The sequence below is a fragment of the Streptomyces antioxidans genome, from assembly GCF_000968685.2.
GTDB lineage: Bacteria > Actinomycetota > Actinomycetes > Streptomycetales > Streptomycetaceae > Streptomyces > Streptomyces antioxidans.
The window spans coordinates 1-115,343 of record NZ_LAKD02000055.1 but is presented as its reverse complement, the minus strand read 5'-3'; the positions used below and the strand labels follow the sequence as shown (position 1 = coordinate 115,343).

The 115,343-nt window shown below is 72.6% G+C and carries 90 protein-coding genes and 1 pseudogene (1 of these 91 running past the window's edge); 50 read left to right on the top strand and 41 right to left on the bottom strand.

Annotated elements, in window-relative coordinates; genetic code table 11:
* Both VT50_RS22550 and VT50_RS22545 read right to left on the bottom strand, forming a co-directional pair.
* Positions 1–1,401, bottom strand: the 5' portion of a protein-coding gene (locus VT50_RS22550) for an MFS transporter (protein WP_046090016.1). It extends 27 nt beyond the left edge of the window; only the first 1,401 of its 1,428 coding nucleotides appear in the window; its start codon is at positions 1,399–1,401; its stop codon lies beyond the left edge, outside the window.
* Positions 1,402–1,585: 184 nt separating this feature from the next.
* Positions 1,586–2,266, bottom strand: a complete 681-nt coding sequence (locus VT50_RS22545) for a TetR/AcrR family transcriptional regulator (protein WP_046090015.1) — start codon at positions 2,264–2,266, stop codon at positions 1,586–1,588.
* A 126-nt stretch (positions 2,267–2,392) separates the two neighbouring features.
* On the opposite strand from VT50_RS22545, the gene VT50_RS22540 reads away from it, so the two are divergent.
* The gene (locus VT50_RS22540) at positions 2,393–3,592 is read left to right on the top strand and encodes a cytochrome P450 family protein (protein WP_046090014.1); all 1,200 of its coding nucleotides are present in this window, start codon (positions 2,393–2,395) and stop codon (positions 3,590–3,592) included.
* Positions 3,593–3,795: 203 nt separating this feature from the next.
* Here the strand turns inward: VT50_RS22540 and VT50_RS22535 are convergent, their stop codons facing one another.
* The 7 genes from VT50_RS22535 to dhaK all read right to left on the bottom strand — a co-directional run bounded on the left by VT50_RS22535 (position 3,796) and on the right by dhaK (position 11,410).
* On the bottom strand, positions 3,796–5,157 hold the full coding sequence (locus tag VT50_RS22535; protein WP_046086576.1) for a cytochrome P450: 1,362 nt from the start codon (positions 5,155–5,157) through the stop codon (positions 3,796–3,798).
* Positions 5,158–5,267: 110 nt separating this feature from the next.
* A complete protein-coding gene (locus VT50_RS22530; protein WP_046086577.1) occupies positions 5,268–6,629 on the bottom strand; it encodes a cytochrome P450 in 1,362 nt (453 codons plus the stop codon).
* Between the two features lie 14 nt (positions 6,630–6,643).
* Positions 6,644–7,564, bottom strand: a complete 921-nt coding sequence (locus VT50_RS22525) for a terpene synthase family protein (RefSeq protein ID WP_046086578.1) — start codon at positions 7,562–7,564, stop codon at positions 6,644–6,646.
* Positions 7,561–8,640, bottom strand: coding sequence for a polyprenyl synthetase family protein (locus VT50_RS22520; protein WP_046086579.1), 1,080 nt, complete (start codon positions 8,638–8,640; stop codon positions 7,561–7,563). The genes VT50_RS22525 and VT50_RS22520 overlap by 4 nt, the downstream gene beginning before the upstream one ends.
* Before the next feature lie 676 nt (positions 8,641–9,316).
* Positions 9,317–9,727 carry a dihydroxyacetone kinase phosphoryl donor subunit DhaM gene (dhaM, locus tag VT50_RS22515; protein WP_046086580.1) on the bottom strand — a complete coding sequence of 137 codons (411 nt, stop codon included), beginning with the start codon at positions 9,725–9,727 and terminating at the stop codon, positions 9,317–9,319.
* Positions 9,724–10,359 carry a dihydroxyacetone kinase subunit DhaL gene (dhaL, locus tag VT50_RS22510; protein ID WP_046086581.1) on the bottom strand — a complete coding sequence of 212 codons (636 nt, stop codon included), beginning with the start codon at positions 10,357–10,359 and terminating at the stop codon, positions 9,724–9,726. Before dhaL ends, dhaM begins: the two co-directional genes overlap by 4 nt.
* 58 nt (positions 10,360–10,417) lie before the next feature.
* Positions 10,418–11,410, bottom strand: a complete 993-nt coding sequence (gene dhaK / locus VT50_RS22505; protein ID WP_046086582.1) for a dihydroxyacetone kinase subunit DhaK — start codon at positions 11,408–11,410, stop codon at positions 10,418–10,420.
* Positions 11,411–11,551: 141 nt separating this feature from the next.
* Here dhaK and VT50_RS22500 point away from each other — a divergent pair, with 141 nt between their 5' ends.
* Both VT50_RS22500 and VT50_RS22495 read left to right on the top strand, forming a co-directional pair.
* Positions 11,552–13,660: a pyridoxamine 5'-phosphate oxidase family protein gene (locus VT50_RS22500; RefSeq protein ID WP_046086583.1), complete on the top strand. Its 2,109-nt coding sequence runs from the start codon at positions 11,552–11,554 to the stop codon at positions 13,658–13,660.
* Between the two features lie 136 nt (positions 13,661–13,796).
* Positions 13,797–14,975: an acyl-CoA dehydrogenase family protein gene (locus tag VT50_RS22495; RefSeq protein ID WP_046086584.1), complete on the top strand. Its 1,179-nt coding sequence runs from the start codon at positions 13,797–13,799 to the stop codon at positions 14,973–14,975.
* A gap of 56 nt (positions 14,976–15,031) precedes the next feature.
* On the opposite strand, the gene VT50_RS22490 is transcribed toward VT50_RS22495, so the two are convergent.
* Positions 15,032–17,425, bottom strand: coding sequence for an ATP-binding cassette domain-containing protein (locus tag VT50_RS22490; protein WP_046086585.1), 2,394 nt, complete (start codon positions 17,423–17,425; stop codon positions 15,032–15,034).
* A 146-nt stretch (positions 17,426–17,571) separates the two neighbouring features.
* On the opposite strand from VT50_RS22490, the gene VT50_RS22485 reads away from it, so the two are divergent.
* The 9 genes from VT50_RS22485 to VT50_RS22445 all read left to right on the top strand — a co-directional run bounded on the left by VT50_RS22485 (position 17,572) and on the right by VT50_RS22445 (position 25,826).
* Positions 17,572–18,000: a helix-turn-helix transcriptional regulator gene (locus VT50_RS22485; protein WP_046086586.1), complete on the top strand. Its 429-nt coding sequence runs from the start codon at positions 17,572–17,574 to the stop codon at positions 17,998–18,000.
* A gap of 10 nt (positions 18,001–18,010) precedes the next feature.
* The gene (locus tag VT50_RS22480; protein WP_046086596.1) at positions 18,011–18,427 is read left to right on the top strand and encodes a VOC family protein; all 417 of its coding nucleotides are present in this window, start codon (positions 18,011–18,013) and stop codon (positions 18,425–18,427) included.
* 90 nt (positions 18,428–18,517) lie between these two features.
* The gene (locus VT50_RS22475; protein WP_046086587.1) at positions 18,518–19,453 is read left to right on the top strand and encodes an oxygenase MpaB family protein; all 936 of its coding nucleotides are present in this window, start codon (positions 18,518–18,520) and stop codon (positions 19,451–19,453) included.
* Between the two features lie 65 nt (positions 19,454–19,518).
* Entirely contained in the window at positions 19,519–21,075 is a 1,557-nt protein-coding gene (locus VT50_RS22470) for a phytoene desaturase family protein (protein WP_046086588.1), read from the top strand.
* A 163-nt stretch (positions 21,076–21,238) separates the two neighbouring features.
* Entirely contained in the window at positions 21,239–22,342 is a 1,104-nt protein-coding gene (locus tag VT50_RS22465; RefSeq protein ID WP_046086589.1) for an NAD(P)H-dependent flavin oxidoreductase, read from the top strand.
* Between the two features lie 112 nt (positions 22,343–22,454).
* Positions 22,455–24,026: an acyl-CoA synthetase gene (locus VT50_RS22460; RefSeq protein WP_046086590.1), complete on the top strand. Its 1,572-nt coding sequence runs from the start codon at positions 22,455–22,457 to the stop codon at positions 24,024–24,026.
* A gap of 87 nt (positions 24,027–24,113) precedes the next feature.
* Positions 24,114–24,539 (top strand): Hsp20/alpha crystallin family protein, encoded by a 426-nt coding sequence (locus VT50_RS22455; protein WP_046086591.1) that lies wholly within the window; start codon positions 24,114–24,116, stop codon positions 24,537–24,539.
* 43 nt (positions 24,540–24,582) lie between these two features.
* Positions 24,583–25,029, top strand: coding sequence for a DUF2267 domain-containing protein (locus VT50_RS22450; RefSeq protein WP_046086592.1), 447 nt, complete (start codon positions 24,583–24,585; stop codon positions 25,027–25,029).
* 182 nt (positions 25,030–25,211) lie between these two features.
* Complete coding sequence (locus VT50_RS22445) at positions 25,212–25,826, top strand: chorismate mutase (RefSeq protein WP_046086593.1); 615 nt, start codon at positions 25,212–25,214, stop codon at positions 25,824–25,826.
* 89 nt (positions 25,827–25,915) lie between these two features.
* On the opposite strand, the gene VT50_RS22440 is transcribed toward VT50_RS22445, so the two are convergent.
* Positions 25,916–27,556 carry an acyl-CoA synthetase gene (locus VT50_RS22440; RefSeq protein ID WP_046086594.1) on the bottom strand — a complete coding sequence of 547 codons (1,641 nt, stop codon included), beginning with the start codon at positions 27,554–27,556 and terminating at the stop codon, positions 25,916–25,918.
* 165 nt (positions 27,557–27,721) lie between these two features.
* Here VT50_RS22440 and VT50_RS22435 point away from each other — a divergent pair, with 165 nt between their 5' ends.
* From VT50_RS22435 to VT50_RS22410, 6 genes are all read left to right on the top strand, one after another.
* Positions 27,722–28,528 carry a crotonase/enoyl-CoA hydratase family protein gene (locus VT50_RS22435; protein WP_079343871.1) on the top strand — a complete coding sequence of 269 codons (807 nt, stop codon included), beginning with the start codon at positions 27,722–27,724 and terminating at the stop codon, positions 28,526–28,528.
* A gap of 57 nt (positions 28,529–28,585) precedes the next feature.
* Positions 28,586–29,545 carry a Zn-ribbon domain-containing OB-fold protein gene (locus VT50_RS22430; RefSeq protein WP_046087236.1) on the top strand — a complete coding sequence of 320 codons (960 nt, stop codon included), beginning with the start codon at positions 28,586–28,588 and terminating at the stop codon, positions 29,543–29,545.
* Positions 29,546–30,607 carry a thiolase domain-containing protein gene (locus tag VT50_RS22425; RefSeq protein ID WP_046087235.1) on the top strand — a complete coding sequence of 354 codons (1,062 nt, stop codon included), beginning with the start codon at positions 29,546–29,548 and terminating at the stop codon, positions 30,605–30,607.
* Positions 30,604–31,770: a thiolase domain-containing protein gene (locus VT50_RS22420; RefSeq protein ID WP_046087234.1), complete on the top strand. Its 1,167-nt coding sequence runs from the start codon at positions 30,604–30,606 to the stop codon at positions 31,768–31,770. Before VT50_RS22425 ends, VT50_RS22420 begins: the two co-directional genes overlap by 4 nt.
* A gap of 93 nt (positions 31,771–31,863) precedes the next feature.
* Positions 31,864–32,109 carry a DUF397 domain-containing protein gene (locus VT50_RS22415; protein WP_046087233.1) on the top strand — a complete coding sequence of 82 codons (246 nt, stop codon included), beginning with the start codon at positions 31,864–31,866 and terminating at the stop codon, positions 32,107–32,109.
* Positions 32,110–32,475: 366 nt separating this feature from the next.
* The gene (locus VT50_RS22410) at positions 32,476–34,284 is read left to right on the top strand and encodes an AMP-dependent synthetase/ligase (RefSeq protein ID WP_240529255.1); all 1,809 of its coding nucleotides are present in this window, start codon (positions 32,476–32,478) and stop codon (positions 34,282–34,284) included.
* Positions 34,285–34,372: 88 nt separating this feature from the next.
* Here the strand turns inward: VT50_RS22410 and VT50_RS22405 are convergent, their stop codons facing one another.
* Positions 34,373–35,467, bottom strand: a complete 1,095-nt coding sequence (locus VT50_RS22405; protein WP_046087231.1) for an isoafricanol synthase — start codon at positions 35,465–35,467, stop codon at positions 34,373–34,375.
* A gap of 252 nt (positions 35,468–35,719) precedes the next feature.
* Between VT50_RS22405 and VT50_RS22400 the strand changes: the two genes are divergently transcribed.
* Both VT50_RS22400 and VT50_RS22395 read left to right on the top strand, forming a co-directional pair.
* Entirely contained in the window at positions 35,720–38,647 is a 2,928-nt protein-coding gene (locus tag VT50_RS22400) for an ATP-binding protein (RefSeq protein ID WP_046087251.1), read from the top strand.
* 61 nt (positions 38,648–38,708) lie between these two features.
* The gene (locus VT50_RS22395; RefSeq protein ID WP_046087250.1) at positions 38,709–39,209 is read left to right on the top strand and encodes a hypothetical protein; all 501 of its coding nucleotides are present in this window, start codon (positions 38,709–38,711) and stop codon (positions 39,207–39,209) included.
* A gap of 91 nt (positions 39,210–39,300) precedes the next feature.
* On the opposite strand, the gene VT50_RS22390 is transcribed toward VT50_RS22395, so the two are convergent.
* Both VT50_RS22390 and VT50_RS22385 read right to left on the bottom strand, forming a co-directional pair.
* Positions 39,301–41,328, bottom strand: coding sequence for an N-acetylmuramoyl-L-alanine amidase (locus VT50_RS22390; RefSeq protein ID WP_046087230.1), 2,028 nt, complete (start codon positions 41,326–41,328; stop codon positions 39,301–39,303).
* A 167-nt stretch (positions 41,329–41,495) separates the two neighbouring features.
* The gene (locus VT50_RS22385) at positions 41,496–42,599 is read right to left on the bottom strand and encodes an aminoglycoside phosphotransferase family protein (protein ID WP_046087229.1); all 1,104 of its coding nucleotides are present in this window, start codon (positions 42,597–42,599) and stop codon (positions 41,496–41,498) included.
* 247 nt (positions 42,600–42,846) lie between these two features.
* Here VT50_RS22385 and VT50_RS22380 point away from each other — a divergent pair, with 247 nt between their 5' ends.
* On the top strand, positions 42,847–44,355 hold the full coding sequence (locus tag VT50_RS22380) for a DNA-binding protein NsdB (RefSeq protein WP_046087228.1): 1,509 nt from the start codon (positions 42,847–42,849) through the stop codon (positions 44,353–44,355).
* Between the two features lie 141 nt (positions 44,356–44,496).
* On the opposite strand, the gene VT50_RS22375 is transcribed toward VT50_RS22380, so the two are convergent.
* Positions 44,497–46,134 (bottom strand): PP2C family protein-serine/threonine phosphatase, encoded by a 1,638-nt coding sequence (locus tag VT50_RS22375; protein WP_046087227.1) that lies wholly within the window; start codon positions 46,132–46,134, stop codon positions 44,497–44,499.
* Between the two features lie 313 nt (positions 46,135–46,447).
* Between VT50_RS22375 and VT50_RS22370 the strand changes: the two genes are divergently transcribed.
* The 3 genes from VT50_RS22370 to VT50_RS22360 all read left to right on the top strand — a co-directional run bounded on the left by VT50_RS22370 (position 46,448) and on the right by VT50_RS22360 (position 50,836).
* Positions 46,448–47,872, top strand: coding sequence for a hypothetical protein (locus tag VT50_RS22370; protein ID WP_046087226.1), 1,425 nt, complete (start codon positions 46,448–46,450; stop codon positions 47,870–47,872).
* A gap of 544 nt (positions 47,873–48,416) precedes the next feature.
* A complete protein-coding gene (locus VT50_RS22365; protein WP_046087225.1) occupies positions 48,417–49,583 on the top strand; it encodes a glycosyltransferase family 4 protein in 1,167 nt (388 codons plus the stop codon).
* A gap of 23 nt (positions 49,584–49,606) precedes the next feature.
* Entirely contained in the window at positions 49,607–50,836 is a 1,230-nt protein-coding gene (locus tag VT50_RS22360) for a glycosyltransferase (RefSeq protein WP_046087224.1), read from the top strand.
* 13 nt (positions 50,837–50,849) lie between these two features.
* Here the strand turns inward: VT50_RS22360 and VT50_RS39080 are convergent, their stop codons facing one another.
* Entirely contained in the window at positions 50,850–51,077 is a 228-nt protein-coding gene (locus VT50_RS39080; protein WP_143645249.1) for a hypothetical protein, read from the bottom strand.
* Between the two features lie 206 nt (positions 51,078–51,283).
* Between VT50_RS39080 and VT50_RS22355 the strand changes: the two genes are divergently transcribed.
* From VT50_RS22355 to VT50_RS22340, 4 genes are all read left to right on the top strand, one after another.
* Complete coding sequence (locus VT50_RS22355) at positions 51,284–54,919, top strand: hydantoinase B/oxoprolinase family protein (RefSeq protein ID WP_046087223.1); 3,636 nt, start codon at positions 51,284–51,286, stop codon at positions 54,917–54,919.
* Between the two features lie 41 nt (positions 54,920–54,960).
* Positions 54,961–55,785: an ankyrin repeat domain-containing protein gene (locus tag VT50_RS22350; RefSeq protein WP_053048631.1), complete on the top strand. Its 825-nt coding sequence runs from the start codon at positions 54,961–54,963 to the stop codon at positions 55,783–55,785.
* A 28-nt stretch (positions 55,786–55,813) separates the two neighbouring features.
* On the top strand, positions 55,814–56,011 hold the full coding sequence (locus tag VT50_RS39675; RefSeq protein WP_046087222.1) for a hypothetical protein: 198 nt from the start codon (positions 55,814–55,816) through the stop codon (positions 56,009–56,011).
* Between the two features lie 209 nt (positions 56,012–56,220).
* On the top strand, positions 56,221–56,523 hold the full coding sequence (locus VT50_RS22340; RefSeq protein WP_046087221.1) for a WhiB family transcriptional regulator: 303 nt from the start codon (positions 56,221–56,223) through the stop codon (positions 56,521–56,523).
* A gap of 51 nt (positions 56,524–56,574) precedes the next feature.
* Here VT50_RS22340 and VT50_RS22335 read toward each other — a convergent pair whose 3' ends face one another.
* The 4 genes from VT50_RS22335 to VT50_RS22320 form a co-directional block, all read right to left on the bottom strand.
* Positions 56,575–57,552, bottom strand: coding sequence for a LysR substrate-binding domain-containing protein (locus VT50_RS22335; RefSeq protein WP_158083223.1), 978 nt, complete (start codon positions 57,550–57,552; stop codon positions 56,575–56,577).
* 22 nt (positions 57,553–57,574) lie between these two features.
* The gene (locus VT50_RS22330) at positions 57,575–57,904 is read right to left on the bottom strand and encodes a non-heme iron oxygenase ferredoxin subunit (RefSeq protein ID WP_206269459.1); all 330 of its coding nucleotides are present in this window, start codon (positions 57,902–57,904) and stop codon (positions 57,575–57,577) included.
* Positions 57,905–57,938: 34 nt separating this feature from the next.
* Positions 57,939–59,528 (bottom strand): xylulokinase, encoded by a 1,590-nt coding sequence (locus tag VT50_RS22325; RefSeq protein WP_046087220.1) that lies wholly within the window; start codon positions 59,526–59,528, stop codon positions 57,939–57,941.
* A 78-nt stretch (positions 59,529–59,606) separates the two neighbouring features.
* Entirely contained in the window at positions 59,607–60,614 is a 1,008-nt protein-coding gene (locus VT50_RS22320) for a fatty acid desaturase (RefSeq protein WP_078840778.1), read from the bottom strand.
* 170 nt (positions 60,615–60,784) lie between these two features.
* Between VT50_RS22320 and VT50_RS22315 the strand changes: the two genes are divergently transcribed.
* Positions 60,785–62,068, top strand: a complete 1,284-nt coding sequence (locus VT50_RS22315) for an NAD(P)/FAD-dependent oxidoreductase (RefSeq protein ID WP_078840777.1) — start codon at positions 60,785–60,787, stop codon at positions 62,066–62,068.
* Positions 62,069–62,127: 59 nt separating this feature from the next.
* Here VT50_RS22315 and VT50_RS22310 read toward each other — a convergent pair whose 3' ends face one another.
* The 5 genes from VT50_RS22310 to VT50_RS22290 are packed head-to-tail and all read right to left on the bottom strand — an operon-like array spanning position 62,128 to position 66,689.
* Positions 62,128–62,850, bottom strand: a complete 723-nt coding sequence (locus VT50_RS22310; protein WP_046087218.1) for an ABC transporter ATP-binding protein — start codon at positions 62,848–62,850, stop codon at positions 62,128–62,130.
* Positions 62,847–63,560 carry an ABC transporter ATP-binding protein gene (locus VT50_RS22305; protein ID WP_158083222.1) on the bottom strand — a complete coding sequence of 238 codons (714 nt, stop codon included), beginning with the start codon at positions 63,558–63,560 and terminating at the stop codon, positions 62,847–62,849. The genes VT50_RS22310 and VT50_RS22305 overlap by 4 nt, the downstream gene beginning before the upstream one ends.
* A complete protein-coding gene (locus tag VT50_RS22300) occupies positions 63,553–64,554 on the bottom strand; it encodes a branched-chain amino acid ABC transporter permease (protein ID WP_046087216.1) in 1,002 nt (333 codons plus the stop codon). The genes VT50_RS22305 and VT50_RS22300 overlap by 8 nt, the downstream gene beginning before the upstream one ends.
* A complete protein-coding gene (locus VT50_RS22295) occupies positions 64,551–65,414 on the bottom strand; it encodes a branched-chain amino acid ABC transporter permease (RefSeq protein WP_046087215.1) in 864 nt (287 codons plus the stop codon). The genes VT50_RS22300 and VT50_RS22295 overlap by 4 nt, the downstream gene beginning before the upstream one ends.
* Positions 65,415–65,417: 3 nt before the next feature.
* Positions 65,418–66,689, bottom strand: a complete 1,272-nt coding sequence (locus VT50_RS22290) for an ABC transporter substrate-binding protein (protein ID WP_078840776.1) — start codon at positions 66,687–66,689, stop codon at positions 65,418–65,420.
* Between the two features lie 232 nt (positions 66,690–66,921).
* On the opposite strand from VT50_RS22290, the gene VT50_RS22285 reads away from it, so the two are divergent.
* Together VT50_RS22285 and VT50_RS22280 are read left to right on the top strand one after the other, a co-directional pair.
* The gene (locus VT50_RS22285; protein WP_046087213.1) at positions 66,922–67,704 is read left to right on the top strand and encodes an alpha/beta hydrolase; all 783 of its coding nucleotides are present in this window, start codon (positions 66,922–66,924) and stop codon (positions 67,702–67,704) included.
* A 68-nt stretch (positions 67,705–67,772) separates the two neighbouring features.
* Entirely contained in the window at positions 67,773–68,879 is a 1,107-nt protein-coding gene (locus VT50_RS22280) for a zinc-binding dehydrogenase (protein ID WP_276207319.1), read from the top strand.
* A 19-nt stretch (positions 68,880–68,898) separates the two neighbouring features.
* Here VT50_RS22280 and VT50_RS22275 read toward each other — a convergent pair whose 3' ends face one another.
* From VT50_RS22275 to VT50_RS22265, 3 genes are read right to left on the bottom strand one after another with little or no spacing between them, the layout of a single operon-like run.
* Positions 68,899–69,789 (bottom strand): 5-oxoprolinase subunit C family protein, encoded by an 891-nt coding sequence (locus tag VT50_RS22275; RefSeq protein ID WP_046087212.1) that lies wholly within the window; start codon positions 69,787–69,789, stop codon positions 68,899–68,901.
* Positions 69,786–70,478, bottom strand: coding sequence for a 5-oxoprolinase subunit B family protein (locus VT50_RS22270; protein ID WP_046087211.1), 693 nt, complete (start codon positions 70,476–70,478; stop codon positions 69,786–69,788). Before VT50_RS22270 ends, VT50_RS22275 begins: the two co-directional genes overlap by 4 nt.
* Positions 70,475–71,254 carry a LamB/YcsF family protein gene (locus VT50_RS22265; protein ID WP_107424860.1) on the bottom strand — a complete coding sequence of 260 codons (780 nt, stop codon included), beginning with the start codon at positions 71,252–71,254 and terminating at the stop codon, positions 70,475–70,477. Before VT50_RS22265 ends, VT50_RS22270 begins: the two co-directional genes overlap by 4 nt.
* Positions 71,255–71,478: 224 nt before the next feature.
* Here VT50_RS22265 and VT50_RS22260 point away from each other — a divergent pair, with 224 nt between their 5' ends.
* From VT50_RS22260 to VT50_RS22225, 8 genes are all read left to right on the top strand, one after another.
* A complete protein-coding gene (locus tag VT50_RS22260) occupies positions 71,479–72,234 on the top strand; it encodes a GntR family transcriptional regulator (RefSeq protein ID WP_240529254.1) in 756 nt (251 codons plus the stop codon).
* Between the two features lie 140 nt (positions 72,235–72,374).
* Positions 72,375–73,097, top strand: a complete 723-nt coding sequence (locus VT50_RS22255; protein WP_046087209.1) for a DUF969 domain-containing protein — start codon at positions 72,375–72,377, stop codon at positions 73,095–73,097.
* The gene (locus VT50_RS22250) at positions 73,094–74,062 is read left to right on the top strand and encodes a DUF979 domain-containing protein (protein ID WP_046087208.1); all 969 of its coding nucleotides are present in this window, start codon (positions 73,094–73,096) and stop codon (positions 74,060–74,062) included. The genes VT50_RS22255 and VT50_RS22250 overlap by 4 nt, the downstream gene beginning before the upstream one ends.
* 14 nt (positions 74,063–74,076) lie before the next feature.
* Positions 74,077–74,721: a pyroglutamyl-peptidase I gene (gene pcp / locus VT50_RS22245; RefSeq protein WP_046087207.1), complete on the top strand. Its 645-nt coding sequence runs from the start codon at positions 74,077–74,079 to the stop codon at positions 74,719–74,721.
* Between the two features lie 56 nt (positions 74,722–74,777).
* Complete coding sequence (locus VT50_RS22240) at positions 74,778–75,821, top strand: DUF2891 domain-containing protein (RefSeq protein WP_046087243.1); 1,044 nt, start codon at positions 74,778–74,780, stop codon at positions 75,819–75,821.
* Positions 75,822–75,951: 130 nt separating this feature from the next.
* On the top strand, positions 75,952–77,484 hold the full coding sequence (locus tag VT50_RS22235) for a hypothetical protein (protein ID WP_046087206.1): 1,533 nt from the start codon (positions 75,952–75,954) through the stop codon (positions 77,482–77,484).
* A 127-nt stretch (positions 77,485–77,611) separates the two neighbouring features.
* Entirely contained in the window at positions 77,612–78,478 is an 867-nt protein-coding gene (locus VT50_RS22230) for a hypothetical protein (RefSeq protein WP_075200397.1), read from the top strand.
* A 60-nt stretch (positions 78,479–78,538) separates the two neighbouring features.
* Complete coding sequence (locus tag VT50_RS22225; protein WP_046087204.1) at positions 78,539–84,688, top strand: hypothetical protein; 6,150 nt, start codon at positions 78,539–78,541, stop codon at positions 84,686–84,688.
* A 113-nt stretch (positions 84,689–84,801) separates the two neighbouring features.
* On the opposite strand, the gene VT50_RS22220 is transcribed toward VT50_RS22225, so the two are convergent.
* The 5 genes from VT50_RS22220 to VT50_RS22200 form a co-directional block, all read right to left on the bottom strand.
* Positions 84,802–86,268 (bottom strand): aldehyde dehydrogenase family protein, encoded by a 1,467-nt coding sequence (locus tag VT50_RS22220; protein ID WP_046087242.1) that lies wholly within the window; start codon positions 86,266–86,268, stop codon positions 84,802–84,804.
* The gene (locus VT50_RS22215; protein WP_046087203.1) at positions 86,265–87,422 is read right to left on the bottom strand and encodes an aromatic ring-hydroxylating oxygenase subunit alpha; all 1,158 of its coding nucleotides are present in this window, start codon (positions 87,420–87,422) and stop codon (positions 86,265–86,267) included. The genes VT50_RS22220 and VT50_RS22215 overlap by 4 nt, the downstream gene beginning before the upstream one ends.
* Before the next feature lie 105 nt (positions 87,423–87,527).
* Positions 87,528–89,972 carry a GcvT family protein gene (locus VT50_RS22210; protein ID WP_240529253.1) on the bottom strand — a complete coding sequence of 815 codons (2,445 nt, stop codon included), beginning with the start codon at positions 89,970–89,972 and terminating at the stop codon, positions 87,528–87,530.
* Complete coding sequence (locus VT50_RS22205) at positions 89,969–91,054, bottom strand: S-(hydroxymethyl)mycothiol dehydrogenase (protein WP_046087240.1); 1,086 nt, start codon at positions 91,052–91,054, stop codon at positions 89,969–89,971. Before VT50_RS22205 ends, VT50_RS22210 begins: the two co-directional genes overlap by 4 nt.
* 323 nt (positions 91,055–91,377) lie before the next feature.
* Positions 91,378–92,175 (bottom strand): IclR family transcriptional regulator, encoded by a 798-nt coding sequence (locus VT50_RS22200; protein ID WP_046087202.1) that lies wholly within the window; start codon positions 92,173–92,175, stop codon positions 91,378–91,380.
* Between the two features lie 151 nt (positions 92,176–92,326).
* Here VT50_RS22200 and VT50_RS22195 point away from each other — a divergent pair, with 151 nt between their 5' ends.
* Together VT50_RS22195 and VT50_RS22190 are read left to right on the top strand one after the other, a co-directional pair.
* A complete protein-coding gene (locus VT50_RS22195) occupies positions 92,327–92,689 on the top strand; it encodes a bifunctional 3-phenylpropionate/cinnamic acid dioxygenase ferredoxin subunit (RefSeq protein WP_046087201.1) in 363 nt (120 codons plus the stop codon).
* On the top strand, positions 92,686–93,888 hold the full coding sequence (locus tag VT50_RS22190) for an NAD(P)/FAD-dependent oxidoreductase (RefSeq protein WP_046087200.1): 1,203 nt from the start codon (positions 92,686–92,688) through the stop codon (positions 93,886–93,888). Before VT50_RS22195 ends, VT50_RS22190 begins: the two co-directional genes overlap by 4 nt.
* Here the strand turns inward: VT50_RS22190 and VT50_RS22185 are convergent.
* Positions 93,836–94,285 (bottom strand): hypothetical protein, encoded by a 450-nt coding sequence (locus VT50_RS22185; protein WP_420822212.1) that lies wholly within the window; start codon positions 94,283–94,285, stop codon positions 93,836–93,838. The genes VT50_RS22190 and VT50_RS22185 overlap by 53 nt on opposite strands.
* Positions 94,286–94,629: 344 nt before the next feature.
* On the opposite strand from VT50_RS22185, the gene VT50_RS22180 reads away from it, so the two are divergent.
* The 4 genes from VT50_RS22180 to VT50_RS22165 are packed head-to-tail and all read left to right on the top strand — an operon-like array spanning position 94,630 to position 98,775.
* Complete coding sequence (locus tag VT50_RS22180) at positions 94,630–97,368, top strand: sensor histidine kinase (RefSeq protein WP_046087198.1); 2,739 nt, start codon at positions 94,630–94,632, stop codon at positions 97,366–97,368.
* Positions 97,365–97,793 (top strand): roadblock/LC7 domain-containing protein, encoded by a 429-nt coding sequence (locus VT50_RS22175; RefSeq protein WP_046087197.1) that lies wholly within the window; start codon positions 97,365–97,367, stop codon positions 97,791–97,793. The genes VT50_RS22180 and VT50_RS22175 overlap by 4 nt, the downstream gene beginning before the upstream one ends.
* A 15-nt stretch (positions 97,794–97,808) precedes the next feature.
* Positions 97,809–98,204 carry a DUF742 domain-containing protein gene (locus VT50_RS22170; protein WP_046087196.1) on the top strand — a complete coding sequence of 132 codons (396 nt, stop codon included), beginning with the start codon at positions 97,809–97,811 and terminating at the stop codon, positions 98,202–98,204.
* A complete protein-coding gene (locus VT50_RS22165; RefSeq protein ID WP_046087195.1) occupies positions 98,185–98,775 on the top strand; it encodes a GTP-binding protein in 591 nt (196 codons plus the stop codon). The genes VT50_RS22170 and VT50_RS22165 overlap by 20 nt, the downstream gene beginning before the upstream one ends.
* Positions 98,776–98,889: 114 nt before the next feature.
* On the opposite strand, the gene glpK is transcribed toward VT50_RS22165, so the two are convergent.
* The 4 genes from glpK to VT50_RS22145 all read right to left on the bottom strand — a co-directional run bounded on the left by glpK (position 98,890) and on the right by VT50_RS22145 (position 103,244).
* On the bottom strand, positions 98,890–100,422 hold the full coding sequence (gene glpK, locus VT50_RS22160) for a glycerol kinase GlpK (RefSeq protein WP_046087194.1): 1,533 nt from the start codon (positions 100,420–100,422) through the stop codon (positions 98,890–98,892).
* Between the two features lie 14 nt (positions 100,423–100,436).
* Complete coding sequence (locus VT50_RS22155) at positions 100,437–101,201, bottom strand: MIP/aquaporin family protein (RefSeq protein WP_046087193.1); 765 nt, start codon at positions 101,199–101,201, stop codon at positions 100,437–100,439.
* Positions 101,202–101,571: 370 nt separating this feature from the next.
* A complete protein-coding gene (locus VT50_RS22150) occupies positions 101,572–102,762 on the bottom strand; it encodes a lipid-transfer protein (RefSeq protein ID WP_046087192.1) in 1,191 nt (396 codons plus the stop codon).
* Positions 102,759–103,244 carry a Zn-ribbon domain-containing OB-fold protein gene (locus tag VT50_RS22145; RefSeq protein WP_206269458.1) on the bottom strand — a complete coding sequence of 162 codons (486 nt, stop codon included), beginning with the start codon at positions 103,242–103,244 and terminating at the stop codon, positions 102,759–102,761. The genes VT50_RS22150 and VT50_RS22145 overlap by 4 nt, the downstream gene beginning before the upstream one ends.
* Before the next feature lie 140 nt (positions 103,245–103,384).
* On the opposite strand from VT50_RS22145, the gene VT50_RS22140 reads away from it, so the two are divergent.
* The 4 genes from VT50_RS22140 to VT50_RS22125 all read left to right on the top strand — a co-directional run bounded on the left by VT50_RS22140 (position 103,385) and on the right by VT50_RS22125 (position 107,494).
* A complete protein-coding gene (locus tag VT50_RS22140) occupies positions 103,385–104,464 on the top strand; it encodes an ABC transporter ATP-binding protein (protein WP_046087191.1) in 1,080 nt (359 codons plus the stop codon).
* Positions 104,465–104,555: 91 nt separating this feature from the next.
* Entirely contained in the window at positions 104,556–105,737 is a 1,182-nt protein-coding gene (locus VT50_RS22135; protein ID WP_046087190.1) for an ABC transporter substrate-binding protein, read from the top strand.
* 1 nt (position 105,738) lies between these two features.
* Entirely contained in the window at positions 105,739–106,584 is an 846-nt protein-coding gene (locus tag VT50_RS22130; protein WP_046087189.1) for an ABC transporter permease, read from the top strand.
* Positions 106,585–106,681: 97 nt separating this feature from the next.
* A complete protein-coding gene (locus VT50_RS22125; RefSeq protein ID WP_046087188.1) occupies positions 106,682–107,494 on the top strand; it encodes an ABC transporter permease in 813 nt (270 codons plus the stop codon).
* 12 nt (positions 107,495–107,506) lie between these two features.
* Here the strand turns inward: VT50_RS22125 and VT50_RS22120 are convergent, their stop codons facing one another.
* From VT50_RS22120 to VT50_RS40520, 3 genes and pseudogenes are all read right to left on the bottom strand, one after another.
* The gene (locus tag VT50_RS22120; RefSeq protein ID WP_046087238.1) at positions 107,507–108,307 is read right to left on the bottom strand and encodes a M15 family metallopeptidase; all 801 of its coding nucleotides are present in this window, start codon (positions 108,305–108,307) and stop codon (positions 107,507–107,509) included.
* Positions 108,308–108,835: 528 nt separating this feature from the next.
* Positions 108,836–110,914, bottom strand: coding sequence for a glycoside hydrolase family 31 protein (locus VT50_RS22115; protein WP_420822213.1), 2,079 nt, complete (start codon positions 110,912–110,914; stop codon positions 108,836–108,838).
* Positions 110,915–112,285: 1,371 nt separating this feature from the next.
* Positions 112,286–112,762, bottom strand: a pseudogene (locus tag VT50_RS40520) (glycosyl hydrolase); the annotation flags it as partial.
* A 261-nt stretch (positions 112,763–113,023) separates the two neighbouring features.
* Here VT50_RS40520 and VT50_RS22105 point away from each other — a divergent pair.
* Complete coding sequence (locus VT50_RS22105; protein WP_046087185.1) at positions 113,024–115,075, top strand: acetoacetate--CoA ligase; 2,052 nt, start codon at positions 113,024–113,026, stop codon at positions 115,073–115,075.
* The last annotated feature ends 268 nt before the right edge of the window (positions 115,076–115,343 follow it).

Sequence of the window (115,343 nt, the reverse complement as noted above, 5' to 3'; positions counted from 1 at the left end):
GCGTTTCGCCGATTCCGTCGCCGCCCCGGGGGAGCGGGCCGAGGTCGGTCCTACGGCGGCCAGATCGCGGTCCCGGGTCTCCTTGGCGGCGCCCACGGCCACCAGGGTGAGCAGGGCCGCCGCGATCACATAGAGGGCGATCGGCGTGGCGCTGTCGTAGTCGGCCAGCAGTGCGGTGGCGATCAGCGGAGCGGGCGCACCGGCCGCGACGGACGAGAACTGCGCGCCGATCGACGCCCCCGAATACCGCATCCGGGTCGCGAACATCTCGGAGAAGAAGGCCGCCTGGGGCGCGTACATCGCCCCGTGGAAGACCAGCCCGACCGTCACGGCGAGCAGCAGGGCCGCGAAGTCCTCGGTGTCGATGAGGAGGAAGAACGGGAAGGCCCACGCGCCCACGCCCACCGCGCCCAGGAGGTACACCGGGCGGCGTCCGATCCGGTCCGACAGCGCGCCCCATGCCGGGATCACCGCGAAGTGGACGGCCGAGGCGATCAGTACGGCGTTGAGCGCGGTCTGCTTGCCGAGGCCCACATGGTCGGAGGTCGCGTAGACGAGGACGAAGGCGGTGATGACGTAGTAGCTGATGTTCTCGGCCATCCGCGCGCCCATGGCGATCAGCACATCCCGCCAGTGGTCGCGCAGGACCGCCACCAGCGGCATCTTCTCGGCGGTGTCCTCGGCCCCGCCCGCGGCCGCCTTACGGGCCTCGGCCCGGGCCAGCGCGGCTTTGAAGACCGGCGATTCATCGACAGAGAGACGAATCCACAAGCCGACCAGCACCAGCACCCCGGAGAGCAGGAACGGCACCCGCCACCCCCATGACTCGAAGGCGTCGTCGGAGAGCGTGGCCGTCAGCGCGGAGAGCACCCCGGTCGCCAGCAGTTGCCCCGCGGGGGCGCCGGTCTGTGGCCAGGACGCCCAGAACCCGCGCCGCCGCGCGTCCCCGTGCTCCGAGACCAGCAGTACCGCCCCGCCCCATTCGCCGCCCAGCGCGAACCCCTGGAGCAGACGCAGCGCGGTGAGCAGGATGGGCGCCGCGGAGCCGACCGTGGCGTGGGTGGGCAGCAGCCCGATGGCGCACGTCGCGCCGCCCATCATCAGCAGACTCAGGATCAGCAGCTTCTTACGGCCGAGCCGGTCGCCGTAGTGGCCGAAGACCAGGGCGCCGACCGGCCGGGCGGCGAAGCCGACCGCGTAGGTCAGGAACGACAGCAGCGTGCCGACGAGCGGGTCGGAGTCCGGGAAGAAGAGCTTGTTGAAGACGAGCGCGGCGGCCGAGCCGTAGAGGAAGAAGTCGTACCACTCGATGGTGGTGCCGATGAGGCTCGCGGCGACGATACGGCGCAGCGACCCGGGCGGGGTCGGGGGAGCGGAGGCCGGAGAATCCGGGGTGGGCATGGGTCACCACTTCCGAGCGGGGTGCGGGGACGGCTTTGTGTTGCCACACCGTAGAAATGCGCGGTTCGGCTCGGATATGTAGGCGGGCGACATACTTCACCCGGCCACTGTGGTGACCCGCCCCGCCCGCCACTGTGGTGACACGCTCTGCCACGGCGGTGACACGCGCCCGCCGCGGAGCCCCCTAGTCGGCGCGTCCCGTGCGCGGGCGCCGTGGCTTGCCGAGCTGGAGCATGGCGGCGTTGAGCTGATCCTGGGTGAGCGAGGGGGCCGGGAGCGGACGGGATCCCTCGGGGCGCAGCCCGTCGAGCAGCAGGGCCAGATAACGGCGCCAGGCCAGCGGCGCGGCCATGGACGAGGCGGGGACCGCGCGGCCGAGCGCGGCCAGCATGAACTGCAGGTCCTCCGCGGTGACGTCCGTACGGACCTCGCCCTGTGTCTGGGCGCGGCCCAGGAGGACGTCGAGAGTCTTGTGGTTCTCCTTACGGAGCGCATCGAGCGAGGGGACGCCCTGGATGCCGGTGGTCATCAGGTCGTTGGTGCCCCGGTCGGCGGCGAGCAGCCCGAATATGCGCTCCAGGTAGGCTGTGAGCCCGGCCCAGGCGTCGGTCGCGGAGCGGGCCTCCTCGGCGGCCCGCAGGATGTCCCGAAGGGAATCGCCGAACACCGCCTCGATGAGTTCCGCCCGGCCGGCGAACCGCCGGTAGAGGGTGGCACTGCCGACTCCGGCCCGACGGGCGATGTCGTCGAGCGGGGCGTCCACACCCTGATCCGTGTAGATCTCCCGGGCGGCAGCTATCAGCATCTCGCGGTTGCGCCGTGCGTCGCGGCGCAACGGTGTCTCTTTCTCCACTCGGCTGCCCATGGCCCGCAACCCTAACACTAACCGGGGGAATCTCTCCGGTTAGGTGTTAAGATCATCCCTAGAGCGGGGAACGAACCCCAGTTCTGGCTTCGGGGGAAGAAGTCGCCAATCGACTGAGGGGATCGCATGCCCCAGGATCTGTCCGTGCTCGGCGCGGATTTCGTCGTCAACCCATATCCGGTCTACGCACGTCTGCGGGAGGGCGGCCCGGTCCACCGGGTGCGCACCGACGCCTCCGGTGAGTTCTGGCTCGTCGTCGGCCACGAGGAGGCCCGCGCCGCGCTGACCGACCCCCGGCTGAGCAATGACGTCCGTCACTCGGCCGCGTGGCAGGACGATGGCGGCAATGCCATCGGGCGGAACATGGTGCAGACCGACCCGCCGCATCACACCCGGCTGCGCGGGCTGGTGGCCCGCGCCTTCACTCCGGCCCGGATCGAGGCCCTGCGCCCCCGCATCCAGCAGATCGCGGATGAACTCCTGGACGCGATGGCCCCGCTGGGCCGGGCCGATCTCGTCGAGGACTACGCGCTGCCGCTGCCCCTGGCCGTCATCTGCGAGCTGCTTGGCGTGCCGGAGACCGATCGCAAGGCGTTCCACGACTGGTACCTCGAGAGCACCGACATGACCCGCCCGGAGGCCGCCGGTGCCGCCGTCCAGGCTCTGACGGGCTACTTCGCGGAGCTCATCGACGCCAAGCGCCGCAGCCCCGGCGGCGATCTGCTCAGCGCCCTGGTCCGCACCATGGACGGGGGCGGGGACGGGGACGCGCTCTCCGACGAGGAGATGCTCGGCATGACGTTCGTGCTGCTGGTCGCGGGCTACGAGACCTCCGCGAACCTGATCTCCAGCGGCACCCTCGCGCTGCTCCGCCACCCCGAGCAGCTGGCCGCGCTGCGCGCCGACTGGTCGCTGCTGGACGGCGCGATCGAGGAGATGCTGCGTTACGACGGCCCGGTGGAGAGCGCCGCGTTCCGCTTCACCAAGGAGCCGGTGGGGATCGGGGGCACGACCATTCCGGCCGGGGAGCCGGTGGCGGTCGTGCTGGCCGCGGGGTCGCGCGACCCCCGGCGCTTCGCCGAGCCGGACCGCTTCGACATCCGGCGCGCCCCGCGCGGCCACCTCGCCTTCGGACACGGCGTCCACCACTGCCTGGGCGCCCCGCTGGCCCGGCTCGAGGGGGCCATCGCCTTCCGGACGCTGCTGGAGCGCTGCCCCGATCTGGTCCTGGACGCCGACCCGGACGAGCTCAGCTGGCGGCCCAGCCTGATGCTGCGCGGGCTGCACCGACTGCCGATACGTTTCACCTCGGCTCCGGACGCCTGAGCCCCCGGCCGCGGCGAGACCCGCCGCGGCCGGAAGCACTCGACGGACCGCCCTGGAACGCCGGGCAGAACGGACCGCTCCAGACGGCCAGGCGCGACGGACCGCCCTGGAACGCCAGGCCGAACGGGCTGCCCCGGACGGCCGCACCCGGCGGGCCGCGGTGGCCATCCACCGCGGTCCGCCGAGCCGGTACGACACGGTGTTCAGCGTGGTTCCGGGATCATCCGCAGCGGACCGGCCGTGAGGCTCATCTGCGCCCTCGGCCGGATCTTCGTCCCCGGCATCGGGCGCATCCGCCAGCGGCCCGCGATCGCGGCCAGGGCGAGCGTCGCCTCCGTCATGCCGAAGACATCGCCGATGCACTTCCGGCTGCCACCGCCGAACGGCAGATATGAACCGCGCGCCACCTCCTTGGCCCGCTCCGGCAGCCAGCGGTCGGGGTCGAAGGACTCCGGGCGGGGGAAGAGCGACGGATCGCGGTGCAGCACATACGGGCTGATCAGCACGTCCGACGCCGGGGGCAGCCGCCGCCCGCCGAGCTCGGTGGTCTCGGTGGTGGTCCGGGTGTACAGCCACGCGGGTGGGAAGAGCCGCAGTGCCTCGCTGAACACCCGCTGGGTGTACGCGAGCCGGGGGATGTCGGCGTAGCGCGGGGCGCGCCCACCCAGCACCCCGTCCACCTCGGCGTGCAGCGCGGCCTCGGCCTTGGGGTTACGGCCGAGCAGGAACCAGGCCCAGGTCAGCGCGGAGGCCGTGGTCTCGATCCCGGCCAGCAGCAGCGTCATCACCTGGTCGTGGATCTCCTGGTCCGACATCGTGCCGCCGGTCTCGTCGTCCTGCGCCGCGAAGAGCGCGGACAGCACATCGCCGCGGTCGCCGTCGTCCGATCCCTTGTAGTCGTCGATCATGCGGTCGATGAGCTGGTTGAGCCGGGTGAGCGCGTCGTCGAAGCGCCGGTTCGCCGCGAGCGGCAGCCTGGCCAGCAGTCCGGTGGGGTCGATCGCCTGCCGGTAGGCGCCCTCCACGACGATGGGCAGACAGTGCTGGATCTCGGCCACGGCATGCGGCGCCATATCGGTCGAGAAGAGCGCACGGGCCGTCACCCGCGCGGTGAGCGCGAGCATCTCATGGCTGACGTCGATGGGGCGGCGCGCCGTCCACGCCGTGGACTCGGCCTCGCACTCCCGCTCCATCACCTCGGCGTACGTGGCGATCCGGGCGGTGTGGAACGCGGGCTGGACCAGTCGGCGCTGCCGCCGGTGGTCCGCCCAGTCGGAGGTGATCAGTCCGTTGCCCAGGATGGGCTTGGCCTTCTCCTTGACCGGCCCGCCGGTGTCATAGACCCGCGCGTTCACCAGCACCTGCTGGATCAGCTCCGGATGACAGGGCAGATAGACGGGCCGGGGCCCCAGCCGGAGCTCGACCAGATCGCCGTGGGCGGGCAGGGAGGCCAGGAACTGAAGCGGCTTGCGGCCCATGTGCAGGGCATGGCCGGCCAGCGGAAGTCCGCCGGGGGCGACGGCGTGCCGCCAGTGGCGCGTCGCCGGTTGCTGCGCGGTCCTCATGCGGAAGACGTCCTTCACTCGCGAGGTGGGGTACGGAAGGTGTGGGGCGCCCGGCCCGGGGCCCCGGACCGGACGTCGTCAGGCCCGGGCGGATCCCGGACCGGACGTCGTCAGCGCGGCTCGCACACCATGGGCAGCGGGCCGGGTTCGAGCGTCGCCTTCGGCTCGGGGCGCAACGCCGTCCCGGGCACCGGGCGGAGCCGCCACCGGCTCGCGATCGTCGCCACGATGAGGGCGGTCTCGGTCAGCGCCAGGACGTCCCCGATGCACTTGTGGCTGCCCGCGCCGAACGGGAGCAGCGCCCCGCGCTCCACCTCCTTGGCGCGGTCGCCGAGCCAGCGCTCGGGGTCGAACCGCTCGGGGTCGGAGAAGAGTTCGGGATTGTGGTGCAGCGCCTGGGCGCTGTAGAGGATCATCGTGCCCGCCGGGACGGTCCGGCCGCCGAGTTCGGTCTCGTCCGCGGTGACCCGCATCGCCATCCAGGACGGCGGATACAGCCGCAGCGACTCGGTGATGACCCCGCGGGTGTACTCCAGGGACGGCAGGTCATCGAAGCTGGGGTCGCGCCCCTCCAGGACCTCGTCGATCTCGGCGTGCACCCGCTTCTCCACCTCCGGGTGGGCGCCCAGGAGGTGGAAGACGAAGGCGAGGGTCGAGGCGGTGGTCTCGCTCCCGGCCACCAGGAAGGTGACCACCTGGTCGAGGACCTCGCCGTCGTCGAGTCCCTTCCCGGTCTCCGGGTGTTCGGCGCGCAGCAGCGTGGAGAGCAGATCGCCGTGGTCGGCGCCGGAGTTCCGGCGCTCGCGGATCATCTCGTCCACGATCTGCCGCAGCCGGGCATTGGCCCGGTCATAGCGCCGGTTGCCCGGGGTGGGGAGCTTTTCCATGATCCCCAGAGGTGCCATCGTGCGCTTGTAGATGCCGTCGGAGACGATGCGCAGACAGTGGCGCGCCTCCTCGATCGTCGCCTCGTCGATCCCGGTGGAGAACAGCGTCCGCGCGGCCACCCGCATCAGCAGGGCGTGCATGGTGTCGCTGATGTCCAGGGTGCGCCCCGGCTCCCAGGAGCCGATCGCGGCGCGGGTGTCATCGGCGACCGCGGCGGTGTAGGCGGCGATCCTCGGGGTGTGGAACGCGGGCTGGATCATCCGCCGCTGATAGCGGTGGTCCTCGCCCCGGGAGACCGAGAGGCTGTTCCCGAGCAGCTGCCGCGCCTTGTCGAAGACCCCGCCCTTGTCGAACACCCGGGGGTTGAGCAGCACTTGACGGACCAGGTCGGGGTGGCAGGCCAGATAGGCGCGGCTGGGCCCCAGCCTGACCTCCACCAGATCACCGTGGGCGGGCAGGGAAGCCAAGAACTGGAGCGGACGGCGCCAGAGCGCGAGGGTGTGCCCCAGCAGCGGCACCGAGCCGGGTGCCGTGCCGGTGGTCCAGGAGCGCTCCGGCCGTGCGGAGCTCTTCGCGGGAGTCACAGGTCGCCGTTCCCTCACTGGATGCGGGAGTTGACGTCGTTGACGGCTGTCTTGTACCGCTTGTTGCTGGTGGTCCAGACGAAGTTGCCGTAGATCAGATCGAGGAAGACGTCCTGCGTCAGCTGGTCGAACGCCTTGATGCACTCGATGTCCTCGACCATGTCGTCGAGCCGGGCCTGGAAGAACTCCTTGAACGCCGTCTCATCGCTCACATCGCAGAGCCGGAAACAGTTGGTGATCTGGCCCAGGGAGACCTCGCGGTCATAGGAGTAGAAGTCGTTGACGATGGTGAGTCCGCGGGTGGTCATCCGCGCGGCCAGGCTCGTCTTGGCGTGTTCGGTGAACTCCGGATGCCGGTAGATCGGATACGACATCTTCATCCAGAAGTCGACCCCGATGTCGGTGACCCGGAAACGGAAATACTGCTCCGGCGATGTGGTGCACAGCGCCGCCTTGATGGGCGAGTCGCGGAACATATGGTCGCTGGTGACGAAGGCGCGTGCCGCCTCGTACGCGACCTCCGCGTCCTCGGGGCTGTAGTACTTCTCGCAGATCTTGCGCAGCTGGGGCAGGAAGAGTCCGAAGTCGTGGAGTGCGGGATCCATGTCGTCCCACACGAACGTCACGCAGTTCAGGACGCAGACGGCCTTGAACGCCTCCATGTCCTTGATATGGCGGGGGCTCTGGGACCACAGCACCACCCCCACATAGGAGATCCAGCGCTCATCGGAAACCGATTTGCCGAGCGGGGCCACCGCCGTGTTGCAGTCGTCGATGACCTCGCGCAGTTCGGCCTCGGTCAATTCGACCTTGGTGGGCCGGGTGACGACATAACGGTCGAACATCTCCTGGAAGCGGCCGGTGCACTCCTCCAGGTACCGGCGGACGCTGTTCCGGCCGGTGTCATGGGCCCCGGTCGCGGAAAGTCCGGTCATGAGTTCCTCACAGTGGCCAGGCGGGCGATCTGCTTCAGTGCGTTGACCGCGTCCGCGGTGAATGGGGCGTCGTCCAGGGCCCGCAGGGCCTGTGTCCGGCGGTCGTCGATCATCTGCTCCACGGCCTCGCGGGCGGTGGTGGCGGCGAAGATCTCCTGAATGGTCGCGGCGTCCCGCTCGTCCAGCAGCGGATTGCCGATGAGGCTGCGCAGCCGCGCCGCCTGGGCGCTGTCGGCGCCGCGCAGCGCGAGCGCGATCAGGGTGGTGTTCTTCCCGGCCCGGAGATCGTCCAGCTGGGACTTGCCGGTCGACTCCGGATCGCCGTACACGCCCAGCAGATCGTCGCGGAGCTGGAACGCCTCGCCGAGCGGCAGGGCGTAGGCGGTGAACGCCTCCATGGCCTCCCGGTCGGCGCCCGCGATGGCGGCTCCGACGTGCAGCGGACGCTCGATGGTGTACTTGGCGGTCTTGTACCGGTTGACCGTGAGGGTGGCCTCGACGTCGTCCGTCAGCTCCCCGGTGGCCTGCAGATCGAGGTACTGGCCCAGCATCACCTCGGTGCGCATCTCCGACAGCAGCGGCAGCACGGCGTCGAACTGAACGGGCGTCAGACCGGCTGCGTGCAGGAGCTCATCGGACCAGGTGAGGGCGAGGTCGCCGAGCAGCACCGCCCCGCTGACCCCGAACCGCTCGATCTGATCCGGTCGGCGGTCGGTGGCGCACAGGGACGCCAGGATGCGGTGGATGGTCGGCCGGCCGCGGCGGGTGTCGCTGTCGTCCATGACGTCGTCGTGGATCAGCGCGAAGGCGTGGAACATCTCCAGGCAGGCGGCCACCCGGAATACCGGCTCGGTGTCCTCGCCGCCGCCGACGGCCTGCCACCCGGTGACACACAGCAGTGGCCGTATGCGCTTTCCGCCGGACAGGAAATCCCTCAGCAGTCCGGAGAGATACGGCAGATGGTGTTGCGGAGTGGTGCGGGCCTTGGCCGCCAGGAAATCCTCGAGTACGACGTCCACCGACTTGCGGACGGTATCCGCGTCCAAGCTGCCGGGACTGAGCGTGGGTGTGGTCATGCGACTGACTCCTCCACGTCGAAATGTCGAAATCCGTTAGTTAAGGAGAAGAAGACAGGCACGCGGAAACCCTTGCTTTGTCAGGGAAAAGATGGTTGCCGCCCGTGCTCTGTACGGCGCCGTGAAGGCAGGCGTGTGATACGACGGTCGCCCGCCCGGTGGTCGGTATCTCGAACGCCCGCGACGGGCGCGCAGATCAGGCGCCCAGGGAATCGTGCGGTCGGCGCGGGTGGGTCATTTCCGCGCATGGAATCCGGGCCGGGCCGCAAAGGGGCCCCAGCCGGTGCGGCGGCCGCGTCGGCATCATCGCTTCGATGGATGCCGGGTGCGCGCGGGCACGCTCAATTAGGCCCATTTTATTCCCCCATGAGTACCGCCGGTCCCCCCACTCGGACACGAGCAGTCTAGACGCAAGATCGACGGATTCGGAAGCCCGTTCTGGTATCGCGCCTATCACTTGACCACGGAGGCGGGCGGGATGCTGGCACCGCGCCCGGAGCGGTCCGAAACCGGGCAACTCGCCCCGTACGCGCCGAGTATCAGTGGAATAAGCGGTGGCGCAAAATGGACCCGGAGAGTTCGTTGAAAAATGAACGGGGCCCGGATCGAACAGGATCCAAGGGGAACGGGGCTCCGCCGTCACCGGCGGAGCCCCGTTCGATAGCGCGCGGCGGTATCAGACCTTGCGGTAGTCGTACGCCTCAGAGGCCGCCTGGAGCACCGCCCCCACATCCGCCCCCGTGGAGGCCGTGACGAGCGCCGCGACCGCGCCCTCCACGAGCGGCGCGTCCACCAGCCGGGTGCCGTCCGGCAGTTCGTCGCCCTCGGCCAGCAGCGCCTTGACGGCCAGGACCGCGCTGCCCAGGTCCACCAGGACCGCCACTCCGGCGCCCCGGTCGACCGCCTGGGCCGCCTCCGCTATCAGCTCCGGGCTGGTGCCGAAGCCGCCGTCCGGGGTGCCGCCCGCGGCGCGGACCGGCGCCGTGCCGCCGCCGGACAGCGCCTTCGCCAGCTCGGCGACGGAGTCGGCCACCGCCGCGCTGTGCGACACCAGGACTATGCCGACCTTCCCGCTCTCGTCGGTCATCGGGCCGCCTCCGTCAGCGCGCCGATGATCAGCGCCGAGGAGGTGGCGCCCGGGTCCTGGTGGCCGACGCTGCGCTCACCCAGATAGCTGGCCCTGCCCTTGCGGGCCAGCATCGGCACGGTGGCCAGCGCCCCCTTCTCGGCGGCCTCGCTGGCGGCCGCGAACGACCCGGCGTCCCCGCCCAGCGCCTCCACGGCGGGGAGCAGCGCGTCCAGCATCGTCTTGTCGCCGGGTGCGGCGCCGCCCAGCTGCGCCACCGCGTCCACCCCGGCCCGCAGCGCGTCCGCCAACTGCTGCGGGGTGATCTGCTCGGCGTCGCCGAGCGCCTTCCCCGCGCGCCGCAGCAGCGTCCCGTACAGCGGTCCTGAGGCCCCGCCCACCTTGGAGATCAGCTGACGCCCGGCAAGGATGAGCGTGGCCCCGGGCGAGCCCGGCGGCTCCTTCTCCAGCGCCTCGGCCACGGCGGCGAAGCCGCGCTGCATATTGGTGCCGTGATCGGCGTCGCCGATCGCGGAGTCCAGGTCGGTGAGACGGGCCGCCTCACGGCTCACGGCCGCGGCCGCGGCCGTGAGCCATCGGAGGAAGAAAGGGGTGTCGAGCACATCGTCGACGGCGGGTTCACTGCTGGACACAGACGCCTCCTCGGGGTGTAGCCAACGGCGACAGCGTACGTATCGGGGCCGGCCGGCCTCAGGCGCCCCAGCGCAGCCCGGCGGTCCGCACGGGTGCGTCCCACAGCCGCAGGAGGTCCTCGTCGACCTGGCACAGCGTGATCGAGGCGCCCGCCATGTCGAGTGATGTGACGTAGTTGCCGACGAGCGTACGCGCGACCGTCACCCGGCGCTCGCCGAGCGCCCGGTGCACCTCGGCGGCGAAGCCGTACAGCTCCAGCTGCGGGGTCGCCCCCATGCCGTTCACGAGCAGCAGCACCGGGCTGTCCGGGCGCAGGTCCTCGACCACCACCTCCACCGCGTAGTCGGCGATCTCGCGGGAGGTCATCATGGCCCGCCGCTCACGCCCCGGCTCGCCGTGGATGCCCACGCCCAACTCCAGCTCCCCGGCGGGCAGCTCGAAGGTGGGGCCGCCCTTGGCCGGGGTGGAACAGGCGCTGAGCGCTACGCCGAAGCTCCGCGAGAGCTCGTTCACCCGCCGGGCGACCGACTCCACCCGCTCCAGCGGCGCGCCCTCGTCGGCCGCCGCGCCCGCGAGCTTCTCCACGAACAGGGTGGCGCCGGTGCCGCGCCGGCCCGCCGTGTAGAGGCTGTCGGTGACCGCCACGTCATCGTTGACCAGGACCTTGGCGATCTGGACGCCCTCGTCCTCGGCGAGCTCGGCGGCCATGTCGAAGTTGAGCACGTCGCCCGTGTAGTTCTTGACGATGAACAGCACGCCCTGGCCGCTGTCCACCGCCGCCGCGGCGCGCACCATCTGATCCGGTACGGGGGAGGTGAACACCTCGCCGGGGCAGGCGGCGTCGAGCATGCCGGGGCCCACGAAGCCGCCGTGCAGCGGTTCGTGCCCCGAGCCGCCGCCGGAGACCAGACCCACCTTGCCCTCGACCGGCGCGTCCCGCCGGACGATCACCCGGTTGTCGACGTCCACGGTCAGTTCGGGGTGACAGGCGGCCAGTCCGCGCAGCGCGTCGGCGACCACGGTCTCGGGGACGTTGATGAGCATTTTCATGGATGTGTCCGTCCTCCGCCGGATGGGGGTGTGCACCGCTGCAACAGCGTACGGATCCGCCGCGCCCATGGCACCCCTTGGACACTGAGCCGAATGGCCTAATAGGACGAAAAAGGTACATAGTCATCATATGGTGCGCGCATGGAGAATACTGCCGCACCGGCGGCCGCCGTCTTGCCCCCGCGCCCCCGGTCCCGCCCGCCGCGGCGGTACCGCCGTCCGGCCCCCTGGCTCGGCCTGGTCGCCATCGGATACGCCGTGGTCCAACTCGCCATGGTGATTCCGCACACCGGCCACGCGCTGGGCTGGGACGAGTCCGTGTATGTCTCCCAGGTCGATCCGCGCACCCCGCCCGCGTACTTCAGCGCACCCCGCTCGCGCGGCGTCAGTCTCCTGGTCGCGCCCCTGGTGTCCGCCACCGACTCCATTCCGGCGCTGCGGATCGTGCTGATGCTGCTGTCCGCGGGCGCGCTCTACGGCGCCTTCCGGGTCTGGACCCGGCTGCTGCCCGCACCCCAGGTGGCCCTGGCCGCGCTGCTGTTCTCCGGGCTGTGGATCACCCAGATCAGCGGACCCGCGGTGATGCCGAACCTCTGGGTGGCGCTCGGCGCCGTGGCCGCCGTCGGCTGGTTCCTCCGGGTGCCGGACGAACCGAACGCCCGCTGGTGGCTGGCCGCCGTCCTCGCGGGCGTCACCCTGGTGCGCACCCCCGACGGGGGATGGCTCACCCTGCCGCTGCTGATCGGCGCGATCGGGGTGCGCCCCTGGCGGCCCGCCGTGCTTCCGCTGCTCTGCGGGCCGCTGCTCGGCGCCGCCCAGTGGATCGGCGAGGCGTACGACCGCTTCGGCGGCATCGGGGGGCGGCTGAACGTCTCCAGCGACGTCGAGGGCGGCATGGGCCTCCACTTCAGCGTCGGCGCCGCGCTGCGCAGCCTCAACGGACCCCAGCTGTGCCGCCCCTGCGAGGTGCCGCTGCGCCACCCCGAGCTGGCCGTGTGGTGGCTGGCGCTGCCCGTGCTGACCCTCCTCGCCGTGCACACCGCCCTGCGCGATCGCCAGGAGCTGCGCCGGGTGCGGGTCGGGCTCGGCCGTCCGGCCCTCCGGCTCCCGGCCGTGCCGCTGACCCTGCTGCCCATCGTCTGCGCGGCCGCCCTCGCCGTGCCCTATCTGCTGCTCATCGGCTACTCCGCACCCCGTTTCCTGATGCCCTCCTACGCGCTGCTGGCGCTGCCGATCGCCGGTCTTGTGTTCCGCGCCGTACGGGCCGCGCGCTCACCGCAGCACCTGGCGGTCGCCCTCGGGGTGATCATCACGCTCCACCTGGCGAGCCAGTTCGTCATCCTCCACCACACCGCCAAGCAGTCCGACGCCACCACCGGCCGCTATCGCACCGCCGCGCAGGGGCTGCAGCGGCTGGGACTGCGGGCGCCCTGCCTGGTGACCGGCGACCGCGCCCTGCCCGTCGCGTACCACGCGGGCTGCTCCTCGGCCCAGACCAGCGGGAACAACCGGTCCACCACCCTGCCCTCGCTGCTGCGCCGCGCCGCTCGTGAACCGACCGCGCTGCTGCTGCGCCGCGGCCAGGCCCGCCCCCCGGCCTACGCCCGCACCTGGGTCGCCTATCCGCTGCCGGGCACCGAGTGGAACGCGTATCTGCCTCCGGACCAGGCACGGGAGTCGGAAGCCAGGAAATCCCGACAGCAGACGTCCGGAAACGGTCCGAGCATGGGGGCCATGACGATGACCTACCCGACCACCAGCTGGGCCGGATTCGCGGCGGCCGAGCCCGCCCTCGCCGACTACGCCCAGAACCGCTTCGGGCGCTACCGCCACCATGTGCTGGCCACCCTGCGCGAGGACGGCTCCCCGCGGGTGACCCCGCTCGAAGTGAACTTCCTCTCCGGCGAGTTGTGGCTGGGCATGATGCCGGAGTCGCGCAAGGCGCTGGACCTGCGCCGCGACCCCCGGTTCTCGGTGCAGGCCAACCCCGGCACGGACGAGGACCCGGCCGGGGGCGACCTCCGGGTGAGCGGCCGGGCGGTCGAGGTGACCGACCCCGGGACCGTGGCCCGCTTCGCCGAGGAGTTCCGGCCGCCCGAGCCCTTCCACCTCTTCCGCGCCGAGCTCACCGAGGTCGTGCACACCGCCCTGGAGGACGGGCGGTTGGTGCTGCGCACCTGGCACCCGGGCCAGCCGGTACGGGCCCTGCGGCCGCGGGGCGACGACCCCCAGCCCCGGGCGGACAGCTGAGACCCGGGCCGTGGACCGGGCCGACCGGCCCGGTCCACGGCCCTTCCCTATTGCTGAAACACGTTCTACCGTGCCCCTCGATCCCAGGACGCTCCCAGCCCGCCGTCATGGCGCACGCGAGACTCCAGGAGGGGCCGTGGACCTTGAATACACCCCTGATCAGCGGCGGTTACGCGATGAGCTGCGCGCGTACTTCGCCGAGCTGGTCCCCGATGACGCCTATGCGCGCTACGCCGACTCCGCCGGGCAGAAGCGGTTCTACCGCGAGACCATCCGCCGGCTCGGCACCGACGGCTGGCTGGGGGTGGGCTGGCCCGAGGAGTACGGCGGGCGCGGGCTCGGCCCGGTCGAGCAGTTCATCTTCTTCGACGAGGCTGCCCAGGCCGGGGTGCCGCTGCCGCTGATGGCGCTCAACACGGTCGGGCCCACCATCATGCGGTTCGGCACCGAGGAGCAGAAGGCGTACTTCCTGCCCAGGGTCCTCTCCGGCGAGATCGACTTCGCGATCGGCTACAGCGAGCCCGACGCCGGTACGGACCTCGCCTCCCTCAAGACCCGCGCGGTGCGCGACGGCGACGACTATCTCGTCAGTGGCCAGAAGACCTGGACCACCAACGGCGACACCGCCGACTGGGTGTGGCTCGCGGTCCGCACCGACCCCGACGCCAAGCCCCACAAGGGCATCAGCATCCTGCTGGTGCCGACCGACCACCCGGGCTACTCCGCCACCGTCATCAAGACCCTCGCCTCCCACGACACCACCGCCAGCTACTACGAGGACATCCGCGTCCCGGCCACCCGCCGCGTCGGCGCCGAGAACGAGGGCTGGCGGATGATCACCACCCAGCTCAACTACGAGCGGGTCACCCTCGCCGCCCACGGCACCATGGCCATCCGCGCACTGCGCGGCGTCCGCCAGTGGGCCGCCGACACCAAGCTCCCCGACGGCCGCCGGGTGATCGACCTGGGCTGGGTACGCGCCCGGCTGGCCCGTACCCACGCCCGGCTGGACGCCATGAAGCTGCTCAACTGGCAGATGGTGGAGGCCCTTGAGCGGGAGGCCCTGACCCCGCAGGACGCCTCCGCCGTCAAGGTGTACGGCTCCGAGGCGCGCCGCGATGCCTACGCCTGGCTGATGGAGATCGTCGGCGCCGCCGGTCCGCTCAAGGAGGGCTCGGCGGGCGAGGTCCTCCACGGCGAGCTGGAGCGCGGCTACCGCAGCAGCGTCGTCTTCACCTTCGGCGGCGGCAACAACGAGGTCCAGCGGGAGATCATCTCCTGGATCGGGCTGGGGATGCCACGGGTGCGCCGCTGAGCCGCCGCCCGGCGGCGCTTCCCGCGGGGGCGACGGTGCCGGTGAGACCGCCCGGGTCAGCCGCCGACGTACGCCGCCAGATGCTCACCGGTGAGGGTGGACCGGGCGGCCACGAGGTCGGCCGGGGTGCCCTCGAAGACCACGCGGCCACCGTCGTGGCCGGCGCCGGGGCCGAGGTCGACGATCCAGTCGGCGTGCGCCATGACGGCCTGGTGGTGCTCGATGACGATGACCGACTTGCCGGAGTCCACGAGTCGGTCCAGCAGCCCCAGCAGCTGCTCGACATCGGCGAGGTGCAGCCCGGTGGTCGGCTCGTCCAGGACGTAGACCCCGCCCTTGTCGGCCATGTGGACGGCCAGCTTGAGCCGCTGCCGCTCGCCACCGGACAGCGTGGTGAGCGGCTGGCCGAGGGTGAGGTAGCCGAGCCCGACGTCCGCCATCCGCTGGAGGATCCTGTGGGCCGCCGGGGTGTGCGCCCCGCCACTGCCGAAGAACTCCTCGGCCTCGGTCACCGGCATCGCCAGCACCTCGCTGATGTCACGGCCGCCGAGGCGGTACTCCAGCACCGAGGCGCTGAACCGCTTGCCCTCGCAGTCCTCGCAGGGGGTGGCCACGCTCTGCATGATCGCCAGATCAGTGTAGATGACACCGGCGCCGTTGCAGGTGGGGCAGGCGCCCTCGGAGTTGGCGCTGAACAGGGCCGGTTTGACGCCGTTGGCCTTCGCGAACGCCTTGCGGACCGGGTCAAGCAGCCCGGTGTACGTGGCCGGGTTGCTCCGGCGCGAGCCGCGGATCGGGGTCTGGTCCACCGAGACCACGCCCTCCGGGGCCGGGACGGAGCCATGGACGAGCGAGCTCTTGCCCGAGCCCGCGACGCCGGTGACGACGCAGAGCACCCCGAGCGGGATGTCGACGTCGACGTCCCGCAGATTGTTCGCGGACGCGCCCCGGATCTCCAGTCGCCCGGTGGCCTTGCGGACCGTCTCCTTGAGCCTGGCCCGGTCATCGAGATGGCGGCCGGTGACGCCGCCGCTCGCCCGCAGCCCCTCGACGGTGCCCTCGAAGCACACGGTGCCGCCCGCCGTCCCGGCACCGGGGCCGAGGTCCACGACATGGTCGGCGATGGCGATCGTCTCCGGCTTGTGCTCCACCACGAGCACCGTGTTGCCCTTGTCCCGCAGCCGCAGCAGCAGGTCGTTCATCCGCTGGATGTCGTGTGGGTGCAGACCGATCGTGGGCTCGTCGAAGACGTAGGTGACATCGGTGAGCGAGGAGCCGAGGTGGCGGATCATCTTGATGCGCTGCGCCTCGCCGCCGGAGAGCGTGCCCGAGGCCCGGTCGAGTGAGAGATAGCCGAGGCCGATCTCCACGAACGAGTCCAGGGTGTGCTGGAGCTTGGTGAGCAGCGGCGCCACGGAGGGCTCCTCCAGCGCGCGCACCCACTCCGCCAGGTCCCTGATCTCCCTCGCACACGCGTCGGCGATGCTGACCTTGCCGATCGTGGAGGAGCGGGCCAGCTCACTGAGCCGGGTGCCGTCGCACTCGGGGCACTCGGCGAAGGTGACCGCCCGGTCCACGAAGGCCCGGATATGCGGCTGCATCGACTCCCGGTCCTTGGACAGGAAGGTCTTCTGGAGCTTCGGGATCAGCCCCTCGTAGGTGAGGTTGACCCCGTTGATCTTCACCTTGGTCGGCTCGCGGTAGAGGAAGTCGTGCCGCTCCCTCTTGGTGTACTCGCGGATCGGCTTGCCCTTGTCGAAGAAGCCCGACTCGGAGATGACCCGCACCACCCAGCCGTCCCCGGTGTAGGTGGGAATGCTGAACGGGTCCTCGGAGAGCGACTTGGAGTCGTCGTACAGCTCGGTCAGGTCGATGTCGGAGACCGCGCCCCGGCCCTCGCAGTGGGTGCACATGCCACCGGTGCGGCTGAAGCTCACCTTCTCGGTCTTCGTCTTCTCGGCGCCCCGGTCGACCGTGAAGCCACCGGACGCCGAGACCGAGGCCACATTGAAGGAGTACGCGGCGGGCGGGCCGATGTGCGGTGTGCCGAGGCGGCTGAAGAGGATGCGCAGCATCGCGCTGGCGTCGGTGGCGGTGCCCACGGTGGACCGGGGGTCGGAGCCCATCCGCTGCTGGTCCACGGTGATGGCGGTGGTCAGCCCGTCGAGCACATCGACCTCGGGGCGCGCCAGGTTCGGCATAAAGCCCTGGAGGAAGGCGCTGTACGTCTCGTTGATCAGCCGCTGTGACTCCGCGGCGATGGTGTCGAACACCAGCGAGCTCTTGCCCGAGCCCGAGACGCCGGTGAACACCGTCAGCCGGCGCTTCGGGATCTCGATGCTGACGTCCTTGAGGTTGTTCTCGCGCGCGCCGTGCACCCGGATCAGATCGTGGCTGTCGGCGGCGTGGGGTCCGGGCGACCGCGGGTCCGTGTCCGTGGCCCTGCTCATGGTGTCTCCATCTGTCTGGTGCGTACCATCTTGCCCGCACAGCCGCGGTCGCTGCCGCAGACGTTAGCCACGCCCCCGTGACCGGGGCTTCTTCATTCCTGACCGGTTTCCTTTTCGACCGTTCTGCGCTGTGGGAAACTGGGCCGGTGAAACGGCAGGACCTCGATGACCTCGTCCGGCTGCGGCGGGCCCGCGACCGGATGGACCGGGACTACGCCGAGCCGCTTGACGTCCCGGCGCTGGCGCGCGGTGCCCTGATGTCGCCGGGCCATTTCTCCCGCAGCTTCCGTGCCGCCTTCGGGGAGACCCCGTACAGCTATCTGATGACCCGCCGCATCGAGCGGGCCAAGGCGCTGCTGCGGCGCGGCGACCTTACGGTGACCGAGGTCTGCATGGCGGTGGGCTGTACCTCGCTGGGGTCGTTCAGCTCGCGCTTCACACAGCTGGTCGGCGAGAGCCCGAGCGGCTACCGGGCCCGCGGCCATGACCACGGCGCCGCCATCCCGGCGTGCATGGCCAAGATCCACACCCGTCCGGTCAGAAACGGAGAAGCGGGCCCCGCCGCCCGGCCGTAGCGTGAGCGGCATGGACATCACCCTTTCCACCTGCTTCATCGCCGTTGACGACCACGACAAGGCGATCCCCTTCTACCGTGATGTGCTCGGCCTCGAGGTGCGCAATGACGTCGGGTTCGAGGGCATGCGCTGGGTGACGGTCGGATCGCCCGCGCAGCCGGACGTGAGCATCGTCCTGGAGCCGCCGCTCGCCGACCCGAACGCCTCACCGGACGACAGACAGACCATGGCGGAGCTGTTGGCCAAGGGCCTGCTGCGCGGCGTCCTCTTCGCCACGGACGACTGCGACGCCACTTTCGAGCGCATCAGCGCCGCGGGCGGCGAAGTGCTTCAGGAGCCCATGGACCAGCCCTACGGCGTCCGCGACTGCGCCTTCCGCGACCCCTCCGGCAATCTGCTGCGCTTCACCCAGCCGCTCAAGAAGTGAGCCCCGGGCGGCCCGGCCCCGGGCCAGTCGTCGCGGGGCAGGTGGGACTTTCGAACCACGCCCTAGGCTGGCCGCCGGGAGGTGGTGGCCATGGTGGCGGCCATACGGCGGGGCGGATCGGACGGCGACCCGGGGCTCTACGGCCCCCGGTCGGTCACCTGGCAGCTGCACGGCGACCCGGTGATGTGGATCGCGGGAGTGCGCGCCCTGTACCTCCAGGCCCTGCATCCGCTCGCGGTGCGCGGCATCACCCAGAACTCCGACTTCCGCGAGGACGCCTGGGGACGGCTGCTGCGCACCGCGCGGTTCGTCGCCACCCTCACCTACGGCACCACCGAGGCGGCCGAGCGGGCGGGAGCCAAGGTCCGGGGCATCCACCGCAGGCTCTCCCTGACCGACCCGGTCACCGGGGTCCGGCACGGCGTCGACGAGCCCGAGCTGCTGCTGTGGGTGCACTGCGCCGAGATCGACTCCTACCTCCATGTGCTGCGCCGCTCCGGCTATCCGCTCACCGACGCCCAGGCGGACGCCTATGTCGCCGAGAACGTGGTGTCCGCCCGGCTGGTGGGCCTCGACCCCGCCGGCGTACCGGCCGATACGACGGCCCTCGCCGCGTACTTCGCGACGGTGCGCCCGAAACTCGCCGCCACCCCCGAGGCCCGCGAGGTGGACGCCTTTCTGCGGCGGCCCCCGGTCCATGCCCTGCTCGTCCCGGCGCGCGAGGTGATCTGGGGGCGCTTCGCCTCGCTCGCTTACGGGACCCTGCCCCCGTACGCCCAGGCGCTGTACGGGCGTCCCGCGCCCCCGCCGCGGGTGGTCACCCGCAGGCTGCGGGCGATGGGCGGGGCGCTGCGCTGCATCCCGCCCGCGGTCCGCTGGCAGCTGCCGCCGAAGCACATCATGCGGGCGGTCGAACGGCTCGGCCCGGGCAGCCGCCCCTCGCCCTACAAAATGCGCAGAAACGCGGCCACGCTGAACAGCGCGGATGCGGCGGGGGTGCGGGTGTTGCGGGCGCGGCAGAGGTGACCTCCGAGGCCGTGGCGTCCCCGGGCGGCCTGGCCCCGGCGATCACCGCGTGCTAACCAGAGGGCATGTCTCACAGCGATGCGTACGACGTCGTCATCGTCGGCGGTGGTCACAACGGTCTGGTCGCCGCCGCGTACCTCGCCCGCGCCGGGCGGAGCGTGCTGGTGCTCGAGCGCCTTGGCCACACCGGTGGCGCGGCCGTGTCCACGCGGCCCTTTCCCGGGGTGGACGCACGGCTGTCCCGCTACTCCTATCTGGTCAGCCTGTTGCCGCGGCGGATCGTCGACGACCTCGGGCTGCGCTTCGCGGTGCGCAAGCGCGCGGTGTCCTCGTACACCCCCGACGTCCGGGACGGGCGCCCCACCGGGCTGCTGGTGGACACCGCCGCCACCGGCAGGACGCGCGCCGCGTTCGAGCGGCTGACCGGGTCGGATAGGGAGTACGCGGCCTGGGAGCGGTTCTACGGCATGACCCAGCGCGTCGCCGAGCGGGTCTTCCCCACGCTGACCGAGCCGCTGCCCACCCGGGAGGACCTGCGGGCGCGGATCGGGGACGACGCGGCGTGGCAGGCGCTGTTCGAACGGCCGCTGGGGGAGGCGATCGAGGCGGCGTTCCACGACGACCTCGTCCGGGGCGTGGTCCTCACCGACGCGCTCATCGGCACCTTCGCCCGGGCCCATGACCCGTCGCTGCGCCAGAACCGCTGCTTCCTCTACCACGTGATCGGCGGCGGCACCGGCGACTGGGACGTCCCCGTCGGCGGCATGGGCGCGCTCACCGACGCCCTCGCCGACGCCGCCCGCGCGGCGGGCGCGCGGATCGCGACTGACCGGGAGGTCACCTCGATCGCCACCGACGGCACCTCGGCGGAGGTGCGGTACGAGGGCGAGGCGGGGGAGTCCACCACGGCCGCCCGGTATGTGCTCGTCGGGGCGGCACCGCGCGAACTGGCCCGGCTGCTGGGCGAGGAGCCGCCCGCACCGCCCGCCGAGGGTGCGCAGCTCAAGGTGAACATGCTGCTGCGCAGGCTGCCCGCGCTGCGCGACCGCGAGGTGGACCCGCGCGAGGCGTTCTCCGGGACGTTCCACATCGCCGAGGGGTACGGCGCGCTGGAGGAGGCGTACCGCCAGGCGGTGGCGGGGGAGCTGCCGCACCGGCCGCCTTCGGAGATCTACTGCCACTCGCTGACCGATCCGTCGATCCTCGGCCCGGAGCTCGCCCGCGAGGGCTATCAGACCCTGACCCTGTTCGGACTGCACACCCCCGCCCGGCTGTTCACCGAGGACAACGACGCGGCGCGCGGCGCGCTGCTGCGCGCCACCCTCGCGGAGCTCGACGCCCATCTGGCCGAGCCGATCGCCGACTGTCTGGCCCGGGACGCCGACGGGCGTCCGTGCATCGAGGCCAGGACGCCGCTGGACCTGGACGCCGACCTGCGGCTGCCCGGCGGCAACATCTTCCACCGGGACCTGGCCTTCCCGTACACCCAGGAGGGCACCGGCCGCTGGGGCGTGGAGACGCGCCACGCCAATGTGCTGCTGTGCGGCGCGGGCGCGGTGCGCGGTGGCGGGGTGAGCGGGATCCCTGGGCACAACGCGGCCATGGCGGTGCTGGAGACGTGACCCCGGGGGCCCGGGTCTCCCGGGGCTCCGGGCCCTCTCCGACGGGCGCCTGAGCCTCCAGGGTCCCTCCGGACGGCCCGGGGCGCGGTTTTCCCGCCACCAATCTGACGTAGCGTCAGAAAAACTCTTCCTTCGTCCGGCACCCTGCGGCATCCTGCCGCCCATGCAGACGGAGCTGAGCACAAGGCTGGGTGTCGAGCACGCCGTCTTCGGCTTCACGCCGTTCCCCGCCGTGGCCGCGGCGATCAGCCGGGCCGGCGGCCTCGGTGTGCTCGGCGCGGTGCGCTACGGCGCGGGCGAGGAGCTGGCCCGCGACCTCGACTGGTTGGAGGCACACGCCGACGGCAGACCGTACGGCCTGGACGTCGTGATGCCCGCGAAGAAGGTGGAGGGGGTCACCGAGGCCGATATCGAGGCGATGATCCCCGAGGGGCACCGCGCCTTCGTCCGGGACACCCTCGCCAAGCACGGCGTCCCCGAGCTGGCCGAGGGCGAGGCATCCGGCTGGCGGATCACCGGCTGGCTCGAGCAGGTGGCCCGCGACCAGCTCGACGTGGCCTTCGACTACCCCGTGAAACTCCTGGCCAACGCCCTGGGCTCACCCCCGTCCGATGTCGTCGCCCGCGCCCATGACCACGGCATCCTCGTGGCCGCCCTCGCAGGCAGCGCCCGCCACGCCCTCCACCACAAGGAGGCCGGGCTGGACGTCATCGTCGCCCAGGGCTATGAGGCGGGCGGCCACACCGGCGAGATCGCCTCCATGGTGCTCACCCCCGAGGTGGTACGGGCCGTCGACCCGCTGCCGGTGCTCGCCGCGGGCGGCATCGGCAGCGGTGAGCAGATCGCCGCCGGGCTGGCGCTGGGCGCCCAGGGCGTGTGGATCGGCTCCCTCTGGCTCACCACCGAGGAGGCCGGACTCCCTTCGGCGGCCCTCATCCGCAAGCTGCTGGCGGCCGGGTCCGGGGACACCGTGCGCTCCCGCGCCCTCACCGGCAAACCCGCCCGCCAGCTGCGCACCGAGTGGACCGACGCCTGGGAGGACCCGGCCGGACCGGGCCCGCTGCCCATGCCGCTGCAGGGGCTGCTGGTGGCCGAGGCCGTCTCGCGGATCCAGAAGTACGAGGTGGAACCGCTGCTCGGGACGCCGGTCGGCCAGATCGTCGGCCGGATGGACTCCGTACGCCCGGTCCAGGCCGTCTTCGACGAGCTGACCCGCGGCTTCGAGCGCGCCATCGACCGCGTCAACCGCATCGCGGGACGCGCCTGACCGCGTCCGTCCCCCCGTCCCGCTGGCTGCGCCGCACACCTCTGGCCGCCCCGCACACCACACCCCCGCTCCACATTCCCTGACCTGCCGTCAGAAGGAGGACCGGACCGCCATGTCCCCTACACCCAACGGCTTCTGGGCCCAGGCCGCGCTCGAGCCCGACCGTACCGTCCTCATCGCCCCGGACGGCGAGGAGTGGACCGCCGGGCGGCTGCACGCCGCGTGCAACCGGCTCGTCGGCGGACTGCGTGCCGCCGGGCTGCGCCGCGGCGACGCCCTGGCGGTCGTGCTGCCCAACGGGGTGGAGTTCTTCGTCGCCGCGCTCGCCGCCACCCAGGCCGGGTTCTATCTGGTGCCGGTCAACCACCATCTGGTCGGCCCCGAGATCGCCTGGATCGTCTCCGACTCCGGGTCCAAGGTGCTGATCGCCCATGAGCGCTACGGCGGGCAGGCGGCCGCGGCCGCCGACGAGGCCGGGCTGCCCGCGACCCACCGCTACGCCGTCGGTGCCATCGACGGCTTCCGCCCGTACGCCCAACTCCTCGAGGGGCAGTCTGAGGAGCCGCCCGCCGACCGCGAGCTGGGCTGGGTGATGAACTACACCTCCGGCACCACCGGCCGTCCGCGCGGAATCCGCCGGGCGCTGACCGGCAACCTCCCCGAGGAGGGCCACCTCGGCGGCTTCCTGCGGTTCTTCGGCATCACCCCGCGCGAGGAGGAGCCCGACCACGTCCATCTGGTGTGCTCACCGCTCTACCACACCGCCGTTCTGCAGTTCGCGAGCTCGTCGCTGCACATCGGCCATCCCCTGGTGCTCATGGACAGGTGGACGCCCCAGGAGATGCTGCGCCTGATCGACACCCACCGCTGTACCCACACCCATATGGTGCCGACCCAGTTCCACCGGCTGCTCGCGCTCCCCGACGAGGTCAAGGGGTCCTATGACGTCTCGTCGATGCGCCACGCCATCCATGGCGCCGCACCCTGCCCCGACCACGTCAAACGCGGAATGATCGACTGGTGGGGCGGCTGTGTCGAGGAGTACTACGCGGCCAGCGAGGGCGGCGGCGCTTTCGCCACCGCCGAGGACTGGCTGAAGAAGCCGGGGACCGTCGGCCGCCCCTGGCCCATCAGCGAGATCGCCATCTTCGACGACGAGGGCACCCGGCTCCCGGCCGGTGAACTCGGCACCGTCTACATGAAGATGAGCACCGGAGGCTTCGCCTACCACAAGGACAGGTCCAAGACCGAGAAGAACCGCATCGGCGACTTCTTCACCGTCGGCGACCTCGGCCTCCTGGACGAGGACGGCTATCTCTACCTCCGCGACCGCAAGATCGACCTGATCATCTCCGGCGGGGTCAACATCTACCCCGCCGAGGTCGAGGCCGCGCTGCTCACCCATCCGGCCGTGGCCGACGCCGCCGCCTTCGGGATCCCCCACGAGGACTGGGGCGAGCAGGTCATCGCGGTCGTGGAGCCCGCCGAGGGGCATGCGCCGGGACCCGGTCTCGCCGAGGGGATCCTGGCCCACTGCACCACCCGGCTCGCCGGGTACAAATGCCCTAAGTCGGTCGATTTCATAGCCGAGATGCCACGCGACCCCAATGGCAAGCTCTATAAGCGGCGGCTGCGCGAGCCGTACTGGGAGGGCGCGGGAGGCGCAGGTCAGACGCCACATTGAGCGTGGGCTTGTCAACTTAATGCCGGTCGCGCTATATAAAAAGGCATAGGGCATCGCACGCAGCGATACGAAAAGGAGTGATCCGTGATGCTCATGCGCACCGACGCCTTCCGGGAGCTCGACCGACTGTCCCAGCAGCTGCTCGGCACCGCCGTACGGCCGGCAGCCGTGCCGATGGACGCCTATCGGGCGGGCGACGAGTTCGTCGTCCACTTCGACCTCCCGGGCATCGATCCGGACACCATCGACCTCGATGTCGAGCGCAATGTGCTGACCGTCCGCGCCGAGCGCCGCTCCCCGGCACCCGAGGGCGCCGAGATGATCGCCTCGGAGCGCCCCTCCGGCCTCCACACCCGTCAGCTCATCCTCGGGGACACCCTCGACACCGAGCGGATCGACGCCTCCTATGACGCGGGCGTCCTCACCCTGCGCCTGCCGGTCTCGGAGAAGGCCAGGCCCCGCAAGATCAAGATCGGCGACAGCGGTGGCGCCCCCCGCCAGCTGACCGCCTGACCCACACCCCACCCCCCTTCACGAGAAAGGCGCCCCCACACCCATGTTCCAGCAGCGTCGCCCGGGACGGCAGGAGCCCGGCATGACGTACGACGAGCTGATCGAAGCGGTGCGGTACGAAGGGCTCTACCCCACCAGGGAACGGGCCGAGGAGATCACCCGTACCGTGCTGGCCGCCCTGGGCCGTCAGCTCACCGGCGAGGAGCGGGTCGCCCTCGCCGCGGCACTGCCCCGGAGGGCGGCGCGGGTGCTCGCCGCCGAGATCCCCGGCCCCGAGCGGCTGACCGGCTGGGGATTCGTCAAGGACATCGCCGCACACGTCCCCGGGTCCACCCGGGCGACCGCCCGCTGGGACGCCGGATCGGTACTGGGAATCGTCGGGCGGCTGGCGGGCCCGGAGCTGCTGCGCTCCATCCTCGGCCAGCTCCCCGAGGGCTACGCCCTGCTGTTCGGCCAGGCCGAGCTGGTCCGGCCGCGACAGCCCGCCTGATCCGGCCAACGCGCCCATGGGGCCGGTTCCGCTTCCCGCGGGACCGGCCCCGTGGCGTGCTCGCGGTGCGGCGGCCTATCGTTCCAAGACCCGCGACCCGCGACCCGCGACCGGCCGCCCGCGCCCCGCCCGCCCGGACGATGGCGCGGGCCGCCCGTACCGCCGAGAGAGGAACCTCGCCCATGCGACCGCGTCCATCCCCCCGCCATGCGCTCATCGCCGTGCTGGCCGTCGCCGCACTGGCCGCCGGGGCCACCGCCGCCGTCGCCGCACCGGCCGGTGCGGCCGGTGCGGCCCGTGTCGAGCACGGCAGCCTGCGGCCACTGGCCGAACTGTCCGCGCAGCGGGTGCTGGTGGCCGATGAGGTCGCCGCCGCGAAGTGGGGCACGGACAGCCCGATCGACGACCCGGCGCGGGAGCGTGAGGTGCTGGAGGCGGTGGCGCGGCAGGCCGAGGAGCTGGGCGCCGATCCCGTGGCGACGAAGGCGATCTTCCGCGACCAGATCGAGGCCAGCAAGGTCGTCCAGCGCGGCCTGTACGGCCGCTGGGACGCCGATCCCTCACAGGCGCCCACCGAGCGCCCCGACCTGGGCCGGGTCCGGCTGGAGATCAACCGGATCAACGGCGAACTCGTACGCGCCATCGCGGACTCGGCGGCCGTGCGCGAGTCCCCCGACTGCGTGGGACACCTCACGGCCGGGGCCGCCGCCGTGGTCCACGGGCGGCGTCTGGACCCGCTGCACACGGTGGCGCTGGGCCGCTCGCTGCCCTCGGTGTGCGAGCGGGGTGCCCCGTAAGGCGTGCGGCCCGGGCCGCCTGCGGGGCATCCGCCGAGCTGCGTGCGGGCCGGACCGCGGGGCGGGTCATCCGCCGGGCCGCCCGCGGGTCATCCGCCGGGCCGTGCGCTGGTCCCGTCCGCTCCCTCCGCTCCCTCCGCGACCGCCCGCGCCCAGCGGTAGTCCGCCTTGCCGCTGGGCGAGCGCTGCACGCGGTCGGTGAAGACGACCGTGCGCGGGATCTTGTAGCCCGCGAGCCGTTCCCGGCAGTGGTCGCGTACCGCGTCGGCGGTGAGCCCGGACGCCTCCGTACGGGGCTGGACGACGGCCGCGACGCGATGGCCCCAGCGGGTGTCCGGAACGCCCGCCACCAGCGCGTCGTACACCTCCGGATGGGCCTTAAGGGCCTCTTCGACCTCCTCCGGGTAGACCTTCTCGCCCCCGGTGTTGATGCACTGGGAGCCGCGCCCCAGGACGGTGATCACACCGTTCTCGTCGACGGTCGCCATGTCGCCGAGCAGCACCCAGCGCTCCCCGTCCGCCTCGAAGAACGTCTCGGCGGTCTTCCCCGGGTCGTTGTAGTAGCCGAGCGGCACATGGCCGTGCTGGGCGATCCGACCGGGCTCACCGGGCGCCACCGGGGCGAGGGTCGTCGGGTCCACCACCGTCGTCCGGGCGTTGACGCGCAGCCGGAAGCCCTTCTCGGGGCCGGAGTCGGCGGTGGCCGTGCCGTTGAAACCGGACTCGGAGGAGCCGAAGTTGTTCAGCAGCACCGTGTGCGGGGAGAGCTCGGCGAACTGGGCGCGTACGGTCTCCGAGAGGATCGCGCCCGAGCTGCTGACGCTGAGCAGCGAGGAGAGATCGGCGCCCTTGACGGGGCCGGTCAGGGCGTCCACCAGGGGCCGCAGCATCGCGTCGCCGACCAGCGAGACCGCCGACACCTTCTCCTCCTCGACCGTCCTCAGCACCGCCTCCGGTGAGAACTTCCGGTGCAGCACCACCTTCTGGCCGAAGTTGAAGGCGATGAAGGCCGTAAGGGTGGAGGTTCCGTGCATCAGCGGCGGGGTGGGGAAGAAGACCAGCCCCTCGCCGCCCGCGGCCACCCGCTCGGCCAGCTCCTCCGGGCGCTCGACCGGCTGACCGGTCGGGGCGCCGCCGCCGAGACCGGAGAAGAAGAGGTCCTCCTGACGCCACACCACGCCCTTGGGCATCCCGGTGGTGCCGCCGGTGTAGATGATGAAGCGGTCATCGGCGGACCGCGCCGGGAAGCCGCGCTCGGGCGAGCCGGACGCCTCGGCGTCGGTGAACGCCACGGACCCACCGGGGCCCTCCCCGGCGCCGACCCGCACCAGATGGCGAAGGGTGCCGGTGTGGGGCAGCGCGGCGGCCACCCGCTCGCCGAACTCGGCGTCGTAGACCAGCGCGGCCAGCTCCGCGTCCCGGTAGAGGTAGACCAACTCATCCTCGACGTAGCGGTAGTTGACGTTCACCGGCACCGCCCGGATCTTCAGGCAGGCCAGCGCGGTCTGGAGGTACTCCACGCCGTTGCACAAGTGCAGTCCGACGTGCTCGCCCGGGGCGATGCCGCTGTCCGCCAGGTGGTGGCCTAGCCGGTTGGCGACCGCGTCCAGCTGGGCGTAGCTGAGCCGCCGCTCGGCCCCGGTGCCGGGGTGGTCGAGGTACACCAGCGCCTCTCTGCCGGGCACCGTGTCGACGATCGACTCGAACAGGTCGGCAAGGTTGTACTCCATGACTCCTCCTGACCCCTCGATCCGGCGGCTCGGCGCTCATTAGAGCCGCGCCGGGATGAGGTGGGAAGGCCCGTGGAACAAGAAATCTGACTGGGCATCAGATTTCTCTTGAAGTCGGTCCCCGGCTGCTGCAACCTGTTCTAGGTCTCGAGACGGGAGGACGCCGTGACAAGCGGGACCGAACACCTCATCGCCGAGCGCGTCGGCGCGACCCTGGTGCTCACCCTGAACCGGCCCGAGGCCAGGAACGCGCTCTCACTGCCGATGCTGGTCGGGCTGTACGACGGCTGGACCGAGGCCGACGAGGACGACGCCGTGCGCTCCGTGGTGCTCACCGGCGCCGGTGGGGCCTTCTGCGCGGGAATGGACCTCAAGGCGCTTGCGGGCGGCGGCCGGATGGACCGGGAGCACGTACGCGACCGCCTCGCGGCCGATCCCGATCTGCACTGGAAGGCGATGCTCCGCCACCACCGGCCGCGCAAGCCGGTGATCGCCGCCGTCGAGGGCCCCTGTGTCGCGGGCGGCACCGAGATCCTCCAGGGCACCGACATCCGGGTCGCGGGCCGCGGTGCCACCTTCGGACTCTTCGAGGTGCGGCGCGGGCTGTTCCCCATCGGCGGCTCCACCGTACGCCTGGCCCGCCAACTGCCCCGCACCCACGCCCTGGAGATGCTGCTCACCGGGCGCCCCTACCCGGCCGAGGAGGCGGCGCGGATCGGGCTGATCGGCCATGTCGTCCCGGACGGCACGGCGCTCGAGAAGGCCCTGGAGCTCGCCGAACTCATCAACGCCAACGGCCCGCTGGCCGTCGAGGCGGTCAAGGCGTCCGTCTACGAGACCGCGGAGATGACCGAGACCGACGGCCTGAGGTCCGAACTCGAGCGCGGCTGGCCCATCTTCGACACCGCCGACGCCAAGGAGGGCTCGAGGGCCTTCGCGGAGAAACGGCCGCCGGTCTACCGCCGGGCGTGACCCCCAGACCTCGGCCCGCCGCCCACCCACCGGCCGCGCGGAAGGAGACCCACCCCCATGACCCCGGCCCCCTCACCCCAGGCACTCCAGGCGCCCCTGGTCGTCGAGTTCCCGTTCACCCGCTCCCTCGGCCCGGTGCAGAGCGCCTTCCTCACCGGACTGCGGACACGGACCGTGCTCGGGGTGCGCACCACCGACGGCCGGGTGCTGGTGCCGCCCGTCGAATACGACCCGGTCACCGCCGGCGAACTGTCCGAACTCGTCGAGGTCGCCCCCACCGGCACCGTCACCACCTGGGCCTGGAACCCCTCGCCGCGCCGCGGCCAGCCCCTGAGCACCCCCTTCGCCTGGGTGCTGGTGCGGCTGGACGGCGCGCACACCGCCCTCCTCCACGCCCTCGACGCACCCGGCCCCGAGGCCGTGCGCACCGGGATGCGGGTGCGGATCCGCTGGGCCGGGGAGCGCGGGGGCGCCATCACCGACATCGCCTGCTTCGAACCGTACGAGGGCCCCGAGGGCGGCGAAGCCGTACCGCACAGCGGGGAGTTCGCCGATCCCGTCACCGGCATCGTGGCCCCCGCCCGCCTCGACTACACCTACGCGCCCGGCCGCGCCCAGTCGCGCTATCTGAGGGCCCTCGCCGATCGCACCACCTACGGGGAGCGCTGCCCGTCCTGTCGCAAGGTGTACGTCCCGCCCCGGGGGGCCTGCCCCACCTGCGGCATCGCCCCCGACGAGCAGGTGGAGGTCGGCCCCCGCGGCACGGTCACCACCTTCTGCATCGTCAACATCAAGGCCCGCAACCTCGACATCGACGTGCCGTACGTCTACGCCCACATCGCCCTGGACGGCGCCGATCTGGCCCTGCACGCGCGCATCGGCGGCATCCCCTACGACGAGGTGCGCATGGGGCTGCGGGTGGAGCCCGTATGGAGCGAGGACGGCCGCTACCCCGACCACTACCGCCCCACCGGCGAACCCGACGCCGACTACGACACCTACAAGGAGCTGTTGTAGATGCGAGAGGTGGCCATCGTCGCCTTCGGCCAGAGCGACCACCGACGCGACACCGCGGAGACCTCCGAGGTCGAGATGGTGATGCCCGTCCTCCACCAGGTGCTCGACGCCACCGGACTCCGCGCGGGCGAGATCGACTTCACCTGCTCCGGCTCCTGCGACTACCTGGCGGGCCGCGCCTTCTCCTTCACCATGACCCTCGACGGCGTCGGCGCCTGGCCGCCCATCGCGGAGTCCCACGTGGAGATGGACGGCGCCTGGGCGCTGTACGAGGCGTGGACGCGGCTGCTGACGGGCGAGGCCGAGACCGCGCTCGTCTACTCCTACGGCAAGTCCTCGCCCGGCGATCTGCGGGAGGTCCTCACCCGCCAGCTCGACCCGTACTACGTGGCGCCCCTGTGGCCGGACTCGGTCGCCCTCGCCGCACTCCAGGCCCAGGCGCTGCTGGACGAGGGGGATACGGACCAGCGGGCGCTGGCCGGGGTCGCGGTGCGCAGCCGGACCGCCGCCGAGGACAACCCCCATGCCCAGCTGGCCGGTTCACCGCCGCCCGAGGCCCTGCTGGACGAGCCGTATCTGGTGCGGCCGCTGCGCCGCCACGACTGCCCGCCGGTCGGCGACGGCGCGGCCGCCGTCGTGCTCGCCGCCGGGGACACCGCGCGCCGGCTCTGCCGCCGCCCCGCCTGGATCCGCGGCATGGACCACCGGACGGAGGCCCACGGCCTCGGCGTACGCGACCTCACCCGCTCCCCGTCCACCCGGCTCGCCGCCGAGCGCGCGGGCGCCTTCGAGGCCCCCGTCGACCTCGCCGAGCTGCACGCGCCGTTCACCTCGCAGGAGCTGATCCTCCGCCGTGCGCTGCGGCTGGGAGAGGACGTACGGGTCAATCCGTCCGGCGGGGCGCTGGCCGCCAACCCCATGATGGCCGCCGGGCTGATCCGGCTCGGCGAGGCCGCCGCCGCCATCCACCGCGGCGCCGCCGACCGGGCCCTCGCCCACGCCACCTCGGGCCCCTGTCTCCAGCAGAACCTGGTGGCCGTCCTGGAAGGGGATGCCTCGTGACGAAGGAGCCGGTGGCCGTCGTCGGGATCGGCCAGACCAAGCACACCGCCGCGCGCCGCGACGTCTCCATCGCCGGGCTGGTCCGTGAGGCCGCGGTACGGGCCCTCGAGGACGCCCAGTTGACCTGGCCGGACATCGACGCCGTGGTCATCGGCAAGGCCCCCGACTTCTTCGAGGGCGTGATGATGCCGGAGCTGTACCTCGCCGACGCGCTCGGCGCGGTCGGCAAGCCGATGCTGCGGGTGCACACCGCGGGCTCGGTCGGCGGCTCCACCGCGCTGGTGGCCGCGGGCCTGGTCGCCGCCCGTGTCCACCGGACCGTCCTCACCCTCGCCTTCGAGAAGCAGTCGGAGTCGAACGCCATGTGGGGGCTGTCCCTGCCGATCCCCTTCCAGCAGCCGCTGCTGGCCGGGGCGGGCGGCTTCTTCGCACCCCATGTCCGGGCGTATATGCGGCGCACCGGCGCGCCCTCCGGCGTCGGCGCCCTCGTGGCCTACAAGGACCGCCGCAACGCCCTGCGCAACCCCTACGCGCATCTCCACGAACACGATCTGACGCTGGACCAGGTGCGGTCCTCCCCGATGCTGTGGGACCCCATCCGCTACTCCGAGACCTGCCCCTCGTCGGACGGCGCCTGCGCCATGGTGCTCACCGACCGCGCGGGCGCGGACCGCGCCCCGTATCCGCCCGCCTGGATGCACGGCGGCGCCATGCGCAGCGAGCCGACGCTCTTCGCGGGGAAGGACTTCGTCTCGCCGAGGGCCGGCCGGGACTGCGCGGCCGATGTCTACCGCCAGGCCGGGATCACCGACCCGCGCCGGGAGATCGACGCGGTGGAGATGTACGTGCCCTTCAGCTGGTACGAGCCCATGTGGCTGGAGAACCTGGGCTTCGCGGACGAGGGGGAGGGCTGGAAGCTCACCGAGTCGGGGGTGACCGAGCTCGGCGGCGACCTTCCGGTCAACCCCTCGGGCGGAGTGCTGTCCACCAACCCCATCGGGGCGTCCGGCATGCTGCGGTTCGCCGAGGCCGCGCTCCAGGTGCGCGGACGGGCGGGCGAACACCAGGTGGACGGCGCCCGCAAGGCGCTCGGCCACGCCTATGGCGGAGGCTCGCAGTTCTTCTCGATGTGGGTGGTCGCGGACACGCCACCCGCCGGTTGAGGCTCCTGCTCACTCCTCCTTTCGTGGCCTGTGCGGCACCGGCCACGATCGCTAGGGTGGGGCGCGGACGACGATCCGGGAGGATGAGCTGACGTGGCCGATACCACCACCACCGAACAGCCACTGACAGGAAGCGGCGAGAAGCCCGAACTCGACCTCTCGGACGCCCAATGGCGGTCGAGCAGCCAGGGCGTGGGCGATGTGGAGATCGCCTTCGTCGAGGGGTTCATCGCGATGCGGCACGGCCGCCGTCCCGAGGGCCCGGTGCTGATCTTCACCCCGGCCGAGTGGCGCGCCTTCGTCCTGGGCGCGCGTGAGGGGGAGTTCGACCTCACCTGAACCGGGGAGGGCGATCGGGGCGGCGGGTCCGGCCGGATCGGATGGCCCGCCCCGCGGCGCGTTATCGGCCAGGATCAGAACATGACGGAAGCCCGATGGCGCCTCATACCGCCGCGATGGCCGCCGAGTTGGTTTCCCATGAGTTCATCGCGGCTTCACTCATCCTTCGCGACCCGCACCGAAACATGAGCGTGACTCACGGTAACACGGGCAGGTCGTGCCGGGTCTCCACGGGTGGGAACGGAATCGTCCGCCGCTCTATGCAGCCCCGGCCCCGGGCGGTAGTTTTCCCTCCCACCTCCCCGTTGCGCGGGGTGGAAAGTCGGCTGAAAAGGGAGTGTTGTGCGCGAATTCAGTCTCCCTCATATGGTGGAACCGCTGCGCGCGGGCGGGCTCGCGGACTCGGTGTACGAGACGGCGGACCGCGAACCTGACCGGATCCAGTTCGCCCGGCGCGACGCCGCCGACCGCGGCCGGTGGACCCCGGTGACCGCCGCCGCCTTCCGGGACGAGGTCCTGGCACTGGCGAAGGGCCTGCTGGCCGAGGGAGTGCGGTTCGGCGACCGGGTGGCCCTGATGGCCAGGACGCGCTACGAGTGGACGCTGTTCAGCTATGCCGTGTGGTCCGTCGGCGCCCAGGTGGTGACCGTCTACCCCACCTCCTCGGCGGAGCAGGTGCGCTGGATCCTGGAGCAGACACGGGCCGTGGCCGTGGTGGTGGAGGGCGAGGACGACGCCATGACGGTCGGCGCCGTCTGCGACACCCTTCCCGTGCTGCGCTCCATATGGCAGATGGACCAGGAGTGCGTCACGGAGCTGTGGCGGCGCGGCGCCGGGGTCCAGGACGAACTGGTCACCGAGCGGCGCTGGCTCGCCGAACCGCGCAGTACGGCGGTCATCTGCTACACCTCCGGCACCACGGGGCGGCCCCTGGGATGCATGATCACCCACGCCAATCTCGCCGCCGAGTGCGACACCGTGTTCGCCGGCTGGAGAGGGCTGTTCGCCGAGGCCGGGCAGCAGCCCGCCATCCTCGCCTTCCTCCCCCTGGCACACATCTACGGACTGATGGTCCAAGTGCTCTGTGTGCGCAGCGGCATCCTCATGGGGCACGAGCCCGAGCTCAGCCCGTCGTCCCTGCTGCCGTCCTTCCAGTCCTTCCACCCCACCTGCGTCTTCGCGGTGCCCTACATCTTCGAGCGGATCCTCGGGGCCGCACGGACCGCTGCCCAGGACGCGGGCAAGGGCTCGCTCTTCGAGCGGGCCATGGACACGGCGGTGCGCTACGCGGCGGCGGTCGAGCAGCACAGCCAGGGCGCGGGCAAGGGGCCGGGCCCCGGGCTCAGGGCCGCCCACGCCGCCTTCGACCACGTGGTCTACCGGCGGCTGAGAGCCGTCCTGGGCGGCCGGGTGCGCTACGCGGTCACCGGCGGCTCACCGTTCAGCCGGGAGCTGGGGCTGATGTTCGCGGGCGCCGGGATCACCATCTACAACGGCTACGGTCTCACCGAGACCACCGCCGCCGTCACCTCGCAGCCGCCCGGCCGCCCCCGGCACGGCACCGTGGGCCGCCCGATGCCGGGCACGGCGGTGCGCATCGCGCCGGACGGCGAGATCTGGGTGCGCGGCGGCACCGTCTTCGCGGGCTATGTGGACGATCCCAAGGCCACCGCGACCGCGCTGCGCGACGGCTGGCTGCGCACCGGAGACGTCGGACACCTCGATGGCGAGGGCTATCTGACCATCACCGGCCGTAAGAAGGACATCATCATCACCAGCGGCGGCAAGAGCGTCTCCCCGCTGCCGCTGGAGGAGCGGCTGCGGGCGCATCCTCTGATCTCGCAGTGCGTGCTGGTGGGCGACAACCGCCCCTTCATCGGGGCGCTGATCACCCTGGACGCCGAGATGCTCAGGCGCTGGCACCAGGCGGTCGGCACGCGGCTCCCGGTCGGCCGGGAGCACGCGTCGGCGAACAAGGCGCTGCACGCGGAGATCCAGCAGGCGGTCTCCACGGCGAACCTCTCGGTGTCCAGGGCGGAGTCGATCCGGGCCTTCCGCATCCTCCCGAATGAATTCACCGTGGCGGACGGGACGTTGACGGCCTCGCTCAAGACGCGGCGCGACGCGGTGTACAAGCTCTGCGCCGCGCAGATCGAGCAGCTGTACGCGAGCTGAGCGATCGAGCGGCGCCAGGGCAGTTGAGCGGCGCTACCCGGTAGTTGGGTTGGGGTGCGGTGGAACGGCAGCTGGGCGGGGGACCGGCCTACTGGGCGCCGGTCAGCTGGGCCCAGGGCCGCTGCCGTCCCCCGCTGACCGCCTCGGTGCCCTGCTCGTCGTACCGGGCCGTACGCAGCGACCAGCCCAGGTTGCCCGCCATCACATGCCGCATGCCGTCCACATAGCGCGCCACTGCGCGGTGGGTGTCCGGGTCGGCCCCCGCCTCGGCGAGCAGCCCGGGCAGCTCGGCCGCGGTCTCCTCGAACCAGCGGTAGCGGGTGTTGGCCAGGTCGGCGATATGACGTACCGCGTCCTCCAGTTCGCCACCCGTGCGCTCCCGCTGGACGATGACACTGTTGTGGACGTCGCCGACCGCCAGCTCCTTGTCCAGGGAGGCGATGTCATTGGTGAAGACCACCACGTCGTCCGTGGCCTCCCGCATCCGTTCCAGCGGGAAGCCGCCGTGCAGCGCGGGCGGCAGGGTGTAGCCGCCGAACGGCTCGTTCAGATCGAGACAGGGCTGTACGCCTATCGAATGGCGCCGCAGCGCCAGCACGTCCTCCACCGAGCGCGGCGCGTCCGCGCCGCCGGCCGCGGGCAGTGCGCCGGTACGCTCCAGGGCCTCGCGGTGGTAGGAGTGCAGATATTCCAGCCAGTGGTGGCGGAAGCGGTCCCGCCACACCTGGGGCCGCCCGGAGTTGATCCGGCGCCACAGGTCGCGGAAGCTCTCCAGGAGCGGCCCGTCGCCGTCCTCCGCCCCGCCGTGCGCCAGGTCCTCTTCGCTGATCCGTATGACGTCCGCCACCAGCCGTGCCACCGCCTCCGGGCGGCAGCCCAGCTCCCCGTCGAACTGGTCGTCGAAGACGAAGTACCAGCCCACGAGGTCACTGCCCAGGTTCAGATCGGCACCGGCCGCCCGGGGGTAGAACAGGCCCGCCAGCACATCGAAGCGGAGCGCGTCGTACTCCGCGACGGACGCGCGGTCCTCGAAGACGCCGAACCGCGAGAGCCATTGGATGGTGTGGTGCCTGGCCGCCTCGGTGCCGGGACTGAGGTCGGCCGAGGCCGGAAATTCGAACAGGGCCGCCCGGCGCAGCAGTGCGGTCCGCCGGTCCTGTGGTCGCGCAGCGTGCGTGTGCATGAGTGGTGTCCGCCCCCTTCGTCGTTCGGGCGGCCCGAGCCCGCATATACCACAGGCGAAAGCGGTATCTGACCAACCCGTTGAATCCGGTCATCCTCGCGTGTGGAACGTGGCATCGATAGAGGAGACGGTGAATTGGCGCGTGCCACTGGCAATGCCCGGCGGAAATCCCTCCGTGAGGGAGCTACGCAGCGTGCCATCCGCGCTACGCTCGGCGTCACCTGCCGGAGGGGAAGCAACGTGGCGGAGCACATGAGCCAACAGAACCGGACGCGTCGAACACTGCTGGAACGGGAGCGGGAGTTGCGCGCGGTGGACGCCGCGCTGACCGAACTGTGCGGCACGGATCCCGCCGACCGGACCGAGACCCGCGGCGGCGGAGTGATCGCCTTCGAGGGGCCCGGCGGCGTCGGCAAGACCGCGCTGCTCGGCGAGGCGCGCCGGCGGGCCGCCGCCCGCGGCTGCACCGTGCTCCGGGCCCGCGGCGGTGAGCGCGAACAGGGCGCGGCCTTCCACGTGGTGCGCCAGCTCTTCCAGCCGGTGCTCGCGGCGACCGGCGAGGACGAGCACCGCAGGATCCTCGGCGGCTGGTACGAGATCGTCGCGCCCGCGGTCGGCCTGGTGGTCTCGGGCCACGGCGGCGCACCCGATCCGCAGGGCGTCCGCGACGGCCTGGACTGGCTGGTGACCCGCTTCGCCGTGGAGCACGCCCCGGTCGTCATGATCCTCGACGATGTCCACTGGGCCGACCCCGAATCCCTGGACTGGCTGACCCGGTTCGCCTCGCGCACCGCCGACCTGCCCCTGCTGCTCGCCGTCGGCTACCGCCCCGAGGACCTGACCGCCGACGTCGCCGCGATACGGAGCCTGGTCGAGCGCCAGGGATCACGGCCCCATGTGCTGGCGCCGCTCACCCCGGGCGGAGTCGGCAGGGTCGTCCGTGAGGTCCTTGGGGACCACGCCGACGAGGCGTTCTGCCGCGAGTGCTGGGCGATGACCGGCGGTAACCCCTGGGAGGTCACCGAGCTCACCGCCAAGATCCGCGACAGACGGCTGAAACCGCAGTCGGAGAACCTGCCCGCGCTGCGCGAGCTGGTCTCCTCGGCCAAGGACAGCGGGCTCAACGACCGGCTGACCCGCCTCGGCACCGCCGCCGTCCGCCTCGCCTGGGCCGTCGCCGTCCTCGGCATCGAGGCCACCCCGGCGCTGACCGCCAATGTCGCCGGGCTCGGCGAGACCGAGGCCGCCGACATGGTGGCCCGGCTCGTCGAGGCGCGGATCCTGGCCCCGCCGCGCCCCGGGAACGGCACCCGGCCCCTGGAGTACCTCCACCCGCTCATCGCCACCGCCGTCTACCAGGCCATCCCCGGCGCCCTGCGGGTCGCCATGCACGGCCAGGCCGCCACCGTGGTGCTCGGCGCGGGCCTGGGCTCCGCGGCCGCCGGCCGGCATCTGCTGGAGATGCACCCCGAGGGCGACCCCTGGGTGGTGCGCCATCTGCGGGAGGCCGCCCGGGAGTATCTGCGCGCCGGAGCACCCGACGCCGGGCGCCGCTGTCTGGCCCGCGCCCTGCGCGAACCACCCGTCCTGGAGGAGCGCGCCGCCGTGCTGTACGAGCTGGGCTGCGCCGCCCAGCTCACCGAGCCCGACGTCACCGTCAACCATCTGCGGGCCGCGCTCGAGGAGCCCGCGCTCGGTCCCGAACTGCGCGAGGCGATCACCTACCGGCTCGCCCAGGCGTACGGCCACAGCGGCCGGATGGAGGAGGCCGCCCAGGTCTTCGCCGACGAGGTCGGGCGGGCCACCAGCGCCCGCACCCGGCTGCGGATGCAGACCGAGCAGCTGATGTGGAACATGTTCCGCGCCGACGAGAAGGAGTCGCCCGCCCGCTCCCGGCGGCTCGCCCGGCTCGCGGACCGCCTCACAGGCCGCGGCATGGCCGAGCGCTATCTGATGGGGCTGCGTGCCTGGGACGCGATGACGCGCGGAGAGCCCGTCGCGACCGCCCTGCACTACGCGGAAGAGGCCCTGGGCGACGGCCTCAGCTGGACCGATGACGACTGGGGCTTCGAGGTGCCCATCCTGGTCGCCCTGGTCTTCCTCCACTGTGACCAGCCAGGACGTGCCGAGGGGCTGTTCGACAAGGGCATCGCCGAATGCGAGCGCAAGGGCTGGCGCGGCTCCCACCTGGCGTTCGGCTTCACCCTCCTCGGGTACGCCCGGCTGCGTCGCGGCGCCCTCGGCGAGGCGGAGGAGCTGGCCCGTGAGGGGATGCGGATCGCCGACCTGGTGGGCTCCTCGACACCCGCCCACTGGACCGCGGTCGGCACCCTCATCGGAACGCTGATCTGCCGGGGCCGGATCCGGGAGGCCCAGGAGTTCGCCGCCCGCCACGGCGGCGAGACCCTGCCACAGGCCACGCTCTGCCCCGATGTCCCGGCGGTGCGCGGCGAGCTGCTGCTGGCGGCCAATCTCCACCGCGAGGCCCGGAGCCAGCTCACCGAGGTCGGCCGCCGCATGGACGGACGCGGTATGCGCAACCCCGCCTGGTGCCCCTGGCAGCCCCACCTCGCCCAGGCTCTCGCACTGACCGATCCGCGGCAGGCCGCCGAGGTCGCCGACGACGCGGTGCGCCGCGCCCGTCAGTTCGGCGCCCACTCCGCCATCGGCAAGGCGCTGCACACCGCCGCCACCGTCACCCAGGGGCCGGACCGGATCAAGCTGCTGGCCGAGGCCGTCAGCCATCTGATGCGCTCACCGGCCGCGTACGACCTGGCGGTGGCGCTGGTCGACCACGGTGCCGCGCTGCGCCGCATCGGCCTGCCCCAGGAGGCGGGCGACCGGCTCTACCGCGGTCTGGAGGGAGCGGTGCGCTGCGGTGCCGACGCGCTCGCGGCCCGGGCCCGCGACGAGCTGTCCGCGGCCGGACTGCGCCCCATGCAACTGCGGGTCGATCACACCAGCCCGCTGACCTCCCAGGAGCAGGCCATCGCCGAGCGGGCCGCCGAGGGCTGGTCGGACGCCCGGATCGGGGAGGCCACGGCGCTGGATGAGCGCGAGGTCGCCCGGCTGCTGTCCGATGTCTACCGTAAGGTCGGCACCGACCGGGCCGGGCTGGCCAAGCGGCTCATCACCCCCAGGGTCGGCCTTCCCCAGCGCCCGGCTTCCGACCCCGGATGAGGGATGCGGCCCGGCCGCTCCCCGGAACGGCGACCGGCGCGTGGCCACGTACCATGTCCGCATGTCCTTCCTCCGCCGCCGCAGCGCCGCCACGCCCACCGGGCCGGACTTCGACGTCCTCGCCATGGACCCGGGAGACTGGCCCGGCGACCTCGGGGCGGGGCTGCTGCCCGCTCCGGACGGCAGCTGCCAGGGCGTCTTCCTGCGCTACGACCTGTTCGGCGGCCGCGGCCCGGCGATGATCATCGGCAATCTGCCCGAGGGCTCACCGGCCCGCGAGGTGGCCGAGGGCCAGCCGCCGTTCGAGGTGACCCAGCTGCTGGCGGCGCTGGGGAACGACGAGCCGGTTCAGGTGGTGGACACCGAGGACAACCCGGTGATGCACGAGGACAACCTGCTCATCGTCCGCCGGATCAAGCTCTCCGAGGGCCGGATCTCCTGCGCCCAGTTCGACCGCAGCGACGGGGTGCTCGTCACCATCGCCAGCTGGGACCGGCCGATCACCGACGATCTGTACCGGCTGCTCAAGCCGCTGCCCGCGGAGATGTTCCAGCAGCGCTGAGAGGGATCTTCGCCCGGGGCCGTGAGGCGCCCGTACGGTCGCTCACGGCCCCCGGCCGTCCGTCATCCGGCGGGCTGACGGGCCGTCAGGCTCACTTCCCCGAGCCCCGGACCGTCACATCGGCGGCCCGGACGAACGCCACCCGGTGCCCGAACTGGATCTGGTAGTACACATCCTGGCCGCGCACCACCTTATGACCGGCCGGATCGAAGGTGGTCGCCCACAGGTACTCGCCCCGCGTCCGGAGCCCCAGCGGATAGGACTGCCCGGCGAGCAGCTTGTACGGCAGCGGCGAGACCGCCTGCACCGGCACCCCCTCCGGATACGCCTCCTGCTCCGGATAGGCGCGGCCGTACACCGGAACCTCCTTCGCCCCCGCCTTGGGCGTCACCACGAGCCCCTTGGCGCTCACCGCCGTCGGCCGCCGCTTGGGGTTCTGGAACCAGGCCCGCTGGCCGAGGTACCAGATCGCCGTCCAGTCGCCCTCGTGCCCCGCGACCGCGAACTGCTGTCCGGTGGTGGCGCGGGCGCCGGTGTCATTCACCCCGGTCGTCGAGTCCGAGCCGTCCGGGCGCAGCCCGACGTCCTTGACCAGCGGGGCGTCCGCGCTCGGCGCGGTGTGCAGCCGCACCGCGGACGAGCCGTGCGGGGCGCAGGGCTGGCCCGCCGTCTCGCAGTCGGTGTAGACGGGCCGGTTGGTGGCGTAGTCGGGGCGGATGGTGACCAGGCCGCCGGAGGAGCCCGCGGTGCTCCGGAAGGGCGCGCCGAGCAGGGTGAAGTAGTGCGCCCAGTCCCAGTAGGGGCCCGGGTCGGTGTGCATACCGGCGATGGTGGAGGTGGTGGTGCCCGGCACATTGTCATGGCCCAGGATGTGCTGGCGGTCCAGCGGGATGTCGAACCGCTTGGCGAGATAGCGCACCAGCCGCGCCGAGGAGCGGTACATCGCCTCCGTGTACCAGGCGTCCGGGGCGGTCAGGAACCCCTCGTGCTCCAGCCCGATGGACTTGGCGTTGACGTACCAGTTGCCCGCGTGCCAGGCGACGTCCTTGAGCGGCACATGCTGGGCGATATGCCCGTCGGAGGAGCGCAGGGTGTACTGCCAGGACACATAGGTGGGGTCCTGGACCAGCTTGATGGTGGTGTCCCAGGGGCCCTCGGTGTCATGGATGACGATGTAGTCGACGGACTGCGAGGAGGGGCGGTCGCCCAGGTCGTGGTTGCCGTAGTCGCCGTCCCCGAACTCCTCGTAGGGCGCCGGGATCCACTCGCAGGACACGTCCTTGGGGGCCTCGACCCGCGGATCACGCGCCGGGGACGGCAGGCCGAGCGTCCGCAACTGCCGGGTGTCCGGGGCGACATCGGGCGCCGCGCCGAGGGAGACCCGCTCCCCGTCGGCGGTCGTCCGCGCGGCCCCGCCGCGGATCACCCCGTAGACCTCATCGGCGAAGAAGGCCGCGGCCGCGGCGTCATCGGCACCGGAGTAGGCCGCCACCGCCGCGTACCAGTCGGCGGGGTCCCCGCTCGGCGGCAGCCCCAGCCGCTTCTGCGCGGCGGCCAGCAGGGCCGCGCCACCGCGCACATTGGCGCTCTCGTCGCCGCGCAGCGCCTCCGCGGACAGCCCGGTGAGCTCCGCGGCGCGGCCGAGGGTGCGCAGCCGGGCGGGCAGCTGCCGGGGCTGGGGCACGGAGGCCTTGGGTACGCTCAGCGGCCGGGCGAGATCGCCGCGCGCGTCCTCGGTGCCCTGGCTGTGGTGCGGGGCGGCGAGCAGGGCGGTGTGGGCGTCGGTGAGGTGCATGGGGCCGTAGCCACCGGTGACGCTGGGCGCGCCACCGTGGCCGTCCCAGCGCGACTGCAGATACGACACGCCCAGGAGCACGCTCAGCGGAACGCCGTACTCGGCGGCGGCAGCAGCGAAGGCGCGCTGCAGGGCGCCGCCCCCGGCGTCGGGTCCATCGCCGCCCCGCCGCTGGTCGGCATGGGCGGCGGGGGTGGCGGACACCAGCGGGAGCAGAAGGGCGGCGGACGCCGCGGCTCCCGCGGTCCGCAGGGTGGTTCTCCGGGTGGGGCGGGACGGGATTCTCCGCCCGTCGTGGGCGCTGTCCTGTGCGGATTCTGGCATTGCAGCCTCCTCAAGCGGGCCGGGCCAAGCCGAGCCACTTAGAGATATGCGCTGCCAGGCGTGGCGTCAATCGCCGTCACCCGTACGGACGTTCGTCTATCCACCCGACTGCGGCGCGTCACCGGTCTGGACCGGTGACGCGCCGGGCTGCCGCCACCCGCCTCCGCTCAGCGGGTGCCGACCGCCGCCCGCACCGCACGCCGGGCCAGTCCGCAGTCGTCATGCAGCCGGCGCAGCAGCAGCCGCTGCTCCTCACCGGCGGACACCGCGCCCGGCACCACGGGAGCGGGGTCATGCATGGTGCGCTGCACCGCGGTCTCGTACCGCCGGATCTCCCGCGTCAGCACCAGCATCAGGTTCACCAGGAAGGAGTCCCGCGTGGCCGGGCCCGCGGCCTGCGCCAGCTGGCTGATCTGGCGCCGGGTGACGGGGGCGTCGCCCAATACCGTCCACAGCGTGGCCAGGTCATAGCCGGGCAGATACCAGCCCGCGTGGTCCCAGTCCAGGAACACCGGGCCCGCGGGGGACAGCAGTACGTTGTTCAACAGGGCGTCGCCATGGCAGAACTGGGCCGGGGTCTGCCGCCCGCAGGCCTGTGAGACGCCGTGCAGCAGCTTCTGCAGATCGCCCATGTCGCGGTCGGTGAGCAACCCGAGCTCGTGATAGCGGGTCAGCCGGGCGGCGTAGTCGATGGGGGCGTCGAACAGATCGGCCGGCGGCCGCCACTGGTTGACCCGATGGACGGCACCCAGCACCGCGCCCAGATCGGCACGCGGCGGGGGCTCGGTGGGGTGGCGCTGCGCGGCAGCGATCCGCCCGGGCATCCGCTCGATGACCAGAGCGCAGTTGTCCGGGTCCGCGGCGATCAGCCGGGGCACCCGCACCGGCGGGCGCTGGCGGACGAACGCCCGGTACATCGCTATTTCCCGGCGGAACCGCTCGGCCCACGCGGGGGAGTGGTCCACCAGGCACTTGGCCACCGCGGTGCTGCGCCCGGTCGCCCCGATCAGGAGCACGGACCGCCCGCTGCGCCGCAGCACCTGCACCGGGTTGAACTCCGGACAGATGCGGTGGACCGAGGTGATCGCGGTGCGCAGCTGCGCACCCTGGGGACCGGACAAGTCGAGTCTCCCGCGGGGCGGCACGGGGCCGAGGGCGGCGGTCCGCCGGGCCCGGCCGCCGGGGGCGGGATCGAGGTACGGCCCATTGCCGGGCAGCTGCCGCCGGTACGGCCGGGGCGGGACGGACACGGAGGACGATGCTGCGTACATGGGCGAGACAGATCCCTTCGTGTGCCGACGAATTGCGTACGCACCCGGCCCCGGAGCGGGGCCGCACCCTGGGGAATGCGGTTCGAGCGAACTCGAGCCGCCACCGGGCCGGGTAACGCACTCCTACACCACACCCCTGTACGGGTGGCACACCATCTGGCGCACCCTGGCGAACCCTGGCGAATAGTCGCACGGCCCGTGACGGGCCCGTTACTGTCAAGTCAGCCGAGGAACCTGGGGGCTTGACGTGACGAGGGAACCCAACACCCGTCTTGCGGACCTGTTCGGCCTCGCCGGCTGGTCCAAGGGGGAGCTCGCGAGGCTCGTGAACCGGAAGGCGGCGGCCATGGGCCATCCGCAGCTGGCGACCGACACCTCGCGGGTGCGGCGTTGGATCGACACCGGCGAGACGCCGCGCGATCCCGTGCCCAAGGTGCTGGCCGCCCTGTTCACCGAGCGCCTCGGTCGAGTCGTGACCATTGAGGATCTCGGGTTCGGACGCGGGGGGCGCGCGGGAAAGGGGCAGTCCGGCGACGGACTGCTCTGGCCGCCCGAGTCCACGGCCGCGGTCCTCACCGAATTCACGGGAATGGACCTTATGTTCAACCGACGCGGCTTGGTGGGCGCGGGTGCCGCGCTCGCCGCGGGATCCGCCATCACCGGTGCCATGAGCGACTTTCTGCTCTCCGACCCCTCCCTCGCCACCGACGCGCCCCGTACCGACAACCCCCTCTCCGTCGAGCCCGTGGGCTTCGACCGCTACGAGGCCGCCCCCGTGGGCTCCCAGGAGATCGACGCCCTGGAGTCCTCGGTCGAGGTCTTCCGCGCCTGGGACGCGGCCCGCGGCGGCGGGCTCCAGCGGAAGGCCGTGGTGGGCCAGCTCAACGAGGTGGGCGGCATGCTCGCCTATCGCCACCCCGAGCACCTGCAGCGCAGACTGTGGGGGGTGGCGGCCGACCTGGCCGTCCTCGCCGGCTGGATGTCCCATGACGTCGGCCTGGAGCCCACCGCCCAGAAGTACTTCGTCATCGCCGCCCACGCGGCCCGCGAGGGCGGTGACCGGCCCCGGGCGGGCGAGGCGCTCTCCCGGGCCGCGCGGCAGATGGTGCACCTCGGCCGTCCGGACGACGCCCTGGAGCTGATGGGGCTCGCCAAGTCCGGGGCGGGCGAGGCGGCGCTGCCGCTGACCCGGTCCATGTTCTGCACCATCGAGGCATGGGCGCTGGCGTCCAAGGGCCAGGGCCAGGCGGTCCGGCGGGCCCTGGGCGAGGCGGAGGAGCTGTTCGTCTCGGACCGGGACGACGGCCCGGCGCCGAGCTGGATGCAGCTGTTCAACGAGGCCGATCTGCACGGGATGCAGGGGCTGGTCTACCGCACGCTGGCGGAGCACGAGCCGGGGGCGGCGGGGATCGCCAGGACCCATGCCAAGAAGGGGCTGCGGATGCGGGAGGGCGGGCGCCAGCGGTCCCAGATCTTCGACCACATCTCCATCGCCTCGGCCTGCTTCCTCGGGGACGATCCCGAGCAGGCCGACCGCTATGCCCGGATGGCGCTGCTGACGATCGAGCAGAACTCCTCGCACCGCACCTGGGACCGGCTGCGCGAGATGTACCGGCTCACCGCGCCGTACGGCACATCACCGGCCGTCCGGGAGCTGCGTGCGGAGATCCAGCAGGTGATGCCGAAGGGAGGCGCGGGGAAGGGCGGCGCTGGGCTGAAAGGGTACGGCTCCATCGCCAGGAGCGCGGCCGTCTAGCGAGCGGACCACGCCGTACGGAGGGCATGACGAAGGGCACGACGGAGGGCGACACGCGGGGCCACCGCCTGAAGGGCAGTACGCGGGGCCGACGCTTCATGAAGGGCCGTTCATCACGTCACGCCGACGCGGGGCGCCGCGTCATGCGCGGGCGCCGGTGACCCTGGCGATCAGCACACAGGCGTCGTTCTCGCGCGGCTCGTCGCCGAACGCCTCGGCCACCGTCCGTACGCACTCCTGTGCGCCGTGGGCGGCGGTCAGCCGTGGCGCGAGCGCGAGCAGCCGCTCGGTGGCGCCCTCGGCGTCCCTGGCGAGCCGTCCGGTGTGCAGCACCAGCAGATCGCCCGGCTCCAGCCGCTCCGCGCACTGGGTGTACGCGGCGCCCGCGGTGGCGCCGAGCAGCACGCCGTCGGGGGAGCGCAGCGGGCGCCCCGTCCCGTCGCGGAACAGCAGCGGGGCGGGGTGTCCGGCCTGCGCCCACGCCAGGGTGCGGGTGCCCGGGTCGTACTGCGCGCATACGGCGCCGACCAGCGCGGGCTGGGAGGAGACGGCCAGCAGCTGGTTGAGCCGCCCCATCAGCGCGCCGGGCTCGATCCCGGCCACCGCCATGCCGCGCACGGCGCCCAGCAGCATGGCCATGCCGCAGGTGGCGGTCACACCGTGGCCGGTGAGGCCGCCGACGCTCAGCAGGGTGTGGCCGCCGGGGAGTTCGAGTGCGTCGTACCAGTCGCCGCCGATCTGGGCGCTGGACTCGGAGGGCAGGTAGTGGGCGGCGAGGTCCAGGGCGGCGCCGTCGGCCGCCGGACCGGCACCAGGGAAGCCGTCACGGGCCGGGAGCCGGAGCGAACCGCGCCACGGCGGCAGCACGGCCTCCTGCACCTCCACCGCCAACCGGCGCTCGGTGCGGGCGATCCGCCGCTGGTGGCGCAGTGTGTCCCGGCTCTCGCGCACCGCCCGCTCGCTGCGGCGCAGCTCGCTCACGTCCCGGAGCACGGCCCACATGGAGGCGGTGCTGCCGTCGGTGTCCAGCACCGGCTCGCCCGCCATATGGACGGTGCGCACCACCTCGTCCTCGCGCACCACACGGAACTCGCCGTCGATCGGCTTTCCGTCCACCAGACAGTCCGTGACCATCGCGGTCAGGATCGGCTGGTCCTCGGAGAAGACCCAGGAGGGCAGCTCGTCGAGGGTGAGTCCGCCGTCCCCGGGGTCGCGGCCGAAGATCCGGCAGAGCTCGTCGGACCAGATCACCTCGTCGGTGAGGAGGTTCCACTCGGCGCTGCCGACCCGGCTCAGCAGCGAACCGCCGCCGGTGGGGGCGTGATCCGCGGCCTCGCTCCGGGCCGGGGCCCCGCCCGCCGCGTCGCCCTCCGGCCCGGGGAGACCGATGGCCTCGACGGAATCGATGGGCTCGACGGAATCGAATGTCTCGGCGGAACCGATGGTCGCGGCGGGGCCGATGGTTTCGATGGGACCGGCGGTCCCGGTGGGGTCGACCGGCCTGGCGGGACCGGCCGTCTCGGGGGCATCGGCGGGCAGTCCCTCGCGCAGCTCGCCCAGATGGCGGCCCAGATCGTCCAGCTGGTGGGCGGCGAGCTCGCACAGCGCGCGCTGCCAGCGCACCTGCGCGTCATCCGTGCCGCCCAGGTCCGCGACGGTGTCGCGGCGGACGGCGTCGAGCCCGCCGCGGAGCAGCTGGGTCTGGGAGATGAGGGCGTCCACCGTGTCACGCTGGGGAGGCGGTACGGCGGGATGGTCCGCGGAGCGGGGGGACGGCATGACGTTCTCCGATACGGGCGCGGCGCGGCCGGGTCTTGAGGGAGGGACCGGTAACGACTCTTGCACAGGCTGCGACATCCCGTAAGCGGTTTGGCAATACCCGATCCGGTGGTGCTTGAGGCATATGCCGATGGCCTTCCGGGTGCATATCGGGCGGGAATCGGCGGAGGCCGCGATTCCGGGTAGGCTGCGGCGCTCGGGAGTCCCTTAGTCCCGCACCGTTCATCACGCATACGGCGGCAGGACATCGGCAAGAATGCCGATCGACGGAAATCCCGTTGCCAGCGAACCTCCCGCACCGGATGCTGACCTCATGTTCGATCCAGACATAGCGCCCAGCGGCACCCTGCTCGGCCTCCTGCAGCGAGGCCGCGGCGACGGGACCCTGCATGCCCTCGCCGCGCCGCGGGCCGAGGCGCTCGCGGCACTGCACCACTGTGTGCTGCGCGACCCCCGCCGTGACTGGCAGGTCGAGAACCGCTCGCTCTATTACGCCAGGCTCTGCCTGGACCTCGACGCCGGGCTCGACGAGATCGAACAGCATCTGTTCCACCCCGACGACCTGGTCAGCGACGACGAGGAGCGCACCGGGCTCGCCCTCTCCGTCCTCGGCCACCTCGCCGCCTACGGCAGGTCCGACGCGCTGCGGCTGCTGCGCCGCTACGCCGCGGCCGGCAGCAACTGGGAATGGGCCCTCGACGAGCTGGCCCTGCGCGACGACGACACCGGGCTGCGCGGCCTCGCCCCCGCGATCCTCGCCCACTTCCCCCGCACCCCCGACGGCGACGCCGAGCTGGCCGCCGTGGTGCGCGGCGCCTACGAACCCCGGCCCTGGCGGCTGTGGGCCGACGATCCGGACCACGGGCCGCGGGTGCGCACGGCGGCCGAGCGCGGCGCCTTCGACCGGTGGCAGCGCCAGCTGCGGCCCTCTGGACCGCGCCCCGGCTGGAGCGTCCACGACATCCTGCTGTGGGCCCAGCGGGAGCACGATCTGAAGCCGGACGCCCGCCGCCCCGACGCGGCCGCCCGCTGTCTGGCCGCCGTCGCCGGTCCCGAGGACCGGCCCGAACTCCTCGCCGCCGCCGCGTCGGCCCCCGACGCCGCCCGCGCCGCGGCGCTGCGGCACCTCGCGGAGATCGGCGACCCCGAGGTGCTCGACCTGATCGAGACCGCCGTGACCGAGCCGGACGCCTCCCAGCTGGTCTCCCAGGCGGCCCTCTCCGCCTTCGAACGCATGCGCAGTATCGCCGCCCTCGACCGGGCCCGGGTCTGGGCCCACCGCCCCGACGCCCTCGGGGACGCGGCGGCGGCGATGCTCGCCTGCCGCGGCGGCCAGTACGACACCCAGCTCGTGCTCGCCGCCCTCCGCCGCACGGTCCGGGCCGAGGGCCCGGACGCCCAGACCCTGTGGACCCTCGTCGACGGCGCCGGGCGCCTGACGATCTCCTGCGCCGCGCCCGTCCTGCGCCATATCTACCGGGAGACGGCCTCCTCCCACCTCCGCGGCCGCGCCGCCCGCGCACTGGCCGCCACCGATCCGTCCTTCGCGGCGGGCTTCGCGGTCGAATGCCTCTGGGACTGCGAGGAGAGCACCCGCGAAGTCGCCGCCCGCCACGCCGCCACCGCCGACGCCCGCGTCGTCGAACAACTCCGTCGGCTGGCCGCCGACCCGGCGGAGGAGGCCGAGGTCCAGACGGCGGTCCGCAGCCGCATCGGGCCCGAGACCCCGGGCTTCTGACCCCGGCCGCCCGCGACGTACGGGCCCCGACGTACTCCCCCCGGGGTCCCGGGGCAGGTGCCCCAAGATCCGCGGACGGGCAACCCCCGGGGGCGTCGGACGCGGGCTCCTCCGAGGCCGTCGGGCGTAGACCCCCAGGCGTCGGGCGCAGGCCCCTCCAAGATCCGGGCGCAGGCACCCCCCAAGGCGTCGGGCACAGGCCCATCAAGGCAGTCGGACGCGGGCGCGCCCAAGGTGCCGGACGCAGGCCCGTCCAAGGCGTCGCGTGCAGGCAACCCCTAAGCGTCCGGCGCCTCCTTCCGGGGGCGGGTGAAAGGCTCCTCACCCTCCGCATCACCGCTCCGCCCCGAACAGGGCGTTCGCGGCGAAACATTCACGCCGAGTGACTGGCCGCCGATTCCAGTGGTTTCATCCGGGTTTGCCGTGATCCCTCCGGGGCCCTGAGCGGGCCCCCCGGGGTGCGAGGGCCAACGCTCATGGGACGTTCCACGGCGCGAAACGTTCACGATGCCGGGGCCACCCTTCGTACGCCGACAACACCGGTATGCGTGTCGCCATCGTGACTGAATCCTTCCCACCCGACATCAACGGCGTCGCTCACTGCACGCTGCAGACCGCGGACCACCTCCACCGCCGTGGTCATCACCCCTTGGTCATCGCACCGGCGGGTCCCCCCGGAGGGCCACCGCCCGCCACGGCCGGTGGCCCGCCCGAGAGCCAGGGGGAGGTGGACCGGTCGCATCCGTACCCCGTCGTCCGCATCCCGTCCCTGCCCCTGCCCGGCTATCCGCAGGTCCGGGTCGCGCTGCCCAGCCGGAAGCTCGCGGCCGCGATCACCTCCCACGGCAGCGATGTCGTCCACCTCGCCAGCCCCTTCGTCCTGGGCGCGCGCGGGATGACCGCCGCGCTGCGGCTGCGGATACCCGCGGTGGCCGTGTACCAGACCGACCTGGGCTCCTACGCCCGCACCTACCTCGGCGCGGGCGAGAACGCGGCCTGGCGGCGCATCCGCGCCGTGCACACCGCCGCCGACCGCACCCTCGCCCCCTCCACCGCCGCCGCTCGTGACCTGGACGAGCACGGCGTGCCGCGGATCCGGCTGTGGCCGCGCGGGGTCGACACCGAGCGCTTCCACCCCTCGCGCCGCGACCCGGAGCTGTGCCGCTCGCTCGCCCCCGGCGGTGAGCCGATCGTCGGCTACATCGGCCGCCTCGCCCCGGAGAAGAACGTCGAACTGCTCGCGCCGCTGAGCGGGCGCCCCGGCGTCCAGGTGGTCGTGGTCGGGGACGGGCCGAGTGAACCCGCGCTGCGGGCGGCCATGCCGAGGGCCCGCTTCCTCGGCCGCCGCACCGGCGATGACCTGGCCCGTGTCTTCGCCTCGCTGGACGTCTTCGCCCACACCGGGCCCCAGGAGACCTTCTGCCAGACCGTGCAGGAGGCCCAGGCCAGCGGCGTCCCGGTGATCGCGCCCGCGGCGGGCGGCCCGCTCGACCTGATCGACCACGGGCGCACCGGACTGCTGGTGCCGCCCGGGGACGCGACCGAGGTGAGCGACGCCGTCTCGCTGCTCGCGGCCGACGCGAGGCTGCGGGCGGCGCTGGGGCGCGCCGGGCGGGTGGCGGTCGAGCGCCGCACCTGGGAGGCGATCGGTGACCAGCTCATCGACCACTACACCGAGGTCCTGGCGGCCCGTACGGCGGTCGCCGCATGAGCGCCGTGGGAGGAGAGCGGGCCATGAACGACGGCAAGGGGCTGCGCATCGTCCGGCTGGCCAACTTCGTCACCCCCGCCTCCGGCGGCCTGCGCACCGCGCTGCGTGAGCTCGGAGCCGGGTACCAGGCGGCCGGGCACGAGGCCGTCCTGGTGGTGCCGGGCGAGCGGGTCTCGGACGAGCACACCCGGCAGGGACGGGTGATCACGCTGCCCGGGCCGACCGTCCCGGGCACCGGCGGCTACCGCGTACTGACCGACCGGCGGCGGCTGGCCCGGCTGCTCGACGGCCTCGCACCGGACCGGTTGGAGGTGTCGGACCGCACGTCCCTCCGCTGGACGGGGGAGTGGGCGCGGCGCGCCCGCGTACCGGCCGTGATGGTCTCCCACGAGAGCGCGGACGCCGTGCTGCGCACCTGGGGTGTGCCGGACGCGTTCGCCGGGGGAGCCGCGGACCGGCTCAACCTCCGTACCGCGCGGGCGTACTCGCGGATCGTCTGCACCACCGAATGGGCGGCGCGCGAATTCGTACGGATCGGCGCGCGGAATGTCGTACGCGCCCCGCTGGGCGTGGATCTCGGCCACTTCCACCCCTGCCACTACGACGCGGCGCTGCGGGACCACCACCGTGGTGGGGCGGCCGTGCTCCTCGCCATGTGTTCGCGGCTGTCGCCCGAGAAGCGGCCGGGCCGGGCCCTCGACGCGCTCGCCGAGCTGCGTCGGCGGGGCGTCTCCGCGGCGCTCGTGGTCGCCGGGGACGGGCCGCTCCGGGCGCGTCTGGAGGCCCGCGCCCGCGCCGAGGGGCTTCCGGCCGTCTTCCTCGGCCATGTGGCGGAGCGGGCGGGGCTCGCCGCGCTCCAGGCGAGCGCCGATGTCGTGCTGGCACCGGGCCCGGCGGAGACCTTCGGACTCGCCGCACTGGAGGCGTTGGCCTGCGGTTCGCCCGTCGTCGTCAGCGCGCTCTCCGCGCTGCCGGACATCGTCGGCGCGGCGGGCGAGACCGCCGCGGACAGCGGAACGGCCTTCGCGGACGCCGTCGAGCGCGTCCTCGGCCGCTCGGAGCCCCTGCGCCGGGCCGCGGCCCGGGCGCGGGCCGAGCGCTACGGCTGGCCCGTGGCGGTCGCCTCCTTCCTGGCCGCCCATGACGCGTCCACCGAGGGCGTCCGGTGCGCCGACGGCGGTCGGCTCCCGCGCCCCACCCTCCCGGCCGCTCCGGCGGCCGCCGCGCCCCGGGCCGTCGGCGGTGTGCGGTGAGCGCAGCCGCCGCTCACCCGGGGACCGCACTGGCACGGAACCGCCCCGCAAGGAGGCCGTCCCTACGGAGGTCGTCGCCGCGGACGCCGCCCGTACGGGGGCCGTTGTCGCGGGGGCTGCCTGTGCGGACGCTGCCCTTACGGGGGCCGTCGCCGCGGAGGCTGCCCTTACGGGGGCTGTCATTGCGAGGGCCACCCGCACGGACGCTGCCCGTGGGGCCGTTGTCGTGGAGGCTGCCCATACGGAGGCCATCCTCCCGGGGACGGCCCTCGCGCCCGCCGACCCGCGCGTCCAGCCGTCCGCTCCCGCGTCCGGGCTCGCCCCGCGATCCGCGCGCCCGCCCGCCGACCCGCGCGTCCAGCCGTCCTCGTCCGCCGACCCCGTACCTCACCCGTCCGCCGGTCCGCTCATTGCCGACACACCGCCGTCCGCTGCGACAATGGCGGGGTGACGGGTCGCTGGGAATTCTGGATCGACCGGGGCGGAACCTTCACGGACGTCGTCGGCAAGCGTCCGGACGGCCGCCTGGTCACCCGCAAGCTGCTGTCCCACCATCCCGAGCGCTATACGGACGCCGCCGTCGCCGGGATCCGGCAGACGCTGGGGCTCGGCCCCGACGATCCGGTCCCGGCCGACCGGATCGACGTCGTCAAGATGGGCACCACGGTCGCCACCAACGCCCTCCTGGAGCGCACGGGCGAGCCGACCGTCCTCGTCGTCACCGAAGGGTTCCGGGACGCGCTGCGCATCGCGTACCAGAACCGCCCCCGCCTCTTCGACCGCCGGATCCTGCTCCCCGGGGCGCTGTACGACCGGGTGGTGGAGATCCCCGAGCGGGTGGACGCCCATGGCGGGGTCGTCCGCCCCCTGGACCTCGACGCCGCCGCCGAGGCGCTGCGCACCGCCCACCGCGACGGCTTCCGCAGCGCCGCGGTCGTCCTGCTGCACGGCTACCGGCACGCCGCGCACGAACAGGCGGTCGCCGCGGTGGCACGCGACCTCGGCTTCCCGCAGGTGAGCTGCTCCCACGAGGTCAGCCCGCTGATGAAGCTGGTGTCCCGCGGTGACACCACCGTGGTCGACGCCTACCTCTCGCCCATCCTGCGCCGCTATGTGGAGGACGTGGCCGCCGAACTGCGCGGTATCCGGCTGATGTTCATGCAGTCCAACGGAGGGCTGCGGGAGGCCGCGCACTTCCGGGGCAAGGACGCGGTGCTGTCCGGGCCCGCGGGCGGCGTGGTGGGCATGGCGCGCTCCTCCGGCGAGGCCGGACACGACCGCGTCATCGGCTTCGACATGGGCGGCACCTCGACCGATGTCTCGCACTATGCGGGGGAGTTGGAGCGGATCTTCGGCACCGAGGTCGCCGGGGTGCGGATGCGCGCCCCGATGATGAACATCCACACCGTGGCGGCGGGCGGCGGTTCGGTGCTCCACTTCGACGGGCGGCGCTACCGCGTGGGGCCGGACTCGGCCGGGGCCGTCCCCGGCCCCGCCTGCTACCGGCGCGGCGGCCCGCTGACCGTGACCGACGCCAATGTGATGCTGGGCCGGATCCAGCCGGACCACTTCCCCGCGGTCTTCGGTCCGCGCGCCGACCGGCCGCTGGACGCGGCGACCGTGCGGGAGCGCTTCGCCGCGCTCGCCGAGGAGATCGCGGAGGCCACCGGCGACCGGCGCGGCCCGGAGGAGGTCGCGGCGGGCTTCCTGGACATCGCGGTGCTCAACATGGCCAACGCGGTCAAGAAGATCTCCGTACAGCGCGGCCGTGACGTCACCCGTTACGCGCTCACCAGCTTCGGCGGCGCGGGCGGCCAGCACGCCTGCGCGGTCGCCGACGCGCTCGGCATCGGCACGGTGATCGTGCCGCCGCTCGCGGGGGTGCTCTCCGCGTACGGCATCGGCGTGGCCGACGCCACCGCCATGCGCGAGCAGGCCGTCGAGGCGGAGCTGGGCGAGGAGAGCGAGGAGGGCCAGGAGGACGGGGAGACGCTGCGGCGGGTGCGCGAGCTGTGCGCGCGGCTGGCCGACCAGACCCGTGGCGAACTGCTCGCGGACGGGGTCCCGGAGGACACCCTGGACACCGTCGCCCGGGTCCATCTGCGGTACGCGGGCACCGACTCCGCCATCCCCGTCCCGCTCGGCTCCGGCCCCGCGATGACCGAGGACTTCGTCCGGGCACACCGCACCCGCTACGCCTTCACCATGGACAAGCCGCTGGTCGTCGAGGCGGTGTCGGTCGAGGCGGTCGGCGCGTCCGGGCCCACCGGCGGCCATGTCGTGCAACGGCCGCCCAGGGAGGGCGAACTGGCGCCCGTGACGACCGTAAGGATGTTCTCGGAAGGGCGCTGGCAGCGGACGGAGCTCTACGAACGCGACCGTATGCGCCCCTCGGACCGGGTCACCGGGCCCGCGGTCGTCGCCGAGGACGACGCCACCACCGTGGTCGACCCCGGTTGGCAGGCCACCATGGGAGAGCGCGGCCATCTGCTGCTCACCCGGGTCCGGCCGCGCCCGAGCACCACCGCGGTCGGCACCGAGGTGGACCCCGTGATGCTTGAGGTCTTCAACAGCCTCTTCATGGCCATCGCCGAACAGATGGGCGTGCGCCTGGAGCACACCGCCCACTCCGTCAACATCAAGGAGCGGCTCGACTTCTCCTGCGCCCTCTTCGACGCCGAGGGCAACCTCATCGCCAACGCCCCGCACATCCCGGTGCACCTGGGCTCCATGGGCGAGTCCATCAAGGAGGTGCTGCGGCGCAACGGGGGCACGATGCGACCGGGCGATGTGTACGCGATCAACGACCCGTACCACGGAGGCACCCATCTGCCGGATGTCACCGTGGTCAGCCCGGTCTTCGACGAGCCGGGGGAGGAACTGCTCTTCCTGGTCGCCTCGCGCGGCCACCACGCCGAGATCGGCGGCATCACTCCCGGCTCCATGCCCGCCTTCAGCCGCACCATCCAGGAGGAGGGCGTCCTCTTCGACAACTGGCTGCTGGTACGGGACGGGGCGCTGCGCGAGCGGGAGACCCGCGAACTGCTGACCGGCGGGCCGTATCCGTCCCGCGCCCCGGACGCCAACCTCGCCGATCTGCGCGCCCAGATCGCCGCCAACGAGAAGGGCGTCCAGGAACTGCGCCGGATGATCGTCCAGTTCGGCCTCGATGTCGTGCACGCCTACATGGGGCACGTCCAGGACAACGCCGAGGAGTCGGTGCGTCGCATCGTCGCCGGGCTGCGCGACGGTTCGTACCGCTACGAGACCGACGGCGGGGCGGTCATCCGCGTCAGCCTCACGGTGGACCGCGACGCGCGCGGCGCCGTCCTGGACTTCACCGGCACCTCGCCCCAGCGGCCGGGCAACGACAACGCGCCCAGCTCGGTGGTGATGGCGGCCGTGCTCTATGTCTTCCGCACGCTGGTGGCCGAGGACATCCCGCTCAACAGCGGCTGTCTGAAGCCCCTGGAGGTCCGCATCCCCGAGGGCTGCATGCTGGCGCCCGTCTTCCCCGCCGCCACGGTCGCCGGGAACGTCGAGACCTCCCAGGCGGTCACGGGCGCCCTGTACGCGGCCCTGGGCGTCCAGGCCGAGGGCTCCGGCACGATGAACAACGTCACCTTCGGCAATGACCGCGTCCAGTACTACGAGACGGTCGCCAGCGGCTCCGGGGCGGGGGACGGCTTCGACGGCGCCGACGCCGTACAGACCCATATGACCAACTCCCGGCTGACCGACCCCGAGGTGCTGGAGTGGCGCTATCCGGTGCGGGTGGAGCGCTTCGCGATCCGCCGGGGCAGCGGTGGCCGCGGCCGATGGCGCGGCGGCCAGGGCGTCACCCGCCGCATCCGCTTCCTGGAGCCGATGACCGTCGCCCTCCTCACCGGCCACCGCCGGGTCGCCCCGTACGGCATGGCGGGCGGCGAACCGGGCGCGCTGGGCGCGAACCTGATCGAGCGCGCCGACGGTTCGGTGGAGCGCCTGGACGGCCGTGACGCGGCGGACGTCGGGTGGGGCGACGTCCTGGTCGTCCACACGCCGGGCGGCGGTGGTTACGGCCCGCCGGACGCGGCTGGGTAGGCCGGGGACGGATTGTCGGTGCCGGATGTCAGATTGGACGCATGACCGACTGGCAGGACATCCACGACTGGACGAATCTGAGGGCCGTGCGCGCCGTGCTCGCAGCGGGGTCCGACCCCGACCGCGTCCTCGGCGGTCATACGGCGCCGCTGCACTCCGCGGCCTGTTCGGGAAGCGCCGAGGTGCTGGCCGAACTGCTCACGGTGGCACGGGAGGTGGACCAGCCGGACGGGGCGGGCCGCACCCCGCTGTGGCACGCGGTGCGCGACTGGGACCGGGAGAAGGCGTCGGCGCTCATCGCGGCCGGGGCCGACCCCTGGCGGCCCCGCGAGGCCGACGGGCGGTGCCCGGGCGCGCTGGCGTGGTGGACGCCGCTGGCCGACCTGGTGGCCGATGTGCCGGGCGCCCGGGAGCCGTCCCCCGAGGAGCGGGCCGAGCAGCGGGCGGCCGATGAGCTGATCGCCGCCTTCGACGGCGAGGGCGGGGACTATCAGGACTGGGGCTGTGTGGCGTTCGTGGCCGGGCGGAGCGTGCCGGAGGTCGTGGCCGCGCTGGGCGGAGACATCGTCGCCACCATCGGCGAGCACGAGCACGAGCACGAGCACGAGCACGAGCACGAGCACGAGCACGAGCACGGGAACGGGAACGGGAACGGCGAGGAGGACGGCGAGGCCGACTACGCGGATGTCCTGCTGGAGGAGGGGGCGAGTGCTGGTCGGCGCCGCGCCCGGCGGTGTGGTGCTCCAGCAGTTCGACGGCATCGCCATCCACGACGAGGAGGTGCTGGCACCGCTCTCCCGGGGCGCCGTGGCCGTCTCGGTCTTCGACCACCCCGACGCGTACATCCACCCCTCCATAGCCCGTGACGGGGTGATGTGCTCCTGCCAGGAGGTCATGCTCGATCCGGACCAGGGCGACCCGGCGGAGGCGTGGCGCTACCGCTTCGGGGACAGCGGGCATCCGTCCAACTGGACGGCGCGGGCGCTGGCGATGGCCGCCGCGGTCACGGGGGTCGCGGTCGACGGCGGTCCGCGGTGGATCGGCCGTCCGGGCAGCAGTGTCATCCTGCTGCCCGAGCGGCTGCGGGACTAAGCAGGTGATACAACCCCGGGGCTCACCCAGGTCGCCCGAACGAGGCATGGCGTGTTCGGATCCGTTTGCCGCCGCCACGATCGGAAACCCGAACCCTGTCAAAGTCCGCCCGGACGCGCCCGCATGACCCACGGGCGCCCGCCCCGCGCACCCCGTGCGTGAGGCTGCGGCGGGTGCTTTGAGTAATGTCGTTCACGGAAGGGGCAGCCATGGCCTGGTGGCACAACGCCGAATGCACGCACGAGGATCCGGAGCTGTTCTTCCCCGTGGGGGTGGCGGGCCCGGCGGCCCGGCGGCAGGAGACGCTGGCCAAGGAGGTCTGCCGGCGCTGTCCGGTGATCCAGGAATGCCTGGACTACGCGCTGGAGAGCGGAATGACCCACGGGGTCTGGGGCGGCACCGGTGAGGAGGAGCGCCGTGCGCTGCGCCGCCGGACGCAACGTCAGCGGCGTCAGTCGCGCGGCGGCGGGCGCGAGCAGGAGCGGTCCACCTCCCACGCCGCGAGCAGGTGAGCCGGCCGGCGTGCGCCAGAGGAGCCGGTGGCCTTGATGGCGCCGTCCGCCTCAGGACGGGTTCGGTATCTCGGCCGCGTCGAAAAGCTTCTCCGCGATGGCCATGAAGGCGCGCACCTCGGGCGCGTGGCGGCGGCTTCGCAGACATACGGCGAATGCCTCGGTGAAGACGTCGGCGTCGAGAATGGGGAGCATCCAGGTCCGGGGTTCGTTGACGTACTCGACCTCGGTGCTGATGCCGACGCCGAACCCGGCGAGGACCGCCTCCCGTACGCCCTCGCGGTCGACCTCAAGGGTCACCTGCGGGGTGATTCCCCGGTCGTCGAGGGCACGCTCGAGCACGAGCCGGCTGGTGGACCCCTGCTCGCGCATGACCAGGGGTGCGTCCGCCAGCTCCATGAGGTCGATACCGTCCCGCCCGGCCCATGGATGGTCGTCCCGGCAGAACAGCACCACCCGCTGTTTGCTCGACGGCAGTGCCATCAGCTGGGTGTCGAGGGTGGCCTGACCGACGATGCCGACGTCGATCCGCTGTTCGGCGAGCTGCTCGATGACCGTGGCGGAATTGGCCAGCTGCAGCGAAACCGTCACCCCGGGATACGCCTCGGTGAAGGCCGCGAGCACCCGCATGACGTAGTAGGGGGCCACTCCGCCGACCCGCAGCTCGCCGCGCACCGCGGTCGCCGATGAGCCGAGCAGATCGACGATCCGGCCGTGCAGATCGAAGACCTGCTCGGTCAGCTCGAAGAGCTGTTCCCCGAGCGGCGACAGCACCATCCCGCGGGGTGTGCGCCGTACCAGCTCGATGCCGTAGTGGGACTCGAGTTGGCGCAGCTGGATCGTCACCGTGGGCTGACTGACGTGCAGCAGCGCGGCCGCGCCGGTGACGCTTCCCGCCACTCCGACGGCGTGGAACGAGCGGAGCTGGTTGAAGCTGACGTAGGGGAGACCGGCCGAGGCCCCGCTCTCACGGGGCCTGGGGGGCTCCGCCATGACGCGCCGCAGCCTCGCGGCTCCGCCCGCTGCCATCGCCGTCACCTCACGTTCACGCTCACCCCGGGATCCGCACCCAGACGTGTCCATCTTCAACCTTGGTCGGATAGACGTGAAGGGTGTCGACGACGGGTGGGCCCATCGGCTTGCCGGTCGGCACGTGGAACACTCCTTGGTGCCGTGGGCACTCGATGGTGTCGCCCTGGAGGTAGCCCTCGGACAGGGACGCCTCCTGGTGGGTGCAGCAGTCGTCGGTCACGTGGTAGCCGCCGTCTTCCAGGTGGAAGACGGCGAGAGTCCGGCCGCACGCCTGGACGCAGACGACGTCGTCCTCCTCGACCTCGTCCGACGCCGCCACGGCGTGCCAGCCTTCCAGTGCCTCGTTCACATCGTTCCTCTCCGTTCCGGGGCCCGACGGGCCGCTACCGGTTGCCGCCCGCGCCGACGATCTCGCTGGGGCCGGGCCGGCCGTACTGCGCGACAAGCCGGTTGTGGCGGTTCATGCTGCCCTTGAGGTCGAGGTAGATCTGGTGCCAGAGTCCGAAGAACTCGCCGTACATCCTGTGCCGTCCCGCGTCGGGTTCCACGGTGTGCTTGAGGGGGGCGAGGGACTTCACCGGCTCGCGCATGTCGCGGTACAGCCCGGCCCCGGTCGCCGCGACGATGGCGTCTCCCAGCGGGGCGGCCTCGTCCACGTCCGGGACGACGAGCCGATGGCCGGTGACGTCGGCGGTGATCTGATTCCACAGCGCGCTCTTCGTCGGGCCGCCGTTCAGGATGATCTCGTCGAACTCGACACCGGCGTCCTGCGCGATCCGGACGTTGGAGTACACATCGAAGGCGACACCCTCGATGAGCGCCCGGATGAAGTGCGCCCGGGTGCTGAACGGCTGCACGCCGAAGAACACCCCGCACGCGTTGAGGTCCCAGCGCGGCGCCAGTGAGTTACCGAGGTAGGGCAGGTAGAGCAGCCCGTCGGCGCCGGGTGCGATCCGCGCGGCCTGCTCTGTGACCAGGTCGAAGACATTGCTCCCCATGCGCTCGGCCATGACGACCTCGGGATCGGCGAACTTGTCGCGGAACCACTTCAGCGAGGCGCCGGTGAAAGCCATCGGAGCGTCGAACAGGGTCAGTCCGTCGATGACGTGCGGCCACTTGAGGATGCGGTACTCAGGTATGTCCTGTTCGCGCGGCACGACGATGCCGAGGTTGGAGCCGGTGCCCATCGAGTAGTACGCCTGGCCCGCCTCCGTGACCCCGGCTCCCAGGGCCGCGGCGCTGATGTCCGTCCCTCCGGCGACGACGGCGGTGCCGGCCCTCAGCCCGGTCTCGGCGGCTGCCTCGGCGGTGACCTCGCCGATGACCTGCTGCGATGCCTTGATGTCCGGGTAGATCGCCGGGTCGAGGCCGAGATCGGCGGTCAGCGAGTGGTCCCACCTCCCGGTCTTGTGCTCATAGGGGTAGAACAGCCCCGCGTCGCCGGGGTTGATCGTGTGGGCGCCGGTGAGCCGCAGGTTGCAGTATCCGGTGGGCGAGAGGATCTTGTGGATCCGCCGGAACGCCTCGGGCTCGTGGGCGCGCATCCAGAGCAGCTTCGGTTCGATGAACCAGGACGCGATCCGGTTGCCGTTGACGGCGTTGATCCGCTCCTCGCCGACGCGTTCGCGGATCTGCTCGCACTCGGCGTGGGAGCGCGAGTCCATCCAGATCATCGCCGGCCGCAGCGGACGGCCCGAAGCGTCGACCGCGAGCGTCACCCCGACGAGCCCCGAGACGGACACGGCGACGACGTCACCGGAGTCCCCCGGCAGCTGGCTCATACAGCCGCGGATACAGGCCGACACCGCGTCCCAGTACTCGTCGGCGTGCTGCTCGGCCCAGCCGGGATGCGGATGGTGCAGAGGATGCTCGGCCGCCGCGGTGGCGACGACGGTGGCGGTGCTGGTGTCGAGGACACACGCCTTGACATTCGTGGTGCCGATGTCGACACCGAGCGTCAGCTGTCCGGGCACGGATGCTCCTTTGCATCGTTCGGGCCGGGGTCCACGGCGACGGTTCGGGGGGAACCGCACCATGGACCGGGGCGGCGTTCACCGTCCGGCCGTGGCGGCCAGGGCGGTAGTGGTGGGGACGGTCGATCCGGCGCCATTGCCGAGATTGGCGACGATGTCGCGGTGCGCGCGCACATAGCCCTTGCTGATCACGTACTCGCGCTCCTCCGGCTTGCCCGGCAGGGCCTGGTGCAGTGCCCGCAGGTTGTGGAACGGCACCGACGGCGCCATGTGGTGCTCGGCGTGGTAGGGCATCTGCCAGTAGAGGAAGCGGACCACCGGGTTGCTCAGCGTCGTCCGGGTGTTGGTGAGCGGGTCGGCGCCCTCCTCCATGCCGGTGTGCTCGGCCATCCTGACCAGCCGCAGCGTCGGCTCGGCGATGATCCGCGGGACGATCCAGAAGGCCAGCACTCCGATCCAGAAGGAGAAAACGACCGACGCCGCCGCGAGCGCCGCGTAGAACCCGACCATCAGCCGCGCCTCCCAGATGATCCGGGACCGCTCCGACTCCGGGAGGAAGGTCTTCTCGCGCTCGTTGAAGCGGCCGGTGACACCGCGGTAGAGCGTGCCGATCATCTTCGGCCAGAATTCCATGCCGAAGACCTCACCCAGGTATTCCGCCAGGCCCTCCGGCATCGCCACCTGGTCGGGGTCGCGCTCCGGATCCTGGGTGTAACTGTGGTGCGCCGCGTGCCGGTACCGGAAGTAGAGCGCGGGGCGCATCAGCACAGCCCCGCAGAACGTCGCGAACGTGGAGTTCATCCAGCGGGTGCGGAACGCGGTGCCATGCGTGCACTCATGCATCGGAGCGAACAGGAACACCAGGGTGATGCCGTGGGCGAACATCGTCGGCAGCATCCACCACGTGCCCCAGCTCAGCGCGATCAGCGTGGCGGTGACCGCCGCGATCAACAGGTGGCCGACGACGTAGCGCAGTGCGGGCGCGTTGCGCCGGCGCTGAAGAGCCTTGAGCTCCTTGCGCGGCAGCGGGGGTTTCGGGGGTTTCGCCCACGGATCGACATCATCGGGGGTCAGCATCGGCCTCATCGCTCGCTCTTTCCCTTCGTCATTTCCCTGATGTCTTTCAAACTGTCGGCCGTCCGGCTGGGAAAGTCGAATCCAAAAAACACAACAAAGGTATTGAGTGGATCTATATCTGCAGGTCGATAACGGTAAATGTCATCGACCGGCAATTCGTTGACTTGTCGAATGAAAAGATGCATCCTCCTCTTCCCGAGGGCTTGCTGGAAATCGTCGAAGGGGAGAATATGGAGCGCTATGACCGCGTCGTGGTGGTGGGGGCCGGGCTGGCCGGTGTGAGCGCCGCCGACGCCCTGCGCGACCAGGGGCACAGCGGGACCATCACCCTGATCGGGGCGGAGGACCGTCTGCCCTACGACCGGCCACCGCTGTCCAAAGCGGCCCTGCTGGACGATCCCCGCCCGCCCGAAGAGCAGCTGCGCCCCGAGCCGTTCTACACCGACCGCGAGGTGACGCTGCGGCTCGGAGTGCCGGCCACCCGGCTGCTCCCGTCCGAAGGAGCCGTGGAGCTCGCCGATGGCGCGATCATCGCCGCCGACGCCGTGCTGCTGTGCACCGGCGGCACGCCGCGGGCGCTCGACGTCCCGGGCAGCGCTCTCGAAGGCGTGTGCACCTTGCGGACCGCCGAGGACGCCGCACGCATCAGGGGGTACCTGGAGCGGGGTGGTCCGGTGGTGGTGGTCGGCGGTGGATTCATCGGCACCGAGGTCGCCGCCGCGGCATCGGCGCGGGGCTGTCCGACCACCGTCATAGAGGCGGCGGAGCTGCCCATGCTGCGGGCTCTGGGGGCGGACGTGGCGGCCAGGCTGACCGAGGCCCACCGTGGGCGCGGGGTGACGGTGCGCACGGGCGTGGGCGTACGGGGCTTCGCGGGCGAGGGCCAGGTCCGGGAGGTCCTGCTCGACGACGGGTCCGCGCTGCCGGCCGACCTGGTCGTCGTCGGTGTCGGGATGGCGCCGGAGACCCGGCTGGCCACCGGCGCCGGGATCGCGGTCCACGACGGCGTGCACGTGGACGCCCGGGGACGTACCTCGAACCCGTCGGTATGGGCGGCCGGGGACGTCGCCGCCCGGGCCGCCGCGGACGGCACCCGCCGCCGCGTGGAGCACTGGCAGAACGCCAGGGACCAGGGCGCCGCACTGGCGCGTTCGGTGCTCGGGACGGGCACGGCCGCGGTGGCGGCCGTCCCGTGGTTCTGGTCCGACCAGTACGACCTGAACATCCAGCTCGCCGGGCATCCGGACCCGGGCGACGCGCGGTCCTGGCGCGGAGACCCGGACGCCCTTTCGTTCTCGGTGCTGCACCACCGCGGGGGCGTCCTCACCGGGATCACCGCGGTGAACCGCGGCCGGGACGTCCGGCCGGCGATGGAGCTGATCCGTAGCGGTACGGTGCTGGACGCCGCGCTGCTCGCCGATCCCGCGGTGACGGTGAAGCAGCTGCTCAAGTCGGCTCGCTGAGGGCGCGGCGGGTGGTGTCGGGACCCGGACGCCACCCGCGGGACGCATCGCCACCGCCCTCAACCCAGATAGGTGGCCATCAGCCGGTCGTCGTCGGCGAGAGCCGACGCCGGGCCGTGCTCCACGACCACTCCCTGGTTCAGCACATAGACCTCGCTCGCCAGCCGGAGGCCGAGCGCAACGTTCTGCTCGACGATCAGCACGCTGCGCCCCTCCTCGCCGAGCGTGCGGATGAGGTCCGCGACCTCACCGACGACCTTCGGCGAGAGTCCCAGCGAGGGCTCGTCGAGCAGGAGGAGCGGCGGGTCGGTCATGATCGCCCGGCAGATCGCCAGCAGCTGCTGCTGGCCCCCCGACAAGTTGCCGGCCATCGTGCGGCGGCGCTCCGCGAGCCACGGAACGCGCTCGTACGTCTCCCTCACCCGGCGACGGGCCAGCGACGGGCTCAGCGTCACCGCGCCCATGAGCAGGTTCTCCTCGATCGACATGGCCGGGAACACCCGGCGGCGCTCCGGGCAGAGCGAGAGCCCGGCCGCCAGGCGATCCCGCGCCGAGTCCCTGGTCCGGTCCACGCCGAAGACCTCCACGGTGCCCCGCACCGGGCGGTCGTGGATGCCGGCGAGGACCTTCATCAGAGTCGACTTGCCCGCGCCGTTGGGGCCCACCACGGCGGTGATCGTGCCGGTCCGCGCGACGATGTCGACCCCGCACAGGACGTCGCCGTGGCCGTACCCGGCCCGCAGTCCGCCGATCCGGAGTGCTGGGGTGTCCGTGCCGTTCATACCGCCTCCGCTCCGAAGTACGCCTCGATGACGCGGGGGTCCTCACGGACCTCGGCCGGCGGGCCGCTGGCGATGACCTTCCCGAAGTCGAGAACCACCAGGCGTTCGCACACGCCCATGACCAGTCGCATGTTGTGGTCGATCAGCAGCACCGAGCAGTCGCGTTCGGCCGGGATCCGGCGGATCACATCGATCATGCGCGACAGTTCCTCGCCCGCCGTGCCGACGGCGGGCTCGTCAAGCAGCACCAGGCTGGGCCGCGACGCCAGCGCGACGGCGATCATCAGCAGCCTCTGCTGGAGATGGGTGAGATCGTCGACCGCGGCCCCCTCGATGCCGTCGAGCCCGACGAAGGCGAGGCAGTCGGTGGCGAGTTGGCCGGCATCCGTCCCCCGCCCGGCCTCGGTCCCGGCGAGCGTGACGTTCGACGTCGCGTCCACATCGCCGAAGAGCCGGGTCTCCTGGAAGGTCCGTGCCATCCCGAGGTGCACCCTGCGGTGCGGGGCGACCCGGGTGACGTCCCGCCCGGCGAAGCGGACGCTGCCGCCGCTCGCCCTGTTGTTGCCCATGAGCAGCGAGACCAGGGTGCTCTTGCCCGAGCCGTTGGGTCCGATCACTCCGACGATCTCCCGTTCACCGACCGTGAAGGACACTCCGTCGACTGCCTTGACACCGCCGAAGTGCCTGCGCAGCCCGTCAGCCTCAAGCATGGTCATCCCCCTGTCCCGGTCCGACCGCCACGGCTTCCCGTGACGGCTCCCGTATCGTGGCGGGCCGTGGGCTCCGCCGACGGCTCCGCTGGGTGAGGCGGGACGCGGCGCCGACGATCCCGTCCGGGGCCAGGCCCATGACCAGGACGAACGCGACCCCCATGAACAGATAGCGCGCCTCCTGGGCGAACCGGAACGCCTCCGGCAGCCCGATGAGGAATGCCGCTCCGAGCAACGGACCGGCGACGGTGCCCGGACCGCCGACGATCAGCGCCACGAACACCAGGAACGACTCGAAGAAGTTGAACAGGTCGGGTGCGACGTAGAAGGAGTTGTTGGCGAGCAGCACCCCCGCCAGGCCGCCCACGGCGGAACCGAGCACGAACGCCTCGAACTTGCGCCGGCGCACCGGGATCCCGATGGACTCGCTGAGGCTCTCGTCCTGGCGCAGGGCGTCGAGGTGCCGGCCCAGCGGTCGGCCCGCGATCCACGCGGTCAGCCCGGTGAGCACCGCCTGGATCGCGAGCAGGAAGAGGAACCATCCGGTGCTGTCGGTGAACGGCCGGGTGAATCCGCCGATGCCGAGCGAACCGCCGAGGGATTCCTCGTTCTGCATCACCGTGGTGAACACGACCCCGAGCAGCAGTGTCGCGATGGCGAAGTACTGGCCCTGGAGCCGCAGCAGAGGGACGGCGACGACCGCGCCCACCGCGGCCGCCGCGAGCGGCCCGACGACCATCACCGCCCAGAACCCCCAGTGGAGGGTGTTCACGGCGTACGCGCCGGCGTAGGCGCCGACCCCCATGAACGTGGCCTGCGAGAGGTTGGGATAGCCGCCGAAGCCGGCCAGCAGGTTCAGACCGCTGGTCGCCACGGCGTAGATCAGCACCGTGCTCAGTACCGAGAGCAGGTAGGGGTCCGCTCCGGTCAGGGCGTACACGGCGAGCGCGAGGAGGACCGCCGAGGGGACGAGGAGTGACAGATTGGGTCTCACGCCGACCGCACCTTCCTTCCGAACAGCCCGTTCGGTTTCACCACGAGGACGATGAGCAGCACGACGAAGGCATAGACCGGTGCGTAGGCACCGGAGATCAGCGTGGTGCCCGCGACCTCGACGGCCCCGACGAGGAAGCCGCCGACGATGGCACCGGGAACGCTGCCCAGGCCCCCGATGATGATCACGACGAACGCGCTGAGGATGACCGAGTCGGCCATATACGGATAGGCGGGGGTGAGGGTGCCGTACGCGAGCGCCGCGGCCCCCGCCAGCAGACCGGAGACGAAGAACGCCACGATCGAGGTTCGGCGCACCTGAACGCCCATCAGCCGGGCGGCGATCCGGTCCTGGGACACCCCGACGATCGAGCGGCCGGTCCGGGTGCGCCGCAGGAACAGTTGCAGCGCCCCGATCGACACCACCGCGAGCGCGACGACCACGACGCGTACCGCCGAGATCCGCTCGTCGGCCAGTGCCATGGTCTCGCCGCTGTAGGGCACCGGCACCGCCCGCCGCTGCGCGCCCCAGACGAGCAGGTTTCCGCTGTCGAGCACCATCAGGATGCCCAGCGCCACCGCCGGCCCGGCCGCTGCCCCACGGCCGCTCCGCAGGGTCGGCGCGTAGGCGAAGCGCTCGATCAGGACCGCGAGGACACCCGCGGCGAGCATGCCCAGCAACACCATGGCCAGGAACGGGACCTCGTGCGAACCGAGGTACACCATCAGGAGCGCGGCGGTGGCGACGACTCCGGCCTGTGCGAAGTGCGGGATGCCGACCACCCCGTAGACCAGCGAGAGCCCGACCGCGAGCAGGGCGTAGAGCGACCCGAGGGTCACCGCGTCGATGACAACACCCATGGCTCAGCCCTTCGTCGCGGAGGTGTCGGGGGCGGTCACATCGGCGCGCCGCACGGTCTGCCCCGGGAGACCCGCCGTGTAGTAGTACGACGGCGCCCAGGTGTTGTGCGCGGTGTCCCAGGACATCGCGACCGACAGGGAGGTCGCCTGGCGCTGCTTGTTGAACAGCCGCTCGCCGCCCCGCTTGCGCCAGCCGGTGACGGTGGCGGACGGTACGGTCAGGTCCCGCAGCGCGTCGCTGATCGCCTCCTTGTCGGTGACGGTGTCCGCCTTCTCCATCGCCGCCTTGGCGATCCACACCGCGTCGTAGGACCACTGGGTGAGGTCGATGCCGTAGCTGCGGTAGCGCTGCTTGAAGTCCTTGCCGAACTGCTGGGCGGCGCGTGACGGGTTGGTCTGCGGGGTCACCCCCTCGAACTCGTGCACATGGGCCATGACGCGGCCGTAGAGGCCCGGCCCGATGAGATCGCGGGCCTGGTCCGGCGTCATCCCGGTGTACATCGAGACCGGGATCTTGCTCCCCGCCTGGTACAGCTGGGTCAGCAGCGGCGCGACGGCCTGGGTCGAGCCGCCCACGTGGATCGCCTCGGGGTGGGAGGCGAGCGCCTTGCGGACGGATGACGACAGGTCGGTCGAGTCCGCCGGGTACCGGACCTCGGACACGACCCGGCTGCCGGACTTGGCCGCTGCCTCCTTCAGAGAGGCGAGTTGACCGTTGGCGAACGCCTCATCCGGCCCGATGTAGGCGATGCGGCGGGCTTTGTACTTCTTTTTCATGTAGGTCGGAACGCCCGGGATGATATCCGGGGTGAAGGGGCGCAGAAGAAAGACGTGGTCGTCGAGATCGGTGACCGGCGGCTGCCATGTCGCGGCGAGCACATCGACCGTGGGCACCGGGTTCGCCTTGAGCAGCGGAGCCACGTTGTAGGTGCTCCACGCGGTCATCAGGAAGGGCACGTGATCCCGCAGGACCGCCTGCGGAAAAACCTGCGGAATGTTCTTCGCATAGGCGGTTCCATCGTCGTAGACCGCGAGCTCGACCTTGCGGGCCCTGCCGTCGACGGTGATCCCGCCGGCCGCGTTGACGCGGTTGACGGCGAGTTCCGCCGCCTGCCGAAGGGGCTTCCCGTAGGTAGCGTTCGCACCGGTCATGGGCAGGATGGCGCCCAGCCTCACGATGTCGCCGCCGCTGTCGGCGCCACAGGCGGAGAGCCCGGCGGAGAGCAGGACGACGGCGGTGGCGACCGCCACGCCCCTGGACACTGTGGACTTCATCGTCCACCTCCTGATGCAATGCGGATTCGGAACGAAAAGCGGGAAAGCCCATGGAGCGAGACGGCCCGAATACCATCGATGAACTGAGCCGAATCTGGCCGAGTATTCCCGTGGAGTCAAGAAACTGTTTTTCAATGCGGGTCATTGAGGAAATGTATGAATGATTCACGTGCCCCGGCCGGGAGGGGTAATCCGGCGTCGGGGACGGCGGATGAGCGCTTAGCATCGCCGGATGGCCTCACTCGGATTCGGAACCCGTCGGCTGCGCTACGGCCCCGGTGCGCATCAGGTCGGCGAACTGCTGCGCCCGGACGGTCCGTCCCGCGGGGTGGTCGTCGTCCTGCACGGCGGCTTCTGGCGGGCGCACCGCACACTCGAGATGACCGCCCCCGCCGCGGCCGAGTTGACCCGTCGGGGATGGGACACCTGGAACGTCGAATACCGGCGGGCCGGCCAGGGCACCTGGGAGGACACCCTGGCCGACTGCGCCGCCGCCGTCGACCATGTCGCGGCGCTGGCGGAGAGCCACGGACTCGACCCGGGCCGGGTGTTCCTGCTCGGCCACTCCGCGGGCGGCCATCTCGCCGCCTGGTGCGCGGGCCGGGCCGCCGTGGCGGAACGCGCGGGGCACCCACCGCCCGCTGTTCGGATCAGGGGCGTGGTGACCGCGGGCGGTGTACTCGACCTCGTCGCCGGCGCTCGGGCCGGGACCGGTGACAGCGCGGTCGCCCAGTTCCTCGGCGGTCCCCCCGACGCGGTTCCCGCACGCTACGCGGACGCGGACCCCACGCTGCGGCTTCCCACCGGCGTCCCGGTCCGGTGCGTCCACAGCCGCGCCGACGAACGCGTTCCGTTCTCCCAGTCCGAGCGTTACGTCACGGCCGCGGTGGCGGCCGGGGACGATGCGCGCCTGCTGGCGGCGACCGGTCCCCATACTGGAGCGATCCACGTCGGCTCTCCCGACTGGGACGTCGTGACCGCGGCTCTCGGCGAGCTCGGTCAACCGCACGGATAGCACCGGTCAATGCGGCGGATCGAAGCTTTGTATTCGACGCCCTCGAGTCGCCCTCATACGGTGATGCGGTGATTCGCTCCCACGCCGCCGTCCTGCACCGGCCCGGCGAGCCCTTGCGCGTCGAGACCATCGAGGTCGCCCCGCCCGCCGTGGGTGAGGCGCTTGTCGAGATCGTCGCGAGCGGGCTCTGCCACACCGACACCACGACCTTCGACGGCGACAACCCGTCCTGCCGCTACCCCGCCGTGCTCGGCCACGAGGGCGCCGGCCGCGTCGTCGAGGTCGGTCCCGAGGTGGCCGCGCTGCGGCCCGGGGACCATGTGATCCCGCTGTACGGTCCCGAGTGCGGTACCTGCGGGATGTGCCGCAGCGGACGGACCAACCTCTGCTGGACGATCAAGGCCACCCGCGACCGCGGTGTGATGCCCGACGGCACCTCGCGCTTCCGCCTGGGCGGCGAGACCGTGTACCACTTCATGGGCACTTCCACCTTTTCGCGGTACACCGTCGTCCCCGAGATCGCGCTCGCCCGCATCCGGCCGGATGCCCCGCTGGAATCCGTCTGCCTGCTCGGATGCGGCGTCACGACCGGAGTGGGCGCGGCACTGGACGATGTGCGCGAGGGAGATACGGCCGTGGTGTTCGGGCTCGGCGGGATCGGCACCAATGTCGTCCAGGGCGCCCGCATCGCCGGAGCGAAGCGGATCATCGGCGTCGACACGGTCGCGGCCAAGCGCCCGCTCGCCGAGCGGTTCGGGATGACCGACTTCGTCGACGCCTCAGCGGTGGAGGACGTGGTGGACGCCGTGCGCGACCTCTCCGGCGGCGGGGCCGACGTCGCGTTCGAGTGCACGGGGATCGTGCCGGTGATGCGCCAGGCCGTGGACAGCTGCACGGTGGGCTGGGGGACCTGCGTACTGCTGGGGGTCGAGCCCACCGGCTCGGAGCTGTCGTTCCCCCCGGTCCGCGCACGCTACGGCCGTACGATCAAAGGCAGTTACTTCGGCGGGGTGAAGGGGCGCAGCGGCATCGGCAGGTTCGTCGACCTCTACGTCGAGGGCGTTCTGGACATCGATTCCCAGATCACCCACCGCGCACCCCTTACGGACATCAACGCGGGGTTCGACCGGATGGCTCGCGGTGAGGGAGTCCGCACCGTCGTCACCCTGGGCTGACCGGACACCGCTCCCGTCCTCACCTCGCTCCCGTCGTCCGGGGCCGGGGCCCGAACGGGGTGAACCGCACCGGAGTGCCGGGGACGGCCTGCGCCGCCGCGGCCAGATACCGCTCCGGTACGACGCCCACGACCGGGTAGCCGCCGGTCGTCGGATGGTCGGCGAGGAAGAGCACCGGCCGTCCGTCCGGCGGGACTTGGAGCGCGCCGAGTGCCATGCCCTCACTGGCCAGCTCCCCGTCCCGCGCCCGCTCCAGCGAGGGGCCCTCGGTCCGCAGCCCGATCCGGTTGCTCGCGGCCGACACGCGGAAGTCCCCGGTGGAGAGGGTGCGCAGCCCAGCGGGGGTGAACCAGTCGTGGCGCGGGCCGGGCACCACGGGGAGCACCAGCTCGGGCGCGACGCCCCGGTGCGGCACCCCGTCCACGGCGGGCACCGGCCCGCGCGGCCGGCCGAGCCGCAGCACCGCGCCGTCCGCGAGCGGCGCCGGGCCGAGACCGGAGAGCACATCCGTGGCCCGGCTGCCCAGCACCGGCTCGGCCTCGACACCGCCGTCGAACGCCACATAGCTGCGCACCCCATGGGCGGCGGCCCCGGCCTCCAGAAGCGCGTCCGACGGCACCCGTACGGCCGCGCCCCAGGCGACGGGGCGGCCGTCGACCGTGACCGTGCAGGGCGCGCCGGTGACCGCGACCGTCGCCGGGCGGCGCAGCCGCACCGCACAGCCGGTGAGCGTGGTCTCCAGGGTCGCGGCCCCTTCGGCGTTGCCCACCAGGCGGTTGGCGAGCCGGTGGGCGGGCTGGTCGAGCGCCCCCGAGCGGGGCACCCCGAGATGGGCATGGCCGACGCGGCCGAGATCCTGGACGGTGGTCAGGGCTCCCGGCCGTACGACGACGAAGGCGCTGTCGGTCATGGCGCCGCCCCTTCCGGGTCCGCGTCACCCGATGCCGCCCCTTCCAGGGCCGCGCTGTCCGATACCGGTACCAATACCGGGATGAAGCGGACGCGAGTGCCGGGCGTGAAGAGCGCGGCGGGTTCCCGCGCGGTGTCCCACAGCACGGTGTCCGTGGTGCCGATGAGCTGCCAGCCGCCGGGGGAGGAGCGCGGATAGACGCCCGTGTACCCGCCCGCGAGGGCCACCGAGCCGACCGGCACCCGGGTCCTGGGCGTCGCGTGGCGCGGCACGTGGAACCGCTCGGGCAGCCCCGTCAGATAGCCGAAACCGGGCGCGAAGCCGCAGAAGGCCACCCGGAACTCGGCGCCGGAATGGATCCTCACGGCCTCCTCGGGTGTCACCCCCCACCGCTGTGCGACCTGGTCAAGATCGGGTCCGTCGTAGCGCACGGGTACCTCGACGATCTCGCTGTCGCCGCGGTCGAGTGGCGGTATCCGCCAGCCGGGCAGCTCGGCGGCGAGCCGCCCGGGGTCGGCGAGCCCGTCGAGGAACACGGTCCGGGCGGCGGGCACGATCTCGCGCACGGCGGGCAGCCGCCGCGTGGCGGCGCGGCGCAGCAGCTCGGCGTGGAGCGCCTCGGCCGCCTCGCCGCTGTCGACCTCGATGAGCAGCCCGTGTTCACCGACGGGCAGGGTCCGCACCGTCATGTGAACGCCGCCACGCGCACCCCCGCGGCGGCCAGTTCGGACCGCACCCGGTGGGCGAGGTCGGCGGCGCCGGGGGTGTCGCCGTGGACGCACAGCGAGCGCACGTCCACCTCGACGCGCCGTCCGTCGACCGAGGTCACCGCGCGGTCGCGGGCGAAGCCGAGGGCGCGCTTGACCACCGTGTCCGGATCGTGGACCACGGCGTGGGGCTCGCCGCGCGGCACAAGCGTCCCGGCGGCGGTGTAGGCGCGGTCGGCGAACGCCTCGGCGATCACCGGCAGTCCGGCCGCGCGGGCCGCCTCGTGGAGCCGGGAGCCGGGCAGTCCCAGCACCGGCAGCGGACCACCGGTGGCCAGCCTGACGCCCTCGACCACGGCGTCGGCCTGCGCCTCGTCGTGCACACAGCGGTTGTAGAGCGCGCCGTGGGGCTTGACGTAGCGCACCCGGGTACCGGCGGCCCGGGCGAAGATCTCCAACGCGCCGATCTGATACGCGATCTCATCGGCCAGCTCCCGGGCCGGTACGTCCATGCTGCGCCGCCCGAAACCGGCCAGGTCCCGATAGGAGACCTGGGCCCCGACGCGCACTCCGCGCTCGGCGGCCAGCTCGCACACCCGGCGCATGGTCGAGGGGTCCCCCGCGTGGAAGCCGCAGGCGACATTGGCGCTGGTGACGATGGACAGCAGGGCCTCGTCGTCGGTGAGCTGCCAGCGGCCGAACCCCTCGCCGAGGTCGGCGTTGAGATCGATGGACAGGTTCGCCAAGGGTGCGGTCATATCCGTCCGTTCGGGCGTGGGGGGATACATGAGGGGTTGCGGATGGCACCACAAGGTAAGCGATCGTTGAACGATCCGACAAGATGGTTGTTGTCCGGTGACGGTTTCTGGGCTTGACTTCTCGCTATACGGGACGAACGAGACATCGAACAGGGGTTGATGTGGCGAACGGGGCAAAGGGTGCAAACCGCCGCTCCGGCGAACCTTCGGACGCGTCGCCGGAGATGCCGGAGCCGCCGGGAGCGGCGGAGGCCGCGGAGCCGGTGGAGCCGGACGGATACGCCCCGGCCTCCGGTCTCGCCGCCGGACTCGAGGCCGACCGGGCGCTGCTGGGGCGCACCAGCACGGCGGAGCGCGTCGCGGACATCCTGCGCGACCGCATCGCCGAGGGGTTCTTCCCGCCCGGCACCCGGCTGTCCGAGGACAGCGTGGGCGGCGCCCTCGGGGTCTCGCGCAACACCCTCCGGGAGGCGTTCCGCCTGCTGACCCATGAGCGGCTGCTGGTGCACGAGCTGAACCGCGGCGTCTTCGTCCGCGTCGTCACGGTCGATGACCTCAATGACATCTACCGGGTGCGCCGGCTCGTCGAATGCGCGGCGGTGCGCGGCCTGGGCGAGCCGCCGTACGAGGTGCGCGCGGTCGAGGCGGCGGTCCTGGCGGGCGAGCGCGCCGCCCGGGACCGGGCCTGGCAGGACCTGTCCACCGCCAATATCCGCTTCCATCAGGCGATCGTCTCCCTCGCCGGAAGTCCCCGGGCCGATGAACTGATGCGCGCGGTGCTGGCCGAGCTCCGGCTGGTCTTCCACGTCATGGCCGACCCCCGCCGCTTCCACGCCCCCTATCTGGTGCGCAACCGCCAGATCCTGGAGGTGCTGCAGGGCGGTGACGCGGTGGAGGCCGAGCGGCTGCTCGCCTCCTATCTGGACGATTCCCAGGGACAGTTGGCCGATGCCTACGGGCGGAAGATGTCCCGGCGATAGAGGTTTCCCGGCGGTAAACGATCCGGCGGAGCAGAAACAAGTTTGTTTCAGGCTCTTGTCGGATCGTTGAACGAACGCCTAGCCTCCGGTGCACCCTCCTCACGCCCCCGTGAGGTCCTTGTGCGCGGAAGGCGGGACGCATGATCGTTCTCCTTGGCGTCCTCGTGGTGATCCTCGGATTCGCCACACGACGCAACCCGTTGCTGGTGGTGGGGGTCGCCGGCATCGCCACCGGACTGCTGGCCAAGCTCTCGCCCCAGGAGATCCTGGCGGCCTTCGGCAACGGCTTCGCCTCCAGCCGCTCGGTGACGATCTTCGTCATCACCCTGCCCGTGATCGGCCTCCTGGAGCGCCACGGCCTCCAGGAACAGGCCCGTATCCTCATCGGACGGCTCGGCAAGCTCACCACCGGCCGGTTCCTCGCCCTCTACCTGTTGCTGCGCCAGCTCACCGCCGCCCTCGGCCTCACCAGCATCGGCGGCCCGGCCCAGAGCGTCCGGCCCATGGTCGCGCCGATGGCCGAGGGCGCCGCCGAGCGCCGCCACGGCCCGCTGCCCGAACGGGTCCGCGAGCGCGTCCGCTCGTACTCCGCCAGCGCCGACACGGTCGGGCTGTTCTTCGGCGAGGACTGCTTCCTGGCCATCGGCTCGATCCTGCTGATCACCGGGTTCGTCAACACCACGTACCACACCCATCTGGAGCCGCTTCAGCTGGCGCTGTGGGCCATCCCCACCGCCGTCTGCGCCTTCCTCATCCACGGCTTCCGGCTGCTGCGCCTGGACCGCTCGCTGGACCACGACCTCGCCGCCCCCGGCGGCCGATCCGCTGCCGAGGGCAGCCGCACCGCGGAGGAAGCCAAGTGATCAAGGCGGAGTGGTTCTACTGGCTCGTCGGCGCCGTCTTCGTCGCCATGGCCGCCCAGATGGCCGTCGACCGCACCAACCCCAAGCGCCTGGGCTCGGCCGCCTTCTGGGGGCTGCTCGGCGGCTGCTTCTTCTACAGCGGCTGGGTGGTGGAGAAGAAGGCCCCGGCCGAACCGCTGGGCGTCGCCGTCCTCGCCATGGTCTGCCTGGGCGGCTTCCAGCTCACCGGGCGCGGTGTGCCGCGCACCACCACCCCCGAGCAGCGCGCCGCGTCCGCCGCCCGGCTCGGCAGCAGGCTGTTCGTCCCGGCGCTCAGCATCCCGCTGGTGGCCGTCGTCTGTGCCTCGGCCGTCAAGCACTGGCACATCGGGGGCGAACCGGTCCTGGAGGCCGGCAGCGAGACCATCCTCGGCCTCGGCTTCGGTGCGATCGTCGGGCTGCTCGTCGCCATGGCCGTGGTGCGCGAGCGGCGGGCCGCGGTGCCCCTGCACGCCGGCCGGAGCCTGCTGGAGTCCATGGGCTGGGCGCTGCTGCTGCCCCAGCTGCTCGCCGTGCTCGGCTCCATCTTCCAGGAGGCAGGGGTCGGCACCCAGGTCGGCAAGATCACCGAACAGGTGCTGCCGGAGGGCCAGAAGTACGTGGCCGTGGCCGTCTACTGCGTGGGAATGGCCCTGTTCACCGTCATCATGGGCAACGCCTTCGCCGCGTTCCCCGTGATGACCGCCGCCATCGGCTGGCCCGTGCTCATCGAGCAGATGCACGGGGACGCGCCCGCCGTCCTCGCCGTCGGCATGCTGGCCGGGTTCTGCGGGACGCTCGTGACGCCCATGGCCGCCAACTTCAACCTGGTGCCCGCCGCCCTGCTGGAACTCAAGGACCAGTACGGGCCCATCAAGGCGCAGATCCCCACCGCCGGGGCGCTGTTGGTCTGCAACATCGCCATCATCTCGCTGTTCGCGTTCTGAAGGGGGCCGCTGCTGTGACCCGCGTGCTACTCACCGGCTTCGAACCCTTCGGGGGCTCGGCCGTCAACCCGTCGTGGCAGGCCGTCTCCCTGGTGGCCGCCGATCCGCCGCCCGGCGCCGAGGTCACGGCCGTACGGCTCACCTGCGCCTTCGGCGCCGCCATCGAGGAGCTGTCCGCCGCCGTGGCGGAGGCCGATCCCGACCTGGTGCTGTGCGTGGGCCAGGCGGGCGGCCGTCCCGGTGTCACCGTCGAGCGGGTGGCGATCAACGTGGACGACGCCCGGATACCCGACAACGCCGGACGGCAGCCCATCGACGAACCCGTGGTCGAGGGCGGCCCCGCCGCCTACTTCGCGTCCCTGCCCGTCAAGGCGTGTGTCGCGGCCGTCCGCGGGGCGGGGATTCCGGCCGCCGTCTCACAGACCGCCGGAACGTTTGTGTGCAACCACGTCTTCTACGGTCTGGCCCATCTCATCGCCACCGAGCGGCCCGCCCTGCGCGGCGGCTTCGTCCACCTCCCGTACGCGCCCGAACAGGTCGTGGACGGCGCCGAACCCGCACTGCCCGCCGCCATGGCCGCCGACGCGCTGCGGGCGGTCATCGGGGCGGCCATGAGCACCCGGGCCGATCTGCGCGTCGCCGAGGGGGCGACGCATTGACCGCGTACGAGCCGGACCCCTCGTACGAGCCGGACCCTTCGTACGAGCTGGACGAGGTGCACGAGCCGGACGGGACGGGGCGCGAACTCGGCCCCTACGCGGCCCGGTTCGCCGCCCTCGCCACCGCCAACGTCACCCGCGCCTACCCCAACGCCCCCGCCCATCTGCTGCGCGGACCCGAGGACCTGGTCGAGCCGCGCCGGCACCACCCCGCCTTCTACGGCTCCTACGACTGGCACTCCGCGGTCCATATGCACTGGCTGCTGGTCCGGCTGCTGCGCCGCTGCCCCGACCGCGTCCGCGCCGACGAGGTCACCGCCGTACTGGATGAGCACCTTACGGTCGGCGCCATCGCCGCCGAGGCGGACTATCTGCGCGCCCATCCCTCCTTCGAGCGCCCTTACGGCTGGGCCTGGCTGCTGGCGCTGACCGCCGAGTGCCGGAGCCTGCCGGGGCCCGCGGGCGAGCGCTGGGCCGAGGCCCTGGAACCGGCCGCCGACGCCGTCCGCGCACTGCTGGCCGGATGGCTGGAACGCGCCACCTACCCGGTGCGGCACGGCGTCCACACCAACAGCGCCTTCGCCCTCGGGCTGGTCCTGGACAGCGCCGCCGCCGCGGGCGCCAAGGGGATCGTCGAACCGGTCACCGAGGCCGTGCTCGACTGGTTCGCCGACGACCACGACGCCCCCGTCCACTGGGAGCCCTCCGGGCAGGACTTCCTCTCGCCCGCGCTCACCGAGGCCGAGACGGTCTGCCGGGTGCTGCCGGAGGAGGAGTTCGCACGCTGGCTGGAACGCTTCCTCCCCGGCGTCGAATGGGGCGCGCCCGTCACCGTGCTCACCCCGCCCATCGTCTCCGACCCCGGCGATCCGCAGATCGGCCATCTGCTCGGACTCATCCTCAGCCGGGCCGCCGCGCTCCGCCGCCTGGCCGCCGCCCTGCCGTACGGCGATCCACGGGCGGACGTGCTGCGCACGGCGGCCCGCGACCATCTGGCCGCCGGGCTCCCGGCCACCGTCTCCGGGGACTTCACCGGCGACCACTGGCTCGCCACCTTCGCGGCGCTCGCCCTGGACGGACCACCGGCCGGTGAGCCGTAGACTGACGGATCGGTGAGGTGCGGGGGACGCGCCGGTGTACGCGCGTACGCGGGTGGGGGACCTGGTGCGTCATAGCGGGATCTCCGTGCCGTTTCGTACGTTGTCGGTGCGACCGCCTACTCTGTGCGACGTGACATCTCCACCCCCGGGGGCCGCCGCGCCCCAGCTCAACACCGCTGAAGGGGCCGCCCGCCCGGCCCCCGGCCCGGCCGCGGACGAGGGCCTGGCCCGGCGGCTGCGCGCGCTCGCCTGCACCGCGCCGCTGCACGACCTGGACGCGCGCAAGGCCAACCTCGCGGGGGAGTACGGGGTGTACGCGATGGCGGAGGTCGCCCTCGCCGCCATCGACCTCGTCACCCTCCACATGGACTTCGACACCGGCGCCGACCACGAGCAGATAGTGGCCAGGCTGCTGCCCCGGGTGGCGGCCCAGGCCCCCCGCCGCCCCGCCGCCGAGCACGACCGGGTCGCCCGCTGGGTGCTGGAGAACCTGATCAACGTCGGCAGTGTGGACCGCGGCTTCCGCGCCGTCTACGGCACGTTCGGGCCCGACGGGGTATATGTCCGCAGGGACTACGACTTCAAGCTGATCGAGGAGGTGCCGGGCCCCGGCGGCAGCGTCTATCTGCGCACCACCGACGAGGCGGTCAACGTCCTGGTCGGCGCCCTCGACACGGATGTCACCAGCGCCCAGATCGCCGCCGAGGTCAAGCTGGAGGTCCTGATCAGCCGGGGCCGCCTCGCCGACGCCCAACTCGCCGCCGAGCAGGCCCGCTACCGCACCGTGCAGTACTCGGAGACGCTGCGCCGCACCCTCGACGCCACCCGGCGCAACGTCCGCGCGGTCGACTGGCTGAGCACCGTCCCCGAGCTGATCAGCGAGGCGCTCGACCACGTCGCCGACCGCTACCGCCATGAGAACGCGATCCTCACCAACATCCGCAAGGCGCGCGACGAGGCCGAGAGCGCCGAGCACAAGCGGCGCGCCGCCGAGCTCGTCGACATCGTCAAGGACTGCATCCGGCGCCACACCCAGCTGCAGTCCCGGCTGCTGGAGGCCGGTCCGCTGTTCCGCGCCGAGCAGGACCGCCAGGCCTTCGCGCCGCCCGCCCCGCGCTCCGGATACGACCTGTACGGACAGCTGCTGGCCCCCGTCCTCCCGCTGCCCCTGGAGCGCGCGGGCCGGGTCACCGACGCGTTCTTCGCCCGTGGCACGGGGCTGCGCACCCCGACCTCGGTGCGGATGAGCGACCTCGTCGAGATGCTGCTCACCCCGCCGGTCGAGCGGGAGCACCTGGGCGCCGAGATGCCCGATCCCGATCTCATCGCCACCCCCGACGACAGCCGCTTCAGCGAGGAGCAGCTGGCGGTGGCCATGGAACTGCTCGAACTGCCCGCGGACGCCCCGCGACGGCTGTCCGGGCTGCTCGCCGACGCCCGCCGCCGCGACGCCGAGCTGCCCTATCTGATCGCCCTCCTCGCCGTCCACGCCGCCAGCCCCCCGGTCGGCACCGCCTACCGCCAGGGCGAGCAGCGGCTGCTGTTCGCCGTGGACGACGGCACCGAGCTGGACGACCCCGAATTCGGCGGCGCCGACCTCATAGTGGGCACCGCCCTGCTGGACGCGGCCGGTATGGCGGCCGACCGCGCGGAGGTGGCGTGATGGCCGCGGCCCATGAGCACGCCCCCGTGCGCCGGGGTGGCGTGATGGCCGTGACCCATCAGGACGCCCCGTGTGAGCACGCCCGGTGCGAGGAGGTTCAGCCGTGACCGAGTACGACATCGACGCGATGGCGATGACACCGCCGGACGCGGCTCCCGCCCCGGCGGCGGCCGGGCTGTCGCCCGCCGACGCGGCAGACGCCGCGCGGCTGGTGGCCTTCGGGCTCCAGCCCAAGCTGCTGCCCGCGCGGGACGTCGAATACGCCGAGCTGCTGCGCCGCCACCGCGACGAACCGGCCTTCGCGCGCCTCACCGACGCCATCGCCGCCGGGCTCGGGCTCATCGTGCTGGAGGTGTCGACCCGCGCCGGAATGGCCGTGACCGCCGCCGAGGACTCCGTCTTCGCGGTCCGCATGGGCGACTACGCCCGCCGCGCCGCCACCGACTCCGCCGACCGCTTCCTGCACGGCCTCGCCCATCTCGCCGTCGCCGCCCTGGCGTTTCCCCGCCCCGAGGACCTTGCCGACGACGGCTATATCGGCCGTGTCACCGTCAACGGTGTGGACGCCTTCGTCCGCCAGGCGTGCCGACGGCTGGAGGAGCGCGCCGAGGAGCAGGGGGAGAACACCGACCCCGCCACCGGTGCGCCCGGGCTGGAGTCCGCCTGGCGGGTCTACGCCCGGCGCAGTGCGACCGGCGCCACCAAGGACGCGCGCAGGCTCGCCGGTTCCACCACCGGCATCGTCGGCAAGGCCGTCGCCTTCCTGGTCGACTCCGGCTTCCTCCAGCGCACCGGCGACGAATCCGGCGGCACCTACCGCACGACCGCCCGCTACCAGCTCCAGGTGCGCGACATGGCGGCCTCCGCCGCCATGGCCGAGCTGCTGGAGCTCGGCGTCGTCCCCGTCAGCGACGGCGGCGCCACCCTGCTGCCCCCCGACCAGGGGGACGACCTGGACCTGGTGGCCGACGCCGGTCTCCCCTTCCACTCCTGAACCCCGACGCCCAGCCCCAGCTTCCGACAACCCAGCTTCCGACAACGAGAGTCCGCCGCCATGTACGAGCTGTCCCGGATCCGCCTCTACTCCATCGGCCCGGCCGGTGCGCGGTACGCCGACACCGTGCTGGACCTGCGCGGGGTCGGCGATCCGGTGCCCAGCCCCGCGCCCACCCAGGCGGAGTTCTTCGAGGAGGAGCCGGTCGGCCCGCCGCGCCGCCCCGCCCCCGCCGGGGTGCTCTTCCTGGAGAACGGCGGCGGTAAGTCCGTCCTGCTCAAGCTGATCTTCTCGGTGATGCTGCCCGGCCACCGCAACACCCTGGGCGGGGCCAGCTCCGGGGTGCTGCGCAAGTTCCTGCTCGCCGACGACTGCGGGCATGTGGCGCTGGAGTGGCAGCACACCGTCACCGGGGAGACCGTCGTCGTCGGCAAGGTCAGCGAATGGCGCGGCCGTCAGGTCTCCAACGACCCTCGGAAGTTCGCCGAGGCGTGGTACTCCTTCCGGCCCGGCCCCGGGATGAGCCTGGACTCGCTGCCGGTCGCCGAGTCCGCGGCGGTGCGGCCCGCCGTCGAGGGCGCCTCCACCGCCCGCGGCCGCCGCCGCACCATGAAGGGCTTCCGTGATGCCCTTACGGAGGCCGTCAAGGCGTACCCGCATCTGGACGTGGTCTGGGTGGAGATCCACGAACGCTGGAACGAACACCTCGGCGAGCTCGGCCTCGACCCCGAACTCTTCCGCTACCAGCGGGAGATGAACGCCGACGAGGGTGAGGCCGCCGGGCTCTTCGCGGTCAAGAACGACTCGGACTTCACCGACCTCCTGCTGCGCGCCGTCACCGACACCCGCGACACGGACGGGCTCGCCGACCTCGTCCACGGCTTCGCCCACAAGCTGGGGCGCCGTGCCGAGCTGACCGCCGAGCGTGAGTTCACCGCCGGTTCGCTCGATCTGCTCCAGCGCATCGCGGACGCCGCGGAGCGGCGTGAGCAGGCGCGCGGTGTGCACGCGGGCGCCGAGCGCCGCACCCGTACGCTGGCCCGGCGGCTGTCCGCGCGCGGCGCGGAGGAGCGGGCCCGCGCCGCCGGGCTCGCCGAGCGGGTCGCCTCCGCCGCCGAGGCCGTCACCGCCGCCGAGGGGGCGCGCGGGCGCAGCGACCTCGTCGCCGCCGAAATCGCCTACCGGCACGCCTCCTTGGCGCTCACCGCCGCCGAGAAGGGCGCCGCCGCGCAGCGCCGCGAGCTCAACGACGCCCGCACCCTGCACTCCGCCTGGCAGGCCGCAGAGACCGTGCTGCGGCACCGCGCCGCCGCCGACCGCTCCGCGCGGGTGGCCGCCGCCATCCTCGAGGCCGAGCGGGACGCGGCGCCCGCGCTCGCCGCCCGCGCCAAGGCCGCCGCCGACCTCGTCCGTGCCCTCCACGCGGCGGCGGAGGACGGTGAACGGGTCGCCAACGAGGAGGAGGAGCGCTCCGCGGGCCTCCAGGAGGCCGGTGAGGCCGCCCACCGCGACGCCACCTCCGCCGCCACGGCGGCCCAGCGTGCCCGCAGCGACGCCGAGCATCTGCGCCAGCGGCTCACCGAGGTCGAGCAGGAGACCGCCGAGGCCGTCCGCGCCGGATGGCTCGACGACTCCGCCCCCGACGCCGACCCGGCCCGCGCCGCGCTCGCCGCGAGCGACGCCGAGAAGACCACGGTCGCCGCGTTCGACGAGGCCCGCGAGACCGCCCGGCGCACCGCAGACCACGCGAAGTCGGCCGCGGCCGAGGAGGCCCGCGCCGAACTGGCCGCGGCGCGAGCGGTGGACGCGGCGCGGGCCGCGGAGTCCGCGTACGACGCGGAGCGGCGCGTAGCGGAGGCGCTGGGCGCGGAGCGGCGCCTGGTCGAACTGCTCGGCCTGCCACAGCTCCCCGCCGCCGTCCCCGCCCCGCGCGCCGCTGCCACCCGCCCGTCCCCGGCGGAGGCGCGCGCGGCGCGCGGCGTCACCGTGCGCCTGCCGGACGCGGACGCCGCGGGCCGCCGAGGCACCCGCGCCCTGCCGACCGACTCCGACCGGACCGGGTGGATCACGGTCCACGTGGACGAGGAGGACGCGGACGACATCGGCCTCTCCCAACTCCCCGCCGCCTTCCGCGCGGCCCCCTCCGCCCTGAGCAACCCCCTGGACGGCGACCACGCCTACGCCCCCGAACAGCGCCCCACCGACACCCTCGAACGCCTCGCGGAAGAGAACTGCGCCGCGCCGCCCGCCGCCCCGGAAAACGGCCCCGCGACGCCCGGCCCGGCGCCCCGGTTGACGGATGCCGCCCACGTCGAGGACGTACGGCCACACGGCGGCCCGCTGCACGAGGCGGGTCAGGACACGGGCGCGCCCGCCCTAGCCCCCACGGTCGCCGGGCCCGCGGCCACCGGCCCTGCGAGCGCCGAATCCGCAAGCCCTACGGGCGAGTTGGGCGCAGCCCCGGATGTGCACGCAGCCAGCAGCTCGGCGGCCCGGCTGGCGGATGGCCCCGCTCCCACGGGCTCGGTTACGGGCCCGGTGGGCGAGGCGGGCCCCGGTGAGCCCAACGAGGGCGACGCCGCCTCGGTGGGTGACCGGTGGGCCGGTTGGCATGGGGCGGGCGGTGGCGAGGACGGGGAGGTGGGCTCGGCAGAGGCTTCCCGGCGGCGTCCGCTCGCGGCGGAGTCGCGGCCCGCGGGGCGGGTGACGGTACGGATCGATGAGGCCGACGACGATACGTCGGGCGGTGGCGGCCCGCGCCCGGAGGGCCGCCGTGGTGGTGCCCCGAACGCCGCGGCCGATTCCCACGGTGACGGCCGTCACGCCGGGCCGGAGGCCGCCACGGCGGCTTCCGCCGACGTCAGCCACGCGGCCCCGCACGGCGGCGCCCGGGTCGCGGCGGCCGAGTCCCGGCCGTCCGGAGAGGTGTCGGCCCGGGTCGGGGACGGTGACGACGGCCAGGCCGAGGGGGAGGCCGCCGCTACGGACGCCAAGCCCGATGGGCAGGTCACCGCCACTGGCACCCGGCCCGGCAGCGGCACTCCTGCCGACGCCGCGACCGGCTCCTCCGCCGACTCTGCGACCGACGGCACCGCCCCCGACTCCGGCTCCGCGACCGCCCCCGACTCCGCCACTGCCCCCGGTTCCTCCGCCGACACCGTCACCCCCACCGACGTCGTCACCGTTGCCGCCCTCGACGTCTCCGCCGACGCTGACTCTGACGTCTCCGCCGCCGCCGACACCGACTCCGCGACTGTCGCCCCTACCGACGTCGTCACCTCCGCCGCGACCGCCGACGCCGCCGACACCGCTCCCGACGACTCCGACTGCTGGAGCCCCGAACTCGGCGGTGAACCCGAAGCCCAAGCCGGACCCGACCGTGACCGCACCCCCGGCCCGGGCCCCGACCGTGGTCGCCAGCCACGGGCCGCCGCTCGGCCCGCCCCCAAGCCCCTCATCGAAGGGCCGCTCACCGCCGAGGAGTTGGACCGGAGCGCCGAGGCGTTGCGGGAGCTGCTGGAAGAGAGCGTGGGCTCCGCCGAGCGGCAGTTGTTCGAGTTGCGGACCGCTGCCGCCGAGGACGCGCGGATCCTGGGGGCGCTCGGGGACGGCGGGCTGTTGCCGCCCAGCGCCGATGTGCTGGTGGCCGTCGAGTTCCTGGGCGAGCACGGCATCCCCGCGCTCCCCGGCTGGCGTTATCTCGCCCAGGCCGTGGACCCCGCCGACCACGCCGCCGTGCTCGCGGCCCGGCCCGAGCTGGTGGACGGCGTCGTCATCACCGACCCCGGCACCCACGCCCGCGCCCGCGAGGTGCTGGGCCAGGCGTCGCTGCTGCCGCGGTCCGCCGTGGCCGTCGGGACGTCGGCCGCGCTGCTCGCGCCGACGCCCGCGCCCGGCGCCGCGGACAGCGGGGTCTTCCTCGTGCCGCCGAACCCGGCCATGCACGACGAGCGCGCGGCCGACGACGAGCGGCGCGAGCTGCGGGCCCGTGCCACCGCGCGGGACGAGGAGATCAGGGCGCTGGCCGCCCGGCTGGCCGGGGACCGGGCGCTGTCCGCGCGCCTCGCCTCCTGGCGCACCGGCTGCCCGTCCGGGCGGCTCGCGGAGCTCGCGGCGGCGGCCGAGACCGCCCGGGAGTCCGCCGACACCGCGCAGGGCGACCTCGTGGAGGCGCGTACGGCGAGGGCCGAGGCCGACGAGGCCGCCACCGAGGCCGCCCGGGTCCGGGACGAGCGCCAGGAGGCGGCGCAGCGGGCCCGCCGGGTGGCGGACGCGCTGGCCGGTCTGGCGTACCGGCTGCGGGAGCGCGCCACCTGGCAGACCCGGCTGCGCGAACTGGCCGAGGAGGCCGCCGAGTACGAGGAGCGCGCCGCGGGCTGTGTGGACCGGGCCCGCGCCGCCGACGAGGACCGGCGCGCCGCCCAGCGCGCGGCCGACGACGCGCGCCGTACCGCCCGCGCACTGCGCGCCGAGCGCGCGGAGATCGCGGGCGCTCCCGACGACCTCGGTGAGGACACCGAGCCGCCCACCGTCTCGCTGCCCGCGCTCCGCGAGGCGTACCGCGCCGCCTCCCAGGTCTACGAGAAGGTCGGCGTCGGCGCCGACCTCCGCGCCGAACAGGCCCGCGCCGAAAGCGACGAGAGCGCGGCCCTCGCCACCCTCGACCGGCTCACCAACAAGGTCCGCACCCGTGCCGCCCAGCTCTTGGAGGGCACCGACGGGGCCGACGGCCCTTCCCGCCAGGCCGCCGCCGCCCGCGCGGAATCGCTGGTCCAGATGCTGGAGAGCCGTGCCTCGGCGGCGAGCGAGCAGCTGGGACGGCTGCGCGGCGAGGCCGAGCGGCTAGCCCCCGCGGACGGCGACGCCCACACCGAGCTGCCGGAGGAGCTGGCCCCGGCCGACGCCGAGCAGGCGAAGAAGCTGCTGCGCACCGCCAACGGCGAACTGGCCGCCCGTACGGACGCCCTGGACACCGCCCGCACCGCCCACGCCGACCTGGTGCGCGCCCACCGCGCCGCCGAGGACGCGGCGGGCGGCTTCGACGAGACCGCCGCCCTGCTGCGGGATCTGCTGCGGGACGGCCCCGGTGCGGAGGACGACGGTGAGCGGCCCGAGCCGTACGCCGGGGATCTCGCCGAGGCCCGTCAGGCCGCCGCCGAGACCCGCCGCTCACTGCGCGGCTGCGCCGCCGACCTGTCGGCGGCCGAGTCCTCGGTGCGGGAGGCGAGCGACGTCCTGGTACGGCACGCCAACTCCACCCGCTACGAGCAGGTGCGCACCCCCGCCCGCCAGCAGATCCGGGAGCTCCCCGCGGCCGCGCTGCCCGAGCACGCCGCCGCCTGGGCCGAGGCGTTCGCGCCCCGGCTGCGCGTGCTCACCGACGAGCTGGAGCAGCTGGAGCGCAACCGCGACTCGATCGTGGACCGGCTGCGCGGCCTCGTCGAGTCCTGCCTGGCCACGCTGCGTTCGGCACAGCGGCTCTCCCGGCTCCCGGAGGGGCTGGGCGAGTGGTCGGGCCAGGAGTTCCTGCGGATCCGCTTCGAGGACCCCGACCAGGCCTCGCTCACCGAGCGGCTTGGCGAGGTCATCGACGAGGCCACCCGCTCCGCCGTGCGGAAGAACTCCGATCTGCGCCGGGACGGCATGTCGCTGCTGCTGCGCGGGGTCCATGCCGCGCTCCAGCCGCGCGGGGTGGCCGTGGAGATCCTCAAGCCGGACGCGGTGCTGCGCGCCGAGCGGGTGCCGGTGGGGCAGATGGGCGATGTGTTCTCCGGCGGCCAGCTGCTGACCGCCGCCATCGCGCTGTACTGCACGATGGCGGCCCTGCGCAGCAACGACCGGGGCCGCGACAAGCACCGCCACGCGGGCACGCTCTTCCTCGACAACCCCATCGGCCGCGCCAACGCCACCTATCTGCTGGAGCTCCAGCGGGCGGTGGCGGACGCGCTGGGGGTGCAGCTGCTCTATACGACGGGCCTGTTCGACACCACGGCGCTGGCCGAGTTCCCGCTGGTGATCCGGTTGCGCAATGACGCGGACCTGCGGGCCGGGCTGAAGTACATCAGCGTCGAGGAGCATCTGCGGCCGGGCCTGCCGGTCCGGGAGCCGGAGGAGGAGCAGCAGGTGCACGGCCAGATCACCGCCACCCGGATGTACCGCCGCCCCGAGGCGGACGTGGAGGCGCCCGCCGAGGCGGCGGACCGCCCATGAGCCCGGCGGGCCACCCCTGACCGGGGCTCGCCGCGGAGGCTGCGCGAACCAGCCGTACGAACCGGCTCCGCGGGGGTCAGGTGAACCAGTCGTACGGACCGGCCCCGTGGCGGTTAGGCGAACCAGCCCTGCGGACGCGGACGCGTATTGCGCCAGATGTGCTTGGCCTCCCGGTATTCCGCGAGCCCGCTGGGCCCCAGCTCCCGCCCGGTCCCGGACTGCTTGAACCCGCCCCACTCCGCCTGCGGGAGACAGGGGTGGTAGTCGTTGATCCAGACGGTGCCCAGCCGCAGCCGCGAGGCCACCCGCTGCGCCCGCTCCTCGTCGTCGGACCATACGGCCCCGGCGAGCCCGTACACCGTGTCGTTGGCCAGCCGCACCGCCTCATCCTCACCGGTGAAACGTTCCACCGTGAGCACCGGTCCAAAGGACTCATCGGCCAGCACCGACATCCCGCTGTGGCAGCGATCGAGGACGGTCGGCAGAAAGTAGTAGCCGTCGTCCAGGGCCGGATCGTCGGGGCGGGTGCCCCCGCACCGCAGCCGGGCACCCTCCGCGAGCCCCGCCGCCACATACGCCTCGACCTTGGCCCGGTGCGCGGCCGAGATCAGCGGGCCGGTCTGGGCCCGCTCGTCGAAAGGACCGCCGAGCCGGATCCCGCGGGCGCGCCGCACCACCTCCTCCACGAAGGCGTCGTGCACCGGATCCTCCACCAGCAGCCGGGCCCCGGCCGAGCAGACCTGTCCGGAGTGGAGGAAGACCGCGGTGAGCGCGTAGTCCACGGCCGTGTCGAAGTCCGCGTCGGCGAAGACCACATTGGGGTTCTTGCCGCCCAGCTCCAGCGAGGTCCGCTTGACCGTGCCCGAGGCCGCGGCCATGATGCGGCGCCCGGTCCGCAGGCCCCCGGTGAAGGACACCATGTCCACATCGGGGTTGTCGGTGAGCGGGGCCCCGGCCTCGGCGCCCGGGCCGAGCACCAGATTGGCCACCCCGTCCGGCAGCCCGGCCTCCGCCAGCAGCCGCATCAGGGCGATCGCGGTGCTGGGGGTGAGCTCACTGGGCTTCAGTACGAAGGTGTTGCCCGCGGCGAGCGCGGGCGCCACCTTCCACGCGGTCTGCAGCAGCGGATAGTTCCACGGGGTGATCAGCGCACAGACCCCGACCGGTTCATAGACCACCCGGCTGACGGCGTGTTCGCTGCCGGTGTCCACGACCCGGTCCGCCTCGGTGCGCACCAGCTGCCCGTAGTAGCGGAAGCACGCCGCCACACCGTCGATGTCGTCGTCGCTCTCGGCCAGTCGTTTCCCGGTGTCCAGGGACTCGGCGCGGGCGAGCGCCGCCTTGTCGCGCTCCACCAGGGCGGCGACCCGCAGCAGCAGATCGCCGCGCGCCCCGACCGGGGTACGGGGCCACGGCCCCTGGTCGAACGCCAGCCGGGCGGCGGCCACCGCCTCGGCCGCGTCCTTGCCGCCGCCCTCGTCGACGACCGCCACCAGCGATCCGTCGGCCGGGCAGCGTATCTCCCGGGTGCGCTCGTCGATCGCGCCGGTCCACTGGCCACCGATGAAGAGGTCCGTCACGGGCATTCCTCCGCTTCCGGGGTCGGGACATGGTCGGTCACCCATCGGTGGAAGGCGCCGATGTGGTGTTCGCTGGGGACGAGCACCCCGCCCTCGCGGTAGGCGCGGGAGTCCATGGCGGGCTGGGTGCGCTCACAGGCGTCGAAGTCCTGGGTGTTGACCCGGTGGAACAGCTCCACCGACTTCGACAGGTCCCGGTCGGACGCCACCACGTCGGGAGCGTAGAGCCAATCGCATTCGACCAGTGTGCGATCGGGAGCGAGCGGGAACATCCGGTGCATGATCACGTGGTCGGGGACCAGATTGAGGAAGACCTGCGGCCGTACGGTGATCGCGTAGTAGCGGCGGTCCTGCTCGTCGGCGATCCCCGTGAACCGGTCGAACCCCTCGCTGCCGTCCACCGTGAACCCCTGGGCCTCCTCGGCGAACTCCGCGCCGTGTCCGACGAAGTACTGGGCCGCCAGGCCGTCGGCGAACTCCGGCAGCACCTCGGTGAGTTCGGGGTGGATCGTCGCGCAGTGGTAGCACTCCATGAAGTTCTCGACGATCAGCTTCCAGTTGGCCTTGACGTCATAGGAGATCCGGCGGCCCAGCGCCAGCCCCGCCACGCCGTAGCGCTCCACGGAGTCCGCGTCGCCCAGCCGCTCGGCCACCGCCCCGATGACCGTCTCCTCGAACGACGGCGGCTCCTCGGCCAGGCAGACCCAGACATAGCCGAGCCATTCGCGAAGCCGTACCGGTACCAGTCCGCGCTCGACCCGGTCGATGTCGGGCATCCGCTGGAGGTTGGGCGCGGCGGTGAGCCGGCCGTCCAGATCGTAGGTCCAGGCGTGGTACGGGCACTGCAGCGAGCGCCGCACCGTACCGGACTCCTCGGTGCACAGCCGGGCGCCGCGGTGGCGGCAGATGTTGAGGAACGCCCGTGGCTCACCCCGCCGGTTGCGGGTGATCAGTACGCTCTCCCGGCCGATCTGCACGGTGCGGAAGGCGCCCGGCCGGTCCAGATCGGCCCCGCGCACCGCGCAGAACCACATGGCCTCCAACAGGTGCTCCTGCTCCCGGCGGAAGATACCGGGAGCGGTGTACCAGTGGCCGGGGAGAGTGGCCAGCAGACTGGGGGGCGTGACGGCGGGGGACTCGGGAGCCACAGTCATGGGTTCTCCTCAGGCGGTCGCGGCGGTCGGCCGACGGGGGGCGAAGAGCTCGATGGGGTGGGCGGTCTTACCGTGGTGCCAGCGGCGGATGCGCTCCACGCGGTGTCAACGGCGGATGCGCTCCATGCGCGGGTCGAAGAGGGGCTCGGCGGCGACGGTCGCGGGGACCTTCTCGCCGAAGTACTCGATGTGGACGGCGGTGCCGGGCACCGCGGCCGCTGCGGGCAGCCACGCGTAGGCGACCGTCCGGCCGATGGTGTAGCCGTAGGACGCGCTGGTCACATAGCCCGCCGGGACGCCGTCGGCGTACACCGGCTCCTTGCCCATGACCACCGCGGCCGGGTCGTCCAGGGTGAGACAGGTCAGCCTGCGCGCCGCCGTCTCCTCGGAGCGGCCCTCGAGCGCCGCGCGGCCGAGGAAGTCGCCCTTGTTCATCCGGACCGCGAAGCCGACCCCGGCCTCGTAGGGATCGTGCTCGGTGGTCATGTCATGGCCCCAGGCGCGGTAGCCCTTCTCCAGCCGCAGACTGTTGAACGCCGAGCGCCCGGCGGCGATCACCCCGTGGCGCTGTCCGGCCTCCCACAGGGTGTCCCACAGCCGCAGGCCCATGTCGGCGGTGGTGTACAGCTCCCAGCCGAGCTCGCCGACGTAGCTCAGCCGCATCGCGGTCACCGGGACATGGCCGATAAAGGTCTGCCGGGCCTTGAAGTAGCCGAACGCCCCGTGCGAGAAGTCATCGCGGGTCAGCGGCTGGACCAGCTCCCGGGCGAGCGGCCCCCACACCCCGACGCAGCAGGTGCCCGGGGTGATGTCCGCGATGTGGACGTCATCCGGTGCGTGGCGCAGCAGCCAGTCCAGGTCCAGCCCGCCGTTGGCGCCCACCTGGAAGTGGTGCTCGGAGAGCCGGGCGACGGTGAGGTCGCTGCGGATGCCCCCGGCCTCGTCCAGCAGCAGGGTGTAGGTGACCGCGCCGGGCTTCTTCGCCAGCTGATTGGTGGTCATGCGCTGGAGGAAGTCCAGCGCCCCGGGCCCGCTGACCGCCAGCCGCTTGAGCGGGGTCATGTCGTACAGCGCGACCCGTTCCCGGGTGACCCTGGCCTCGGCGGCGGCGATGGGCGACCAGTAGCGGGCCGACCAGGCGTCGCGCGGGGGCAGCTCGACGGACTCGGCGAGCGGGGCGTTCGCCTCGTACCAGTGCGGACGCTCCCAGCCCGCCGCCTCCAGGAAGTATCCGCCCAGCTCGCGCTGGCGGACGTGGAAGGGGCTGACCCGCAGCGGACGCGGCTGTTCCATCGGCTGCAGCGGATGGATGACGTCATAGACCTCGACGAAGCTCTGCTGACCCCGCTCGGTGACGTAGTCGGGGGAGCGCTGGGCGTCCTCGAAGCGGTACAGATCGCATTCGTGGACGTCCATGCCCGGCCGCCCGTCCGTCATCCACTCGGCCACCGCCCGGGCGACGCCCGCGGAGTGGGTCACCCACACCGCCTCGGCCAGCCAGAAGCCGCGCACCTCGCGGGACTCGCCGATCACCGGCATCCCGTCCGGGGTGAAGGAGAAGACGCCGTTGAAGCCCTCCTCGACCCGGCTCGCCCCGAGCGCGGGGAGCAGCTGGACGCTGTCCTCCCAGCTGGCGGCGAAGTCCTCCGGGGTGAACGGCAGCGAGGACGGCATCACCGGGGCGTCGTCGTACGCGGGCAGCCGCGCCGGGTCCACGGGCAGCGGGCGGTGGGCGTAGCTGCCGATGCCGATGCGGTCGGTGTGCTCGCGGTAGTACAGGTCGCGGTCCTGGAACCGCAGGATCGGCTTGCTCGCCTCCGTACGGGGGTCGTTGACCCCCGCGAGCTCGGGCAGCGGCCCGGTCTTGGCGTACTGGTGGGCCAGCGGCTGCAGGGGTACGGGGACCCCGGCCATCTCCCCGATCAGCGGGCCCCAGAACCCCGCGGCGGAGACCACGACGTCGGCCGGGAAGGTGCCCCGGTCGGTGACGACGGCGGTCACCCGGCCGCCCTCCCGCTCGATGGCGGTCACGGTGTGCCGGTCCAGGAAGCGGGCGCCGTGCGCGGTGGCCCGCTCCACCTGGGCGCGGGAGGCGAGCAGCGCCCGGGCCAGCCCGTCGTCCGGGGTGTGGAGGCCGCCGAGGATCCGCTCCTGGTCCAGCATCGGCCACAGCTCGGCGCACCGGGCCGGGCCGAGCAGTTCGGCCCGTACGCCCCAGGAGGCCGCGAGACCGGCCTTGCGGTGCAGATCGGCCCAGCGCTCCTCGCTGGTGGCGATCTCCAGACCGCCCACCGGATTGAAGCAGGGCAGCCCGTCGACCTCGAGGGACGAGAACTTCTCCACGGTGTACCGGGCGAAGTCGGTGAGGGCCTTGGAGGGGCTGGTCTGGAAGACCAGACCGGGGGCGTGGGAGGTCGAGCCGCCGGGGGCCAGCAGCGGGCCCTGCTCCAGGACGGTGACGTCCCGCCAGCCACGGGCGGTCAGCTCATCGGCGAGCGAGCAGCCGACGATCCCGGCCCCGACGATCACGACTCGGGCATCGGTGTTCACAGGACCACCACCGATCGCAGCACCTCGCCGCGCTGCATCTTCGCGAACGCCGACTCGACCTCGTCCAGCGTGATCGTCTCGCTGACGAACGCCTCCAGATCCAGCTTGCGGCTGAGGTGGAGGTCGACCAGGACCGGGAAGTCCCGGCTGGGCAGACAGTCCCCGTACCAGGACGATTTGAGCGCGCCGCCCCGCGAGAACAGATCGATCAGCGGCAGATCGATGCGCATCTCCGGGTCCGGCACCCCGACCTGCACCAGCACCCCGGCCAGATCGCGCATATAGAAGCCCTGGGCATAGGTCTCGGGGCGGCCCACCGCGTCGATGACCACATTCGCGCCGAAGCCCCCGGTCAGCTCGCGCACCGCCTCGACCGGGTCCGTACCACGGGAGTTGACGGTGTCGGTGGCGCCGAAGCGGGTCGCCGAGTCCAGCTTGGCGTCGTCGATGTCCACGGCGATCACCCGGCGCGCCCCGGACAGCGCGGCCCCGGCGATCGCCGCGTTGCCCACGCCGCCGCAGCCGATGACCGCGACCGTGTCGCCGTTGGACACCCCGCCGGTGTGCACGGCCGCGCCGTACCCGGCCATCACCCCGCAGCCGATCAGGCCCGCCGCCTCCGGGCGCGCCGAGGGGTCGATCTTCACCGCCTGCCCGGCTGCGACCAGCGTCTTCTCGGCGAAGGCGCCGATGCCGAGCGCCGGGCTGAGCGGGGTGCCATCGGTGAGGGTCATCGGCTGGGCGGCGTTGCGGCTGTCGAAGCAGTACCACGGGCGGCCCCGGCGGCAGGAGCGGCAGCCGCCGCACGGCGCCCGCCAGGCCAGCACCACATAGTCACCGGGGGCCAGTCCGGTGACGCCGGGGCCCACGGCCTCGACCACTCCGGCCGCCTCATGCCCGAGCAGATACGGGAATTCGTCACCGATCGCGCCGTCGCGGTAGTGCAGGTCGGTGTGGCACACCCCGCACGCCTGCACTCCCACCAGCACCTCACCGGGGCCGGGCTCGGGCACGATAACGGGCACCACCTCCACCGGGGCACCCCTCTTGACCGCGACGACGGCGCGGGCTTCTTGCGGCATGGCTCACTCCTCTGTTCTCCTGCGCTCGCAGGGACCGGTGCACGGGAGCTGGCATGACTGCCTCGAAGGAGGGTGATGCCGGGGCCGTTCAACGGCCGCCGGTTACCCCCCAGTTGCGTATAGCGCGGCGTGTTGCGCGATGGGAGACATCCTGAAAGTCGCCGCCCCGTGCGGTCAAGGGGTGCGCGTAAACCGTCTGTGAACTGGCCCTGACGCGGGAATTCGCGTCGCCCGCACGCTGTTCGGCACCCCTGGTCACGGACGCGACGAGGGGGCCGGAGTCATCCGGCCCCCTCGTCGGGTGGGTGGGGTGGCGGGGTGGTTCAGCCGGGGAATCCCATCCGTCGGGACAGCTCCTCGGCGGTCTTCACGGCGTACTCCGCCAGATCGGGCAACCGGCTCTGGGCCATCCGGTACGCCGGTCCGGAGACGCCGATCGCCCCCATGACCGCGCCGTCGTGGCCGCGCACCGGCGCCGCCACCGCGTTCAGCCCGATCTCCAGCTCCTCGCAGGAGTAGGCGAACCCGCGCTCGGCCGCCGTCTCCAGCTGCTGCCGCAGCTCGGCGGCGGTGGTGATGGTGTGCTCGGTGAACCGCGGCAGCTTCCGCGTCACCAGCCGCTCCCGGCGCTCGCCCGACAGATGCGCCAGCAGCACCTTGCCGCTCGCGGTCGCGTGCAGCGCGGTGCGCCGTCCCAGCCAGTTGAAGGCGGTCACCGCGGCGGCGCCGCGCGCCTGCATGATGTTGACCGCCGCGTCCGCGTCCAGGACGGCGATATTGGCCGTCTCGCCGGTCTCGTCGGCCAGTGCCCGGCACACCGGGGCGCCCTCCTGCGAGATGTCCAGGCGGATGGCGGCGGCGCCCGCGAGTCTGAGCACCCCGGCGCCCAGGTAGTACTTCCCCCGGTCCCGCTCCTGCCCGACGAGTCCGCGGTTCTCCAGGACGCCCAGCAGTCGGAAGGCGGTCGATTTGTGGACCCCCAGCTCGTCGGCGATCTCGGTCACTCCGGCCTCGCCGAGTCTGGCAAGGATCTCCAGGACGCTGACCGCCCTGTCCACCGACTGCACTGCCCCGGCGGCCCCCCGCTTCTCCTCGGCCCGATCCTCGGTCGTGTTCGTCATGGTTCTGATCTCACCATCCGACGGCTCTGCGTGGGGCCCCTCGGGCCGGGGAACTCTTGACGGCTGCCTTCCCGATCTGGATTCTGTTGCGCATCGCGCTTTTCAGTGCACTATCCACAACGCATGATACCGATCAACGTGAGGGGGGCCAATGATTCCCGTCTGCCGTATCGAGGACCTGCCGGAGGGCGAGTCGGTGCGCATCGAGGCCGGCCATGCCACCGCGCCGATCGCGGTGTTCCACACCGACGGTGCGTTCTACGCCATCGATGACACCTGCAGCCACCAGGACGCCTCCCTCTCCGACGGGTGGCTGGAAGGCTGCTACGTGGAATGCCCGCTGCATGCCGCGCTGTTCGACCTGCGATCCGGCGAGCCGACCTGCCTGCCCGCCCGTAAGCCCGTACGGACCCACGCTGTCACGGTCGTGGACGGATTGCTGTATGTCCACCCCACGACGCAGACCGTTCCGGGCCAGCCCGTGCACGCGGCGCCGGAAGAAGCCGTGGCATGACGGCGGCCAGGACGGTCACCGTGGTCGGGGCCTCGCTCGCGGGTCTGCACGCGGCGCGAGGCCTGCGCTCCCAGGGATACGACGGGCGGCTGGTCGTCGTCGGCGAGGAGCACCACCGCCCCTACGACCGCCCGCCGCTGTCCAAGGAGTTCCTGACCGGGGACGGCGACCCGGGCGGGGGCCTCGGCCCGCTCGCCCTCACCGACCCCGAGGAGGAGGCCGAGCTGGACGCCGAGTGGCTGCTCGGCGTCCGGGCCGAGGCGCTGGACACCACGGCCGGTGAGATCCGTCTCACCGGCGGCCGCCCCCTGCGCACCGACGGCGTCGTCATCGCCACCGGCGCCACGCCCAGAACCCTGCCCCTCCCGCCGCTGGACGGGGTGCACACCCTGCGCACCCTCGATGACGCGCTGCGGCTCCGCGCCGAGCTGCGCGCGGGCGCCGAGCGGGCGGTGGTGATCGGCGCGGGCTTCATCGGCGCCGAGGTGGCCTCCTCCTGCGCCGCCCTCGGGCTCGACGTCACCGTCGTGGAGGCCGCACCGCTGCCACTGGTGCCCCAACTGGGCAAGCAGATGGCCCAGGTGTGCGCCGGGCTGCACGCCCGGGGCGGGGCCGCCCTGCTGTGCGGCACCGGTGTGGCCGGTCTGCGCGGAACCGGCCGGGTCACCGGGGTGGAGCTCACCGACGGGCGGGTGCTGCCCGCCGATGTGGTGGTCGTCGGCGTCGGGGTGCGTCCCGTCACCGGATGGCTGGAAGGCTCGGGTCTGGCCCTGGACGACGGGGTGCGGTGTGACGAGGGCTGTGTCACCGCGCTGCCCAATGTCGTGGCCGTCGGCGATGTGGCCCGGCTGGCCCAGCCGGGCACCGGGCGCACCGTCCGGGCGGAGCACTGGACCAGCGGCATGCTCCAGGGCGATGTGGCCGCCCGCAATCTGCTCGCCGGGTCCACCGTCGCACCCTTCGACGCGCTCCCCTACTTCTGGTCCGACCAGTACGGTGCGCGCATCCAGTACGCCGGGCGGCGCGAATCCGGGGACACGGTCCGGATTCTGGAGGGGGATCCCGCCGACGGCGGCGGCTTCCTCGCCGTCTACGAACGGGACGGCATCTCCACCGCCGCCCTCGGCGTGGACCGGCCCCGGCCCTTCATGCGGCTGCGCCGCGAGCTGGCCCGCGCTCCGCAGCCGGCCGGGAGGTGACCGCAGGGTCCGCCTCCCGGGCCCGCTCCCGGCGGCGCTGGCGGCGCAATTCGCGGGCCGTGCTGCTGGGCCGGGACACCACCCCGTAGCGCTGGCGCCAGACCTGCCGGGTCACCCACACATCCAGCACCCCCCAGGTGGCCACCACCGTGCTCGCCACCGTGGCGAGCACGACGGGGAAGGCGGACCAGGAGCCCGCCAGGGTGCACAGCAGGGCGACCATCACCTCCACCAGGGTCACGGCGATGATGATGACCGCGCGCACCGCCGCTGCACGGACGGGATCGGGCAGCCGCCGCCTGCGCGCCGGCTCCTCGGTCCACAACGGCCGGACCCCGTGCGCCGGGATGTCGCGATCCTTGTCCATCGCGTCCATGACGCTCCCACCCCTTTCCATGCTCTGCCCCGGTGTGGCCGAGTCAGATAGCGGGACTTGGGTCGTATGCCCCCCCAGTGTGCCCCGTTGGATCACGAATGGCACCGACCACGGGTTCCCCTGGGGAGGGGAAAACAAGCCAAGCGCCGCCGAACGGCCGTATGCGGCTGCCCGGGGAGGAGGTGTCGAGCGGCGGGGGGTAAGTCGGGAATCGCCCGACAACTCCTGATCACCGACTGTACGGACTCCCTGCATCAAGTGGACATGCCTTCGAACTGTCCAACCGGCAGTAGTAGGCTCGCGCCCGCTCGATGTCGGAACTCGGAACCCCGCCCCAGGAATTCGGGGTTGACGTTAGGGAGGCCATGCGCTTTCGCGGTAAGTCCATCCGCAGGAAGATCGTGGCGCTGTTGCTGGTGCCGCTCGTGTCACTGACGGCGATATGGGCCTTCGCCACGCTGATCACCGGTCGCGAGGCGAAGCAACTGCTGGACGCGTCGTACATCATCGACAAGGCGGGCCAGCCGGCCGAGGACGCGGTGCACGCCGTCCAGAAGGAGCGCCGGCAGACGCTCATCCTGCTGGCTGATCCGCGGCAGTCGGACGCCCTGCCCGTGCTCCACTCCCTGCAGCGCAAGACCGACCAGGCGATCGACCTGCTGCGGGCCGCCGAGTCGGACGACGATTTGCACGGCAAGATGAACGACGACTCCGAGGAACAGCTCGGCAACATCCTCAAGGCCGCGGACGGACTGGACAGTCTGCGCCGCAAGGTCGAGGATGACGGCATCTCCTCGACCCAGGCATATGAGTACTACAACAAGCTCGTCGACCTCTGCTACACCTTCCGCAGCTCCCTCCACGCGGTCCCCGACACCGACCTCGACAAGCAGGGCCGTGCGCTGGTCGCCATGATCCGCGCCCGGGAGGCGCTCTCCCGCGAGGACGCGCTGTACGCCTCGGCGCTGACGGCGCGCAAGATGACGCTGGCCGACCTCCAGGCGATGTCCGACCTCATCGCCGAGCGCACCCTGCTCTACGAGATCAACCTGCCGATTCTCCCCGACTCCGAGCAGAAGGTCTTCGCCGACTACCGGCGCACCAACGCCGCCCCCGCCGCCCTGCGCGTGGCCGAGGGCAAGGTCCTCTCCTCGATGGACCCCGCCACCGCCATCAGCTCCCTGGACCAGGAGCACTGGGAGGCCGCGGCCCAGCCCGTCCTCAACGACTACGACCGGCTGGGCGAGGAGGCCACCGACCGGCTCCAGCAGCGGATCGACCCGGTGGCCAACAGCGTGATGCTCAAGGCGGGCATCGCCGGCATCCTCGGCCTGGTCGCCCTCATCGTCTCCGTCTTCGTCTCGTTCCGCATCGGCCGCAGCCTGGTCCGCGATCTGTCCCGGCTGCGCAGGGACGCCCAGGAGGTGGCCAGCGTCCGGCTGCCGAGCGTGATGCGCCGCCTCGGCGCGGGCGAGCAGATCGACGTGGAGACCGAGGCGCCCCGGCTGGACTACGGCCCCGATGAGATGGGCCAGGTCGGCCAGGCCCTCAACACCCTTCAGCGGGCCGCCGTCGAGGCCGCCGTCAAACAGGCCGAACTCCGCCAGGGCGTCTCCGAGGTCTTCGTCAACCTCGCCCGCCGCAGCCAGGTGCTGCTGCACCGTCAGCTCACCCTCCTGGACACCATGGAGCGGCGCACCGAGGACACCGACGAGCTGTCCGACCTGTTCCGCCTGGACCATATGACCACCCGCATGCGGCGGCACGCCGAGGGCCTGGTCATCCTCTCCGGCGCGGCCCCCTCCCGGCAGTGGCGCAAGCCGATCCAGCTGATGGACGTCGTGCGCGCCGCCGTCGCCGAGGTGGAGGACTACGAGCGGATCGAGGTCCGGCGGCTGCCCCGGATCGCGGTGGTCGGCCCGGCCGTCGGCGACCTCACCCACCTCGTCGCCGAACTCCTGGAGAACGCCACCGTCTTCTCGCCGCCGCACACCGCCGTCCAGGTGCACGGCGAGCGGGTCGCCAAGGGCTTCACCCTGGAGATCCACGACCGCGGTCTCGGCATGACGCCCGACGCGCTGCTGGAGGCCAACCTCCGGCTGGCCGAGACCCCCGAGTTCGAGCTGTCCGACACCGACCGGCTCGGGCTGTTCGTCGTCAGCCGGCTCGCCCAGCGGCAGGGGGCGCGGGTCTCGCTCCAGCCCTCCCCGTACGGCGGCACCACGGCCATCGTGCTCATCCCCTCCAACCTGCTCACCGACGACGGCACGTGGGCGGACACCGATGACCGTGACACCGATGACCGCGACACCGACGACCGTGACACCGGCGGCGGTCACACCGACACCGCGCGGCGCGGCGTGGGCGACGTCCGGCTCGGGCCCGCCGACGAGGCCGACACGGCCTCCCAACTCGCCTCCCTGGCCGCCGCCCTGAGGCGCCAGGAGACCCACCAGGACGACGCCGACGAGGACGACGAAGTGGGCGGCATCTTCCGCGCCCGCGGCCTCAAGGCGCGCCATTCCGGGCGCACCGGACCCGTCCCGTCCACCGTGGAGCAGCACCAGCAGGCCCCGGACGGCCCGGGGCCCGAACCGGACGGCGGCCCCGCGCCGCTGCCCCGCCGTGTCCCGCCGGTCCTGGTCGCCGACCACGGCCGGCCGGTCGAGGGCACGTCGAGCGGCCGGCACGGCCGTGTCCAGGGCCCGGGACAGCCGTCTCGGGCCGAGCGCTCCGAACGCCAGGGCCAGGACCAGGCCCGGGACCAGGCCCGGGACCAGGGCCGTGACAGGGGCCCGCGGCGCGGCGCCGCCGGGCCGGAGCGCCGGGGTCCGGAGCAGGGCCCGGCGCCCAAGCGGGCGGCCTCCGGCCTCCCCAAGCGGGTACGCCAGGCCAGTCTGGCCCCGCAGTTGAAGAACGACCCCGCACCCCCGACCGACGACCGAACCTCTGCCGAGACCGATCCCGAGCGCGAAGCCGAGCAGGCGAGGGCCACCATGGCCTCGCTCCAACGGGGTTGGCAGCGCGGTCGGCGGCACTCGGCCACCGGATCGGGAGGCGCGGACGCAAGCCCGGGAACGACACATGAGGGGGACGGTCGATGACCGCATCGAACGCCGCAGCGTCCAACGGATCGCCCAACGCGTCGGGCGAGCTGAACTGGCTGCTGGACGAACTGGTCGGAAGAGTGGGCAGCATCCGCAAGGCGCTGGTGCTCTCCGGGGACGGACTCCTCACCGGCGGCTCACGCGATCTGTCACGGGAGGACGGTGAGCACCTGGCCGCCGTGGCCTCGGGCTTCCACAGCCTCGCCAAGGGCGTCGGCCGCCACTTCGACGTCGGCCGGGTCCGGCAGACCATCGTCGAGCTCGACGACGCCTTCCTGTTCGTCACCGCGGCCGGCGACGGCAGCTGTCTCGCCGTCCTGGCCGACGCCGACTCCGATGTGGGCCAGATAGCGTACGAGATGACGCTGCTGGTCAAGCGGGTGGGCGTGCATCTGGGCTCGGCCCCGCGCTCCACCGGGTGACGGAGGCCGGGGGAGATGAGCGGAGACCCGGAGCGCGCCGCCCGGTGGTTCGACGACGCGGCGGGACCGGTGGTCAGGCCCTACGCCATGACGCGGGGACGCACCCGCAGCGCCGCTGAGGAGAAGCTGGATCTGATCGCGGTGGTCGTCGCGGACAGCGCCGACCACCGGACCGTCGCCGACCAGACGCTGTCCCCGGAGCACATCGACATCGTCGAGCTGAGCCGGGACAGCCCGCAGTCCGTCGCCGAGCTGGCGGCCGGGCTCGACCTTCCGATCGGCGTGATCCGCGTGCTCATCGGCGATCTGCTCCACGCCGCACTCGTCCGAGTGTCCAGGCCCGTACCTCCGGCGGAACTGCCGGACGAGAGTATTCTGCGCGAGGTGATCAATGGTCTACGGGCACTCTGACCCGGGCCGTCCTCATATCGTCGAACCGGTCACGCTGAAGATCCTGGTGGCCGGCGGCTTCGGGGTGGGCAAGACAACCCTGGTGGGCGCGGTCAGCGAGATAAGACCGCTGCGCACCGAGGAGATGCTCACCGAGGCGGGCCGGCCGGTCGACGACATCGCGGGGGTGGAGTCCAAGACGACCACCACCGTCGCCATGGACTTCGGGCGCATCACGCTCCGCGAGGACCTGGTGCTCTATCTCTTCGGCACCCCGGGCCAGGACCGCTTCTGGTTCCTGTGGGACGAGCTGGCCACCGGCGCGCTGGGCGCGGTGGTGCTGGCCGACACCCGCCGTCTCGAGGACTGCTTCGCCGCCATCGACTACTTCGAGCGGCGGGACATCGCCTTCACCGTGGCCGTCAACTGCTTCGAGGGGGCCGACCACTACCCGGAGGACTCGGTGCGGGACGCCCTGGACCTCGACCCGGGCACCCCGGTCGTCCTCTGCGACGCCCGGGAGCGCGAGTCGGCCAAGCATGTGCTGATCTCGGTGGTGGAGCACGCGATGCTGGCTTCCGCGCGGGGCTGAACGGCGCGGCCCGCACCCCGCCGTCCGAGGTACGGGCCGCCGTTCGCGACGGTGGTACGGGCCGCCGTCCGTCCTCGGCGGTACCGGCCGCCGTCCGCCGGTGCCGGGCGCGGCTCAGGAGTCCCCGGCCCGCTGCCCTTCCCGGTGCCAGCCGAAGCTGCGCTCCACCGCCATGCGCCAGTTGCCGTACTCGCGCGTCCGCTCCTCCTCGGTCATCCGCGGGGCCCACTCGGCGTCGCGCTTCCAGTGGGCCCGCAGCTCGTCCAGGTCCTGCCAGACGCCGGTGGCGAGCCCGGCCGCGTACGCCGCGCCCAGACAGGTGGTCTCCGCGACCACCGGACGGATCACCGGAACGCCGAGCACATCGGCCTGGTGCTGCATCAGCAGCCCGTTGGCGGTCATCCCCCCGTCGACCTTGAGCGTGCTGATCCGCACCCCGGAGTCCTGGTACATCGCGTCGACCACCTCGCGGGTCTGCCAGCTGGTCGCCTCCAGGACGGCACGGGCCAGGTGCGCCTTGGTGACGTAGCGGGTGAGGCCGGTGATCACACCGCGGGCGTCCGAGCGCCAGTACGGGGCGAACAGCCCCGAGAACGCCGGGACGATATACGCCCCGCCGTTGTCGTCCACGCTCGCGGCGAGCGGTTCGATCTCGTCGGCGGAGCGGATGATGCCCAGCTGATCGCGGAACCACTGCACCAGCGCGCCGGTGATCGCGATCGAGCCCTCGAGGCAGTAGACCGGCCGCTCACCGCCGAGCCGGTAGCCCATCGTGGTCAGCAGCCCGCTCTTGGACGGCACCGGGCGGTCACCGGTGTTCAGCAGCAGGAAGCTGCCGGTGCCATAGGTGTTCTTGGCCTCGCCGACGCCGTAGCAGGTCTGGCCGAAGACGGCGGCCTGCTGATCGCCGAGTGCGGAGGCCACCGGCACACCGGCCAGCTGTCCCACCGCCGTGCCGTACACCTCGGCGGAGGAGCGGATCTCCGGCAGCATCGCCTCGGGCAGCCCCATCGTGGAGAGGATCGAGGTGTCCCACTGGAGGGTTTGCAGATCCATCAGCAGGGTGCGTCCGGCGTTGGTCACATCGGTGACGTGCACCCCGCCGTCGGTACCGCCGGTGAGGTTCCAGATCAGCCAGGAGTCGATGGTGCCGAAGGCGATCTCGCCCGTCTCCGCGCGGCGGCGCAGCCCGGGTACGTGGTCCAGCAGCCAGGCGGCCTTGGGGCCGGAGAAGTAGCTGGCCAGCGGCAGCCCGGTGGTGTCCCGGAAGCGGTCCTGCCCCACCTCGCCGCCGAGTTCATCGCACAGCCCGGAGGTGCGGGTGTCCTGCCAGACGATCGCGTTGTGCACCGGTTTGCCGGTGCGGCGGTCCCATAGGACCGTCGTCTCCCGCTGGTTGGTGATGCCCAGCGCGGTCAGCTCGTCGGCCCGCAGCCCCGCCTTGGCCAGCGCACCGGCCACCACGGCCTGCACCTTGGACCAGATCTCGGTGGCGTCGTGCTCCACCCAGCCGGGCTTGGGGAAGATCTGGCGGTGCTCACGCTGGTCGACGGCGACGATCGCGCCGTTCCGGTCGAAGATGATGCAGCGGCTGGAGGTGGTGCCCTGGTCGATCGCGGCGACATACGTGCCCGTCGGATGCGGCATGGCGTCTCCTTCGGTCAGAAGGCTGCGTTGAAGACGAGACCCGCCAGCACGGCCCCGATCAGCGGGCCCGCCACCGGTATCCAGGCGTAACCCCAGTCCGAGGTGCCCTTGTTGGGGATGGGCAGCACGGCGTGGGCGAGGCGCGGCCCGAGGTCGCGCGCCGGGTTGATGGCGTAGCCGGTGGGCCCGCCCAGGGAGAGGCCGATGCCGACCACCAGGAAGGCGACGAGCAGGACGGAGATGCCCGAGCCGAGGACCACGGTGCCGCCGCCCTCGGCGACCGGGCCGATCCCGATGCCGTCCACCTGGCCGAACGCGAGCAGCGGCAGCACCAGCGCGGCGGTCGCGATGATCTCGGTCACGAGGTTGGCCACCGGGTTCCGGATCTCCGGGACGGTGGAGAAGACCCCGAGCGTGGGCAGGGCGGTCTTCTCATCGGCGTTGGCGGCGAACTGCGCGTAGTACAGCGCCCAGGTCAGCACCGCGCCGATGACGGCGCCGATCAGCTGCGCGAGGATGTAGAGCGGCACCTTGTCCCACTCGCCGGTGTCCACGGCGACGCCGACGGTCACCGCCGGGTTGAGATGTGCGCCGGACAGCGGGGCCGCGGTGTACGCGCCGGCCATGACGCCGAAGCCCCAGCCGAAGGCGACGACGATCCACCCGGCCGACTTGGCCTTGGAATGGTTCAGAGTGACGGCGGCGCACACGCCCGCCCCGAAGAGAATCAGTATCGCGGTGCCGATGACCTCACCGGTGAAAATGTCCCCATTGCTCATGGCGGCTCCTAGGACCTCGCCCGGGGCGGATGGCCCCGGTCCTCCGTGCTGGGTCGTTTCGAGCGTACGGGTGCATCGGAATCGCCCATGGGGGGTGACCGTGGAGAGAGCCTGCGCGCGGCGACGCCGACTGACACCGCAGCAGTGTTCACCGGTGGTCAGGGGGCGTCAAGGTGATGGACGGCAACGGTGTTCGTGACAACCGTAAGGATGTCGCCCCTGTATCGCCCTCATATGGCCGCCACTTGGGCACGAGCGGTCACCGAACGGCCATCTGGCAGCCACCGGACAGTCGCCGCCCGGGCTTGCGGCCTGGGCTTGCGGCCAGGGCTTGTGGCCCGCGCGCCGCTCAGCGGACCCCGGCCGCCGCTCAGCGGACCACGACGACCGACGAGCCGTGCCCGAACAGCCCCTGGTTGACGGTGATTCCGGCGCTCGCCCCGTCCACCTGCCGCCCGCCCGCCCGCCCGCGCAGCTGCCAGGTCAGCTCACACACCTGGGCGATGGCCTGCGCCGGAACCGCCTCCCCGAAGGACGCGAGACCCCCGCTCGGATTGACCGGAATCCGCCCGCCCGGCGCCGTGGCCCCCTCGCGGAGCAGCTTCGCGCCCTCGCCGGGCGCGCACAGCCCCAGGTCCTCGTACCACTCCAGCTCCAGCGCCGTGGACAGGTCGTACACCTCCGCCAGCGACAGATCCTCCGGTCCGAGCCCCGCCTCCTCGTACGCCGCCCGTGCGATGGAGGGCCGGAACGGATCGGGGACGGAGGAGTCCGGCGGGGCGGAGTCGGTGGCGATGTCCGGCAGGTCCAGCGCGGTGCGCGGATGGGTGGGGGAGACCGACGAGACCGCGCGGATGCGGACCGGGCGCGCCATCCCGAGCCGCCGCGCCGTCTCCACACTGCCGAGCACCAGCGCCGCCGCCCCGTCGGAGGTCGCGCAGATGTCCAGCAGCCGCAGCGGATCGGCGACGACCGGGGACGCGGCGACCTCCTCGGCGGTGACGGGGGAGCGGTAGCGGGCGTACGGATTGGCGGCGCCCCCGACCGCGTTCTTCACCTTCACCCGGGCGAAGTCCTCGGCCGTGTCGCCGTAGAGCGCCATCCGGCGGCGCGCCCAGAGCGCGAAATATGCGGGGTTGGTGGCGCCCAGCACCCGGAAGCGCAGCCAGTCCGGATCGTCCGGCCGGTCACCGCCCGCGGGGGCGAAGAACCCCTTGGGCGCCGCGTCGGCGCCCACCACCAGAACCGTGTCCGCCATCCCGGAAAGGATCTGGGCCCGGGCGGTGTCGATGGCCCGCGCACCGGACGCGCAGGCCGCGTAGACGCTGGTGACGCGGGCGCCCTGCCAGCCGAGCGCCTTGGCGAAGGTCGCGCCCGCGACCTGCCCGGGGTAGCCGCAGCGCACGGTGTTGGCGCCGACCACGGACTGGATCGCGGACCACTCGAGCCCGGCGTCCGCGAGTGCGGCCCGCGCCGCCTTCGTGCCGTACTCCACGAAGCCGCGGCCCCACTTCCCCCAGGGGTGCATCCCGGCGCCGAGCACCGCCACCTCACCGGTCATGACGCCTCCTCGGAAACGGGCCGCTCCTCGGAAACGGGCCGCTCCTCGGAAACGGGCCGCCAGTGCCAGGTGGTGAGGGTGCGCCCGTCCTCCTCGGCCAGCACCCCCGGCACCACCTCGACCTCCATGCCGACGGCCAGATCGGCCACGGTCACCCCGGGGGCGCCCTGCCCCAGCACCACCATCCGCTCGGTGGCCAGCTCCACGGCGACCAGGGTGTACGGCCGCCACGCGCGCTCGGGGTCGGACGGGTAGGGGGCGGGCGGCCGGTAGCGGCCGTCGGTGTACGACCACACCCGCCCGCGGCGGGACAGCGGAACCTCCGCCAGCTCGGTGCCCGCACAGCCCGGGGCACGGCAGAAGGCGTCCTCCCGGGGGAAGTACACCGCCCCGCAGTCCCGGCAGCACGTCCCCAGCAGCCGGAACTCCCCGCCCTCGGCGGTGAACCACCCGTCGACCACGGGCACACGCGTGGCGGACACGGCCCCTCCCGACACCTCGTAACTGACGCTGCGTCAGAAGTGTGGCACGGGGACCGCGGCGCGCGTAACCCCGGTACAGTGACCGCGATCACGGGCCGCGATCACGGGCCTGATCAGCCGAAGGGCGAGGGGAGCGGTCGGTGGCGGAGACGGAGACCAGGGCCCGGACCGGGACCACGACGACGCGTACGGCCGTCCGGCTCGAGGCCGTCACCAAGGACTTCGGGACGGTGCGCGCGGTGGACGCCGTCGATCTCACCGTCCGCGAGAGCGAGTTCTTCACCCTGCTCGGCCCCTCGGGCTCGGGGAAGACCACCCTGCTGCGGCTGGTCGCGGGGTTCGAACAGCCCACCGCGGGCCGTATCGAACTCGCCGGGGACGACGTCACCGCGACGCCACCCCACCGCCGCGACGCGCACACCGTCTTCCAGGACTACGCGCTCTTCCCGCACATGAGCGTCGAGCAGAACGTGGCCTACGCGCTGACCGTGCGCGGCGTCCGCAAGGCCGAGCGGCTGGCCCGCGCCCATGAGGCGCTGACCACCGTACGGCTGGACGGCTTCGCCACCCGCCGCCCCGCCGAGCTCTCCGGCGGCCAGCGCCAGCGCGTCGCCCTGGCCCGCGCCCTCGTCGACCGGCCCGCCGTACTGCTCCTCGACGAACCGCTCGGCGCGCTCGACCTGGCGCTGCGCCAGGAGATGCAGACCGAGCTGAAGGAGCTGCAGCGCACCACCGGCATCACCTTCCTCCTGGTCACCCACGACCAGGACGAGGCGCTGACCATGAGCGACCGCATCGCCGTGGTCCGCGACGGCCGCATCGAGCAGACCGGCCCGCCGGTCGAGGTGTACGAACGCCCGGCCACCGCCTTCGTCGCGGGCTTCGTCGGCACCACCAACCTGCTGCGCGGCGAGTCCGCGGTGCGGGTCGTGGGCCGCCCCGGCACGTACTCCATCCGGCCAGAACGGATCCTGCTCACCGACCCCGCGGAGCCGCCCGCTGGGGCCGCCGCATCCTCCGCTGGCCGACGGACCGTCACGGGGCGCATCACCGACATCGTGCACGCCGGGGCGCACACCCGCTTCACCATCGCGCTTCCGCACGGCGACCGGCTCACCGTGCTCCGCCAGAACCTGACCGGACTCCCCCAATCCGCCCGCCCGGACGGCGAGATCGGACTGTCCTGGGACGACAAGGACGCCTTCCCGGTCCCGAGTTGACCTTGTCATTGCCGACCGCACCCTGGCCAGGGGCTACCGCCAGCCCGATACTGGCCGGGCCTCAAGTGCCTAGTGGGACGAGGAGGACCGGATGCGGAAACGGAAGACATCTGCGTGGAGGTCCGCGGCCGCCGTCTGCGCGCTGCTGCTGACCGCGGCCGGGTGCGGCTCGGGCGGTGACGACGACAAGGGCGGCCACGCACCCGACAGACTCGGCAAGGGCGAGGGCAAGGTCAACATCATCGCCTGGGCCGGTTACGCCGAGGACGGCTCCAACGACCCCACGGTGGACTGGGTCCACCCGTTCGAGAAGAAGACCGGCTGCCAGGTGAACACCAAGACGGCCGGCACCTCCGACGAGATGGTCTCGCTGATGAAGACCGGGCAGTACGACACGGTCTCCGCCTCCGGCGACGCCACCCTGCGCCTCATCGCCTCCGGTGACGCGGCCCCCGTCAACACCAAGCTGGTCCCCCACTACAAGGACATCTTCCCGGCCCTCAAACAGCAGCCGTTCAACTCCAGGGACGGCCGGATGTACGGCATTCCGCACGGCCGGGGCGCCAACCTCCTCATGTACCGCACCGACAAGGTCAAGCCCGCGCCCGACTCCTGGCGCGCCGTCTTCGACGACGCCGCCGCGCACAGCGGCCATGTCACCGCCTATGACTCGCCCATCTACATCGCCGACGCGGCCCTCTACCTGATGCGGGCCAAGCCCTCGCTCGGCATCAAGAACCCCTACGCGCTGGACCAGAAGCAGCTCGACGCCGCCGTGGACCTGCTGAAGAAGCAGCACAAGGCGGTGGGGGAGTACTGGAGCGACTACCAGAAGGAGATCACCGCCTTCAATGGCGGCGACAGCGTCATCGGCACCACCTGGCAGGTCATCGCCAACCTCACCAAGGCCGAGAAGGCCCCGGTCAAGGCGGTGCTCCCCAAGGAGGGCGCCACCGGCTGGTCCGACACCTGGATGGTGTCCGCCAAGGCCGAGCACCCCAACTGCGCCTACAAATGGCTGGACTGGATCGTTTCGCCCAAGGTCAACGCCCAGGTCGCCGAGTACTTCGGCGAGGCTCCGTCCAACCGTAAGGCGTGCGCCGAGACCTCCGACCCCAACCACTGCGCGGTCTTCCACGCGGACGACGAGAAGTACTTCCAGCGGGTCCACTTCTGGACCACGCCCATCAAGGAATGCCTCGACGGCCGTAAGGACACCACCTGCACCGACTACGCCCAGTGGACCCGGGCCTGGACGGAGGTCAAGGGCTGAGATGCCCGCCGCGCCCACCCCAGGCTCGCGGCTGCGCCTCACCGCGCTCCTCGCCCCGCCCCTGCTCTGGCTGACCCTGGCCTATCTGGGCTCGCTCGCCATCCTGCTGCTGTCGGCCTTCTGGGCCACCGACTCCTTCACCTCCGATGTCGTCCACACCTGGAACACCGACAACTTCCACGAGCTGCTGACCACCCCCGTCTACCGCACCATCGCCCTGCGCACCCTGTCCATCGCGGTCGCCGTCACCGTCATCGACGCGCTCCTCGCCCTGCCCATGGCGTTCTGCATGGCACGGGTCGCGGGGCGGCGGTGGCGGCGGCCGCTGCTGGTCGCCGTGCTCACCCCGCTGTGGGCCGGGTACCTGGTCAAGGCGTACGCCTGGCGGGTGATGCTCGGCGAGGACGGCGTCGTGGGCGCCGCCCTCGCCCCGTTCGGGCTGCACGGGCCCGGCTACGGCACCGCCGCCGTCATCATCGTGCTCGCCTACCTCTGGCTGCCGTACATGATCCTGCCGGTGTACGCGGCCCTCGAACGGCTCCCCGAGCGGATGCTGGAGGCCTCGGCCGACCTCGGCGCCGGAGCCTGGCGCACCCTGCGCTCCGTCGTCCTGCCCGCCGTGCGCCCCGCCGTGTTCGCCGGGTCCGTCTTCACCTTCTCGCTCAGCCTGGGCGACTACCTCACCGTGCAGATCGTCGGCGGCAAGACCCAGCTGCTGGGCAATGTCATCGCCTCACAGGTCACCCTGGACCTGCCGATGGCCGCCGCGCTCTCCGCCGTACCCGTGGTCCTCATCGTCTGCTACCTGGCCGCCGTACGCCGTGCGGGGGCCCTGGACTCGCTCTAGCCGCGCAAGCCGCTCCAACTGCCCCATCCGTCGCTCCCGTTGCCCAGTCGCCCGTTGCCCCGTCGCCCCGTCGCCCCGTCGCCCCAGGAGGTGGGCCATGCGCCTCTCGCGCACCGCCCGAGTGATCCTCGGCTGTGTCACCGCGGCCGGGCTCGCGATCGTCTATGTTCCGCTGCTGCTGGTGCTGCTCAACTCCTTCAACGCCGACCGCTCCTTCGGCTGGCCGCCCAGCGGCCTCACCGGCCGCTGGTGGCGGGCCGCCCTGCACAGCGACGGCGCCCGCGAGGCCCTGCTCACCTCGCTCAAGGCCGGGCTCGCCGCCACCGCGATCGCCCTGGGCCTGGGCACCCTCGCCGCGTACGCCGTCCACCGCCACCGCTTCTTCGGACGGCGGACCGTGTCCTTCCTGCTCGTCCTGCCGATCGCGCTGCCCGGCATCGTCAGCGGTATCGCCCTCAACGCCGCCTTCCGCACCGTCCTCGACCCGATCGGCATCGGCTTCGGCCTGTTCACGGTGGTCGTCGGGCACGCCACGTTCTGCGTCGTCATCGTCTTCAACAACATCGGCGCCCGGCTGCGCCGTATCGCGCCCTCCCTGGCCGAGGCGTCCGCCGACCTCGGGGCGCGCTCCTGGCAGACCTTCCGGTACGTCACCTTCCCGGCCATGCGCTCGGCGCTCTTCGCGGGCGGGCTGCTGGCCTTCGCGCTCTCCTTCGACGAGATCGTGGTCACGACCTTCACCGCCGGACCCGGCACCCGCACCCTGCCCATCTGGATCTACGAGAACCTGGCCCGCCCCCACCAGGCCCCCGTCGTCAACGTCGTCGCCGCACTGCTCGTCCTGGTGTCCGTGGTGCCCGTGTACATCGCCCAGCGGCTGTCCTCGGACACGGCGGGCGGACGGCTGTGAGGTGCGGCCCGCTCAGCCGGTCAGCGAGCGGCGCGAGACGGGGAAGTCGAAGTAGGTGTCGGGGAACAGCTCCGGCTGGAAGGTGTAGTGCCACCACTCCTCGGCCAGATTGACGAACCCGAGCCTCTCCAACGTGCCCTTGAGCAGCAGCCGGTTGCCCCGCTGCACACCCTTGATCCGCGGATCGAGCGTATGCGAGCGGGTGTCGAAGCAGTCGTAACCGGTCCCCATGTCCACCGAGTTGTCCGGGAAGCGGTCCTTCTTGGCCGCGTAGCACGGCACCAGCCTCTCGCCCGGCACATACGGGCGCGTGGGCAGCCCGGGCAGTCGAGCGATCGTCAGGTCCACGGTGCTGCCGCGGCTGTGCCCCGACTTCTCGGCGATGTAGCCGTCCTCGAACAGCCGGGTCTTGTCGACCTCCGGGTAGAACTCGCCCTTCATCCGCTGATCGCCCAGATCCTTGGCCCACTCCACGAAGTCGTTCACCGCGCGCTGCGGCCGATAGCAGTCGTACACCTTCAAGGTGTAGCCACGCCGCATGAGTTGACGCTGGGCCCGGTGCAGCGCCTCGGCGGCCGGGCGGGTCAGGACGCACATCGGCTGGCGATAGCCGTCCACCGGGTCGCCGGTGAAGTTGTGCGGTGTGAAGTAGCGGATCTCCTGCCGAATCGTCGGATCGACGTCCCGGAGAGCCACGAACTCCTTCGGAGCCTTGGGCTCCGCCTTCGCCTGCGCCGGGGTGTACGGCGCGGCGGCCAGCAGGGCGGCAACGGGCAGAACGAGCGCACGCAGCGCGACGGAGAGTCTTGGCATGCCCATCACTTATCCCAGCCCGAGAAGCGAAAACAAGCCCGCGTCCGCGAGCCCCCGCGTCCGCGGGGGTGGGGGGTAACCCTTGGCGCCGTTGCCGCCGGGGTGCCGCGCGGCGGTGGGCTTGTCGTGGGGGTTGGCCTGGCCCGCCGCCCCGCGATCGGCCCGGGCGTCCGGGCGCGGGTTACCGCGGCCGCCGCGATCCTCCGGGCTTCCGCCGGCGGCCCCTCGCCGAGCCGTTGGGACTCCCGCCGCCGACCGTCGCACGGTGGTCCGGGGCCCGTTGGGGCGGACGGCTCGGCCCGGGGCGTTTCCGCCGGGGCCGTGGCCGATTCGTCGCGCGCCACCGCCTCCGGGTCCGGGACTGGCGCCGTATGGTCCTGGTCGACCACGGTGGCGCGGTGGGTGTGGCGCGGCACGCGAGCGAGTACGCGAGATCCGCCGGGGGCGCGCGCTTCGATCCTCGCCTGCTTCCGCCGAGCCGCCGCCCGGTGTGCCGTTCGGGCACACTGGGCAGGCCGCGCGCCGCGGTCAGCTCGTACGGGGGCCGCGGCGGTCGTCGGAGGGCGGGGCCTCGCCCCGTACCCGTATCGGATAGCCCACCTCGCCGCCGCCCTCGCGCTCGACCGTCACCTCGCCGTCCCGCAGCCGGGTGGTGAAGCGCAGCAGTTCAGGCTTCTCCCAGCCGTCGCCGGTGTCCACGGCCAGCGTGCCCGTGCCCGCGCCCTTGCGGCCCTGGTACGGGGTCCACACCTCCAGCTCCACCCCGCCGTCCGGCGCCGCCACCGGCACCACCGAACCGGCCCGGGCCAGCACCGGGATGCCCGACAGCGGTGCGTCCAGCACCACCTGGCCGGGGCCGTCGTACGCCCGGCCGGTCACCGTGTCGTACCAGCGGCCGCGCGGCAGCCGGACCGCGCGGCGGCGGGCACCCTCCTCCAGCACCGGCGCCACCAGCAGCGCGTCCCCCAGCAGAAAGGCGTCCTCGCAGTCGCGCAGCGCCCGGTCCTTGGGCGTCCGCCACCACACGGGCCGCACATACGGGGCGCCGGTGCGCGCCGCCAGCTGCGCCAGCGTGGTGAAGTACGGCAGCAGCCGCTGCCGTTCGCGCAGCGCCGCAGCCGCGTGCTCCAGCACCCGCGAGCCGAACTCCCACGGCTCCCGCCGCCCCGCGGAGATCGCCGAGTGGGTGCGGAACAGCGGCAGATACGCGCCCAGCTGGAACCAGCGCAGATACAGCTCCGGCGAGGGGAAGCCGGTGAAGCCGCCGATGTCGGGCCCCGAATACGGCACCCCGGACAGGCCCAGCCCGATCACCAGCGACAGCGAGGCCCGCAGCCCCGCCCAGCCCGTGGCCACATCGCCTGACCAACTGCCCCCGTACCGCTGCAGCCCCGCCCACCCCGAGCGCGAGAAGAGGAACGGCCGCTCGTCGGGGCGCAGCTGGCACAGCCCCTCGTAGCCCGCCCGCGCCATCGCCAGCCCGTAGACGTTGTGCGCCTCGCGGTGGTCGCCGCCCCGGCCCTCCAGGGCGTGCCGGGCCGAGCGCGGCAGCGTGGTCTCGCCGAAGGCGGCGAACGACACCGGCTCGTTCATGTCGTGCCACACCCCGGAGAAGCCCTGCGCCAGCCGCTCCGCGTACAGCCCGCCCCACCATGTGCGCACCCGGGGATCGGTGAAGTCGGGGTACGCAGACTCGCCCGCCCACACCTCCCCGCGCACCTCACGCCCCCGCGCGTCGCGCACGAAGACGTCGTCCGCCGCCCCGCTCTCGTACACCGCGTTGCCCGGCTCCGCCTTCACCGCGGGGTCGACGATCGACACCAGCCGCACCCCGTCCTCGAGCAGCTCGGCGGCGAGCCCCGGCAGATCGGGGAAGCGCGCGCCGTCCACCGTGAACACCCGGTGGCCGCTGAGGTGGTCGATGTCCAGATGCAGCGCGGACAGTGGGAGGTCCCGCTCCCGGTAGCCCGCCACCACCCGCCGGACCTCCTCCGCGTCGTGGAACCCCCAGCGCGCGTGGTGATGGCCGAGCGCCCACCGCGGCGGCACCGCCGGGGCACCGGTCAGCGCCGCCCAGCCGTGCAGCACCCGGGCCGGGGTGGTGCCCACGATCACCCAGTAGCGCAGCGGGCCGCCGTCCATCCGCGTCCGGCAGTAGCCGGGCCGGTCATGGCCGGAGCCCGCGCCCTCCTGGCCCTCCCGCAGGGTGACCGTGCCGTCCCAGGAGTTGTCGTGGAACACCAGATGGGTGCCCGCGTCGGCCACCACGAGCTGCACCGGCATGGTCAGATACAGCGGATCGTCCCCCGGCTCGAAGCTGCCGCCCGGATCGGTGTTCCACAGCCGGTACACCCCGTCCCGCAGCCGGGGCCCGGAGGCCCGCCCACCGAGCCCGAAGAAGCGCGCGTCCGCGGCCACTTCGGACCGCTGCAACCACCGAGCCCCCACTCCACCTATCCCGGGCCCCCCGACCCTGGGCTCCCCGACCCTGGGCTCCACGGGTCCGGGCTCCGCCCCTGGCGCAGGGTGCCCAGGGTCTGGTTCCGTGGCCCTGGGCTCCGCCGCAGGCGGCACGGGTTGAGGCTTCGCCCCCGCCCCTGGCCCCATGGGTTCGGGCTTCGTCCTCGGCTCGGGCTCCACGGGTCCGGGCTCCGCCCCTGGCGCAGGGTGCCCAGGGTCTGGTTCCGTGGCCCTGGGCTTCGCCGCAGGCTTCACGGGTCCGGGCCTCGGCTCCACCTCCGTGGGTCCGGGCTTCGGTCCCGTCTCGGCGGGCCTCGTCCCTGATTCCGCGAACCCCGGCTCCGTCCCTGCGAGCCCCGCTCCAACCCCTGGCTCAGCGAACCCGGCCTCCGCCCAGGCACCCGGCTCCGCGAGCCTTGGCTCTGCACCGGGCGCGGCGGATCCCGCCCCCAGCCCTGGGCCCGCGAGGTTTGGGTGCGTCGCCGGGGCCGCGGTTCCCGTCCCGAGCTCCGGGACTGTGAGCCCAGCCCTGAGCCCCGGCGTGGCGGACTCCGCCCCCAGGATCGGCTCTCTGGACCCCGTCCCGATTTCCGGGTCCGTAAGCCCGGCCGTCAACTCCGGCGCGGCGGCCTCCGCCCCGAGCCCCGGGCCTACGGACCCCACCGCCAGCCCCGGGTCTGCGGAGCCCGCTCCGAGCGCCGGGTCCGTGCGTCCTGCCGCCTGGCCCGGCTCGGTCGATACCGCCCCGAGCCCCGGCTCTGCGGATGCCGCCCTTAGCCCCGGGCCTACGGGCCCCGCCCCGAGCTCGGGGTCCGCGCGCCCCGCCCTGAGCCCCGGCTCCGCGGATCCCGCTCCTGGGTCCGGTTCCGCGGCCCCCACCCCCAACTCCGGGTCTGCGGATACCCGGTCTGTGCGTCCTGCCCTCAGGCCCGGCTCGGGCGATCCGGCTCGTATGCCTGGTTCCGTGGAGCCCGATCCGAGCCCCGGCTCCGCGAGCCCTGCCCTCAGCCCCGGGTCTGCGGATCCTGTCCCCGGTCCCGGCTTCGTGAGCCCCGGGTCCGCCCCTGACTCCGCGGACCCCACCCCGAGCCCCGGGCCTACGGACCCCACCGCCAGCCCCGGGTCTGCGGAGCCCGCTCCGAGCGCCGGGTCCGTGCGTCCTGCCGCCAGGCCCGGCTCGGTCGATACCGCCCCGAGCCCCGGCTCTGCGGATGCCGCCCTTAGCCCCGGGCCCACGGGCCCCGCCCCGAGCTCGGGGTCCGCGCGCCCCGCCTTGAGCCCCGGCTCCGCGGATCCCGCCCCCGATCCCCGCTCCGCGAGCCTTGGGTCCGCCACGGGCGCGGCGGATCCCGTCCCCAGCCCAGGCTCTGCTGACCCCGTTCCTAGCCCCCGCCCCGCAGACCCAACCCCCGGGCCCGGTTCTCCGGACCCTGCCCCGGGCCCTGACGCCGCACCCGACCCGGGCCTCGACTCCGCACCCGACTTCGCACCCGACCCCGCCGGGGCCTGGGCTGCGGCGGGTTCCCACCACCTCGGTGGGAGGTCCCGTCGCAGCACCACCCCGCCCGGGGTGCGTATCTCCACCGTGCCGGTCCGTCCCACCGCGACCGTGACCCGCTCCGACACCACCCGCCAGCCGCCACCCGTGTCCGGCTCCAGCTCCGCCCGTTCGTCCGCCTCCGGGCAGGGCCCGTCCAGCGCGTACGACGGCTCCGGCTCGGCCCCGTCCCAGCCGCAGAACACCGCGCCGCCCGTGGTCACCCGCACCCGCAGCGAGGACCGCGCGAACCGCACCACCCCGCCCCCCGGCTCCGGATCGGCACCCCGCACCTCACCCGGCACCCGGGCCAGCTCGGTGCCCCGGCGGGGCAGCCCGGCCGCGTCGGAACGCCGACGCCGCCACGCCGCACGCAGTGACCGCAGCCCCTGCGCCGTGCAGAGCACCCTCAACGACCGCACCAGCTTCTCCGACCGCACCAGGTCACGCGCATCCATACTGATCAGCCTGCCATTGCCGACGCCCGGCAGGGACATGGTTCAACTGCCGTTCACCTGTGCTCCCCGCACATGATCCCGCCCTGTGATGTGGAGTGGCGCCCCTGGTGCGGGAGTCGATCACATGGCATCGTCCTGACCGGACGCATACGAGACGGATGTGCCACCCACGGACAGACACGACGGACAGCCACAACGGACACACGCAACGGACAGACCCAACAGACACATCCGACGCGGACAGCCCGGGAGCCGACACCCATGACCACCGCAGCCCACTCCGACTCCGACCACCGGCCGCACCCCTTGTGGCAACCCGGCGCGGACCGGATCGCCCGGTCCCGGCTGACCGCGTTCCACGCCTGGGCGGCCGAGCGGCACGGCGCGCCCGCGCCCGCTCCCGTCCCGGACGACCCGGCCGCGGACTACGCCGCGCTGCACGCATGGTCGGTAGCGGAGCTGGAGACGTTCTGGCGGGCGGTCGCCGAATGGTTCGAGGTGCGCTTCGCCACCCCGTACGAGCGGGTGCTCGCCGACGCCAGCATGCCCGGCGCCCGCTGGTTCCCCGGCGCCACCCTCAACTACGCCGAGCACGCCCTGCGCGCCGCCGAGGACCCCGCCCGCGCCGACGACCCCGCGCTGCTCCACGTCGACGAGGTCCAGGAGCCGCGCCCGGTCAGCTGGGCCGAGCTGCGCGGCCAGGTCGGCGCGGTCGCCGCGGAGCTGCGCCGCCTCGGCGTCCGCCCGGGCGACCGGGTCAGCGGCTACGTCCCCAACATCCCCCAGGCCACCGTGGCCCTCCTGGCCGCCGCCGCCGTCGGCGCCGTATGGACCTCCTGCGCCCCCGACTTCGGCGCCCGCAGCGTCCTGGACCGCTTCCAGCAGGTCGAACCGGTGGTGCTCTTCACCGTCGACGGCTACCGCTACGGCGGAAAGACCCACGACCGCACCGCCACCGTGACCGAGCTGCGCGCCGAGCTGCCCAGCCTGCGCGCCGTCGTCCACATCCCGCTGCTGGGCACGGCCGCCCCCGAGTCCACGCTGGTATGGGACGACATCGTCCGCGAGCCGGTGGAGCCGGTCTTCGAACAGCTCCCCTTCGACCACCCCCTGTGGGTGCTCTACTCCTCCGGCACCACCGGCCTCCCCAAGGCGATCGTCCAGTCCCAGGGCGGCATCCTGCTGGAACACCTCAAGCAGCTCGGGCTCCACTGCGACCTCGGCCCCGACGACCGCTTCTTCTGGTACACCTCCACCGGCTGGATGATGTGGAACTTTCTGGTCTCCGGGCTCCTGGTCGGCGCCACCGTCGTCCTCTACGACGGCAGCCCCGGCTACCCGGACACCGCCGCCCAGTGGCGCGTCGCCGAACGCACCGGCACCACCCTCTACGGCACCTCCGCCGCGTACGTCATGGCCTGCCGCAAGGCGGACGTCCACCCCGGCCGGGACTTCGACCTCTCCGCCGTGAAGTGCGTCGCCACCACCGGCTCCCCCCTGCCGCCCGACGGCTTCCGGTGGATCCACGACGAGGTGGCCGAGGACATGTGGATCGCCTCCGTCAGCGGCGGCACCGATGTGTGCAGCTGCTTCGCGGGCGCCGTGCCCACCCTTCCCGTCTACATCGGCGAGCTTCAGGCCCCCGGCCTCGGCACCGACCTCCAGGCCTGGGACCCGCGGGGCGAATCGGTGGTCGACGAGGTAGGCGAGCTGATCGTGGCCCGCCCCATGCCGTCGATGCCCGTCCGCTTCTGGAACGACCCCGACGGCAGCCGCTACCGCGACAGCTACTTCGAGATGTTCCCCGGCGCCTGGCGCCACGGCGACTGGATCACCCTCACCTCCCGAGGCACCGTGATCATCCACGGCCGCTCCGACTCCACCCTCAACCGCCAGGGCGTCCGCATGGGCTCCGCCGACATCTACGAGGCGGTCGAACGCCTCCCGGAGATCTGGGAATCCCTCGTCATCGGCGTCGAACAACCCGACGGCGGCTACTGGATGCCCCTCTTCGTCCACCTGGCCCCCGGCGCCACCCTGAACGAAGAACTCCTCACCCGCATCAAGACCACCATCCGCACCCAACTCTCCCCCCGCCACGTCCCCGACGAAGTCATCGAGGTCCCCGGCGTCCCCCACACGCTCACCGGCAAACGCATCGAGGTCCCGGTCAAACGCCTCCTCCAGGGCACGTCCCTGGACAAGGCGGTCAACCCGGGCTCGGTGGACGATGTGGAACTGCTGCGGTACTACGAGCGCTTGGCCCAGGGGAGGAGCGCCCCGACCCCGCCCGCGGGCCCGTCCGGCACTTGAGCGGCCAGCTCCTGGGGACACTCTCCTGCCTGTCCGACACCTTCCAGCTCTCGAGGTCTCTAGCCTGTCTGGCACCTTCCAGCCCTGGGGCCTCCTGCCTGCCTGGTACTTTCCAGCTCCTGGGGACACCCTCCAGCCTGTCCGGCGTCTTCCAGCTCCCGGAGTTCGAGGCGCCGCGGCGGCTGGAGCCGCACCTTCCAGCCCCTTCGGCGTCTTCAGCCGCTCCGGCACCCTCTAGATGAGTGAGTCTGATGTCCTCAGTGGTCAT

Excerpts from the sequence above, each read along its gene's own strand:
- VT50_RS22545 (WP_046090015.1), bottom strand. The coding sequence starts at position 2,266 with ATGGGCAGCCGAGTGGAGAAAGAGACACCGTTGCGCCGCGACGCACGG.
- VT50_RS22540 (WP_046090014.1), top strand. The coding sequence starts at position 2,393 with ATGCCCCAGGATCTGTCCGTGCTCGGCGCGGATTTCGTCGTCAACCCA.
- VT50_RS22535 (WP_046086576.1), bottom strand. The coding sequence starts at position 5,157 with ATGAGGACCGCGCAGCAACCGGCGACGCGCCACTGGCGGCACGCCGTC.
- VT50_RS22525 (WP_046086578.1), bottom strand. The coding sequence starts at position 7,564 with ATGACCGGACTTTCCGCGACCGGGGCCCATGACACCGGCCGGAACAGC.
- VT50_RS22520 (WP_046086579.1), bottom strand. The coding sequence starts at position 8,640 with ATGACCACACCCACGCTCAGTCCCGGCAGCTTGGACGCGGATACCGTC.
- dhaM (WP_046086580.1), bottom strand. The coding sequence starts at position 9,727 with ATGACCGACGAGAGCGGGAAGGTCGGCATAGTCCTGGTGTCGCACAGC.
- dhaK (WP_046086582.1), bottom strand. The coding sequence starts at position 11,410 with ATGAAAATGCTCATCAACGTCCCCGAGACCGTGGTCGCCGACGCGCTG.
- VT50_RS22500 (WP_046086583.1), top strand. The coding sequence starts at position 11,552 with ATGGAGAATACTGCCGCACCGGCGGCCGCCGTCTTGCCCCCGCGCCCC.
- VT50_RS22490 (WP_046086585.1), bottom strand. The coding sequence starts at position 17,425 with ATGAGCAGGGCCACGGACACGGACCCGCGGTCGCCCGGACCCCACGCC.
- VT50_RS22480 (WP_046086596.1), top strand. The coding sequence starts at position 18,011 with ATGGACATCACCCTTTCCACCTGCTTCATCGCCGTTGACGACCACGAC.
- VT50_RS22475 (WP_046086587.1), top strand. The coding sequence starts at position 18,518 with ATGGTGGCGGCCATACGGCGGGGCGGATCGGACGGCGACCCGGGGCTC.
- VT50_RS22470 (WP_046086588.1), top strand. The coding sequence starts at position 19,519 with ATGTCTCACAGCGATGCGTACGACGTCGTCATCGTCGGCGGTGGTCAC.
- VT50_RS22465 (WP_046086589.1), top strand. The coding sequence starts at position 21,239 with ATGCAGACGGAGCTGAGCACAAGGCTGGGTGTCGAGCACGCCGTCTTC.
- VT50_RS22460 (WP_046086590.1), top strand. The coding sequence starts at position 22,455 with ATGTCCCCTACACCCAACGGCTTCTGGGCCCAGGCCGCGCTCGAGCCC.
- VT50_RS22455 (WP_046086591.1), top strand. The coding sequence starts at position 24,114 with ATGCTCATGCGCACCGACGCCTTCCGGGAGCTCGACCGACTGTCCCAG.
- VT50_RS22450 (WP_046086592.1), top strand. The coding sequence starts at position 24,583 with ATGTTCCAGCAGCGTCGCCCGGGACGGCAGGAGCCCGGCATGACGTAC.
- VT50_RS22445 (WP_046086593.1), top strand. The coding sequence starts at position 25,212 with ATGCGACCGCGTCCATCCCCCCGCCATGCGCTCATCGCCGTGCTGGCC.
- VT50_RS22440 (WP_046086594.1), bottom strand. The coding sequence starts at position 27,556 with ATGGAGTACAACCTTGCCGACCTGTTCGAGTCGATCGTCGACACGGTG.
- VT50_RS22430 (WP_046087236.1), top strand. The coding sequence starts at position 28,586 with ATGACCCCGGCCCCCTCACCCCAGGCACTCCAGGCGCCCCTGGTCGTC.
- VT50_RS22425 (WP_046087235.1), top strand. The coding sequence starts at position 29,546 with ATGCGAGAGGTGGCCATCGTCGCCTTCGGCCAGAGCGACCACCGACGC.
- VT50_RS22410 (WP_240529255.1), top strand. The coding sequence starts at position 32,476 with ATGGTGGAACCGCTGCGCGCGGGCGGGCTCGCGGACTCGGTGTACGAG.
- VT50_RS22405 (WP_046087231.1), bottom strand. The coding sequence starts at position 35,467 with ATGCACACGCACGCTGCGCGACCACAGGACCGGCGGACCGCACTGCTG.
- VT50_RS22400 (WP_046087251.1), top strand. The coding sequence starts at position 35,720 with ATGAGCCAACAGAACCGGACGCGTCGAACACTGCTGGAACGGGAGCGG.
- VT50_RS22395 (WP_046087250.1), top strand. The coding sequence starts at position 38,709 with ATGTCCTTCCTCCGCCGCCGCAGCGCCGCCACGCCCACCGGGCCGGAC.
- VT50_RS22390 (WP_046087230.1), bottom strand. The coding sequence starts at position 41,328 with ATGCCAGAATCCGCACAGGACAGCGCCCACGACGGGCGGAGAATCCCG.
- VT50_RS22385 (WP_046087229.1), bottom strand. The coding sequence starts at position 42,599 with ATGTACGCAGCATCGTCCTCCGTGTCCGTCCCGCCCCGGCCGTACCGG.
- VT50_RS22375 (WP_046087227.1), bottom strand. The coding sequence starts at position 46,134 with ATGCCGTCCCCCCGCTCCGCGGACCATCCCGCCGTACCGCCTCCCCAG.
- VT50_RS22370 (WP_046087226.1), top strand. The coding sequence starts at position 46,448 with ATGTTCGATCCAGACATAGCGCCCAGCGGCACCCTGCTCGGCCTCCTG.
- VT50_RS22365 (WP_046087225.1), top strand. The coding sequence starts at position 48,417 with ATGCGTGTCGCCATCGTGACTGAATCCTTCCCACCCGACATCAACGGC.
- VT50_RS22360 (WP_046087224.1), top strand. The coding sequence starts at position 49,607 with ATGAACGACGGCAAGGGGCTGCGCATCGTCCGGCTGGCCAACTTCGTC.
- VT50_RS39080 (WP_143645249.1), bottom strand. The coding sequence starts at position 51,077 with ATGGGCAGCCTCCACGACAACGGCCCCACGGGCAGCGTCCGTGCGGGT.
- VT50_RS22350 (WP_053048631.1), top strand. The coding sequence starts at position 54,961 with ATGACCGACTGGCAGGACATCCACGACTGGACGAATCTGAGGGCCGTG.
- VT50_RS39675 (WP_046087222.1), top strand. The coding sequence starts at position 55,814 with ATGCTCGATCCGGACCAGGGCGACCCGGCGGAGGCGTGGCGCTACCGC.
- VT50_RS22340 (WP_046087221.1), top strand. The coding sequence starts at position 56,221 with ATGGCCTGGTGGCACAACGCCGAATGCACGCACGAGGATCCGGAGCTG.
- VT50_RS22335 (WP_158083223.1), bottom strand. The coding sequence starts at position 57,552 with ATGGCAGCGGGCGGAGCCGCGAGGCTGCGGCGCGTCATGGCGGAGCCC.
- VT50_RS22320 (WP_078840778.1), bottom strand. The coding sequence starts at position 60,614 with ATGAGGCCGATGCTGACCCCCGATGATGTCGATCCGTGGGCGAAACCC.
- VT50_RS22315 (WP_078840777.1), top strand. The coding sequence starts at position 60,785 with ATGCATCCTCCTCTTCCCGAGGGCTTGCTGGAAATCGTCGAAGGGGAG.
- VT50_RS22310 (WP_046087218.1), bottom strand. The coding sequence starts at position 62,850 with ATGAACGGCACGGACACCCCAGCACTCCGGATCGGCGGACTGCGGGCC.
- VT50_RS22305 (WP_158083222.1), bottom strand. The coding sequence starts at position 63,560 with ATGCTTGAGGCTGACGGGCTGCGCAGGCACTTCGGCGGTGTCAAGGCA.
- VT50_RS22295 (WP_046087215.1), bottom strand. The coding sequence starts at position 65,414 with ATGGGTGTTGTCATCGACGCGGTGACCCTCGGGTCGCTCTACGCCCTG.
- VT50_RS22290 (WP_078840776.1), bottom strand. The coding sequence starts at position 66,689 with ATGAAGTCCACAGTGTCCAGGGGCGTGGCGGTCGCCACCGCCGTCGTC.
- VT50_RS22285 (WP_046087213.1), top strand. The coding sequence starts at position 66,922 with ATGGCCTCACTCGGATTCGGAACCCGTCGGCTGCGCTACGGCCCCGGT.
- VT50_RS22275 (WP_046087212.1), bottom strand. The coding sequence starts at position 69,789 with ATGACCGACAGCGCCTTCGTCGTCGTACGGCCGGGAGCCCTGACCACC.
- VT50_RS22270 (WP_046087211.1), bottom strand. The coding sequence starts at position 70,478 with ATGACGGTGCGGACCCTGCCCGTCGGTGAACACGGGCTGCTCATCGAG.
- VT50_RS22265 (WP_107424860.1), bottom strand. The coding sequence starts at position 71,254 with ATGACCGCACCCTTGGCGAACCTGTCCATCGATCTCAACGCCGACCTC.
- VT50_RS22260 (WP_240529254.1), top strand. The coding sequence starts at position 71,479 with ATGCCGGAGCCGCCGGGAGCGGCGGAGGCCGCGGAGCCGGTGGAGCCG.
- VT50_RS22255 (WP_046087209.1), top strand. The coding sequence starts at position 72,375 with ATGATCGTTCTCCTTGGCGTCCTCGTGGTGATCCTCGGATTCGCCACA.
- VT50_RS22230 (WP_075200397.1), top strand. The coding sequence starts at position 77,612 with ATGGCGATGACACCGCCGGACGCGGCTCCCGCCCCGGCGGCGGCCGGG.
- VT50_RS22225 (WP_046087204.1), top strand. The coding sequence starts at position 78,539 with ATGTACGAGCTGTCCCGGATCCGCCTCTACTCCATCGGCCCGGCCGGT.
- VT50_RS22215 (WP_046087203.1), bottom strand. The coding sequence starts at position 87,422 with ATGACTGTGGCTCCCGAGTCCCCCGCCGTCACGCCCCCCAGTCTGCTG.
- VT50_RS22205 (WP_046087240.1), bottom strand. The coding sequence starts at position 91,054 with ATGCCGCAAGAAGCCCGCGCCGTCGTCGCGGTCAAGAGGGGTGCCCCG.
- VT50_RS22200 (WP_046087202.1), bottom strand. The coding sequence starts at position 92,175 with ATGACGAACACGACCGAGGATCGGGCCGAGGAGAAGCGGGGGGCCGCC.
- VT50_RS22195 (WP_046087201.1), top strand. The coding sequence starts at position 92,327 with ATGATTCCCGTCTGCCGTATCGAGGACCTGCCGGAGGGCGAGTCGGTG.
- VT50_RS22190 (WP_046087200.1), top strand. The coding sequence starts at position 92,686 with ATGACGGCGGCCAGGACGGTCACCGTGGTCGGGGCCTCGCTCGCGGGT.
- VT50_RS22185 (WP_420822212.1), bottom strand. The coding sequence starts at position 94,285 with ATGGAAAGGGGTGGGAGCGTCATGGACGCGATGGACAAGGATCGCGAC.
- VT50_RS22180 (WP_046087198.1), top strand. The coding sequence starts at position 94,630 with ATGCGCTTTCGCGGTAAGTCCATCCGCAGGAAGATCGTGGCGCTGTTG.
- VT50_RS22175 (WP_046087197.1), top strand. The coding sequence starts at position 97,365 with ATGACCGCATCGAACGCCGCAGCGTCCAACGGATCGCCCAACGCGTCG.
- VT50_RS22170 (WP_046087196.1), top strand. The coding sequence starts at position 97,809 with ATGAGCGGAGACCCGGAGCGCGCCGCCCGGTGGTTCGACGACGCGGCG.
- VT50_RS22165 (WP_046087195.1), top strand. The coding sequence starts at position 98,185 with ATGGTCTACGGGCACTCTGACCCGGGCCGTCCTCATATCGTCGAACCG.
- glpK (WP_046087194.1), bottom strand. The coding sequence starts at position 100,422 with ATGCCGCATCCGACGGGCACGTATGTCGCCGCGATCGACCAGGGCACC.
- VT50_RS22155 (WP_046087193.1), bottom strand. The coding sequence starts at position 101,201 with ATGAGCAATGGGGACATTTTCACCGGTGAGGTCATCGGCACCGCGATA.
- VT50_RS22150 (WP_046087192.1), bottom strand. The coding sequence starts at position 102,762 with ATGACCGGTGAGGTGGCGGTGCTCGGCGCCGGGATGCACCCCTGGGGG.
- VT50_RS22135 (WP_046087190.1), top strand. The coding sequence starts at position 104,556 with ATGCGGAAACGGAAGACATCTGCGTGGAGGTCCGCGGCCGCCGTCTGC.
- VT50_RS22130 (WP_046087189.1), top strand. The coding sequence starts at position 105,739 with ATGCCCGCCGCGCCCACCCCAGGCTCGCGGCTGCGCCTCACCGCGCTC.
- VT50_RS22125 (WP_046087188.1), top strand. The coding sequence starts at position 106,682 with ATGCGCCTCTCGCGCACCGCCCGAGTGATCCTCGGCTGTGTCACCGCG.
- VT50_RS22120 (WP_046087238.1), bottom strand. The coding sequence starts at position 108,307 with ATGCCAAGACTCTCCGTCGCGCTGCGTGCGCTCGTTCTGCCCGTTGCC.
- VT50_RS22115 (WP_420822213.1), bottom strand. The coding sequence starts at position 110,914 with ATGGGGCCAGGGGCGGGGGCGAAGCCTCAACCCGTGCCGCCTGCGGCG.
- VT50_RS22105 (WP_046087185.1), top strand. The coding sequence starts at position 113,024 with ATGACCACCGCAGCCCACTCCGACTCCGACCACCGGCCGCACCCCTTG.